The sequence below is a fragment of the Streptomyces fructofermentans genome, assembly GCF_014651055.1.
GTDB lineage: Bacteria > Actinomycetota > Actinomycetes > Streptomycetales > Streptomycetaceae > Streptomyces > Streptomyces fructofermentans.
Genome location: NZ_BMWD01000005.1, coordinates 1 through 115,343, shown reverse-complemented (window position 1 = coordinate 115,343; position 115,343 = coordinate 1). Strand labels below are relative to the sequence as shown.

Here is a 115,343-nt window from a genome sequence, read left to right as displayed (position 1 = left end):
TCGACCCCAACGACCTGCGCGGCCGCATGCGCTGGTGGGGCCTCTACACCCAGCGCAAGCCCGGGATCGACGGCGGCAAGACCGCGATCCTGGAGCCGGAGGAGCTGGACGACAAGTACTTCATGCTGCGGGTGCGGATCGACGGCGGACGCCTCACCACCCGGCAACTGCGTGTCATCGGCGAGATCTCCGAGGAGTTCGCGCGCGGCACCGCCGACCTCACCGACCGGCAGAACGTCCAGTACCACTGGATCCGCATCGAGGACGTCCCGGAGATCTGGGAGCGCCTGGAGGCCGTCGGCCTGTCCACGACCGAGGCCTGCGGCGACACGCCCCGCGTCATCCTCGGCTCGCCCGTCGCCGGCATCGCCGAGGACGAGATCATCGACGGCACCCCGGCCATCGAGGAGATCCACCGCCGCGTCATCGGCAACAAGGACTTCTCGAACCTGCCCCGCAAGTTCAAGACCGCGGTCTCCGGCTCGCCGCTGCTCGACGTGGCGCACGAGATCAACGACGTCGCCTTCGTCGGCGTCGAACACCCCGACCACGGCCCCGGTTTCGACCTGTGGGTCGGCGGCGGCCTGTCCACCAACCCCAAGATCGGCCAGCGCCTCGGCGCCTGGGTCCCGCTCGACGAGGTCGCGGACGTCCACATCGGCGTCCTCTCGATCTTCCGGGACTACGGCTACCGGCGCCTGCGGACCCGCGCCCGGCTGAAGTTCCTGCTCGCGGACTGGGGAGTCGAGAAGTTCCGGCAGGTACTGGAGGACGAGTACCTCGGGCGCAAGCTCGTCGACGGTCCCGCGCCCGACCAGCCGGTCGCCCGCTGGCGCGACCACGTCGGTGTGCACCGGCAGCAGGACGGCCTGTACTACGTGGGCTTCGCCCCGCGCGTCGGCCGCGTCGACGGCGCGACCCTGACGAAGATCGCCGAACTCGCCGAGGAGCACGGCTCCGGCCGGCTGCGGACCACGGTCGAGCAGAAGATGATCGTGCTCGATGTGGCGCAGGACCGGGTCGAGTCACTGGTGGAGGGCCTGGAGGCGCTCGACCTCACCGCCCGGCCCTCGCCCTTCCGGCGCGGCACGATGGCCTGCACCGGCATCGAGTACTGCAAGCTCGCCATCGTCGAGACCAAGGCCCGGGGCGCCTCGCTGATCGACGAACTCGAGCGCCGCATCCCGGAGTTCGACGAGCCAATCACCATCAACATCAACGGCTGCCCCAACGCCTGCGCCCGCATCCAGGTCGCGGACATCGGCCTCAAGGGCCAGTTGGTGCTGGACGACCGGGGCAACCAGGTCGAGGGCTTCCAGGTGCACCTGGGCGGCGCGCTCGGCCTGGAGGCCGGCTTCGGCCGCAAGGTCCGCGGCCTGAAGGTCACTTCCGAGGAACTGCCCGACTACGTCGAGCGGGTCCTGAAGCGGTTCCAGGACGAGCGCGAGGACGGCGAGCGGTTCGCGGTCTGGGCCTCGCGCGCCTCCGAGGAGGCCCTGTCGTGAGCGAGCGGGCCGCCCCCTTCTACTGCCCCTACTGCGGTGACGAGGACCTGCGTCCCAGCGAGCAGGGTCACGGCGCCTGGGAATGCGGCGCGTGCAACCGAGCCTTCCAGTTGAAGTTCCTGGGACTCCTGTCCCGAGGACTTCAGCGCAACGACGGTGGAGGGGACGACATATGACGACCGTTCGGACCGAGCCGGACACCCGGCGCGAGAACGACCGGGACGCCGAACTGGAGGCGCTCGCCGAACAGGCGGGCCGCGACCTGGAGGAGGCGTCCGCCCAGGAGATCCTCCGGTGGGCAGCCGACACGTTCGGCGGGCGGTTCTGCGTGACCTCCTCGATGGAGGACGCGGTGGTCGCCCACCTCGCCTCCCGTGTGTTCCCCGGCGTGGACGTCGTGTTCCTCGACACCGGCTACCACTTCCCGGAGACCATCGGCACCCGGGACGCCGTCGAGGCCGTCCTGGACGTCAACGTCATCACGCTGACCCCACGGCGCACCGTCGCCGAGCAGGACGCCGAGCACGGGCCGAAGCTGCACGACCGCGACCCCGACCTGTGCTGCGCGCTGCGCAAGGTGAAGCCGCTCGAGGAGGGGCTCACCCGGTACAGCGCCTGGGCGACGGGCCTGCGCCGCGACGAGTCGCCGACGCGGGCGAACACCCCCGTGGTGGGCTGGGACAAGAAGCGCCGCAAGGTCAAGGTCTCGCCGATCGCCCGGTGGACGCAGGACGACGTGGACGCGTACGTGGCCGAGCACGGCGTCCTCACCAACCCCCTCCTCATGGACGGTTACGCCTCCGTGGGCTGCGAGCCCTGCACCCGCCGGGTGCGGGAGGGCGAGGACGCGCGCGCCGGCCGCTGGGCCGGCCGCTCCAAGACCGAGTGCGGGCTGCACGGCTGACCCCATGGCCGCGCCCTCGACGACGCCGACTCCCGCGACGACCGCACCGACCGCGACGAACCCGATGAACCAGGAGAACCAAGTGACCGGAGCCACCATCTGGCTCACGGGTCTGCCGAGTGCCGGCAAGACCACCATCGCGTACGAACTCGCCACGCGCCTGCGTGCGGAGGGCCACCGCGTCGAGGTGCTCGACGGCGACGAGATCCGTACGCTCCTCACGGCGGGCCTCGGCTTCAGCCGCGAGGACCGGCACACGAACGTTCAGCGCATCGGGTTCCTCGCCGACCTCCTCTCCCGCAACGGCGTCAAGACGCTGGTGCCGGTGATCGCGCCGTACGCCGACAGCCGTGAGGCGGTCCGCAAGCGGCACGCGGCGAGCGGGGCCCCCTACCTCGAAGTGCATGTCGCGACGCCGGTCGAGGTGTGCAGCGAGCGGGACGTAAAGGGTCTGTACGCCAAGCAGGCGGCGGGCGAACTCTCCGGGCTCACCGGGGTCGACGACCCCTACGAGGCACCCGAGTCGCCCGACCTGCGCATCGAGTCGCACACCCAGACCGTGCAGGAGTCCGCGGCCGCGCTCCACGCGCTGCTGACCGAGAGGGGTCTCGCATGACGACCGTCGCCACCGTCTCCGAGGAGACGGGGAACAGCCCCTACGCGCTGTCGCACCTGGACGCGCTGGAGTCGGAGGCCGTGCACATCCTCCGCGAGGTCGCGGGCGAGTTCGAACGGCCGGTGATCCTCTTCTCCGGCGGCAAGGACTCCATCGTCATGCTGCACCTCGCGCTGAAGGCGTTCGCGCCGGCCGCGGTCCCCTTCGCGCTGCTGCACGTCGACACCGGGCACAACTTCCCGGAGGTCCTCGAATACCGCGACCGCACCGTGGAACGGCACGGCCTGCGCCTGCACGTCGCCTCGGTGCAGGACTACATCGACCGCGGTGTGCTGCGCGAGCGCCCCGACGGCATCCGCAACCCCCTCCAGACCCTGCCGCTGACGGAGCGGATCCAGGCCGAGCGCTTCGACGCCGTCTTCGGCGGCGGACGCCGCGACGAGGAGAAGGCCCGCGCGAAGGAGCGGGTGTTCTCGCTGCGGGACGAGTTCTCGCAGTGGGACCCGCGCCGCCAGCGCCCCGAGCTGTGGCAGCTCTACAACGGCCGCCACGCGCCCGGCGAGCACGTCCGCGTCTTCCCGCTCTCCAACTGGACCGAGCTGGACGTCTGGCAGTACATCGCCCGCGAGGGCATCGAGCTGCCCGGCATCTACTTCGCGCACGAGCGCGAGGTCTTCCGGCGGGCCGGCATGTGGCTCACCGCCGGCGAATGGGGCGGCCCGCGCGCGGGCGAGACGGTGGAGAAGCGCCAGGTCCGCTACCGCACGGTCGGCGACATGTCCTGCACCGGCGCCGTCGACTCCGACGCCACCGACCTGGACGCCGTCATCACCGAGATCGCCGCCTCCCGGCTGACCGAGCGCGGCGCGACCCGCGCGGACGACAAGGTGTCCGAGGCCGCGATGGAAGACCGCAAGCGCGAGGGGTACTTCTAGACATGACCAGCACCACCGAACCCACCGAGCCCCTGTCGGTCGAGCAGTTGTCGGCGACCACCCTGCTGCGTTTCGCCACCGCCGGCTCCGTCGACGACGGCAAGTCCACACTCGTGGGCCGCCTGCTGCACGACTCCAAGTCGATCCTCACGGACCAGCTGGAGGCGGTCGAGCGGGCCTCGGCGAGCCGCGGCCAGGACACCCCCGACCTCGCCCTGCTCACCGACGGCCTGCGCGCCGAGCGCGAACAGGGCATCACGATCGACGTCGCCTACCGCTACTTCGCCACCGCGCGCCGCCGGTTCATCCTCGCCGACACCCCCGGCCATGTGCAGTACACCCGCAACATGGTCACCGGCGCCTCCACCGCCGACCTCGCCGTCGTCCTCGTCGACGCCCGCAACGGCGTCATCGAGCAGACCCGCCGGCACGCCGCGGTAGCGGCCCTCCTGCGCGTCCCGCACGTCGTCCTCGCGGTCAACAAGATGGACCTCGTCGAGTATGAGGAGTCCGTCTTCGCCGCGATCGCCGAGGAGTTCACGGCGTACGCCTCCGAGTTGGGCGTCCCGGAGATCACCGCGATCCCGATCTCGGCGCTCGCCGGCGACAACGTGGTGGACCCCTCGGCCAACATGGACTGGTACGGCGGCCCGACGGTCCTCGAACACCTGGAGACGGTCCCGGTCAGCCACGACCTGGCGCACTGCCACGCGCGGCTGCCCGTGCAGTACGTGATCCGTCCGCAGACCGCCGAACACCCGGACTACCGGGGGTACGCGGGCCAGATCGCGGCCGGGGCCTTCCGGGTCGGCGAGGCCGTCACCGTCCTGCCCTCCGGCCGCTCCTCGCGGATCTCCGCGATCGACCTGCTGGGCGAGCCCGTCGACACGGCCTGGACGACGCAGTCGGTCACCGTCCTGCTGGAGGACGACATCGACATCTCGCGCGGCGACCTCATCGTGCCCAGCAAGGACGCCCCGCCGACCACCCAGGACATCGAGGCGACGGTGTGCCACGTCGCGGACGCCGCGCTGACGGTCGGCCACCGCGTCCTGCTCAAGCACGGCACGCGCACGGTCAAGGCGATCGTCAAGGACATCCCGTCGCGGCTCACGCTCGACGACCTGTCCCTGCACCCGCACCCCGGGCAGCTCGTCGCCAACGACATCGGCCGCGTCAAGATCCGTACGTCCGAGCCGCTGCCGGTCGACTCCTACGCGGACTCGCGGCGCACCGGTTCGTTCATCCTGATCGACCCGGCCGACGGCACGACGCTGACCGCGGGCATGGTCGGCGAGTCCTTCGCCGCCCCCGAACCGGTCAAGGACGAGTCCGACGACGACGGGTGGGACTTCTGATCATGAATGCCACCGACTTCTACTCCACGTTCGCGAAGGAGGGCGGCCGCGTCGGCAGCGGCGCCCTCGGCAGCGGGCAGGGCGGAGTCGCGCGATGTGCGCGATGACGTACGCGCACTGCCTGCGCGCCCGGTCCCCCCGCCCGACGTCGCGGATACGACGAAGACCTGCCGACCTCCCGGCCACGACCTGAAGAACCGTGACCGCCGGGCCAACGAGAGGAACCCCTCCCGTGCCTGCCAACCGCTCCAGCTCCCGCTCCACGCTTCTCCGCCGCGGCATCGCCGTGGCCGCGGCCCTTCCGCTGCTGACGCTCGCCGCCTGCGGTTACGGCTCCGAGTCGACCGACGACAGCTCCAAGGAGAACGTCGCCGCCGACGCGAAGAAGATCGACGGTCTCGACACCGTCAAGATCGGCTACTTCGGCAACCTGACCCACGCGACCGCGCTGGTCGGCCGCCAGGAGGGCCTCTTCCAGAAGGAACTGGGCGGCACGAAGGCCGAGTACGCGACCTTCAACGCCGGCCCCTCCGAGATCGAGGCGCTGAACTCCGGTTCCATCGACATCGGCTGGATCGGCCCGTCGCCGTCGATCAACGGCTACACCAAGTCCGACGGCAAGAGCCTGCGGATCATCGGCGGTTCGGCCTCCGGTGGTGTGAAGCTCGTGGTGAACCCGGACAGGGTCAAGTCCCTCAAGGACGTCAAGGGCAAGAAGATCGCGACCCCGCAGCTCGGCAACACCCAGGACGTGGCGTTCCTCAACTGGGCCGCCGAGCAGGGCTGGAAGGTCGACGCGGAGAGCGGCAAGGGCGACGTCTCCGTGGTCCGCACGGACAACAAGATCACGCCGGACGCCTACAAGGCCGGTTCCATCGACGGCGCCTGGGTGCCCGAGCCGACCGCGTCCAAGCTGGTCGCCGAGGGCGGCAAGGTGCTGCTCGACGAGTCCGACCTGTGGCCGGACAAGAAGTTCGTGATCACGAACATCATCGTGTCGCAGAAGTTCCTCAAGGAGCACCCGAAGGTCGTCGAGGCGGTCCTGAAGGGCGCGGTGAAGACCAACAAGTGGATCAACGCCAACCCGGACGAGGCGAAGGCGGCGGCGAACGCCCGGCTCAAGGAGGACTCCGGCAAGGAGCTTCCCGCCGAGGTGCTCGACCCCGCCTGGAAGTCCATCCAGATCACCAACGACCCGCTGGCCGCCACGCTCAACACGGAGGCGGAGCACGCGGTCAAGGCCGGTCTGCTGGAGGAGCCCAACCTGGACGGCATCTACGACCTCACGCTCCTGAACAAGGTCCTCGCGGCCGAGGGTGAGAGCGCGGTCGACGACGCCGGACTCGGCGTCAAGTAGGTCCGGACAACCACGAGTTCCCAGGAGGTGACGACCATGGCAACCGCCCTCGCCAAGGCTGCCGACACCGGTACGTCGGCGGACCACGCCGCGCGTATCGAGCACGTCTCGAAGTCCTTCTCCGGACCCGCCGGACAGCAGCTCGTCCTGGACGACATCACACTCGATGTCGCTCCGGGAGAGTTCGTCACCCTCCTGGGGGCCTCGGGCTGCGGAAAGTCGACACTGCTCAACCTGGTGGCGGGGCTCGACGCCCCGTCCACCGGGAGCATCACGACGAACGGCCGTCCGGCCCTGATGTTCCAGGAGCACGCCCTCTTCCCGTGGCTGACCGCGGGCAAGAACATCGAACTCGCCCTGAAGCTCAGGGGAGTTCCGAAGGCCGACCGGCGCGGCAGGGCGGAGGAGCTGCTGCGGCTCGTCCGGCTCGAAGGCGCGTACGGCAAGCGGGTGCACGAGCTGTCGGGCGGCATGCGTCAGCGTGTCGCCCTGGCCCGCGCGCTCGCCCAGGACAGCGAGCTCCTGCTGATGGACGAGCCGTTCGCGGCGCTCGACGCCATCACGCGGGACGTGCTGCACGACGAACTGACCCGCATCTGGCGGGAGACGAACGTCTCGGTGCTGTTCGTGACGCACAACGTGCGCGAGGCGGTGCGGCTCGCGGAGCGGGTCGTGCTGCTGTCGTCACGGCCCGGACGCGTGGCCCGGGAGTGGAGGGTGGACATCCCCCAGCCGCGCCGCATCGAGGACACCGCGGTGGCGGAGCTGTCCGTCGAGATCACCGAAGAACTGCGTGGGGAGATCCGCCGCCATGGCCAGCACTGAGACGAAGGCCGACGCCGCCGTCAAGGAGACCGGCGATCTGGCGGGTCTGGAGGCGGGGCTCGACGCGCTGGACTCGGTCCAGACGGCCCGTACGCCCTTCCGGCAGACCCTGACGCAGAAGATCCTGCCGCCGCTGGTGTCGATCGCGCTGGTCCTCGTGGTGTGGCAGGCGCTGGTCTCCTTCAAGATCGTGACCGATCCGAGCAAGCTGCCGCCGCCCGACCAGGTGTGGGGCGCCCTGTCGGAGGCGTGGCTCGAGGGCAGGCTCCTCGAATACGTCTGGACCAGCGTCTCGCGGGGCCTGTTCGGCTTCCTGCTGGCGCTGGCCATCGGCACGCCGCTCGGTCTGCTGGTGGCGCGGGTGAGGTTCGTCCGCGCCGCGATCGGACCGCTGCTGTCCGGACTCCAGTCGCTGCCGTCGGTGGCCTGGGTGCCGCCGGCCGTGATCTGGCTGGGCCTCGAACCCAGGATGATGTACGCGGTGATCCTGCTCGGTGCCGTCCCGTCGATCGCCAACGGGCTGGTCTCGGGTGTCGACCAGGTGCCGCCGCTGTTCCTGCGGGCCGGCCGCACCCTGGGTGCGACGGGCCTGCGGGGAACCTGGCACATCGTCATGCCTGCGGCCCTGCCGGGCTACCTGGCGGGCCTGAAGCAGGGCTGGGCGTTCTCCTGGCGCTCGCTGATGGCCGCGGAGATCATCGCCACGCATCCCGATCTCGGCGTCGGACTGGGCCAGTTGCTGGAGAACGGCCGCACCAACAGCGACATGGCCACCGTGTTCCTCGCCATCCTCCTCATCCTGATCGTCGGTATCGCGATCGACCTGCTGATCTTCAGTCCTCTGGAGCGGTGGGTCCTGCGCAGCCGCGGTCTCCTCGTGAAGAGCTGAGCTGAACTGCCATGCCAGGACCGGTCCTCCTCGTCATCGCCCACGGCAGCCGCGACCCGCGGCACGCCGCGACCGTGCACGCCCTGGTGCGACGGGTGCGCGCCATGCGCCCGGGAGTGCGCGTGGAGACCGGTTTCCTGGACTTCAACATCCCCTCAGTTCCCGGGGTGTTGAAGTCACTGGCCGCGGAGGGCGTACGGGACGTGGTGGCCCTGCCGCTGCTGCTGACACGCGCCTTCCACGCCAAGGCGGACATCCCGGCCGTACTGCGTGAGGCGCCCCAGGTGCTGCGCGTCCGGCAGGCCGAGGTGCTCGGCCCGTCCCCGCTCCTTACGGACGCGCTCGAACGGCGCCTGTACGAAGCCGGGTTGGCGCCCGGCGACAAGGCCTCGACCGGGGTCGTGCTGGCCTCGGCGGGGTCCACGGACCCGGAGGCGATCGCGGTGATCGCGGCAGTCGCGCGGGAGTGGCGGCGCACCGGTTGGTGTGCCGTGCGGCCCGCGTTCGCCTCCGCGTCGCTGCCCCGCACGGAGGATGCCGTGCGGGAGCTGCGGGAGTCCGGCTGCGAGCGGGTGGCGGTCGCCCCCTATGTGCTCGCGCCGGGTTTCCTGCCGGACCGCATCGCGCGCGGGGCGGCCGGGGCGGACGTCCTCGCGGACGTGCTGGGACCGGCGCCGGAGGTGGCGAGGCTGCTGCTCGCCCGCTACGACGAGGCGAGGACGCCGGCCCTGGCGGCACTGGGCGCCAGCGCCTGAACGCGCCTGCCCCGACCGCCCGTCGCGGCCGGGCGGCCACGCTCCCGGGCCCCTACGCCCGAACACGTCTGCCCCGGCCGCCCGTCACGGGCCTCGCGGACGCCCTCGCGGACGCCGGCGCGAGCGCCTGAAGACCCCGCCCCCGGCCGCCCGTCACGGCCGCTGCCGGACCCGCCGCCCGTCGGTGGGTGTCCCGCCCGCCGGGGGGTGTCCTCAGTCCGTGGCCCGGGGCCGGTGTGCCGGGCCGAACGGGTCGCGTCCGCTCAGTGCGAGCGCGCGCTGGAACACGGTCGCGTCCTGCGGCACGGCGACGGGCGCGGCGAAGCCGTCGTAGCGCCGGTACAGCTCCCCGTGCGTGTCGACCACGTCGAACACGATCCGCGCCGTCGCGTCCGAGACGTGGAACTCCTGTCCGGTGGCGGCCGCCACGTCCCACCCGTGCACGGCCGTCTCCTTGACGATCATCGACGCGAGTTCGGGCGCCGGCATCGCACCCCCGACGAAGTCCACCTCGCCCTCCCACACCGAGGGGTCCGACCAGGCGGCCACGGCCCGGTCCAGCTGCTCGGCGTACGCGTCCGGCCAGCCGGGGGCGGCCGCGAAGTCGCGGGCGGCCAGTTCGTCCGGGATCGGCCTGCGCAGGGCCCGGTGCTCCAGGCCGTGGGAGGTGTAGAGGACCCAGTGGTTGACCAGCGCGCGGACGTCCCAGTCCGCGCAGGGGGTCGGTCCGTCGAGCCGTGCGGACGCGGCCCCGCGTGCCACCCGCGCGGCCTCTGCGGCGCACTCGGTCATGGCCGGGTGCAGGCCGGTGATCGTGAGGGGCGCTCTCTCGTTGTCCATGCGTCCACGCTAGGGACGCCACCGGTCGTCCTCTTGAACAAACGCGACAGCGCCCTCGGCGGGCCGGGCGTCAGGCCCCCTCGGTCACCGTGGGGGTGAACGGCGTCCCCTGGTGGAAGTACAGCAGCCAGCCCCCGCCCGTTCTGCGCCACAGTGAACTCCGGTGCGCGTGGCGGCCGTTGTCCTCCGTGTCGAAGGTCAGGTGCACGAGGTCCGGCGCGAGCAGGACGCCCCTCATGCGCGAGGTGGTCCTCGGGAAACCGCCGGGCTCGGCGGCGAGGGAGTCGATGATCGAGGCCCGGTCCCAGTGCGTCCCGGAGGCGCCGAACTCGTGGAAGTCGGGGTGCAGCAACGCCGCCACGCGGTCGGGCGAGCGTCTGATCTCCGGGTCGAGGAGGCTCAGTTCGCCCTCGATCGCCTCGTCCACCGCACGGTCGCGGTCAGTCACGGGTCAGCTCCACGAGTTTGGTGACGGTGTTCCAGTTGCGCGTGGTGGCGACGACGCCCTTCGTCACCCGGGGTTTCGCCAGGGCCTCCGCCAGCTTGGAGCGGCCGAGCCCGTCGGGGGCGTACAGGTACAGGACTCGGTCGCCGAGGCGGAACTCCTCCGGCAGGAAAGCCGGTTGGTCGACCGAGACGAACCGCTCGGCGTCGACGGGGGCCGAGAAGTACGTCGCGTGCAGCTGCCTGGCCTCCAGCTCGGCGGCCGGGAAGGGGCAGTCGTCGAGGACGCTCCCGAGGTAGGCGTGGTCGCGCACCAGTACGTCCACCGCGAAGCCGAAGTGCCGCTCGACCGCCCCCGCCAGCTCGGCGGCGAGCGCGTCCTCGTCGCCTCGGGCGGTGAAGACGGCGTTCCCGCTCTGGAGGTGGGTGCGCACGTTCCCGTACCCCAGGCCCTCCATGATCGTGCGCAGTTCGGCCATCGGCACCTTCCTGCTGCCGCCCACGTTGATGCCGCGCAGCAGTGCCGCGTATGTCGTCGTACCCACAGTCATCCGCACACCATAGAGCGGCCGTCGCGCCCCGTGGGGGTGGGCGCGACGGCCGCCGTCCGCGACTGCCCGGACAGCGGAGGTGACCGGGCGGCCGGCTCAAGAGCCTCGCCGATCCGGGCGCCCGGATCAACACCCGCACAGAGCTGTGACTTGTTCAACAAGTCTTCGTAATGACAAAGCGGTTCCGGGCGCGCAGACCGGACACCCCGAACGCGACCCCCTACGCCCGGCTTTACATGTAGGGGACCGGAATCGTCCTCAGTGCGGAGGCCGCGGGGTCCGAGGGGAGTACTCCGGCGCCCGGCACGTCACCGGGAGGCACGAGGAGACGCGCCCGTACGGCGCATACCTTCGAAGCGGAAGGCGCCGGCAGGGGGTCGGGGCCGCGAACAAGGGGGCAAGCCCGTCATGGGTAACGGAGACACGCGGGTACGGGGCCTGGCCGCCCGGGCCGGCGGCTGGAGTGCCCGGCACCGCTGGGCGGCCGTCGGGATCTGGGTGCTGTTCGTCGTCCTGGCGATGGGCCTCGGCTCGGCCGCGGGCACCGTCGAGGTCAAGGAGAGCCAGCAGCTCAGCGGCGAGACCAGCCGGGCCGCGGCCATCAGCGAGGCGGCCGGCATCGAGGAGCCCGCCGGGGAGACCGTGCTCGTCCAGGCGAAGGGCGCCGGACTCAAGGCGACGGACGCCGACTTCCGGGCCGCGGTGGACGCGGTGGTCAAGGCCGTCGAGGGCACCGGCGAGGTGACCGGCGTGACCTCGCCCTACGACACGGACACGATCTCCGAGGACGGCCGCAGCGCCCTCGTGCAGTTCGACATGCGCGGCGCGGCGGACACCGCGGGCGAGCGGGTCGAGCCCGTCCTCGAGGCCGTCGAGGAGGTGCAGAAGGACCACGCGTCGGTGCGGATCGAGGAGATCGGCGGCGCCAGCATGATGAAGACGTTCGACGACGCGTTCGGCGACGACTTCCAGCAGGCCGAGTACTCGGCCGTGCCCGTGGCCCTCGGCATCCTGCTCGTCGCCTTCGGCGCCCTCGTGGCGGCGCTGGTGCCGGTCCTGCTGGCGATCACCGCGATCGTGGCGACGATGGGCCTGATGGCGATCGTCAGCCATGTGCAGCCGATGGACGAGACCGCCAGTTCCGTGATGCTCCTGGTCGGCCTGGCCGTCGGTGTCGACTACTGCCTGTTCTACCTGCGGCGCGAGCGCGAGGAGCGCGCGGCGGGCCGGGACAGCGAGACGGCGCTGCGGATCGCCGCGGCGACCAGCGGCCGCGCCATCATCGTCTCCGGCGTCACGGTGTGCGTGGCGATGGCGGGCATGCTCTTCACCGGACTCGCCACGTTCGAGGCGATGGGCCTGGCCTCCCTGATGGTCGTGGCGGTCGCCATGGTCGGCTCGGTGACCGTGCTCCCCGCGGTGCTCTCGCTGCTCGGCTCGCGCGTCGAGAAGGGGCGCATCCCCTTCCTGCACCCGGACAAGCGCCGCGGGCGCAACGGCGGTGCGGGCAAGGGCGGGGCGGGCAACGGCGAGAGCCGGCTGTGGACCGCCGTGCTGCGCGTCGTGCTGGCGAAGCCCGCGGTGGCGCTGGTCGTCTCCGCCGGCGTGCTGCTGGCCGTCGCGGCTCCCGCGCTCGGCATGAAGACCCAGAACCTCACGCTGGACCAGGAGTTCGGCGACTCGCTGCCGATCGTGGCGACGTACGACCGGGTCAACGAGGCCTTCCCCGGCGGTTCGGACCCGGCCGAGGTGGTCGTCAGCGCCAAGGACATCAACGCCCCCGAGGTGAAGGCGGCGCTCGCCGACTTCCGGGAGCAGGCGGTCAGTTCCGGGGCCTCGCGCGGACCGGTCGACGTCAAGGTGCACGACGCGCAGAACATCGCCTTCGTCTACGTGCCGCTGGTCGGCGGCTCCGACCTGGACAGGGCCGAGAAGAGCCTCGGCATCATCCGGGACGAGGTGCGTCCGGCGACGCTCGGCACGGTCGAAGGGGTCGAGGCCCCGGTGACCGGGCAGGTCGCGGGCTCGGCCGACTTCAACGACCAGCTCGTCGGCTCGGTGGCGCCCGTCTTCGCCTTCGTGGTGGTTTTCGCCTTCGTACTGATGCTGCTGTCGTTCCGTTCGCTGACGATCGCGATCACCTCGATCGTCCTCAACCTCCTGTCGGTGGGCGCCGCCTACGGCATCCTGGTCGCCGTCTTCCAGCACGGCTGGGGCGCCTCCCTGGTGGGCGCGGAGGGCGTGGGCGCCATCATCACCTGGCTGCCGCTGTTCCTCTTCGTGATCCTCTTCGGACTCTCGATGGACTACCACGTCTTCGTGGTCTCGCGGATCCGGGAGGCCCGGCTGAGGGGTCTGACCACGCGGGACGCCATCCAGCACGGGGTGGTCACGACGGCCGGTGTCGTCACCAGCGCCGCCGTCATCATGGTCGCCGTCTTCGCGATCTTCGGCACCCTGTCGATGCAGTCCATGAAGCAGATGGGTGTGGGCCTGGCGGCGGCGGTCCTCATCGACGCGACGATCATCCGCGGTGTGCTGCTGCCCGCGGTCATGGCCCTGCTCGGCGAGCGCAACTGGTACTTCCCGCGGTGGCTGAACCGGCTGCCGGACCTGACCCACGACGAGTCGCCCGAGCCCGCCTCGGCGCCTCAGCCGCCCCCCGCGGTCGAGGGGGAGAAGGTCGGCGTCTGACCCTCTCCGCACGGGCGGGCACGACGGACGCGGGTGTGACCGGGGCGGCGGCCCCGGTCACACCCGCGGGTGCGTCCGCGCTCAGGCAGCGGTCGCGACCTCGTCCCGCTCGAAGGAGTCGATCGTGCGGGTGAAGTCGCGGGTCGACAGCAACAGCTTGTAGATGATGGCGAGTTCGAAGACCAGGATGAGCGACGCGGAGACCAGGGTCGCCTCGATCACCGAGTCGAGGAGCGGGCCGACGATGAAGACGCCCATCTGGAATTCGATGCCGCTCACCAGGTGGGTCCGGATGCGGTGGCGCAGCAGGAAGGAACGCGCGCGCAGATAGGACGGGAAACGGTGGCGGAACTCCTGGTGGAGGTCGATCACCCTGGCTTCGGGCTTCCCCGGAAGTCCCGTCGGCCCCTCGGGGCCGTCACCGGTGCCGGAATCGGCCGGACCGGAGTCCCGGGCCGTCGAATTCACGGCGGAATGGACCGTGGAATGCGCGGAACCGGCCGCCGGACCGGAATCGGCGACGGTCGCCGATTCGGCTCCGGCAACGGAGTCGGAAACGGTGCCGGGCTCAGCGGCGGCTCCCGAACGGAACACCGATACGGAACCGGGAACCGTCCCTGAAACTGAAGTGGTTTCCGTGCCGGGGCCCGGCAGCACTCCCTCCGTCTGCGGGGAAGCGGAATCCGCCGCGGCGCGGAGGTCCTGTTCGATGTCCGCCTCGGGATTGCTGCGGAGCAGATCCTCCATGAAGGCGAGTTCGGCCGTGTTCTCCGAACGCCTGGCCTCCCGCACACGCGCCTTGATCTGCTTGCGCATGGAGTGGCGGATCTTGAAGATCTCCAGCGAGTTGATGTAACGGAGCGTGTCGAGTCCGACGACGGCGAGGGCCAGCCAGATGTACAGCGTCTCGCCGGTCCGGTGGTACTGACCGGCCATCAGCGCGATCGCGCACACGGCCACCCTGATGCGGTCGAACACGAAGTCCAGCCAGGCCCCGAAGACGGATCCCTGACCCGTGAGCCGGGCCACCTTGCCGTCCATGCAGTCGAGGATGAAGCTCAGGTGGTACACGACCGCGCCGGCGACCAGCCACCGCCAGTCACCGAGCGCGAAGCACGCGGCGGAGACCAGGCCGAGGAGGAACGCGCCCCAGGTGATCTGGTTGGGGGTCACCCTCGTGAACATCGCGGTGAACCGGACCAGTGGTGTGGCGACCGGGTCGACCAGGAGCACCGTCCACCAAGCGTCCCGCTTCTTCTCGGTGATGCGGCGCACCTCGGCGAGGGGCGGTATGTCTCGGCGCATAGGGCAACTTCCCAAAGTTCGAAGTGGGTTCACTTCACGCTAGGAAGGTGTTCGGCAAAGGTACAAGAAGGTGCGCGTGCAACCTTCCGCGGAGGTCAGGGGTCGTACCCGTTGACCCTGTCCGTGCGTCCACCGGGCGCAGGGCACGTTATGCGAGCGTTACCCAATGACCTTCCCGTTATCGAAAGTGCGCCAGGGCTTCACTGTTCGCGTACAACCGTGACGCGTGGGAATTCGGGGTTCGCCGACAGTCACCCGATCCGCCCCTCTCGGGCCCGGCGGCGCCCTTCGGGAATTTCCGCCTCGATCAGGTCCGCGGCACGCCGCGTACCGCCTTCGTCCGCCATCGCCGACCCGACCTCCCGGAGCCGGCGGGCCACTTCGGGGTCCCCCGACACCGCGAGCACCGCCTCGCGCAGCGAGTCGGCGGTGACGTCCTCCATCGGCAGGTGGCGGGCCACCCCGAGCGCCCGGAGCATCTCGGCGTTGCCGAACTGGTCGACGGCCTGGGGCACGCAGACCATGGGCGTGGCCGTCGCGAGCCCTTCCTGGCTGCCGCCCGCGCCCGCGTGCGTGACGAACGCGTCGGCCTGCCGCAGGATCGCCGCCTGGGGCACCCAGTCGCGCACCTCCACGTTGTCGGGGACCTCGCCCAGCTCCGCCGGGTCGACGTGCCTGCCGATCTGGAGGACCACGTGCCAGCCCGGCAGGTCGCCGAACGCGCGCACGCACGCGCGGTAGAACTCGGGCTGCTTGGTGAAGGCCGAGCCGAGGGACACCAGCAGGACCCGCTCGGCCCCCGGGGGTCGCCGCCAGTCCCCCTGGGCGGTCCGGTCGCCCTGGCAGGCGCCGACGAAGGTGTGGACCGATTCGTCGACCCGGTCGGCGTTCGGCTGGAGGGCCCTGGGGATCAGGACGAGCGAGCGGCCGGGCCGGCCGACGAACGGGTCGGGGTGCAGGCCGATCCCGTTGGCCTCCAGCCAGGCGTGGAACCGCGCGTAGTAGGCCCGGCCCCGCTCGGTCTCGCGCGGCTCCGCCCACAGGGGTTCGGCGACCTCCTCCTCGTAGCCCTCCCAGGCGACGAGATTGGGGGAGAGCGAGACGGCCGGGACGCCCCAGCGGTGCGCGAGGACCCGGGCGGGGTAGGAGGTGATGTCGTGCAGGACGAGGTCCGGTTCGTCGCCCTCGTAGGCCGCGGCGAGCTGCGGGAGCGCCTGGATCGCGTCGTCCAGGAAGGGTTCGACGTTGTCCAGGAGCGTGCTCCCCCACGCCGCGGGGTCGTCGTCCGGGGAAGGCAGCGTCGAGGTCCACAGCCTGGGCTCGGCACCCGTCTCCGCGACCTTGGCGGCGAGGGCGGGCGGGATCGCGTACGTGACGCGGTGCCCGCGGGCCACCAGTTCGCGGACGATCTCGATGCTCGGGTTCACGTGCCCGTGGGCGGCGATGGAGAACATGGCGATGTGGGCGGGGTGCGAGGTGGTCATGCCCCGACCTTAGACGAGACGATACGTATCGTCCAATGATTTGGCCGCGGCCCGCGGCAGGCTTGCGGCGCCGACCGGGCGCCTCCCGGCCGCCTGCCCTGCGGGCGCCTCCCACCAGGCCGAATGCGAGACTGGTCGGCGCACGGCGCGCTCCCGCGTCCGGTGCCGGCGGTGCCCGGCACCCGGCACGGAGCCGCGTGGACGGAGCGCCGCGGGAGGCGAGTGGTGGACGAGGCACAGGCACGGGGCGTACTGGCCGAGGCGGGGCTCGACAGGGACGCGGAGCTGCTGGCCCTCGGCGAGAACGCCGTGTTCGCCGCCGGCGACCTGGTGGTCAAGGTCGGACGCGACGCCGAACTCCTCGACCGGGCGCGGCGTGAACTGGAGATCGCCCACTGGCTCGCCGGAGCGGGCGTCCCGGCCGTGCGGGCCGCCGAGCCCGGGGCGCGCTCGGTGGCGGGCCACCCCGTGACGCTGTGGCACCGGCTGCCCGCCGCCGTCCGCCCCGCCGAACCCCGCGACCTGGCCGAACTGCTGCGCGTGGTGCACGCGCTGCCCGCGCCCGGCTTCGCGCTGCCGCGCCGCGAACTGCTGGGCGGGGTCGAGCGCTGGCTGCGGCTCGCGGGCGACGCGATCGACCCGGCGGACGCCGCGTATCTGCGGGACCGGCGCGACGGCTTCGCCGCTGCCGCCGCCTCGCTCGTCCCGCGGCTGTCCCCCGGCCCGATCCACGGCGACGCGCTCCCCCGCAACGTCCACGTCGGTCCGGACGGGCCCGTCCTGGTCGACCTGGAGACGTTCTCCGCCGACCTGCGCGAACACGACCTGGTCGTCATGGCCCTGTCCCGCGACCGGTACGGGCTCCCCGCCGAGGCGTACGACGCGTTCACCCGGACGTACGGCTGGGACGTGCGCGAGTGGGAGGGCTGCGGTGTGCTGCGCGGGGCGCGGGAGACGGCCAGTTGCGCCTGGGTCGCCCAGCACGCGCCGAGCAACCCCCGGGCGCTCGCCGAGTTCGAACGCCGGGTGGCCTCGCTGCGCGACGCCGACGAGACGGTCCGCTGGTACCCGTTCTAGACCGGTCCGGCGGGGCTGCCGGGCGGCGGTGAACCCGGGCGACCGCGCGGCACGGCCCGGCGCCGCACCGGGTCGCGGGCCGTTCCGGCCCCGGTCGGGTGCCGTCCCGCGCAGTGCCGTCGGCCGCTCCGGACCCGGGCGCAGGCACTCCGCACACGGTCGGGGCCGCTGCGGGCGGGGCCCGGTGGGCGGGCTTCGAGCCGGCCGTACGGGGCTCAGCCGCGCGCGCGAATCGCCGCCGCGGCCGTGTGCAGTTCCGCGAGCACCGTGCGCACGGCGCGGCGGGCCGTGCGCTCGGGGCGGTGCAGGGCGTCGATGTGCCGCCGCGCCCGTACGCCGCTGAGGGGCTTGAGGACCAGAGCCGGATGCGGGCGCGTGGTCCAGCGGGGCATCAGCGCCAGCCCTCCGCCGGCGGCGACGGCCTCGGCGACCACGGAGAACTCGTTGATGCGGTGGGCCGGCCGGAGCCGGCATCCGGCGGCGGTGGCGATGGCCTCGATCGTCGCCATCAGGGGGAAGCCGTCGTGCACGGTGATCCACGGCTGGTCGGCGACGTCCCGCGGCGAGAGCCGGAGCCTGGCCGCCAGCGGATGGTCCGCGGGCATCGCGACGTCCAGCGGTTCCTTCAGCAGCGTGGTGGCGGTGACGGTGCGCGGCCAGGGCGGCGCGTGTTCGAGACGGTGGGCCAGGACGAGGTCGTACTCCCGGGTCAGCGGGGGGAAGTCGTCCTGGGCCACGTCCTCGTCGGCGAGGGCGAGCCGCGGGGCGCCCGGTCCGGCGAGACCCCGCAGGAGCGGCGGGAAGAACGCCGAACCCGCGCTGTGGAAGGCGGCGACGGACACCTCGCCGTCCGGCCGGTCCATGAACTCCGCGACCGTGTGCCGGGCCCGCTCCAGCGCCGTCTCCACCTCGATCGCCGCACCGGCCAGGGCCTGTCCGGCGTCCGTGAGCACCAGTCGCCGACCCTGGCGCTCGGTGAGCGGCACGGGAATCGCCCGCTGCAGCAGCCGCAACTGCTGCGAGATGGCCGAGGGCGTCACCAGGAGCGCCTCGGCGACGGCCGTGACACTGCCCAGTTCGCCCAGCTCACGCAGGATTCTGAGCTGCCGTTCGTCCATGGACCACCCCTCGGCTCTGTGTAGCGATGCTAAAGGATCATTTAAGAAGTTGGGTCTGGGCTACAGACAGGGCGGGCGGGCAGGGTGAGCGGGTGCCTGACGCCCGCCGTACCGACGCGGTACTCCTCCTTGTCGCCCTCGTCTGGGGCTCCAGCTACCTCGCCGCCCAGACGGCCACCGCCGTGCTGCCCGTGCTGGTGGTGCTGTTCGTCCGCTACGCGCTGTCCGCCGTCGCCTGTCTCGGCCTGGTCGCCGCCGGGAGGCTTTCCGACGTCCGACGGTCCGGCGGCCGGCCGGCCGTCGAAGGACCGTCCGTCGGAAAGCCTGCCGCCGGAAAGCCTGCCGCCGGCAGGCCGTCCGCCTGGTGGACGCGGGACGAAGTCAGGACCGGCGTGCCGCTCGGGCTCACGCAGGCGGCCGTGCTGATCGTGGAGACCTACGGCGTCGCCCACACGAGCGCCGCCAACGCGGGGCTGATCATCAGTCTGACCATCGTCCTCACCCCCCTGCTGGACCGGACGGGTCACCCCGGCGGACTGCCCCCGTCGTTCTACGCCGCGGCCGGGGTGTGCCTGCTCGCCGTCGGCCTCCTGATGTCGGGCAACGGCTTCCACGCGCCCCGTCTCGGCGACCTGCTGATGCTGGCCGCCGCGGTGGTCCGCGCGGGGCACGTCGCGCTCGTCGGCCGGCTCACCGCGGGCCGGGCGGTCCGCCCGCTCCACCTGACCACGGTGCAGACACTCGTCGGCGCGGCGCTGTTCCTGCTGCCCGCGTCCGGAGGGCTGCCCGCGCTGGCCCGCGTCGATGCGGCGGGCTGGGCCCAGCTCCTCCATCTCGCCCTGTTCTGCAGTGTGTTCGCGTTCCTCGCCCAGACCTGGGCCGTCCAGCGCACCTCGGCCAGCCGGGCGGGACTGCTGCTGGGCACCGAGCCGATCTGGGCCGTCGCGGTCGGCGTCGGTCTCGCGGGCGACCGCCTCACCGTGCTCACCGGACTCGGCGCGGCCCTGATGGTCGCGGGAACCTACATGGGCCAGGCCGTCGAACGCGCCCACCGGACCGCGGCGGTGCGGCCCGCGTCCGGGCATGCCCCGCGCCCTCGCCCGCCGGAGCCCTCGGACACGGCGGTGACCGTACCGGGTCCGGGTCCGGGTCCGGGCGCGGCCCCCGACCGCGCGGAACGTGCCGCGCCCTGACCTCTCAGACGCGCTGGTCCGCGAGGTCCCGCACCGGCCATGTCCCGTCCACCACCGCCGTCGCGTCGCCCTTGCGGCGCAGGAAGTTCTGGAAGTCGGCGGCCCATTCCGCGTACCACTCGATCTGGCGGCGGTGCAGCTCGGCCGGGCCCAGTGCCGCCACCTTGGGGTGGCGGACGGCTATCGCGTGGGCGAGGCGGGCCGCGGCCAGCGCGTCCGCCGAGGCGTCGTGGGCGGATTCGAGCGGCACCCCGTACTCCGCGCAGACCGCCTCCAGGTTCCGCTTGCCGCGGCGGTAGCGGTCCACCGAGCGGTCGATCGTGTACGGGTCGATGACGGGGCCGGGGTCGGTCCCGCCGAGCCGCTCCCGCAGGGACGGCAGCCCGTGCCGCAGCAGTTCGGCCGACAGCAGGGTCAGGTCGAAGGCCGCGTTGTACGCGACGACCGGTACGCCCGCCTGCCAGTACGACACCAGGACCGAGGCGATCGCGTCGGCCACCTCGTCGGCGGGGCGGCCCTCGGCCGCCGCGCGCTCGTTGCTGATCCCGTGGACCGCCACGGCGTCCGCCGGTATCTCGACACCCGGATCGGCCAGCCATTCCCGGCGCCCGGCCGGTTCCGGTCCCCTGACCTCGATCACGGCCGCCGTGACGATGCGCGCCTCGCGCGGATCGGTGCCTGTCGTCTCCAGGTCGAAGCCGATCAGCAGCTCACCGTGCCAACCCATGCCGGCCCCCTTCTTCGTGGTGCGTTCCCCCAGTGACCTCCACGATCGCACGGGCCACTGACAACGCGGGGACCGCGTTCCGCCCGGCGGCCCGGACCCGGTCCGGCGGACCGCGGAAGCCCCGACCCGCTCAGGACACCGGGCGCGAATCGGCCCAGGCCACCTCGAACTCCTCGCGGTACGTACCGAACAGGCCTTCTTCGCCCATTTCGTCCGGCTTGAGCACCCTGCCGCCGCCGCGCAGGACGAGCACCGGTGCCTCCATCCCGCGGGTCCTGCGCAGATAGGACTGCACGACCGCCACGCCGTCGGAGCCGTCCCCGTCGACGAGGTAGGCGGTGAAGCGCGGCGTCTCGTCGAAGACCTGGATCTCGAAGGCGCCCGGATCGCGCAGCCTGGACCTGACCCGGCGCATGTGCAGGATGTTCATCTCCACCGACCGGCTCAACTCACCACGCTTTATGCCGAGTTCCCGCTCCCGTCGCTTGACCGCGCTGGACGCCGGGTTGAGGAACAGCAGCCGGGCCCGGCAGCCGGACTCGGCGAGCCGCACGAGGCGCCGGCCGGAGAAGTTCTGGACGAGGAGGTTCAGGCCGATGCCGATGGCGTCGAGCCTGCGGGCGCCGCCGAAGAGGTCCTCGGCGGGGAACTGGCGCAGCAGCCGCACCCGGTCCGAGTGCACGCCCACGACGTCCGCGTACCGGTCGCCGACCAGGTTCTCGACGGCGTCGACCGGCAGCCGCCGCGAGGACGGCACGTCGCTGCCCGCGCCGAGGATCTCCAGCAGCTTCGCGGAGGCGCGCTCGGCCTGGGCGAGCACGGCCTCCGACAGGGCGCGGTTACGCGAGACGACGTTGCGGGTGACTTCCAGTTCGTCCAGGGCGAGTTCGACGTCCCGGCGCTCGTCGAAGTAGGGCTCGAAGCACGGCCAGTGCTGCACCATCAGCTCGCGCAGCTGGGGCAGGGTGAGGAAGCTGAGCACGTTGTCGTCGGCGGGGTCGAGCAGATAGCCCTTGCGGCGGCTGACCTCACGGACCGCCACCGCCCGCTGCACCCACTCCTGGCCCGCCGGGCCCGCGGCGGCGACCACCCAGTCGTCCTCGCCGTGGACCGGTTCGTAGATCGGGCGCAGAACGGCGGCCACGACGGCGCGCAGCCGCTGCTCGACCAGGTTCAGCCAGATGTAGGCCCGGCCGGCCCGCTGGGCGCGCGTACGCACCTCACGCCAGGCGTCGGCGCCCCAGTCCAGCTCCGCGCCGATCTCCATCGGCCGTGCCAGGGACACCGCTCCGGGTGGGGCATCCGTGGAGCTCCCCTCGTGACCGCCGTCACCAGGGGGCAGCTCCAGCCCTCCGGAACCCACCCGCACACCGCCTTCCGCTCCCCCGAGCACTACCCCAGCCAACGATCAAGGAAGGGTACTCCGGGAGCGGTCGGCGGTGCAGCCGGATGGACAGGGTCGTTTCTCAACTACCGGTTTCCACTTGACCGTTCTGGTCGGCCAGCTCCGGCGGAGTGAGCGGATTCATAGCGGTCACGTCACGTGGGGCGAGTGAGAAACCCTGCCAGTGAACGGGCATCGGCTGCTGGTCCTCGTCCCGGGCGACATGGTGGAACCCGATGTTGACCCAGGCCACGGGGTGGGTGAGGGCCTGCCCGTTCGCCCACTTGTCCACCGACTTGCCCGCGCCCGCACCGCAGTTGCGGAGATTGTTGCTGGCGAACTGCTCGCACTTCTTGTACTGCGTGAAGTAGATGTCGTGCTTGGTGTAGCTGCGGCCCGGGTACGTGGAGGAGGCGCCCGGAACGATCTCGTAGGAACGGGCGTGCTCGTCCTTGTTCTTCCCGACGGTGCTGACGACCCGCCACCAGCGCATGTTCCGTGCGTCACCGGCGAGTTCCTTGGTGACCTTGGTGCGGGTGGTCTTGTTGCGCGGGGCCTGGCCGCCCTGGGCGGGCGGGCTCACCACGGAGTCGTACTGCTCGACCTTGTTCTTGGAGGAGCCGTCGAGACCGAAGTTGAGCCGCCAGAAGACGTTGTGGCTGTGGCTGGTGGCGTAGGACTTGGCGCCCTTGCCGATCGGCCAGCCCCGGCCGTCGCCCGCGTCGTAGTCGCCCGGCGACAGACTGCCGGTCGCGCCGACGTTCGCGTGGACGGTGCCGTCGTCCTGGAAGCGCCACTCGGTGATGTACTCGTACCAGCCGACCTGGTTGACGGTGTAGACGAGCAGGTCCTTGCCCTGCTCCTGCCAGACCTTGCCCGCCGAGGCGCCCTGCATCCGGTAGGCGTGGCCGCGCGAACGGGTCGTGGCGCACAGGCCCTTGACGTCGGGCTGCTCCGGGTCCCAGGCGTCCGGGACCTTGACGGTCCGGATGGTGCCGCCGGGGCACTCGCCGGGCGCGAGGTTCATCAGGCCCTGACCGAACCCGGCTCCGGTGAGGTCGTCGTACTCGACCGACCCGTCGTCGTAGGGGACGTGGATCTGGGCGAGCTTGGCGCTCGTCAGGACGCGTATCGGGCCGGCCTCGCCCGGGGGCTGGTACGAGACGTTCTCCAGGACGAGCCCGGCCTCCCGCTCGTAGTGCCAGCACATGGTCCAGGTGGTGCCGGTGGAGAGCTTCTGCTCGATCCGGTACGCCTCGCTGCACTCCGCGGCCGCCGCGGGGGCGGCCTTGGGCTGGGCGGCGGCCGGTCCGGCGGACGCGGCCGCGACGGCGGTCAGGGCGGCGACGGCGAGGCCTGCCGCCGTCCGGCCGCGGACACGGCTGGTTCTGTTCACGCGCATGAAGAAATGACTCCCTTGCACAAGCAGGAAAGTGGGAAGGGCGTACGGGGGCCGCGGACTCCGGTCCGGCGGCCCGGCGGCGGGTCAGCGGACCTCGGCCACCTTGCGGGCGCTCAGGTCGACGACCAGGTCACGGCTGTCGATCCAGGGTCCGTTCCTGACCTTGGCGAACAGCCGCACGCAGCGGTGCTCCCCGCAGTCGGCGAGGGCGGCGGCCGTCCCCGCGTTCGCCCGGAAGACCATGCTGTTCAGCAGGAGCTGGTCCGGACCGGTCAGTTCCTTGCCGGTGGCGTCCTTGTAGTCCGCCCGCAGGCCCGAGCCGCGCGGGTCCGCGATCAGCAGCCGGGCCGCCTCCTCGGTCTCGGCACGGCTGAGCGGCGGCTGCACGCCCCGCTGGGTGTCGGTGCCCTCGACCTTGCCCGTGTCGAGGTTGACGGTCCTCGTGACGAGCGAGTCGTCCTTGTAGTCGTAGAACGACACCTCGGCGCGGCGCGGCGCGGCGGGGTCGTCCAGTTCGGTCAGCTCGGGCTCGGCGAGCTCGACGGCGATCCGCTGCGGACCCCGGTCCCCCTCGACGTCCTGGCCGGAGCGGAGCATCCGCCGGTCCAGGGCCAGCTCCTCGACGCGCTCGGTCTCGTCCGCGGTGAGCGGGTCCCGCCCCTCGCCCCGGTCGCCCTCGGCGGGAGCCGCCGCGACGACGCCCGGACGCACGGCGCCCTGCTCCTGGCCGGTCCCCCGGTCGGCCCGCTCGGCGGCGGACCGGCCGCCCGCCTCGTCGGCACCGGCGGCGCCCGGCAGGGTGATCGCGACCATCACGGCCGTCCCGGCCACCGCGACGGCCGCCCCCGCGACCACCTTGCCCAAATGGCGGTGCACTCTCTTGCGCACATTTCCCCCTGTTCCTCCCATGGCCGTAGGAGTCACGTGAATCCCGCATGTTCGGCATACGTCGTATGCACTGGTCGACGGGTAAGAGGGAGGTAAGTCGTAGGAGGTTCCATCACTTTCGGGGAGACTCGGGCCCGAGTCTCCCCCCGCGGCGTCGCACAACTGGAAGAGTTGCATCCATGCAGGTCTGGCCTGGACAGGCGTACCCACTCGGTGCCACGTACGACGGCGCCGGCACGAACTTCGCGGTCTTCTCGGAGGCCGCCGACCGGATTGAGCTGTGTCTGCTCCACGACGACGGCTCCGAGACCGCGATAGAGCTGCGCGAGACCGACGCGTTCGTGCGGCACGCGTACCTGCCCGGCATCATGCCGGGCCAGCGGTACGGCTTTCGCGTGCACGGCCCGTACGCGCCCGAGCGGGGACAGCGCTGCAACTCCGCGAAGCTGCTTCTCGACCCGTACGCGCGCGCCATAAGCGGTGGCGTCGAGTGGGGCGAGGAGGTGTACGGATACCACTTCGGCTCACCCGAACGGCGCAACGACCTGGACTCGGCTCCCCACACGATGAGTTCGGTGGTCGTGAACCCCTACTTCGACTGGGGCGACGACCGGCGGCCGCGCACGGAGTACCACCACACGCTGCTCTACGAGGCCCATGTGAAGGGCCTGACGATGCGGCACCCCGGTCTGCCGGACGAGCTGCGCGGCACCTACGCGGCACTGGCCCACCCCGCCATCCTCGAACACCTGACCGAACTCGGCGTCACGGCGCTCGAACTGATGCCCGTTCACCAGTTCGTCAACGACCACCGCCTGGCCGACATGGGGCTCAGCAACTACTGGGGCTACAACACCATCGGCTTCTTCGCGCCCCACAACGCGTACGCCTCCTGGGGCGACCGGGGACAGCAGGTCCTGGAGTTCAAGTCGGCCGTGCGCGCGCTGCACGAGGCCGGCATCGAGGTCATCCTCGACGTGGTCTACAACCACACCGCCGAGGGCAACCACCTCGGGCCGACGCTCTCCTTCCGGGGCCTCGACAACTCCTCGTACTACCGGCTGACGGACGATCCGCGCTACTACATGGACACCACGGGGACGGGCAACTCGCTGCTCATGCGCTCCCCGCACGTGCTCCAGCTGATCATGGACTCGCTGCGGTACTGGGTCACCGAGATGCACGTCGACGGGTTCCGCTTCGACCTCGCGGCGACCCTGGCCCGCCAGTTCCACGAGGTCGACCGGCTGTCGTCGTTCTTCGACCTGGTCCAGCAGGACCCGGTGGTCTCCCAGGTCAAGCTGATCGCCGAGCCCTGGGACGTCGGCGAGGGCGGCTACCAGGTGGGCAACTTCCCGCCGCTGTGGACCGAGTGGAACGGGAAGTACCGCGACACCGTACGGGACATGTGGCGGGGCGAGCCGCGCACGCTCGCCGAGTTCGCCTCCCGGCTGACCGGGTCCTCCGACCTCTACCAGGACGACGGCCGGCGCCCTCTCGCCTCGATCAACTTCGTCACCTGCCACGACGGCTTCACCCTGCACGACCTGGTGTCGTACAACGAGAAGCGCAACGACGCCAACGGCGAGGACAACCGCGACGGCGAGAGCCACAACCGGTCCTGGAACTGCGGGGCGGAGGGCGAGACGGACGACCCCGGGGTCCTCTCGCTGCGCGCCCGGCAGATGCGGAACTTCACCGCCACCCTGCTGCTGTCCCAGGGCGTCCCCATGCTCAGCCACGGCGACGAGTTCGGGCGCACCCAGGGCGGCAACAACAACGCGTACTGCCAGGACGGCGAGCTGTCCTGGGTGCCGTGGCCCGAGGACGGCGGCGAGCTGCTGGACTTCACGCGCGCGATGGCCGCGCTGCGGCGCGACCATCCCGTCTTCCGGCGGCGCCGCTTCTTCCACGGGCGGCCGGTCGAGGGCACCCACGACGAGCTGTCGGACATCGCCTGGTTCACACCGGCGGGCGAGGAGATGACCCAGCGCGACTGGGACTCCACGCAGGCGCGCGCCCTGTCCGTGTTCCTCAACGGCAACGCGATCTCCGAGCCGGGACCGCGCGGCGAGCGCATCAGCGACGACTCGTTCCTGATGCTGTTCAACGCCTCGCCGAAGACGCTGGAGTTCGTGGTGCCGGTCAACCACGGACGGCAGTGGCAGGTGGTCGTCGACACGGCCCGCTCCGAGGGCGTGGCGCCCGGGACGGGCGCGAGGGTGAAGGCGGGCGACCGGCTGTCCCTCGTCGACCGGAGCATGGTGGTGCTCCAGCGCCCGGCCTAGGCGGTGCGCACGCGCGCGGGTCCGCCGGCCCCGCGCGCGTCCCGCTCCCCGCCCGCCGGGACCCGCGCGCCCCGCGGCCGGGGCACGCCACCCGTGCGCGTGTCGGTGACACGAAAGGCGGCGGGGCGGGTACGTAGGTTCCCATGACACCTGAGCGCCCCGACCCGGATGCACCCGTCGCGCCGACCGCCACGTACCGTCTCCAGCTCCAGCCGGAGTTCCCCTTCGGGGCCGCCGAGGCCGCCGTGCCCCACCTCGCCACGCTCGGCGTCTCGCACCTCCACCTCTCCCCCGTCCTGGAGGCCGTCCCGGGGTCGTCCCACGGCTACGACGTGGTCGACCACGCGCGCGTGCGGGACGAACTGGGCGGTGAGGCGGGGCTGCGGGCCCTGTCGCGCACGGCCCGGGAGCACGGCCTCGGACTCGTGGTGGACATCGTGCCGAACCACATGGCGATGGCCCCGCGCCACAACCGGGCGCTGTGGGACGTGCTCCGCGACGGCCCCGGCTCGCCCCGCGCCCGCTGGTTCGACATCGACTGGGACGCCCAGGACGGGCGCGTGCTGCTGCCGGTGCTCGGCGGGCCGCTCGGCACGGTGGCGGACGCCCTGGTGGTCGACGGCGACGTGCTGCGCCTGCACGACCAGGCGTTCCCGCTGCGGCCCGGCACCGAGCACCTGCCACTGCCCCGGCTGCTGGACGCGCAGTGGTACCGGCTCGCGTGGTGGCGGCTGGCCCGCACCGAACTCAACTACCGCCGCTTCTTCAGCATTTCGGAGCTGATCGGCGTGCGCGTGGAGGACCCGGAGGTGTTCGCGGAGACCCACGCGAAGATCCTCCAGCTGCTCGACGAGGGCGTGGTCGACGGGCTGCGCATCGACCACCCCGACGGGCTCGCCGACCCCGACGCCTATCTGCGGCGGCTGCACGACGCCACGGGCGGACGCTGGACCGTGGTCGAGAAGATCCTCGCCGACGGCGAACCGCTGCCCGCCGCCTGGCCGGTGGCGGGGACCACCGGGTACGACGCGCTGCGGCACGTGGACGGCCTCCTCACGGACCCGGCCGGGGCCGGCGAACTCCTCGGCCGGTACCGGCGGTTCGCGGCTCCCCCGCCGGACCGCGGGGGCGACTGGGGGGCGACGGTGCGCAGGGCGGCGTACAAGGTGGTCCTGCACGAGCTGGCCGCCGAGGTGGACCGGCTCACCCGCGAGGCCGACCGGCTGTGCCGCTCCTCGCCCGACCCGGCCCTGCGCGACCGCGCCCCCTGGGCGCTGCGCACCGCACTGCGGGAGCTCCTGGTGCGCCTGGAGGTCTACCGGCCGTACACCTCGCAGGACGCGTCGTCGGTCGTCACCGAGGAGGCCGCCGCCGAGGCCCGGCGCGCCTTCACGGTCCCCGAGGAGGCCGGCGCGGTCGACCTCGTACGGGACCTGGTGGTGGGCCGCGCCGGCGAGGGGCCCGAGTACGACGCGTTCCGGGCCCGCTTCGCGCAGACGTCCTCGGCGCTGCGGGCCAAGTCCGTGGAGGACACGGCGTTCTACCGGTACGTGCCGCTGCTGTCGGCGACCGAGGTGGGCGGTGCCCCGGGTGCCCCCGCCGTGGCGCCGGACGTCTTCCACGCCTACTGCGCGCGCGTGCAGCGGGACTGGCCCGCCACCGGCACCGTGCTGTCCACGCACGACACGAAGCGCAGCGCCGACGTGCGCGCGGCGATCTCGGTGCTCACGCAGGTACCCGCGCGCTGGGCCGACCTGCTGGCCGAGGTGACCGCGGCGACGGCGGCCGAGGGGGTCGGGGCGCCGGACCCGCAGGTGGCCTGGGCGGCGTGGCAGACGGCGGTCGGCCTCGGCCCCGCGGACGGCGGACGGCTCCTGGACACACTGCTGAAGCACGTGCGGGAGGCGGGCCTGTCCACCACGTGGACCGAGCAGGACCCGGTGTACGAGGACGCCGTGGCCGCGTTCCTGAAGGCGGGTCCGTGCGGGGCTCCGGGCCGGCGCGTGGCGGAGTTCCGGAGCTCGCTCGAACCGCACGTGCGGGCCAACGTGCTGGGCGCCGCGCTGGTCCATCTGACGATGCCGGGCGTCCCGGACCTGTACCAGGGCACGGAGTACGAGTACCGGGCCCTGGTGGACCCCGACAACCGGCGGCCCGCCGCCTTCCCGCCCAAGGACCCGGGAGCGCTGTCCGTCGAGAAGGCCGCGCTCACCGGGGCCTCGCTGCGGCTGCGCGGGCGGCGGCCCGACCTCTTCGGCGAGGGCGCCTCGTACACCCCGCTTCCCGCGCGGGGGCCGGGCGCCGCGCACTGCGTGGCGTTCGCGCGCTCCGGCGGGGTGGTCACGGCCGTCACGCGGCTGTCCCTGCGGCTGGCCGAGGCGGGCGGCTGGCGTGACACCGTACTGCCGCTGCCGGCCGGACGCTGGACCGATCTGCTGTCCCCGGGACGGGAGTTCACGGGGGACACACCGGTCGGGTCGCTGTTCGGACCGCTGCCCGTGGTGCTCCTGGAGCGGACCGGCGACGCGCCGCGGACGGACGGCGGGCGGACGGCGGCCGACAACTGACGGAAGGCGGCCGGCGGAAGCCGTCGGGCGGGACCTGCACGGCCCGTCGCCGCCGCCCCCGGGGCCGTCGACCCGGCGCTCCGGCGGCGCCGCCCGACGCTCCCCGGGGCGCCCCCATGCGTCCTTGACAGTTCATCCGGTCCGTGGACTACTGCCAGGTGCGAAGCCGGGCCGGAACAAGTCGGGGGTGAGTGTCCTGCCGGAGCTGCGCTATCCCAGTGTGACCGAACTCGTCTCCTCGGCCGGGGCGTTGGCCGCCCACCGGCCGAGCCTGTGCTCGCTCCGGCAGATCGGCCGCTCGCGCGCGGGGCGCCCGCTGCACCTGCTCTCCGTGGGCCACGCGGAGCGCTCGGTGCTGGTCGTCGCGGGCGCGCACTCCAACGAGCCGACCGGCGGGCGCACCGCGATGGCGCTCGCCGAAAGGGTCGTACGCGAAAGACGCCTGCGGGCCGACACGTCCTGGCACTTCCTGCTCTGCGCGGACCCGGACGGCGCCAGCCTGCACGTGACGCCGGCGCCCCGCACGCTGCTCGACTACCACCTCGGCTTCTTCCGTCCCGCGGGGCCCGAGCAGCCCGAGTGGTCGCCCTCCGTGCTGCCGCCCGACCTGCTGCCTCCGGAGACGCGCGCGCTCACCGGTGTCATCGACAGGCTCCGCCCGTACCTCCAGGTGAGTCTCCACGGGACGGATCTGGGCGGCAGCTGGGTGCAGCTGACGAAGGACGTCCCGGGCCTGGCCGAACCGTTCGCCAAGTCCGCGGCGGAGCTGAACATCCCGGTCGAGACGGGGGCCTCGGACGCCGCCGGCTGGCCGGCCTCCGGCCCGGGGGTGCACGTCATGCCCGCGCCGGGTTCGGACCTCGCGTACCCGAGCATGCCGGACGACGCCCGGCACAGCACGTGGTACCACGCCCACCGGTACGGCGGCCTGACGGCGGTCGTGGAGGTGCCGATGTGGGCCAGCGACCTCGTGGACGACCCGGCACCCCATCCCGCGCCCGCGGCGGCGCTGCGGCGGCTGGCGGGCCGGCTCCTCAGGGACGCGCACGCGGTGGAGAGCGTCCTCGCCGAGGCGCTGCCGCGCCTGTGCGGGCCGCCGGGACCGCTGCTGCGCGCCACCCAGTGGGCGCTGGGGCTGGTGCCGGGGTTGGCGGGCGACTGGGTCCACGAGCCGCCCGCGGACACCACGATGGCGTACGTGGGCAGCGTGGACGCGTTCGGCCGCCGGCTTCCGCTGCGCGCCGCGGCGATGCTCCTGCGGGTCCTGCGGGAGGCCGACGACCGGGCCGTGCCGCGCCTGGAGCCCCTGGTGGCGGCCTGGAGCGACTCCTTCGCCGAACGCTTCCGGGCGCGCTGGGTGCCGCTGGAGCACCAGGTGGAGCACCAGAGCAGGACCGTCGTGGCCGCGGCGTGGCACGCCCGGCCCCGCGCCGCCTGAGCGGGCACCGCTCCCGTCCGGGCCCCCGCCCGGCCCGTACGGCCGCCCCGCCGCCTCCCGTCCGGCGCAGTTGGGTGCCCTGCCGGGTCCCGCACGGCCCGTACGGGTGCCCCGAGGGGGGTCCCGTACGGTCTCTGCGGCTGCCGCAGGGACCGTACGGGCTCTCGTACCGTCCGCTCCGGTGGGGTGTACGGGCCTCGCACGAGATGTCGTACGGCTTTCCGCCCGGCTCAGTCGGACGGCACCTCCGACCTCGTCGCGGGCGCGTCGACGGGGCGGGGGCCGGGCGGCGGTCCCGGCTCCCCGCGCCGGGCCAGGTCGAAGGCCGCGAGGACCACCCGGGCCTGGTAGTCGGCCTGCCGTGCGACCGGGATCCAGCGCGCCCCGTGGCCGTCGTGGTAGTCCGCGCACCAGGCGTCGATGAGCCGGTCCAGCTCCGCTCCCGCGCCGGACGGGTCGTTCCCCGCGGTGGTCACCAGCCGCCGGAGCAGCCCCGCCGTGCGCAGCGCCAGGCGCCTCCCGGAGATGCGCAGCGCGGTCAGCCGGGCCGTGTCGAGGGGCGGCATCGGGCGGGCGGTGCCGTCGGCGCCCGGGGCCGGGCCGGTGTCGGGGTCCCAGGAGTCCGCGAGACCGGGGCCGACCAGTAAATAGTCGTCCACGGGCGCGAGGAGTACCCCGGCGTCCGGGACCGCCGCCAGACCGGGGCGGATCCGGGCCAGGAGCCCTTCCAGCAGGGCCGTGTCGTGCCGCAGCGTACGGCTGACGGCCCGCAGGACGCCTTCGGGGTCCGCGGGCCGGGAGGAGTCCTCCACGGCCGCCACGCCCCACATGGGCGCCTCGACGACGGCGGTCACCGTGCCGTACGGGTGGGGGTGGAACCAGGTGGACTCGACGGCCGCCTCCGTCATGGCCGCCGCGAGGCCGCCGGGCCTCGGGGACGGGATGCGGTAGACGGCGGGCCCGAGGCCGGGCCAGTACAGCGTGTCGTACGGGCCGAGTTCGAGGGGGACGCCCGTGCGCGCGGCGACGTGGGCGAGGCGCGGGGCGAGTCCAGGCAGGTCACGGGTCAGCTCGACGAACCCGCCGCCCACGTCCACGCCGTGCAGGGAGCACTGGAGGAACGGCCGCAGTTCGTCCTGGAGGGCGAGCAGCGCGCGGGTCTCCGGCAGGGCCGCCCGTCCGGCGCCGTCGGGCAGCCACTCGGGCTGCTCGGCGAACCCGGGGCGGAAGAAGTGCCGGAAGTAGCGGCCGAGGACGTAAGGCCCCGACAGCCAGCCCTCGTTGCGGCGGGAGCCGTCGGGGTCGAGGCACAGCAGCAGGTTCCACGTCACGTCGGCGCCGTCGCGCAACCGGGGGTCCGCGAGGACCCGTTCGGCCAGCCGCAGGACGGTGGCCCCGCCCACGGGCTCGTTGGCGTGGGGGCCTGCGACGACGAGGGTGTGCCGGCTGCCGTGGCCGACCGAGAGCAGCCACAGGGGGGTTCCGGCCCGCGAGGTGCCGACGCGGCGCAGCCGGACGTCCTTCGGGCGGCGTTCGGCGAGCGCGGCGGCCCGCAGGCCCAACTCGTCGACGGAGGGGTAGCGGAGCAGTGGTGGCAGGGTCGTACCTCCGCAGCGAGTGGCCGTGCGAGTGGCCGTCGGTTCACCTGGTGTGCATGGTGTACGCACAGTGAGTCACGACACGGGGGTACGTCAACACCGCTGCGGGGGCGCGATGTTCAACGGCGGGACGGACGCCGGGCGGAGGGCGGCGTTCCGGCGACGGGGCGGGGCGGGCGGTCTCCGCCGCCGGCTTCGAAGAGGCGGGCCGTCGGCGCTAGTTCGCGGCGAGCCTGAACGCCATCCGGCCGAAGCTGACCTGATCGCCCACCTGGACGACGGCGGCGCTGATCACCCGACGCCCGTTCACCGAGGTCCCGTTGGTCGAGCCGAGGTCGCGCAGCACCCACAGGCCTCCCTGGCGGGAGAGTTCGGCGTGCACCCGGGACACCGTCTCGTGGCTGAGCCGCAGGCCGCTGGCCGGATCGCGGCCGATCCGCAGCGGGTGCGCGTTGTCCGGCCCGGGCAGCAGCAGTTTGGGAAGCCGTTCGGCCTGCCAGGCCCTGCGCAGCCGCACGGTGAATCCGGAGACCGCCTCGACCGTGCCGAACAGCGCGCGCGACCAGCGGCTCTCGGTGTGCAGGTCTGCGGTGAGCGCGGCCAGTTCGCCCGGGGTGCGGGCGGCGAACGCCAGCTCCATCCGCAGCACGAACGTGTCGTGCGAGAGCCGTCCCTCGGCGACACCGTCCCGCAGCGCCCGCAGCGCCCGGTCCCGCTCGGCGTCCGAGAGCCGCGCGGGTGCGGGATAGGTGTGGAACTCCGAGGACGACGTCACGCAGGTGATTGTCTGGCAGCACGGCCGGGGTGTCCAGAAAACGCGGCACCCGCCCGGTGCCGCCGTTGGCCGGTTCGGCTGTTTTCAGTCGTTCGATCGGGAGGATGCGAAGGTGGATTGATCGCGTTTGGAGCACCATGGGAGCGGCGAGGTCACGGTGAGCAGACGAGGGAGAACCGTCCGTGCAGTTCGAGGTGTGGGCACCACAGGCCGACCGCATGACGCTCCATTGCGCGGGCAGCGCACACGCGTTGGAGCCCGATCCCGGCCGCGTCGGGTGGTGGACGGGAGAGGCCGAGGCGCAGGACGGCACGCGGTACGGGTTCGCCGTCGACGACGGTCCCGTACTGCCCGACCCGCGCTCGCGCCGTCAGCCGGACGGCCCCGACGGGCTGAGCGCGGTCGTCGACCACGAGGGGTACGCGTGGCGCGCCGACTGGGCGGGGCGCGGCCTGCCGGGGGCCGTGCTGTACGAGCTGCACGTGGGCACGTACACCCGCGAGGGCACCCTGGACGCGGCCGCCGACCGGCTGGGGCACCTCGTCGAACTCGGGATCACGCACGTCGAGTTGATGCCGGTGTGCCCGTTCCCCGGACGGCACGGCTGGGGGTACGAGGGGGTGTCGCTGTGGGCCGTGCACGAGCCGTACGGCGGCCCGGAGGCGCTGAAGCGCTTCGTCGACCGCGCGCACGGCCTCGGGCTCGGTGTCGTCCTGGACGTCGTGCACAACCATCTGGGCCCCTCCGGCAACCATCTGCCCGCCTTCGGGCCCTACTTCACGGAGACGCACCACACGCCGTGGGGCTCGGCGGTGAACCTGGACGCGCCCGGCTCCGACGAGGTGCGCGCCTTCCTGCTGGGGAGCGCGCTGGCCTGGCTGCGCGACTACCGGCTGGACGGCCTGCGGCTGGACGCCGTGCACGCCCTGCACGACACGCGCGCGTGCCACTTCCTGGAGGAGCTGTCCGCCGCCGTGGACGGGCTCTCGGGCGAACTGGGCCGACCGCTGTTCCTGGTCGCCGAGTCCGACCTGGGCGACCCCCGGGTCATCACGCCCCGCAAGGAGAACGGCCTCGGGCTGCACGCGCAGTGGAACGACGACTTCCACCACGCGCTGCACGCCGCGCTGACCGGTGAGGCGCAGGGCTACTACGCGGACTTCGCGCGCGCCCCGCTCGCCGCCGTCGCGAAGACGCTCACGGAGGGCTTCTTCCACAACGGCACGTACTCCAGTTTCCGCGGCAGGCGCCACGGCCGCCCGCTGGACCTCGCCCGGGTCTCCGCGCACCGCCTGCTGGGGTACTCGCAGACCCACGACCAGATCGGCAACCGCGCGCTGGGCGACCGGCTCTCGGCGTCGCTGCCGGCCGGTCTGCTGGCGTGCGCCGCGGCGCTGACGCTGACCGGGCCGTTCACGCCGATGCTGTTCATGGGCGAGGAGTGGGCCGCGGGCACGCCCTGGCAGTTCTTCACCGACCACACCGACCCCGACCTCGCGGAGGCGGTCCGCAACGGGCGGCGCAGGGAGTTCGCCGCCCACGGGTGGGCCGCGGAGGACGTCCCCGACCCGCAGGACCCCGCCACGCGCGACCGGTCCTGCCTCGACTGGTCCGAGCCGCGGAGCGGGGTGCACGCGCGCGTGCTGGCCTGGTACCGCGAACTCGTCGCACTGCGGCACGCCCAGCCCGACCTCACGGACCCCGACCTCTCGGACGTCAAGGTCGCCCACGACGAGGCCGGCCGCTGGCTCGCCTTCCGCCGCGGCGACGTACGGGTGGCCGTGAACCTCGGCGGGGAGCCGGCGGCCATCCCGCTCGGCACCCGGCCGACGCGGGTCCTGGCCGCGTGGGAGCCGGTGGAGGCGCCGGGCGCCGACGGCATGCTGAGCCTGCCGGGCGAGTCGTGCGTGGTACTCCTCCAGGAGTGACGGCCCGGGAGCGGCAGGCACGGGAGTGACGGCCCTCGTGGTTCGCGTGCCCGGGAAGGACCGGTCGGGGAGCGGCGGGCCGGGGGGCGCGGTGGCTACGGCGGCCCGTCGGCGTCGTCGCGGAACTCCGTGACCCGTTCCAGCAGGATCGGCTCCCAGGACCGTACGAGCCGTGTCCGCAGCAGTGGCAGCGCGGCGGTGTCCCCCGACCGCAGGCGGTCGGCGAGGGCGGTCAGGGCGTCGCAGCGGGCCAGCCACAGGCCACGCAGGCAGGGGCGGGCTCCGTAGCCCGCGAGGGTGGCGGCGCGGACCGCCGCCGGGGCGCCCACGGCGACGGCGAGCCCCGCGATGTCCTCGGCGGGGTCGCCCACCGCGGTCTCGGCCCAGCCGAGGACCCCGCGCACGCGCCCGTCGGCGGCCACCACGAGGTGCTCGCCCGTGAGGTCGTGGTGGACGAGGACGGCCGAGCCGGGTTGCGCGGCGAGCTGGAGCGCCGCGGGCGCGGTGAGCTGCAGGAGCCGGGCGGGGTCGAACTCGTCGGCCGCGCCGAGCTGTTCCGCGGCCGGCCCGGCGGCGGCCCTCAGCTCCTCCAGCGAGCGCGGCGCGGTGTGGGGCACGCCGAGGGTCTCCGCCTGGCGGGCCGGCACCTCGCGCAGCCCGGTGAGCAGGCCCGCGAGGTCGGCCTCGCCGACGGCGGATACGTCGAGCCGCTCCCCCGAGCCGCCTGGGATCAGGGTGTCGAGCGTGTACGTGAGGCCGCTCGCCCACTCGCCGTGCGCGATGCTCGCCGGCAGCGCGACCCCGATGTGGGGGCGCACCAGATCGCGCAGTCGCAGTTCGCGCCGCTGCTTGAGGGAGGCGTCGCGGTCCGGGGCGAGCCGCAGCACGTGCCGCGACCCCACGAACCAGGTCGAGTGCTCGCCCCCTCCGCCGGCGGGCCGGATCGCGGGCCCGCCGCTGTCCGGGAGCAGGGAGCGGACGAGGCGCCGCACGGTGTCCGCTGTGGGTGTCGCTGCCTGGGTCATGGTCGCGCCGTCTGCCGTTCGGGGTCCGGGGGATCTGCTGCGGGAGGGGTCAGTGCACGACTGCCAGTTCCCGGCGGGTGTTGTTGAACCGGCGTCCGCCGTCCTCGGTGACCGTCACGATGTCCTCGATGCGGACGCCGAAGCGGCCCGGAAGGTAGACGCCGGGCTCGACGGAGAAGCACATGCCGGGCACGAGGGGCCGCTCCTCGCCCTCGACCATGTAGGGGGGTTCGTGGGTGGTGACGCCGATGCCGTGCCCGGTGCGGTGGATGAAGCGGTCGCCGTACCCGGCCTCCGTGATGTGCGCGCGGGCCACCCGGTCGACGTCCTGGCAGGCGATCCCGGGCCGAACGGCCAGGAACGCCGCCTCCTGGGCCTCGCGGACGACGTCGTGGACCCGCTGCTCCTCGGCGTCGGGTTCACCGACGTGCACGGTGCGGGAGGTGTCGGAGCCGTAGCCGTGCTTCAGCCCGCCGAAGTCGAGGACGACCATGTCGCCGTGCTCGATGACGCGTTCGCCCGCCTCGTGGTGCGGGTTGGCGCCGTTCGGCCCCGATCCGACGACCGTGAAGTCCACCTGGCTGTGCCCGAACTGCCGCAGCAGGTCGGCGAGGTCACCGGCGACGTCCGACTCGCGCCGGCCCGCGAAGGGCACGTCGAGGATCTTCTCGTACGTGTCGTCGGCGGCGGCTCCGGCCGCCGCGAGGCGCTCCAGCTCCGCGGCGTCCTTGACGGCCCTGAGCATGGGCAGGGCCTCCGTCAGGGAGACGTAGGAGGTGCCGGGCAGCCGCCCCTGGAGACCCAGCAGGTGCATGGCCCAGGCGTTGTCGCTGACGCCGAAGCGGCCCGCCGCGTCGAGCAGCGGGGCCGTGGCCGCGTACGGGTCCTTGCCGTCGGTCCAGTCGCGGAGTGTCAGGGCGGGCGCGCCGGCGGCCTTCTCGGCGTCCGGGGCCTCCAGGGTGGGCACCACGAGCACGGGGTCCTGACCGGCGGCCAGCACGAGCAGGGTCAGCCGTTCGGTGATCGCGGTCGGCGCGTAGCCCGTGAGCCACACGAGGTCGGGGCCGGGCGCGACGAGCACCCCGGCGAGGCCCGCGTCCGCGGCGGCCCGCGCGGCGCGCTCCATCCGTGCCTGGTAGTCGCCGGCGGTGAAGGGCGCGGGCGTGCTTGTCATCCGGGCCTCCGTGGGGCAGAAGGGGCTACGGGCAGCATCCTGCCCGGACAGCGTGGACGGCGCGAGCCGGTCACCGCTTCCGGCGTCGGGGAGTCGCGGCGGCGCCCCGCCCGCCGGGTGCCGAACGGGGGGCCGGGGGCGGGCCGGGCGGCCCGCCGTGACGGTGTCAGCCCTCCAGGGCGAGCCGCGCGCCGAGCAGCAGGAGCACTCCGCCGGAGACCTGCTCCAGCCTGCGCCGCACCCCGGCCCGGGAGAGCACCGTCCTCATGCGCGCGACACCCCACACGTAGACGCTGTAGTAACCGATCTCGTAGACCGCCCAGAGGGCCGCGAGCCCCAGCATGGCGGGCAGGTGAGGGGCGCCCGGCGGCACGAACTGCGGGAGGAAGGACATCGCGAAGATCGCCGCCTTGGGGTTGGCGAGATTGATCAGCAGGCCGCTCCGGTAGGAGGCCCAGCCGCTCCTCCCGGGCAGCCCGCCCTCCTGCGCGACCGGGCCGTCGGCGTGCCTCGCGTGCCACAGCGCCTGCGCGCCGAAGACCACGAGTACGACCGCGCCGACGAAGCGCATCACGTCGTACGCCGTCTCGGAGGCCGCGAGCAGCGCGGTGAGGCCGAACGCGGCGACGGCGCCCCAGACGAACACGCCGGTCTCGTTGCCCAGCACGGTCAGGAAGCCCGCCCGCCTGCTGAGCAGCGACTGCCTGATGATCAGCACGGTGCTCGGGCCGGGCGAGGCGGCGATCAGGGTGCAGGCGCCGAGGAAGGTCAGGAGGGTGCTGAGCATGGGGCTCATCCTGGCCCGGCGCGCGACACCCCGCCAGCAGATTTCTCCCGGCTCCCGGGGGCCCCGTACCGCCCGCGACCGGCGCCCCGGATCAACACCGCCCGGTTGCCCGACTGTTGACGCTAATGGTTGGATGAACTCAATCCATTAAGAGCATTCAGGGGAGGCGGCCGGACCATGCTCGTGCTGGCACACATCAGCGACCTGCATCTCGACGGGACCGAACGGGCCACGGAGCGCGCCGAGCGGGTACGGGACCTGCTGTGGGGGCTGCCGGGACGGGTGGACGCCCTGCTCGTCACGGGGGACATCGCGGACCACGGGACCGAGGCCGAGTACGAGGAGGCCGCCCGCCTCCTGGGACTGCGCGGCCCGGCGGCCCCGTTCCCCGTACTGACCTGCCCGGGCAACCACGACCGGCGCGCGGCCTACCGCAAGGCGCTGCTCGGCGAACCCGCGGGCGACGGACCCGTCAACAGCGTCCACGTCCTCGACGGCGCCGCCGTCCTGATGTGCGACTCCAGCGTGCCGGACAGCGACGAGGGCGAGCTGGACGCCGCCACGTACGCCTGGATCGAGGAGACGCTCGACGGCCTCGGCGGGTCGGTGCCGGCCCTGCTCGCCTTCCACCATCCGCCCGTCGCGCTGCACCATCCGCTGCCCGACGCCCACCCGTTGCGCGGGCCCGGCGCGCTGGCCGAACTGATGGGGCGCAGGGGCGAGATCGTCGGCGTCGTCACCGGGCACGCGCACACGCCCGCGGCCACGGTCTTCGCCGGGCGGCCGCTGGCCGTCGGGCCCGGGGTGACCTGGTCGCTGCGCATGCCGTGGGAGGGCGAGGGCGCGGCCGACCGGGACGCGCCGCCCGGACTGGCCTTCCACGTCCTCGACGACGAGGGGCGGTTGACCAGCCACTTCAGGGTGGCCCTGTGAGTACGGCCCCGGTGCGGTGATCGCCCCGGGGCCGCGGAGGGCTGCCCGGCACCCGGCCGACCGGGCGCGCCCGCGGGGGCGCCCGGTCGGGCGGGTCAGCGCGCGGCGGTCACGGCCCACTGCCGGGCTCCGCCGAACGGCGGTTCCGGCAGCCGTCCCGGTACGAAGCCGTGGGCGCGGCGCGCCAGGTCGGCGGCCCCGTAACGACGGCAGTCCCTGTGCCACTTGAGGATGCCGGCCATCCAGTTCTGGAGGCTCACGACATACCCCTCCATCGTCTCGCGGGCCTGCTCCGAGAGCGCGAAGTCCTCGTACAGCACGGGGAACTCGTGCTTGGCCACATGCTCGAACTGCTCCATCCGCTGCGTCATGAGGTCGTGGACGACGCCGAGCGCCGTCGGGTAGTCGCAGCCGAAGAAGTTCTGCACGACGAGGATGGCGTTGTGCACCTCCCCCTCGTACTCGATCTCCTTCTGGTACGAGAACACGTCGTTGATGAGCATCCCGTAGTCGACCGCGGCGTTCTCCAGGGAGCGGACGGGGCCGCTGCGGTAGACCTCGGGCGGAACCTCGGGCCCGTGGCCCAGGCGGCACAGGCTCATGGTGAGGTCGGCGCCGAAGGTGGCCCGGCGCATCTCCAGGTAGTCGACGGGGTCGGGGATGCGGTTCTGCAGCTGGTTGGACAGCTCCCACACCCAGCTCTCGGTCATGACGTCGACCGAGGCCCGCACGGCCCGCCGGGCCTGCGGGGTCATGCCGGCCGTCGTGCGCCTCCACAGGTCGGCGAGGCCGCGCTCCATGGCGTTGGCCGGCGGCGGGATCTCCTCGCCGTCGACGGGCATGCACGCGGAGAGCCGCTCGGTGCACAGCTTCGCGGCGGCCACGTCCCGGCGGTGCCCGAAGACCATCGGGTAGTAGTCGTCGCCGTACGTCCCCCACGCGAGCCAGTGGGCGCTGAGGTCCAGCGCCTCGGGCGTGCCGTCCGGGTCGAGGCCCGCCGAGCACAGCGGCAGGTCGTAGGCCACGAGTTTGTCCTCGTCCCAGACGCCCTCCTCCAGGATGCCCATGCTGTGGGCCCACGGGGTGATCCGTCGGCGCGCTCCGTCCAGGTCCGCGTTCAGCCGGACCTGGAACGGCATGTGGAAGTCCGGGAGCAGGGAGGGGCCCACCTTCTGGTACGGCACGTGGCTGTACGCGCGCAGCCGTTCGGCGCCGGCGGCCGCGAGCAGTGCCCCGACGTCGGCGGCCGAGGTTCCGGGCCCGCCCAGCCCGCCGGGCGTCGTGGCCCTGGCCCTCTCGTTCATGTACCGGCTCGACCGCATGTGCCACTCGTGGCCGCCGGACTGCCAGTCCTGGAGGCCCTGGGCGTACGCGGCGACGGCTCCGACCTGGTCCGGCGTGAGGCCCTTGTCCACTGCCAGCGCGGGCACTTCGGTGAGAGCCGTGTGCTCGAACTGGTGCAGCCGCGAGGTGAGGATGTCGTTCACGGTGTCGGCGGCCTGCTGCGTCGTGCAGCCGAAGAACGTCTCCAGGACGAGGACTCCGTTGCTCAGCTCCCCCTCCTCCTCGACCTCCCTCTGGTACGAGAAGAGGTCGTTGCGCAGGTGCACTCCGTCCGAGAACGTCTCCATCAGCACGCGCAGCGGACGCGAGGCGGCGACGGACTCGGGGACCTCGGCCGTCGCGTACTCCACGAGCCCCGCGGACCAGGGGGCGCCGCCCACCTTGCGGCGCATCTCGATGTACTCGACGGGGTTGGACACCCGCCCCTCGTTGATGTTGGACAGCTCCCACATCGACTCGTTGAGCAGGTGCTCGGTGGACTCGGCGAACCGCCTGCGCCACGCCAAGGACATCGAGGGGACCGTGCGCGCCCACAGGTCGGCGAGACCGGCCTCGACGGGATTGCACGGCTCGGGCACGGGAGTCGACAGGTCCAGCGGCATGAAGAGCGGGAGGCGGTCCAGGTAGGCCTTGCCGCCCGCGCGGTCCTGGCTGCGTTTGAAGATCTCCAGGAAGTGGTCGTCGAAGAAGAAGACCCACACGTACCAGTCGGTGATGAGCGAGAGGGCGGGCCCGTCGCAGTCGGGATGCGTGTACGCGCACAGCAGCCCGTAGTCGTGTGCGTCGAGGTCGGCCTGCTCCCAGATGCCGGAGCCCTCCAGCATGCCCATCCCGCGCGCCCACTCGGTCGAGTGGGCGCGGGCCTCGTCGACATGCGGGTTCAGCCGCGCGGGATACGGCATGTAGAAGTGCGGCAGTTCGAACGGCTGCGTCATGGCCGGGCCCTACCCGTGGCCCGATCGGGGCATCCGTCCGGCGGCGCATGATCGCCCCATCGCGTGAACCGGTGCGTGAGCGGGCCCGGTTCCGGGAAAGGTGTGCCGTCCCGGGGCGCGTGCTCGGCGTGCCGCAGCGCCCGCGGGCGCTGCGGCCACCGGGCTTCCGCGTCAGTGCTGCTGGGCCTTCTGCGGGGTCGCCTCGCTCGGCCGTACGACGACGCATCCCTCGCCCTGGAGCATCAGTTGCACCGCCTCGCCGGAGCCGCCGCGGATCATCGAGCCGATCGACTGCGAGCGGTGCAGCGAGGTCTGGAGGCCCGCCGTCCAGCCGACGACCGCGTCCGTGTCGACGTACACAGGCCACTGCGGCGAGACCGGGATGACCAGCGGATTGCCCTCGCAGACCAGCCCGAGCCGGCCCTGCCCGGTGAACACGCTGTTGAACAGGCCGCCGCCCGCGATCCCCGCCCCCTTGACGGTCTTTATCTCGTAGGACAGCGAGGCGTCGAAGCACAGCACGTTGCGGCCGTTGACCGTGAAGACGTCACCGGGGTCGATGTCCACGATGAAGCAGTTCTGCGCCTCGTGCGCGAACCAGGCCTCCCCCTGGCCCCGCACCGCCATGAGCGGCAGCCCCTCGCCGGTGACGGCGCGCTTCAGCATCCCGCCGACGCCCTGGCTCTTGCGCTCGAACTGGAGGCTGCCGCGGTAGGCGACCATCGCTCCCTGCCGGGCGAACATCTCGCCGTTGACCGTGTACTTGATCGACTTGGCGTTCTGGACGCTCATGCCCGCCGCGCCGGCCGGCTGCACCATGTACTCGCTGGAAAACAGGTCACCCTTCATGCGGGCATCCTGTCCCGGACGCGGGGGTTCCGACATCGTTCCGGAGGTGGATGCGACCCGGAGGCGGTCCCGGACCGCAGCCCTGACCGGAGCCCGGAGTCCACGGCCCGGAACCCACGGCCCAGAGCGCAGAGTCCCGAGTCCGGAGTCCCGAGTCCGGAGGCGGCTCCGGCACACGAGCGGACGCGGTGGGACGGCGGACGCGCCTCGGGCGACGAGGCGTACCGGTGGGAGAGGTGGGGCGGTCGGCGCGTTTCCGCGCCGGCCGCCCCCGCGGGGCCTCTCGGCCCGCACCCTGTGGGGGGTGGCTCGGTGGGTGGAGCGTCGACCGGACGTCCGACACGGCGTTCGGCCTTCGGCGTGCCGACGGCGACCACGCCCCGGGAGGCGCGGCGGGACACGTCGGGGGCGGAGTCCGGTCCGCTTCGTCGTCGAAGCGGCGGGAGTGCGATCGAGGGGCGCGGTGGTCGGCCGGACGCGAGCGGTGCCGCGGGGGTTGCCCGCGGGCCGGCTGTTGCTCGAACAACTCGAACCATAGGTGGCGCGTTCGCGCCCCGGATACAGGGAAAACCCTTGAGACCCGGCCCGGAACCCCCATAGGGAAAGCCCAGTTGACCGGCGTGGAACCCTTTCCGGCTGCCGCGCGGGCCGGTCAGCGGGAGTGGGAGCGCTCCCGGAGGCCACCGCTCCCCGGCATGCCTCGGACACGGGTGCGCCCGCGCGGTCGGTGAACCCGGGGCGCGGCCGACCGGGCCGCGTCGCGGTCGGCCGGAACCGGTCACGGTCGGGTCGGGTTCGGTCACGGCCGGAACCGGTCACGGTCGGGTCCGGTCGCGGCCGAGTCCGGTCACGGCCGGGTCGAGTCCGTCGGTCAGGTCGGGTCGTGGTCGGTCAGGTCGCGGTCCGCCGGGACCGGTCGCCGTCCGCGGGACGGCATCCGCGGCGGCCGGGAGACGCCGGGCTCACGCCTCGCCGTCGTCGGTGGCCGCGAGGAACTGGGTGGCGGCCAGTTCGGCGTACAGCGGGTCGGCGCCCACGAGTTCACGATGGGTGCCCACCGCCCGCACCCGTCCCGCGTCCATCACGACTATTCGGTCGGCCATGGTCACCGTGGACAGCCGGTGGGCGACGACCAGGACGGTGGTGGTGCGGGCCACGTCGGCCACGGTGTCGCGCAGCGCGGCCTCGTTGACCGCGTCCAGCTGGCTGGTGGCCTCGTCGAGCAGCAGCAGTCGGGGCCGTCTGAGCAGGGCGCGCGCGATGGCCACCCGCTGCCGCTCCCCGCCGGAGAGCTTGGTGCCGCGGTGCCCGACGAGCGTGTCCAGTCCCTGCGGCAGCCGGTCGACGAGGGAGTCCAGCCGGGTGGTCTTCACGGCGGCCAGCAACTCGGCCTCGTCGGCGTCGGGGTTGCCGAGCAGGAGGTTGTCCTTGAGGCTCCCGGACAGCACCGGCGCGTCCTGCTCGACATAGCCGATGGCGGACCGCAGGCCCGACACCTCCCAGTCGGTGAGGTCGCGCCCGTCCAGCGCGATGGTCCCCTCCTCCGGGTCGTAGAACCGCTCGATGAGCGAGAACACCGTGGTCTTCCCGGCACCGGAAGGACCGACGAAGGCGGTCATGCCGCGTGGCGGGACGGCGAAGGTCACACCGTGGTGGACGTACGGCAGGTCGTCCGCGTACCGGAAGCGCACGTCCTCGAAGGCGATCGTCGCCGGCTCGGCGCCGGACCGCGGCAGTGGCGCCGGCTCGGCCGCCGGCTCGGCGGGCAGCCGCCGCGCCTCCTCGATCCTGGCCAGCGCGGCCGAGCCCGTCTGGTACTGGGCCACGGCTCCGACGACCTGCTGGATCGGGGACATCAAGTAGAAGACGTAGAGCAGGAAGGCGACCAGCGTGCCGATGTCCACGGCGCCGGTCGCCACGCGCGCGCCGCCCACCGCGAGCACCGTGATGAACGCGACCTGCATCGACAGACCCGCCGTGTTGCCCGCCAGCGCCGCCCACTTGGCCGCCCGCACGCTCTGCCGCCACGACTCCTCGGCCGCCGCGTGCACGGCCCGCTCCTCGCGGTGCTCGGCACCCGACGCCTTGATGGTCCGCAGGGCGCCGAGGGTGCGTTCGAGCGAGGCCCCCATCGCCCCGACCGCGTCCTGCGCGCGGCGGCTGGCGCGGTTGATGCGGGGCACGATCACGCCGATCACCGTGCCGGCGCCGACGACGACGCCCAGGGTGACGGACAGCAGGACCGGATCGACGAACCCCATCATCACCAGGGTGGCCACGAGGGTGAGACCGCCCGTGCCGAGCCCGACCAGCGAATCCGTGGTGACCTCGCGCAGCAGGGTCGTGTCCGAGGTGATCCGGGCCATCAGGTCACCCGGCTCGCTCCGGTCGACCGCCGCTATCCGCAGCCGCAGCAGGTGCGAGACCAGCCCGCGCCGCGCTCCCAGCACGACCGACTCGGCGGTGTACCGCAGCACGTAGGAACCGAGCGCCCCCACCGCGGCGTTGACGACGACCAGGGCCGACATGGCCAGCAGCGCGCCGGTCACGGCACGGTCGTGCGCGAGGTCGTCGATGAGCGACCTCGCCACCAGCGGCAGCGCCAGCCCGGCGGCCCCGGTCACCAGCGACAGCACCGCCCCGAGCAGCAGGGTCCAGCGGTACGGGCGTACGTACGCGAGCAGCAGGCGCCACGGGGGCGCCGGCGGTGCGCCGGACAGATCTGACTGCGCCATGGTGCTCCCCCTCGGACGTGCGGTCCCCTCCCCCGCCGGCCGGAGCGGGAGCGTCGTCGAAGTATCGCCGACGCCACTGACATCCCGACGGGGCGTCCCCCGCGACCGTCCGCCCGGGCCCGACGCCCGACCACCCCGGCACGCACCGGTCGTCCCCGCCCCGCCGCGACATGGACCGCGGCGCCCGACGCCCGCGTGCCGCCCGACGCCCGTGCCGCCCGCGCGTCCGGGCCCGGCGTCCGCGCGTCCGGGCCCGGCGTCCGTCCCTCCCCGCCCGCATCTGTCCGGCGGGGGGCGCCTCGTGCTGCAATGGCCGCACGACCGGCGTCGCCCGGGCCCCGCGCCACCAGAGCACCCCGTGCCCGTACACCTGGACCTCCCGGCTCCGGTGCCCCACGGGTCCGTACAACCGGGGTCCGCACCACCGGGGTCCGCACCACCGGGGTCCGTACAACCGGGGTCCGCGCCGGACCGGCAAGGTCATGGAGAGCGTCGAGACGATTCCTGGGGCCGTGCATGATGGATTTCTCGGACAGGGCGGGAGCGGCGTTCGTCGCGGGCGGCAGCGGTGGCATCGGTGCCGCGGTCGTGCGCGTGCTCGCGGAACGCGGCAGTGACGTGGCGTTCACCTATCGCTCCCGGGGGGACGCCGCCGAGGCCTTGGTCCAGGAGCTGGGGGCCACCGGGCGTCGCGTCCGGGCATGGCAGGCGGACCTGGGCGACGAGAAGGCCGCCGCGGCAGCCGTCGCCGAGGCCGCCTCGGCGTTCGGGGGACTCCACACCCTGGTCCACGCGGCGGGCCCGCACGTGCCGATGGTGCATCTGAGTACGGTCACCCCGAGCCGGTACCGGGCCCAACTCGACGCGGAGGCAGGGGCGTTCTTCAACCTCGTCCACCCCGCGCTGCCGCTGCTGCGCGCGAGCCGGGGCAGCATCGTCGCCGTCACCACCGTGGCCACCCGCCGCTTCCCGGTCCGGGACGGACTGTCGTCGGGAACCAAGGGGGCGGTCGAGGCGGTCGCCAGGGCACTGGCCGCGGAGGAGGGCCGCTACGGGGTCCGGGTGAACTGCGTGGCGCCCGGCATGCTGAAGGACGGCATCGCCGCCCGGCTCATCGACAGCGGCGAGTTGGACGAGGCGGCGCTCCGGGTCACCCTGCGCAACACCCCGTTGCGCCGGTTCGGGGACGCGGCGGACATCGCCGAGGCGGTGGCGTTCCTCGCCTCCGACCGTGCCGGGTTCATCACCGGCCAGGCGCTGGGGGTCGACGGCGGCTACAGCGTCTGAGGGGTCCCGTCCCCGAGGCCGGGAGTGCACGACCGTCGTCACACGGCGGTGCGTCACGGCATGATCGGGCCGGACATGTCCGGGACGACGGAAGGGCGGCGCGACCGTGGTTGAGCAGGCCGGGATCACGACGGCGAAACAGGCGGCGGATCACGAACTGATCGTGGCCTTCGGGCGCCTGCTGGGAACGGCCAACCGGCTGGAGCACATCCTGGGCCGGTCGATCGAGCGGGAGTGCGGCATCAGCCACCTCATGTTCGAGGTGCTGCTCGTCCTCGGCCGGGCGGGCGGCGCCGGACTGCCCATGAAGGCCATCGGACGGGAGCAGGTCCTCACCACGGGCGGCGTGACGCGTCTGGTGGACCGGATGGAGGACGCCGGACTGGTCTCCCGGGCGGACGACCCCGACGACCGGCGAGGGCGTCTGGTCCGGCTCACCCCGCTGGGCGAGGAAACGGTGGTCCGCGCCTCCGAGGTGCACGTGGAGAACATCCGGCGCCACTTCGTCGAGCCGCTGCCCGCCTCCCACCGCGAGCGCTTCGCCGGGGATCTGCGCGTCCTCGGCCACGCCGCCCGGGACGCGCTGCCGCGGCTGCGCTGAGTGCCGCGCCGGACGGTGGCACCGCCGCCCGGGCCGTACCGGCCTCGCCCCCGGGCACACTTTGTGCATCGTACACAATACGTGGATGGTGCATATTTGATGTCATGGCTCCTGCCCCGGCCTCGGCCCACGCTCAGGTACGGGGTGCGAGGTCAGAACTGGGAAGGACCGGCGGCATGGACAAGCCCACGCACTTGATCGAGTTCGAGACGATGCTGCTCGGGCGGCACCTCTACCTGAACTCGCCACGGGCCCGGGTCGGCGGCCGGCTGGAGCGCAGCGCCTACATCGTGCTCAGCCGCATCCGCATGGAGGGTCCGATGTCCATCGGCCAGCTCAGCGACGCGTTCGGCCTGGACGCCTCCACCCTCAACCGGCAGACCGCGGCGATGCTGCGCGGCGGTCTGGTCGAGCGCATCCCGGATCCCGAGGGGGGCATCGCCCGCAAGTTCCGCATCACCGCGGAGGGCGAGCGCCGCCTCGACACGCATCGCACCGAGAGCGTGGGGGCGCTGGAGAAGGTGATGGCCGACTGGGATCCGGAGGAGGTCGCCGCGTTCGCCGGCTACCTCAAGCGGTTCAACACCGACATCGAGAACCTCGACGAGCGCCCTTGGCCGCGTCCCTGACACCACGGGACGGAGCCGTACGGGATCACTTCCCGGCGTACGGGATCACCTCCCGGCGAAGGTGAGCGTGACTGTGACGTTCTCCGCGAGGGCCCGCGGGGTGTCCGCCTCGACCTCCGCGTGCGCGGCGGCCGGACCGGCGGCGGCGAGTACGGCCGCGAGCGCGGCGGCACAGGTCGGTGCGGCACTCCCGCGACCGCGGCGGTGACCGCGGCGTCGGCGTGCCGGAGCAGCCGGGCGGCCGCGGCGTGGGCCGCCGTCATGGCGCCGGCGCGCTGCGCCGGCTCCGCCCCGCCGCCGCCCGACGTCACCACCGCGTGGGCGGCGTGACCGGGAGTGGGCCGCTCCCGGTACGGCGTGGTGGCCGCCGCCCTGCGCCGGCGCGAGATGCGCCGGCAGTGCGGCGCGCCACCCGGTCACCCGGCATGGTCGCCCATCATCCTCCGCCACGGCCGAGCCCGGGCGCGTACGGCGGTTCGCGCCGCGACGGGTGGGACCGTTCCTGCTGACCCACCTCGACATACGGACGTGCGGGACCGTTCACGGTGCACGGCGTGCGCCGTCGCGCGGGCCGGGCGGTTCAGCTCCCCGCGCCGAGCGACCAGCGCGGCACGCTGCCCGTGAGGCGGCACGCGAGGAAGTACAGCGGGATGGGCGGCGTGTAGGGCGAGTCCCCCTCGGGGCTGTGGATCAGCCGGGGCGTGCCGGACCGGGGAGCCCGGCGGGCGCGCGTCCAGGACGGGTCGGCCCGGTGCGCGCCGGCGGTGTAGGTCATGGCGGGCGGCCAGGTGACACCTATCTGGGAGCCGGCGGGCACGACCCACCACCAGCGCTCGTCACCGGCGTGGCCGTCGGCGAAGACACAGCCGACGCGCGGCAGGCAGCTCATGATCCGCTCGCCGTGCTCCCGGGACGTGCCGACGGCGTCGCAGCCGAGCCCGGCGCGCAGCCGTGCGGGGATGACCAGGCGGACCGGGTGCGTGGGTACGGGAGTCGCGGGCCTGCGGAATCGGGGGTCAGGGGCGTGCTGCAGTTCCATGCGGTGGGGATCCTTCGGCCGAGTGGGGGGCGGGCCGGGTGACGTACGGGGTGGGCGCGTGTCCCGTGAGGGAGGACGCGTGCCCGGTGGGGACGAGGCCGGGCCCGGTGGGAAGGTGTCCGGCGGGGCCGGTGTGCCGGGCTCGCCGCTGCTGCGGGACCGTGGGGGACGGCTCCGGCACGACGGGTACGGGCGCCGCGCGTACGGGAACCGCCGGCCGCACCGCCGGTCTCTCCGGCACCGCAGGTCTCTCCACCTGACGTTCCGACACCGCCGGTCTCTCCGACGGTTGTCCCGGCGCCTCCGGTCTCTCCACCGGACGCTCCGGCGCCCCGGACCCCGGCAACCGGTGCCGAGGCCCGGCCGGTTCGGGTGCGCGGCGCTGCGGCGCGACCCGCTCGGGGGCCTCCTGGCAGCGCACCGGCAGGTCGGGCAGGACGGCCCAGACGATGCTGCCGCCTCCCCTCGGGGCGTCCCGGACACCCCAGTCACTGCTGAGCGCGCCGACCAGCATCAGACCGCGGCCGTCCTGGTCGTCGGGGCCCGCGGGGCGCGGCGCGGGCAGGGTCCGGCCGCGGTGCCGGTCCTCGACCTCGATGTGGAGGCGCCCCCGGAAGGTGCGGAGCCGGCAGACGATCCACTCGCTCGCGGTGTGGGTGAGGGCGTTGGTGACGAGTTCCGAGACCACCAGGAGGGCGTTGTCCCGGGTTTCGGGGCCGGTGCCCCACTCGGTCAGCAGTTCGCGCACGTTCCGTCGGGCCGCGGAGACCGAGGCGGGTTCGGGGGTCAGGCCGAACACGCCCGCTCTGCAAGGGCGTTCGGTAGCGGGCGGTCGGCCTCCGGGCGTGGGGAGGGAGGGCGGAGCCATCGCCGTTCGCCTTTCGTCTGCCTTCGCACCGGTGGTCGGACCGGTGCCGGTACCGAACGGGTCCGGATCCACTACGAGTCCTGCACAACTCGCGCTGGCCAGCGATGAGTTACGACCTTCTCTCCCCCAACTCGGCCGCAATCGCCGGTCGTTCACCGGTCCTGGACGGTACAGACCACTGTGGCACCTGCCGACAACAGCCCGCAACCGACAAGTTGAAAATTGCAATTTGCACGGCGCATGCTGCCTTCCGAACGGATGATCGTGACAGACTGCGACCTCGAACCCGGCACGAGGGGGTACGGAGTGACCGCTGAGACCGACTGGGGCGGCGCGCCCACCGTCCTGCGCATGATCCTCGGCAGACAGCTGGAGGAGCTGCGCACGCGGGCCGGGATGACGTTCGAGCAGGCCGGCGCGGCGATCGGGGTCAGCCACTCCACGATCCGCCGGATGGAGGCCGCCAAGGTGGCCCGGCTCAGGCTCGCTGACGCCGAGAAGCTGCTCCAGGTCTACGGCGTGCGGGACCAGCAGGAGATCGACACCTTCCTGAAGTCGGTCCGCGAGGCCAACAGGCGCGGCTGGTGGCACACCTACCGCGATGTCCTCCCCGACTGGTTCGCCGCCTATCTGAGCCTGGAGCAGGCGGCGCTCCAGATCCGCGCGTACGAGGCGCAGTTCGTGCACGGGCTGCTGCAGACGGAGGCGTACGCGCGCGCCCTGCTCGGAGCCGGGAACCCGCACGCCCCGGCCGGGGCGACCGAGCGCAGGGTCGCGTTGCGGATGCGACGCCAGGAACTCCTGTCCCGGCCCTCCCCGCCCCGGGTGTGGATCGTGATGGACGAGACGGTGCTGCGCTGGCCGGTCGGGGGCCCCGAGGTGATGCGCGCCCAGATCGACCATCTCGCCGAGGTCAACTCGCTGCCCCATGTGACGCTCCAGATCATGCCGTTCGCCAACGGCCCGCATCCGGCGATGCGGGCCGGCGCGTTCCACCTCTTCCGGTTCCGGGCGCCCGAACTGCCCGACATCGTCTATCTCAGCGGCCTGGTGGGCGCTGTGTACCTGGACAAGGACGACGACGTCGTGGTGTACCGCGAGGCCCTGGACCGGTTGGGCGCCCAGTCCGCGCCCGCCAGGAAGACCGAGGCCCTCCTCGGTGCGATTCGCAAGGAGCTCTGAGTGCACCACCGCATACGCAACGGCGTGCCGTCCCGCGACCTCGGACCGCTCGGCTGGTCCAAGCCCTGGAGCGACGACGCGGGAGGCGCCTGCGTCGAGGCGAAGAGGCTCGGCGACGGACGCGTGGCGCTGCGCCAGTCGACCGATCCGGACGGGCCGGCACTGGTCTTCACATCGCGCGAGATGACGACTTTCCTGGCGGGTGTGAAGGCGGGTGACGCCGACTTCCTGATCTGAACCGTGTTGTTCGCACGGAGCGTTCACCGATATCCACCACCGGAAGGGAAGGAACGGCGTTGCCCGACAACGGATGGCCGGCCGACCGAATCGACACCGAGAACGCGCACTCCGCCCGCATCTACGACTACATCCTGGGCGGCAAGGACTACTACCCCGCCGACAAGGAGGCCGGCGACGCCATGACGCGGGAGTGGCCCGCGATGCCGATCCACATGAAGGCCAACCGCGACTGGATGAACCGCGCGGTCGCCCACCTCGCGAAGGAGGCGGGCGTACGCCAGTTCCTGGACATCGGCACCGGCATACCCACCTCGCCCAACCTCCACGAGATCGCGCAGTCGGTGGCCCCGGACTCGCGGGTCGTCTACGTCGACAACGACCCCATCGTCCTCACCCTGTCCCAGGGCCTGCTGTCGAGCACCCCGGAGGGGAGGACGGCGTACGTCGAGGCCGACATGACCGACCCGTCGAGCATCCTCGACGCGCCGGAGCTGCGCGAGACCCTCGACCTCACGCGTCCGGTGGCCCTCACGGTGATCGCCATCGTGCACTTCGTCCTGGACGAGGACGACGCCGTCGGCATCGTGCGCCGCCTGCTCGACCCCCTCCCGTCCGGCAGCTATCTCGCGATGTCCATCGGCACCGCCGAGTTCGCGCCGCGGGAGGTGGGCCGGGTGGCCCGTGAGTACGCGGCCCGCAACATGCCCATGCGGCTGCGCACGTTCACGGAGGCCGAGGAGTTCTTCGAGGGCCTCGACCTGATCGGGCCCGGCATCGTCCAGGTCCACAAGTGGTACCCGGACGGCACCGACACCGGTCCGATCCGCGACGAGGACATCGCGATGTACGGGGCGGTGGCCCGCAAGCCGTAGCGACAGGGCGGGCGCCCCCGCCACGGGACGCCGGTCCCGATGGGGCCTCGCGTCCCCGCCGGGTGCCGGATCCCGTGGGACCTCGCGTCCTCGCCGGACACCGGGCCCGGTGAGGGCGTCCCGTCCGGGCCGGATACCGGGCTCGGCGGGGCGTGCGTCCCCTCCCCGGCGGACGCCGCTGCTCGCGGCCCGCCCCCGTTCCCGCCGGGAGCGCGGCGGTCCGAGCGGGCCCCGGTCCCGCCGGGCTCCCGCGCGCACGCCCTCGCGAGGCACCGGCCCCGGTCCCGCACACCCTCGGCGCGTTCGCGCGGCCCTGCCTCAACCGCGCTTCCAGGCCGCTCACTTGACTACCGGACGCCGCACACGATTGGCTCCGGCCTGCGGGGGTCGGACCACCGGGCCCTTTCGACCCGGCCACACGCACGCCGACTCCGCACCCCCCATGCCTGCCCGGCCGCACAGCGAGGTGCTCCACCCATGACCCCGACCCGTTCACGTCGGCGCCCCTTCGGACGCGGCAGCGCCACCGTTCTGGCCGTCCTCGCCGCGGGCTGCCTGCTCGCGTCCGGGTGCTCCGCCTCCGGAGGGTCGGACTCCGACCGGGGCACCGGCGGGGCGGACGCCGCCGGCAAGGCCCGTACGAGGGTCGCCCTCATCACCCACAGCGCTCCGGGCGACGCGTTCTGGGAGCTGGTCCGCAGGGGGGCCGAGACGGCGGCGGCCAAGGACGGCATCGAGCTGGCGTACGAGAGCGATCCCGACGCCCGGGGGCAGGCCGGCCTCGTGCGGGACGCCGTCGCCGACCGTGTGGACGGCATCGCGGTGACCCTGGCGAAGCCCGAGGCGATGCGGAGCGCCATCGCCTCGGCCCGGGCGGCCGGCATCCCCGTGGTCGGGCTGAACTCCGGCATCGACGCCTGGAGGTCCGGCGGTCTGCTGCAGTACTTCGGCCAGGACGAGAGCGTGGCGGGCCGGGCCGTCGGCGACCGGCTGGACGACCTGGACGCCCGGCACGCCCTGTGCGTCATCCACGAGCGGGGCAACGTCGCGGTGGAGGCCCGCTGCGCCGGTGTGAAGAAGGCGTTCGGCGGCCGTACCGATCTGCTCTACGTGGACGGCACCGACATGGACGCGGTGGCCGACTCCGTCTCGGCCGCGCTGCGGCGGGACGCGACGATCGACGAAGTCGTGACGAACGGGGCCGAGTTCGCGCTCGCGGCGGTGAAGTCCGTGAAACGGGCGGGCAGCAGGGCCGAGGTCGCCACGTTCGACCTCAACAAGAACCTGGTCAAGGCCGTGCGGAGCGGGGACGTGCAGTTCGCGGTGGACCAGCAGCCCTATCTCCAGGGCTATCTCGCCGTGGACGCGCTCTGGCTGTACCGCGTCAACGGCAACGTCAGCGGCGGCGGGGAGAAGCCCGTGCTCACCGGACCCGCGTTCGTCACCAAGGAGAACGTGGCCTCCGTCGCGAAGTACGCGGCCGACGGCACCCGTTGAGCCGGTGCCCCCGGCACTGCCGTGCCAGGTGCCCGGCAACTGCGTTCCGGGCCGGGGCGTTCCGGGTATCGGCGCCGACAAGGATTCGGACACTCACGGTGCGTACGGTCACTTGTACGGATAGCATCCTGCGCATCCCCCGTGCCAGGCCGGACACGCGGCCACCCACCGCCGTCGGCCCCCTTCCCGCTCCCGCACCTCCGTTCCGCCCCCCGCTGATCGCTCTAGGACGACGATGTCTCCACGGACAGGCCCCCGACGCCGTCTCGGCTCCATACGCCTCTCGCTGATCCTCCTGGCACTGGTGCCCTGCGTCACCCTCGCCGCGATGTGGGGCGTGACGACGATCCAGATGTTCTCCGAGGGGCTCAGGCTGCGCGACCAGACAGGGCTGAGCCGGTCGACGGGCGCCATGGGAACGGACGCCGCGCTCGCGCTCCAGAAGGAACGCAGCCTGTCCGCCGTGCTGCTGGCCTCGCCGGGCAGTTCCCGTGTCGCCCTGGACGAGCAGCGGCAGCGCACGGACGAGGCGGTCGCCCGGCTGGTCGGCCAGTCCGACGAGATCCAGCGGGCCCCCGAGCGCGTCGGGGACCGCATGTACTCGGTCATCGCCTCCGTGGGCAGCCTGGAGTACTACCGGGGCCAGGTCGACGACCCCACCGACATCACGCCCCAGCAGGCGCTGGACCAGTACACGTCGATCATCGACGACCAGATCCACGCCTTCCAGGAGCTGTCCCAGGTCGACGACGGCGACCTCACCTCGCAGGCCGGTCCGCTCGTCGCGCTGGAGCACGCGGCGGAACTGGTGTCCCAGGAGGACGCCCAGCTCCACCTGGTGTGGCCGTCCGGGGAGCTCGACGAGGAGTCGCGGGCGCAGTTCGCGCGACTGGTCAACGCCCGGCGCTGGCTGGTCCAGGACCAGCTCGTGCCCTCGCTCAGCGGCACGGTGAAGGCGCAGACGGAGCGGATACTCCAGGGGGCGGACTGGAAGGCCCTGGAGGCCGTCGAGGACCAGGTGCTGGCGGCCCGGGCCCGGGGCGCGGGCGACGACAGGCGGGTGGAGCTGCCGGACGCGCGGGAGCGGTGGAACACCGCGCTGGACAAGCTCTCCGCCCAGTACACCGCGCTGATCCGGCAGGAGACGGCCGGTCTCCTCGAACGCAGCGACGACCAGGCGCGCGGACTCCTGGTCAAGGCGGCCTCGCTGAGCGCCGGCGGCCTGGTCGCCCTGCTGCTGTGCGTCGTCGTGTCCTGGCGCATCACGCGCTCCCTGTCCCGCAGGCTGCGCGGGCTGCGGATCGCCACCCTGAGCCTGGCGGAGGAACGGCTGCCCGACGTGGTGGCGCGGCTCAACCGGGGCGAGACGGTCGACGTGGAGTCCGCCACGCCCCCGCTGGACTACGGGCACGACGAACTCGGCCAGGTGGCGCAGGCGTTCAACGCGGCCCAGCGCACGGCGGTGCACACCGCGGTCGAACTCGCCGACACCAGGCGCGGTTTCCAGAAGGTCATCCTCGGCATCGCCCGGCAGAGCCAGAACCTGGTCAACCTCCAGCTCAGCAAGCTCGACACCCTGGAGCGGGAGCACCAGGACCCGCGGATCCTCAAGGGGCTGTACGAACTCGACTCCACCGCGAGCCAGTTGCGCCGCTACGAGGAGAACCTCGTCATCATCAGCGGCGAGCAGCCCCGGCGCAGCTGGACCGAGCCGGTCGCCCTCGTCGACATCCTGCGCAGCGCGGTCGGCGAGGTCGCCGAGTACCAGCGGGTCGACGTGCACACGGACGAGGAGGTCTTCCTGACCCCGCCCGCGGTCGCCGACGTCATCCACCTGCTGGCGGAGCTCATCGACAACGCGACCGCGTACTCCCCCGCGCCGAGCCCGGTAGGGGTGCGGGCCGCGATGGTGGCCAAGGGTCTGGCCGTCGAGATCGAGGACCGCGGCCTCGGGATGTCCGACGACGACTACGCCTCGTTCAACGCCCAGTTGGCGCAGCCCCCGCAGTTCGACGTGGTGGCGCTGGCCGACGACCTCAGGCTCGGCATGTTCGTCGTGGCCCGGCTCGCGACCCGGCACGGCATCGCCGTCACCCTGCGCTCCTCGCCGTACGGCGGAACCACCGCGATCGTGCTGGTCCCGCACGACGTCGTGGTCCGCGAGCCCTTCCCGGCCCCGCTCCCGGACGAGGCCCGTTCCGTGGACACGGCGAGCACGACGAGCACGACGGACCGGACGGACACGACTGAGCCGACGGACCCGACGAGCACGGACTCCTCCCACGCCCGGGAGCCGGAACCGTCCGCCGCGAGCGACGCGACCGCCACGACCGCCGGGAGCGGCACCGGCACGGCTCCGGCGTCCGGGAGGGACACGCGGACCGCACCGGCTCCCGCCGCCGAACGGCACGCGCACGAGCGCTCCCGGGAGGCGGAGCCCGTCGCCCGGGAGCGGGCCGCGGACGGGCCGGGAGCGCGAGCCGCCGCGGGGCTCGGCACCTCGGGCGCCGCGGGTCGGAGCCGTACGTCCGGCGCGGCCGGGAACGGGTCCGGGGGCGGCGCGGGACTCACCCCGCTGCCGCGCCGGGTTCCGCAGACCAGCCTGGCCGCCGAACTGCTGGAGGACCCCAGGGCCGACAGCGGTGCGGACGCCGGGCCCGTCGGCCCGGACGACGGACCGGACGACTTCACCGCCGAGCGCGCGGCCTCCTCCCTCTCCGGCTTCCAGCGCGGAACGCTCCGGGCACGCGACCAGGACACCGACCCGGACGACACGTACGGCCAAGGGGAGGAAGCAGCCCCCGACGGCGCGTCCGTCACCTCGGCTCCGCCCGCAGACCGCTCATGAAGGACAGAGAAATGACACGCCCCACCCCTGCCACGCACAGCCAGCTCGACCAGTTGCTCACCGGTCTGGTGGACCGGGTCGCCGAGGTGAACCACGCCGTCGTGCTCTCCGAGGACGGGCTGGTCGTCAGCAGGTCCACGGGGTTCCTGCGCGACGACGCCGAGCGGCTCGCGGCCACCGCGTCCGGGCTGATGAGCCTCAGCAAGGGCGTCAGCATGGACTTCCGCGGCGGCCCCGTGCGCCAGGCCCTCATCGAGATGGCGCAGAGCTACCTCATCCTCACCACGGCCGGGACGGGCGCCCATCTCGCCGTGCTCACCAGCCAGGGCGCCGACGTGGGCGTGGTCGCGTACCAGATGAACATGCTCGTGAAGAAGATCGGCGAGCACCTCAGCGCGGCACCGCGCGCCGGCCGCGCCGGCACCGGCGGCGGCGGCGGCGAGTGAGGTGAACGGGGGCGATCCGGCGGGCCGTCTCGTGCGGCCGTTCACGCTGACCGGCGGGCGCACCCGGCCCAGCCGCGCCGACTTCACGCTCATCACGTCGGTGACCGCCGTGGACCCGCAGCCGGAGCGGGCCGCGCGGCCGCAGCCCGAGCACGCGCGGATCCTGCGGCTGTGCGCGAAGCCCGTCGTGGTGGCGGAGCTGGCCGCCCAGCTCGACCTGCCGGTGAGTGTGGTCTGCATCCTGCTGTGCGACCTGCTGGAGGCGGGGCGGATCACCGCCCGGGCGCCCCGCCCGATCTCCCGGACCTCGGACATGGACCTGCTGCAGAAAGTGAGGGACGGCCTTGGCCGGCTCTGACCCCGCGATACGGGAGGCCCCGGCTCCCGACTCGGTCAAGATCCTCATCGCCGGCGGTTTCGGCGTGGGCAAGACGACGATGGTCGGTTCGGTCAGCGAGATTGCGCCGCTGCGCACCGAGGAACCGCTGACCTCGGCCGGACTCGGCGTCGACGACCTCGACGGCATCCCGGAGAAGCACGCCACGACGGTGGCCCTGGACTTCGGCCGCATCACGCTCGGCCGGGAACTCGTGCTCTACCTCTTCGGCACGCCCGGGCAGCAGCGGTTCTGGTTCATGTGGAACGACCTGGCGATCGGCGCCCTCGGGGCGGTCGTGCTCATCGACGTCCGGCGTCCCGAGTCGAGCTTCGCCGCCATCGACTTCTTCGAGCGGCGCGACATCCCGTTCGTCGTCGGCGTCAACGGCTTCCACGGGCGGCATCCGTACACCCCCGAGGAGATCAGGGACTCGCTGGCGCTGCCGGCGGGCACGCCGGTCCTGCTCTGCGACGCCCGGGACCGCGCGTCGTGCCGGGACGTGCTGATCGGACTGGTCGACGAGCTGATCGCCGGCTCGGCGCACGGCGGCGGTACGGGGCGGCCCGGCCGGGCGGGGTGACCCCCGGCCGGGGCCCGACGGAACGACCCCGCGCCCTTGGGGCGCGGGGTCGTCGTGCGGTCAGGCGGGCGGTGGTCCGCCCGGGTCAGGCCGCGTCGGGCGTCAGCCGCAACGAGATGCTGTTGATGCAGTACCGCTGGTCGGTCGGGGTCGGATACCCCTCACCCTCGAACACGTGCCCGAGGTGCGAACCGCAGCGGGAACACCGCACCTCGGTGCGCGACATCCCGTGCGAGCGGTCCTCGATCAGCTCGACCGCCTCGGAGTCCTTGGGGTCGTAGAAGGAGGGCCAGCCGCAGTGGGACTCGAACTTCTCCGTGGAGGTGAAGAGCTCGGCCCCGCAGGCACGGCAGGAGTACACGCCCTTCGTCCTGGTGTCGGTGTACTCACCGGTGAAGGCGGGCTCCGTGCCCGCCTTGCGCAGGACCGCGTACTCCCCGGGGCTCAGCTCCGCACGCCACTGCTCGTCCGGCTTTTCGACGTCGTACGACATGAAGCTCAACCCCTCACAACAGGTACGGCTACTTCGGCAGGCGGGCCAGGATCTCGGGACCGAGATCCGTCACGTCACCCGCGCCCATGGTCAGAACCAGATCGCCGGGTCCCGCCATTCCCGCGATCGCCGCGGGCACCTCCGCCATGTCGTGCACGGGCGTCACGTCGGCGCCCGCCACCCGGGCGGCCTCGATGATCAGTCCGCTGGTCACTCCGGGGATCGGGTCCTCGCGGGCCGGGTAGATGTCCAGCACGACCGAGGCGTCCGCGAGGGAGAGCGCCTGGCCCATCTCCTTGCCCAGCTCCTGGGTCCGCGAGAAGAGGTGGGGCTGGAAGACCACGAGGATGCGGCCGGCGACCGCGGCCCGCATGGCCTCCAGGTCCGCCGTCATCTCTGTGGGGTGGTGGGCGTACGAGTCGACGACCTGCACGCCCGCCGCCTCGCCCTTGAGCTGGAGGCGCCGCTTGACGCCCGTGTACGAGGCCAGGGCCGGGGCCAGTTCGGACGCCGGGACGCCCAGCGCCGCACCCGCGGCCAGGGCCGCCACCGCGTTGTGCGCGTAGTGCCGGCCGGGGACGGAGACGGCGAAGGCCAACTCCGTGCCGTCGAGGAGGACCGTCACCTCGCTCCTCAGCCCGCGCGGGACGACGGAGAGCACGCGCACGTCCGCGTCGGCCGACTCGCCGTAGGTCACGATCCGCAGGTCGCGCCCGCGCAGTCGGCGGGTCAGCTCCCGCGCCCCCTCGTGGTCGGCCGAGACCACCAGGGTGCCGCCCGCGGTGATCCGGTCGGCGAACGTCTCGAAGGACTCGTAGATCTCGTCCATGGAGGCGTAGTTGGCGTGGTGGTCCAGTTCCACGTTGAGCACGATCGCCACCTCGGGCGCGTACTTGTGGAAGCTGCGGTCCGACTCGTCCGCCTCGGCGACGAAGATCTCGCCCTCGCCGTGCAGGGCGTTGGACCCGGGGGCGTCGAGGTCGCCGCCGATCGCGTACGAGGGGTTCAGGCCCAGGGTCGACAGGGACACCGCGAGCATCGACGTCGTGGTCGTCTTGCCGTGCGTGCCGGCGACCGCGATGGGGCGCAGACCGTCCATCAGCCGGGCGAGGGCGTCCGAGCGGTGGACGACGGGGATGCCGAGTTCGGCCGCGCGGGCCAGCTCGGGGTTGTCCTCGCGGATCGCCGAGGAGACGACGACGCAGGTGGCGTCGGGCGCCAGGTGGTCGGCGGCGTGCCCGATGCGGACCGTCGCGCCCAGGGCGCGCAGGGCCTCGGCGGTCGCCGACTCCTTGGCGTCGCTGCCCGCGACGCGGGCACCGCGCTGGGCCAGGATCTTCGCGATCCCCGACATTCCGGCGCCGCCGATGCCGATGAAGTGCGGTCGGTCCATGGCGGTAGGAAGGCCGGGTGCCATGCGCGTTTCTCCCCAAGCGGTGCGGTACGGGTCTGGGGGGTCAGCCTATGCCTTGCTGTGGGAGAACAGTTTCAGCACCGGCACGCCCACCTTGTGGCGGGCCCGCGAGGCCCAGTCGCGGTGGAAGAACTCCTCGACGTAGTGGGGGTCGGTGAGCACGATGACCTCGTCGGCGCCGGACTCCTCGACCAGGCCCTTGAGGGCGTCCAGTGGGTGGTCCTCGATCAGCCGGCCCTCCGCCCGGCTGCCGGCAGCGCGCAGGGCCACCAGGGAGACGTCCAGGGCCTGCTGCCCCTCGCCGACCGCCTCGTCCCCCTCGGGCGTGGCCCCCTCGCGGGCCGCCTCGTCCAGTTCGCCGAGGGCCACGTCGTCGATGGCCCGCAGGAGCCGGTCGGCCTGGTCCCCGCGGGGCTGGAGCAGCACGTGGAAGGCGACGTCCTCCTCGCCGTGCAGGGTGGTGACGAACTCCACGTCCGCGGACGTCAGGGCCTTCTCGATCATCAGTACGCTTGTGAACACGACAGGCGCCCTTCTCGTCCGTGGGCCGTCCGTAGGCCCCTGCGGAAACCATCCTGCCCCGTCACCGCACGGGTACCGCATGATTCGGCGCGCCCGTCGGACGACAACCGGAACGGGTGATTCCACCCACGGCTCAGGTCCGACGGTAACGGCTGAACAGGAACCCGGCCTCCTCCAGCAGCGAGACCAGCTCGAACCGCTCGGGCACGGCCGTCCCGGGCCCTCCGGCGATGCGCTGGGCGTCGCCCGCGACCAGCATCGGGGACAGCGTCAGACAGAGTTCGTCGAGGACGCCCGCGGCGACCAACTGGCCGAGCAGGCGGGGCCCGCCCTCGGTCAGCAGCCGGCCGAGCCCCAGGTCCGCCAGGGCGCGTACGCCCCGGGCGGGGTCGACTCCGGCACCGTCCCCGGCGATCACCACCCGCGCGCCGCCCTTCTCGGCGGCGGCGACCCTGCCCGGGTCCGCGGAGGCGCCGGTGAGCACGAGGGTGGGCACCAGGGGCTCGGTGAAGAGCGGCAGCGAGAAGTCCAGGTCCAGGCTCGCGCTCACCACCGCGATCGCGGGCGCCGGCCCCTGCCCCGCCGCCTCCCGGAGCGCCGCGAAGTCGGCCCGCGCGCGGGCCGGGCGGTACCCCTCCTGGCGTACCGTTTCCGCACCGACCACGACCGCGTCCGCGACCCCCCGCAGGGTGCCGAAGACCCGCATGTCGGCCGCGCCGGAGATGGGCTGCGAGCGCCCCTCGTGCTGGGCGGCGCCGTCGAGCGTGGACACCATGTTGGCCCGCAGCCAGGCACCCGTGCCGCCGGGGTTCGCCGGAGCGGCCGGATACGCGTAGGCGCGTGCCAGCTCCTCCAGGGCCCACTCCCGGTCCGCGTCCCGCGCTCCGGGGGCGTCGCCCGGGGTCCGGGCTGCTGTCTCGTCGGTCACAGGGAACAGGCGTCGCATGCCGTGCAGTCTGGCACGCGCCGTAGAGTGGGGGACCGTGTCAACCTCCACCGCCCCCGGTTCCGCCCCGACGGCCGATACGGCCCCGTCGTCCCTGTGCGCCCGCGAGCCGCACGTCCCCGCGGACCGGCTGGTCGCCGAGATGGTGCCGCCGCCGCGCTTCGACTCGGTCCGCTTCGGCACCTACGTCCCGGACCCGGACCAGCCGAGCCAGACCGAGGCCGTGGGGGTCCTGGAGGGTTTCGCCGCGGGACTGGGCGGGGCGCACGCGTCCGGCGCCGGCAGGCGCGGCCTGCTCGGCTTCGGCAGGAGGCCCGCGAAGGCCCCGGCCGGCCCGCGCGGCGTCTACCTCGACGGCGGCTACGGCGTCGGCAAGACGCACCTGCTGGCCTCGCTGTGGCACGCGACCCCGGCGGAGCCCGGGCTGAAGGCCTTCGGCACCTTCGTGGAGCTGACCAACCTGGTCGGCGCCCTCGGCTTCCAGCAGACCGTGCGCACGCTGAGCGGGCACCGGCTGCTGTGCATCGACGAGTTCGAACTCGACGACCCGGGCGACACCGTCCTCGTGTCCAGCCTGCTGGGCCGGCTGGTCGAGGCGGGCGTCGCGCTGGCCGCGACGTCGAACACGCTGCCGGGCAGACTCGGCGAGGGCCGCTTCGCGGCGGCCGACTTCCTGCGCGAGATCCAGGGGCTGTCGGCGCACTTCCGCGCGCTGCGCATCGACGGCGAGGACTACCGCCACCGCGGGCTGCCCGAGGCCCCCGCCCCCTACTCGGACGAGCAGGTCACGAAGGCCGCGTACGCCACGCCGCACGCCTCGCTCGACGACTTCCCGCACCTGCTGGACCACCTCGCCCGGGTGCACCCCAGCCGGTACGGCGCGCTGACCGACGGGGTCTCGGCGGTCTGCCTCACGGATGTGCGGCCGGTCCCCGACCAGTCGACGGCACTGCGGCTCGTCGTCCTCGCCGACCGTCTGTACGACCGCGAGGTGCCGGTCCTGACCTCCGGGCTGCCCTTCGACCGGCTGTTCAGCGACGACATGCTGAACGGCGGCTACCGCAAGAAGTACTTCCGCGCGATATCCCGGCTCACCGCGCTGGCACGGGACGCGAAGCCCCTGATCAAGGAAGTCAAGGCGTGACCGGGCACTCGCCGACCCGGTCCCGACGCCGGTAGCCCGGTACGCCGCTTTTCGGACTCTTTCGGAGCTGATTCCCGTTCTCCTCGGTCCGCCCCCGGGGCGGACCGTTAAGTTGGGTCCGCAAACGACCTGCCGCGTCACACGGGCCTTCGACGCGAGAGCACGCGCACGGAGAACGGCCGGGAGGGGGCTCATGGTACGAGGTAAGACGGCCCGGACCCTGTTCGCTGTTCTCGCCGCCGTCCTGCTGGCCCTGCAGTTCTCGGCACCCTCCACCACGTTCGCGTCCGCGCACGGAGCGCACTCCGGCGGCCCCGGCGCCGAGGCGGAGTTCGTCGCCTGCGGCGAGCGCGCAAACCCCTCCCACCCCGGCGGCCCCCTGAGGACCCGTGACCGGGTCAGGGCCGGCGACCACCCGCCCCATGCGACCGTTCGCTCCCCGCTCCGCGGGGACCCGGCGGACCTCCACGGAGACGTCTCACGCGTCACCGCCGCCGCACACCGTACGACGAGATCCTCGACCGGCCACTCCACGGCGGCCCTCCAGGTCTTCCGCTGCTGATCCCGCCACGGGCACGCCGCGACTCCGACCCGCCCTCACCGCGCCACGTCCGCCGCCACGCGCCGGCGTGGGGTCGTCCCGCCGTGCCCGCACGCGCTCCGCCCCCGTACGCCGACGCGCTCCCGGGCGCGCCAGGAGGAACCCCCCATGCGACACCTCGTCGATCACTCATGCCTTCTTCGCGGGCGGCCCGCCGCCCGCGCCCACGTCCCCCCGCCCATGTCGCCCCCTCCCGCCCGCCCGCGCGGAGTCCGCGCCGGTGCCGTGCGGGCGGGCCACGGACGGCCCGACCCCTTCCGGGCGCGGTGAGCGGGGTGACGGGCCCCGCGCCGGACGACGGGACCCCGAAGCGGGGCCGCGGCAGGTCCGTCCGGCTCCGGCAGGACCTCGCCGCCTCGCTCGTCGTCTTCCTCGTCGCCCTGCCCCTGTGCGTGGGCGTCGCCGTGGCGTCGGGCGTGCCCGCCGAACTCGGCCTGGTCACCGGCATCGTGGGCGGACTGGTCGCCGGGCTGCTGCCCGGCAGCAGCCTCCAGGTGTCGGGTCCGGCCGCGGGACTGACCGTGCTGGTCCTCGAAGCCGTGCGCGCGTACGGGCTTCCCGCGCTCGGTGTCATCGTGCTGGCCACCGGACTCGTCCAGCTCGCGATGGGCGCCCTCCGCCTGGGGCGCTACTTCCGGGCGATCTCGGTGGCCGTCGTCGAGGGCATGCTGGCCGGGATCGGGCTCGTCCTGATCGCGGGACAGCTCTACTCGGTGGCGGGCGCCCCGGCCCCCGCCTCCGGCCTCGGCAAGCTGGCCGGACTGCCGGGACTGGTCGCGGACACCGCCGGATCGCCCGCGGCGACGGCCTCGGCCGCGCTGGGCGCGGGCACGGTCGCCGTCCTCGTGCTGTGGAACCGCCTCCCGGGGAAGGCGCGTACCGTGCCGGCGGCGCTCGGCGCGGTCGCGCTGGCCACCCTGGTGACCTTCGCCTTCGGGCTCCCGGTGGCGACCGTCGAGGTCCGGGGACTGCTCGACTCGATCCGCCCGCCGGACCTGGAGGCCTTCGGCGGACTCGCGAGCGCGGGCCTCCTCGGCACGGTGCTGGCCTTCGTGCTGATCGCCTCGGCCGAGTCGCTGTTCAGCGCCGCCGCCGTGGACCGGATGCACGACGGGCCGCGCACCCAGTACGACAAGGAGCTGATGGCGCAGGGCGCGGGCAACGCGGTCAGCGGGCTGCTGGGGTCGCTGCCGATGACCGCGGTGATCGTCCGCAGCGCGGCCAATGTGCGGGCGGGCGCCAGGACCAAGGCGTCCCGGGTCCTGCACGGCGTGTGGCTGCTGCTGTTCGCGGCGCTGCTGCCGGGCGTGCTCGCGTACATTCCGCTGCCGGCGCTCGCGGCCGTCCTGGTGCACGCGGGCTGGAAGCTGATCCCGCTGCGCCAGATCGCGGCGCTGTGGCGCGAACACCGGGGCGAGGCACTGGTCCTGGCGATCACGGCGGTGTCCATCGTCGCGGTGAGCATGTTCGAGGGCGTCCTGATCGGGCTCGCCCTGGCCATCGTCAAGACGGCCTGGGAGTCCTCGCACCTCAAGTTGGAGGTCACGGACAAGGGGGCGGGGCCCGTGCAGGCGTACCTGTCGGGCAACGCGACCTTCCTGCGGCTGCCGAAGATACTGGACAGCCTGGAGGCGCTGCCCAAGGACCGTCCGGTCGAGCTGGACCTCTCGGGCCTGCACCACCTGGACCACGCGTGCCGTACGGCGCTGGAGACCTGGGCGGAGCGGCACAGCGCGAGCGGGGTCGAGCCCGTGCGCCTGATGTCGCCCTGACCCCCGCCGGTGCGCGGGAGCCGGCCCGGCTCCCGCGCACCGGCGGCCCCTCGGCCGCCGTACCCCACCGCCCCGGCCAGGGGTTCGACCCTGCCCCCGGGCCGGGCATATCGTTGAAAGGGACGACAAACCGGCTGCACGGCAAGGGGTCGGCGACTCGACGGAGAGGGGTCGTCAGTCATGGTGGAGGAACTCCTCATCGCCGCGGCGGCCACCGCGTCCGTGGCGGCCGTGTACCTGGGGGCGGCGGCCCGGGTCGTCAAGCAGTACGAGCGCGGCGTCGTACTGCGGCTGGGGCGGCTGGCGGGCGCCCCGCGCGAACCGGGCTTCACCCTGGTCGTCCCCGGCATCGACCGGCTGCGCACGGTGAACATGCAGATCGTCACGCTGCCGGTGCCCGCCCAGGAGGGGATCACCCGGGACAACGTCACGGTGCGCGTCGACGCGGTCGTCTACTTCAGGGTGGTCGATCCGGTGAACGCGCTCATCCAGGTCGAGGACTACCGGTTCGCCGTCTCGCAGATGGCGCAGACCTCGCTGCGCTCGATCATCGGCAAGAGCGATCTCGACGACCTGCTGTCGGACCGGGAGAAGCTCAACCAGGGCCTGGAGTTGATGATCGACAGCCCCGCGGTGGGCTGGGGCGTCCAGATCGACCGGGTGGAGATCAAGGACGTGTCCCTGCCGGACGCGATGAAGCGCTCGATGGCCCGGCAGGCCGAGGCCGACCGTGAGCGGCGGGCCAGGGTCATCAACGCGGACGCGGAACTGCAGGCGTCGAAAAAGCTGGCCGAGGCCGCCGGAGTGATGTCGGAGCAGCCCGCCGCGCTCCAACTGCGGCTGCTCCAGACCGTGGTGGCGGTCGCCGCCGAGAAGAACTCCACCCTCGTACTGCCCTTCCCGGTGGAACTGCTGCGGTTCCTGGAACGCGCCCAGCAGCCGGCCGCACAGCCCCAGCAGCCGCCCGGGGCGGGCCCGTCGGCGCCGTACGGCACGGCCGACGGGGGCCAGGCACCCCCTTCGCGGGGCGGGCCGTCCGGCCGGGATCCGGCTTCCCCGCCATCCGGGTCGTCCGACGGTGCGTGAGAACGCCACGCGACGCGTGTGGTTCACGTGTCCCGAAGTGCGTGATACACACAAGCGGGTCACGTTCTCCTGTCCGCCAACAGGAAGGGTTGCCCCATGTCCGACACACGACTGCCCGCGACACGACGCGAAGTACTGGCCCGCTCCGGAGCCCTGGGAGCGGGCATCGCCTTCACCGGAGCCCTGTCGGAACTGTTCACCGGCACGGCCGCCGCGCTGGGACACCACGGGTACGGCCCGCTGGTCCCCGACCCGGCCGGACTGCTGGACCTGCCGAGGGGATTCCGCTACCGGGTGCTGTCCCGCGAGGGCGACCCGCTGCTCTCCGGCGAGGGCCGGGTGCCCAGCAACCACGACGGCATGGCGGCCTTCCAGGGCAGACACGGCCGGGTCCACCTGGTCCGCAACCACGAGAACCGCAACACCGGGCGGATTCCCGTCCCGACCGTCGAGGGCCTGACGTACGACCCGGCCGGCAAGGGCGGCTGTACGGCGCTGACCCTGGACGCGCGCGGGAACGTCGTCGGCGAGCGGGTCGCGATCGCTGGCACCGCCGTCAACTGCGCGGGAGGGCCCACCCCTTGGGGCACCTGGCTCACCTGCGAGGAGACCGAGGACAAGGCCGGGACGAACGGCTACACCAAGGACCACGGCTTCGTCTTCGAGGTCGACGGAGCGGACCCGCGCCGCAGCGGGGCCGTCCCGCTGACCGCGATGGGGCGCTTCCAGCACGAGGCCGTCGCCGTCGATCCGCGGCGCGGCGTCGTCTACGAGACCGAGGACGCCTTCCTCAAGCCCTTCGGGCTCTTCTACCGCTTCCTCCCCAACAAGCCGGAGGGCGGGCCCGGTTCGCTCCGCGCGGGCGGCCGGCTCCAGGCGATGCGCGTACCGGGCGTGCCCGACCTCTCCTCGATCCAGGAGACGGGCGCCACCTTCGACCGCGTCGAATGGGTCGACGTGCCGGACCCGCTCGCCGTCGAAACACCCATCCGCCTCCAGGACTTCGGCAGTCGGGGCATCACCCACGCGCAGAAGCTGGAGGGCTGCTACTGGGGCGGCACGTGCGTGTACTTCGTGTCCTCGTTCGCCCACAGCAGCGAGGGCTCGGCGGCCACGCACTTCGGGCAGATCTGGCGGTACGACCCGTCGTCCCGGCGGCTCACCCTGGTGATCGTCTTCGGTCCCGACACCGACGTCCAACTGCCCGGCGAGTCCCCCGACAACATCTGCCTCGCCTCCGGCGGCGGCCTGATGGTCTGCGAGGACGGCGAGGGCGCCCAGCACGTGTACGGCGTGACGCGGCGGGGCGAGGTGTACGCCATGGCCCGCAACCGTCAGAACATCGGCACCCCGGAAGCACCGGAGTGGGGCGAGTTCGCGGGCGTCACCTTCTCGCCCGACCACCGGACGATGTACGTGAACTGCTACACCCCGGGGACGACGTTCGCCGTGACGGGCCCCTGGCGGAAGTAGCCCGCCGCTGCCGCGGGAGGCCGCCCCGCGCCGTCCCGGAACCGTTCCGGGGCGGCCGGCGCCCCCGGAACGGTTCCGGGAGGGTCGGCCGCGCCCCGCCCTCGGCACTCCGGCACCCGACACCCGATCCGACCCCGACCCCGCCCCCGACCCCGAGGACCCGACACCCGACACCCGACACCCGACACCCGAAGGACATAACCGGATATTCCTACCGATCCGGTTAACGTCAGCCGGTGAACATCTTCGTACGGAGTGTCACCCTCGCCTGTGTACTGGGTGCCGCCCTCACCGCCTGCGGCGCGCCCGGCACCCCCCGTGCCGCGCGCCCCGAGCCGGTGCCCGCCACCGCGTCCGGGCCGCCCACCCTCGCCCCCGGCCCCGCCGGGGTCACCCCGGTCTTCAGGAACGCGCCCCGGACGGGCGACCGGACCGTCGCCCTCACCTTCGACGCCGACATGACCGCCGACCAGGGCCCCCGGGCGGCTGCCGGGGAGCGCTTCGACAACCCGCGACTCGTCGCCACCCTGCGCCGGCTCAGGGTTCCCGCCACGGTGTTCATGACCGGCCGCTGGGCGGAGGAGTACCCGGCGCAGGCCCGGTCCATCGGGAGCGATCCGCTCTTCGAGGTCGCGAACCACTCCTACAGCCACCACGCGTTCACGGCCGACTGCTACGGGCTGCCGACGATCCCCGGGGCCCGGATGCGGGCGGACGTGGAGCGCGCCTTCGACGCGTTCCGCAGGGTGGGCGTGCGGCGGGTCATGCCGTACTTCCGCTTCCCCGGCGGGTGTTACGACCGGCGCGCGCTGCGCGCGCTGAGCGCGGCGGGGGTGACGGCGGTGCAGTGGGACGTGGTGAGCGGCGACGCGTTCGCGACCGACGCGGACGCCGTGGCCAGGGACGTGCTGGACGGTGTGCGGCCGGGCTCGGTGGTGGTCATGCACTGCACGCGCAGTGCCGCTCCGGCCACCGAGCGGGCCGTACGGGCCGTCGTTCCGCGGCTGCGTGAGCGCGGGTACCGCTTCGTGCGGGTCTCGGAGCTGATCGGGGCCTCGCACCGGCGGCCTACGCTGGTCCCATGAGCGAGTACTGCGGCACCGACGACAGCGCGGCCCGGGCTGCCGCGGCGGCCCCCGGAGCGGCGGAGGCCCGGGACGCGCGGGCCGAGGGGGTGCGGGCGGGGGACGGCGCGGACGGCGGACCGCCCTTCGCCGAGTGCGTGCTGTGCCGCAGGCCCACCGAGCACCCCGAGTCCCACCGGGGGGTCACGCTGTGCCCCGTGTGCGAGTGGCAGGAGGCGCAGCGCACGGCCTGCTCCGGCTGACCGGTCGGCGAAGCCGATCTTCCGCCTGGCAGACTGGACGGGTGAGCAGTGACGAGACGACCGCCCCCGCGGCCGGCCCCGGGGACGGCCCGGAGGACAGCCCCTTCCGGCACGAGCGGACCGCCCGCGACGAGGCACCACAGTTCGTGCTGCCGCTGGTCGCCCGCATCGAACGGGCCGGACCCCCGGCGCGTACGGACGCCCTGGAGACCGCCGCCCGGGCCGTGCTCGTGCTGCTCGGCGACGAGCGGTCCCTCGGGGACGGGGTGTGGGCGCAGGCTGTGCGCGACTGGCAGGACGCCAGGATCCGCAAGGTGGTCCGGCGGGCGCGCGGCGCCGAGTGGCGGCGGGCCGAGGCCCTGGAGGGCATCACGGTCACGGGCGGCACGGCCGAGGTCCGCGTCTTCCCGCCGGTCCCCCTGGACGGATGGCCCAAGGACCTGGCCCGGCTCCAGGTCTCCGGCACGGACCTCGACGACCCGGAACCGCCGGCGGCCCCCGGCCCCGGCACGCCGGTGCTCTGGCTGAGCCCGGACCTGGAGATGTCGGCGGGCAAGGCGATGGCGCAGGCGGGCCACGGCGCGCAACTGGCCTGGTGGGAGCTGTCGGACCGGGACCGCGCCGAATGGCGCGGGGCCGGTTACCCGCTCGCCGTGCGGACGGCCGCCCCCGAGCGGTGGGCCCGGCTCGTCGCGAGCGGCCTGCCCCTGGTGCGGGACGCGGGCTTCACGGAGATCGCGCCGGGCTCGTGCACGGTGGTCGCCGACCATCCGGCGCTGCGCCGCGTCGCCTCCTGACGGACCCCTCGGGCCACGGGTGCGGAACCGCCGCGTCCGCCGTCCGGGACGCCGTGCGCGCGGGACCGGTACCCCGAGGACGGCTTTCTCGAACACCCCACGTCGGGCATTGAACATCCCGGCCGTACCCTACGTATCTCCTGGCGCTGGCCAAGCACAGGTTCCCAACGACCAGTTGGTTTTCCCCGGGAGGCTCTTTTGCGGCGTATCAACGGTACGGCCCTCGTCATCGTGGCACTCGTCGGCACACTCGGCGCGCTCGCGTTCCCCGTGTGGTCGTACACCGACCGCGCGGGCACGGGGCCGGCGAATCTCGCGGCCGGGACGGTGCCGACGCGCTGGGGGCCGCTGACCGCCTCCGACCGCGACCTGATCGTGCGGGTGCGCCTGGCCGGGCTCTGGGAGCTGCCGGCCGCCCAGCAGGCCCTGGAGCGGGCTCCCTCCGGCGCGATGAAGGAGGCGGCCGACCACCTCATCGTCGGGCACACCGACCTCGACAAGCGCGTCCGGGTCGTCGCCCGGGACCTGGGCGTCGAACTGCCCAACCAGCCCAACGAGCAGCAGCAGGGCTGGCTGAACCAGATGACCGCCGCGGGCACGGGCAAGGAGTACGCCAAGACGTGGGCGAACCTCCTGAGGTCCGCGCACGGCAAGATCTTCCCGGCGATCGGGGCGGTGCGGAACCAGACGCGCAACTCGCTGGTGCGCCAGCTCGCCTCGGACGCCAACCAGACCGTGCTGGACCACATCACGGTGCTGGAGAAGACCGGCGAGGTCGACTTCGAGGCCATCGCGAACGACTCGGTCGCCGGCACGACGGCCAGCCCGACCGGTCCGCCGCCGCCCGCGGCCGGGGTCTCCCCGCCCGAGGCGCCGGCCCTGACGCCGTCGGGCGACATCGGCACCACGTCGAGGCCCTCCCCCGGAGCGCCCGGCACGGTGAACACGGGCCGCCCCGAGCCGGAGGACCCGGAGGCGCCGCCGGCCGAGCAGTAGCAGGACCGGCCGCCACCCGCGCCGAACCTCAAATGTTGCTCTGAAACTCCCCGCCGTGGGGTTCGGCCCCGCTCGCCGGGGCCATGACCCCGGCACGCCGGAAGTCAGGTCCGTCGCGGAAGTCGACACACGGTCCTGGTACGGGCGTGACGAAGGAGGGGGACGATGACGATGAAGCGACTGGGTACGGGGATCGGGTGGCGGCCGGAGATCGCCGAAGCCGTGGAGCGGCTGTCCGGCATCGACTGGGTCGAGGCCGTGGCGGAGAACGTGTGCCCGGGGCACCTCCCCGAATCGCTGGTGCGGCTGCGCGAGCGGGGGGTCACGGTGGTGCCGCACGGGGTCTCGCTCGGGCTCGGCGGCGCGGACCGGCCCGACGCGGGGCGGCTCGCCGAACTGGCCGCCCGCGCCGAGGCGCTCGGCTCCCCGCTCGTCACCGAGCACATCGCCTTCGTCCGCGCGGGAGGCCCCCTCACCGCCTCCCCGCTGCTGGAGGCCGGGCACCTGCTGCCCGTCCCCCGCACCCGGGACGCCCTCGACGTCCTGTGCGAGAACGTCCGCGTCGCCCAGGACGCGCTCCCCGTGCCGCTGGCGGTGGAGAACATCGCCGCCCTGATCTCCTGGCCCGGCGAGGAGATGACCGAGGGACAGTTCCTGTACGACCTGGTCGACCGCACCGGCGTACGCCTCCTCGTCGACGTGGCCAACCTGCACACCAACCACGTCAACCGCGGCGAGGACCCGGCGAAGGCGCTCGGGGAACTGCCCGTCGAGGCCATCGCGTACGTCCATGTCGCGGGCGGTTTCGAGCGCGACGGCGTCTGGCACGACAGCCACGCCCATCCCGTCCCCCCGGCCGTGCTCGACGTGCTCGCCGACCTGTGCTCGCGGGTGCGTCCTCCCGGCGTCCTGCTGGAGCGCGACGAGAACTTCCCCGAGCCGGCCGAACTGGCCCGGGAGCTCGACGCGATACGGGAGACGGTCGGGCGGTCCGCGCCCACGCCCCGCACCGCGCGGGCAGCCGCGCCCGTCTCCGTCTCCGCCCCCGGCACCCTCCCCGTCTCCGGGCGGGCGCCCGCTCCCGCCTCCGCGGACCGGCCGGTTGAGGGCGGAGAAGCGGCGTCCGCCCCGGCGGAGCGGTCGGAGCCGGACGACGGGGAGGTGCCCGGGACCCCGGTCCCGGACGGACCCGCCCGTCAGAGGCTCGCGCTCGCGCAGGCGGCCCTGCTGTCGGCGCTCGTCGCCGGCACCCCGGTGCCCGAGGGCTTCGACGGCGCCAGGCTCGCCGTCCAGGCCCGGGCGCTGGCGGGCAAGCGGGCCGACGTCGTGGCCAAGGTCGCGCCGGAACTGCCGGTGATCCTGGCGGGCGCCTACCGGAGGGCCTTCCTCGCGTACGCGCACGGGCACCCGATGGGCGACGGGTACCGGCGGGACGCCCTGGACTTCGCGGAACACCTGCTGCTCGAAGGGCGCGTCGAGGACGCCGGCACGCGGCGCGCGCTGCGCGACTGGTGGCTGGAGCGCTCCGGACCCGCGCCCCTGTCCCACTCCCCGGCCGCCCGGCTGGCGCGCGCCACGCGCCGGGTGCTGCTGGGGCGTTGAGGCTCTGCCGGACGCCTGCGGACGGACCCGGCCCGGCCCGACCCGACCCACCGGGCCGCGGGCGGCCGGCTGCCCGTCGGCCGGTGCGCGCACCTGTGTCCAACCGCCCCGTCCGCACGCCTTGCGCGCAGCGCACCGCCTTGCGCGCGCCCGCGCACCATGGACCCGCGCGCCCGCCGGCCGGAACCGTCGTCCGGGCCGCCGCCCCCTCCCGCGAACACCGGGCCGCGATCACAACGCCGTGATCTGCGAGTACACCGGTCCCATGTGCCCTTCCGGCGCCCGCGCGGCAGCGGCTGGCATCGCTCACCGCAGGTGACGCGGCCCGCGCAGTAATATGCCAAGCTCCATCCGAACGCACTTACGTGCGGTGCCGCAACAGGAGGCACCATGCGATCCATCAGGGGCAGCGGCCTGTTCAGCGGCACGGGGCTCGTCATCGCGGGGCTGGTGGCGACCCTCGCGGCGATGGCCTTCCCGCTCTGGTCGTACGCGGACCGGTCGGGCACGGGTGTGGACGCGCTGAACGCCGGGACCGTGTCGACGGGTTACGGCCCGCTGTCCGCGCAGGACCGCGACTTCGTGACCAAGGTCCGGCTCGCGGGGCTGTGGGAACTGCCCGCCGGCCAGCAGGCCCAGGAGCGCGGCACCACCGAGGCCGTGCACACCGCGGGCGAACACCTCGTGGAGGGGCACACGTTCCTGGACCGGCGGGTGCGCGACGTGGCCGCCCGGCTCGGCCTGGAACTGCCCAACCAGCCCAACGAGCAGCAGCGGGAGTGGCTGGGCACGCTGGGCACGGCCCGGGGCGGGGAGTACGACGTGCAGTTCGCGAACATCCTCCGCAGGGCGCACGGCAAGGTCTTCGGGCTGGTCGCCCAGGTCCGGGCGAACACCCGCAACTCGCTCGTGCGCGACCTCGCCGACGACGCCAACACCACTGTGCTGGACCACATCGAGGTCCTGGAGGCCACCGGGCTCGTGGACTTCGAGGCCCTGGCCCGGGACGCGGCCGGGGCGAGCGCGCCGCCTCTCACCGTGTCGCCCGCGCCGCCCGGACCGACGGTCTCGCCGGACCTGCCCGTGCCCGTCTCCCCGTCGCCCGCCCGCACCTACCCCCTGCCGCCCGCCGCCACCTCCCCGCCGCCGCGCGGACCGACGGAGGCGCCGAGGAGCACGGGGTGACCGGACCGACCGGGCGCCGACGCCGCCCGAGAGGCACCGGAAGGGCAGCCGCACGCACCGGCACGCACCCCGGGCCCCGGCGGGCCGCGGGGCCGTCGCGGGAGCGGGGGCCGAGGCACATCGCAGGACAAGAAGCCCCAGCAACCGCCGCACTCCGAAACCGAACGTGACTCATGTGCGACAGTCCGTCCACATTGTGAACAAGCCGTGGCGCGCTCCGCCCCGCGTCGCATAGAAAGCCCGCATGCTCTGGGTCCTTCTCCTGCTCCTGGCCTGGGCCGCGGCCGGCACATCGTGCACGCGCCTGTGCCTGGCCTCCGTACGCGCCGCCGCCTCCGACGACCCGGAGGCGTCGTACGGCCGCGGCCTGACGCTCTACGAGGCCGCGTTCCTGTCCGGGGGCCCGGCCAGGGTCGCCGATCTGACCCTGGTGTCGATGGCCCGGCAGCGGCGCCTGCTGCTCGCCCACACCGGTTGGGCGACCGTCGTGGACCCGCGCGGCCGGGACGAGATGGAGCGTTCGGTGCTGGGCGCGATCGGGCCGGACGGCCAGTCGCGGATCGCCCCGGTCCGTACGACCGCGGCGGCCGCCGAGTCCGTACGGGCGCTCGCCGACCGTCTCGTCGCGGCGGGCCTGGCCGTGCCGGACGGCGCGGGCACCACGGTCGCGGGCGCCGTCCGGCAGGTGCGGGCCGCCGCCGCGGGCGTGGTGCTGCTGGCCTCTGCGGCCCTGCTGATGCCGCCTCAGCCGGTCGCGAACCGGGCGCTGGTGGCCATCTGGTTCAGCCTGCCCCTCGTCCTCACCCTGAGCTGCCTGGCCATCGCCCGCATCGAGGTCCACCCCTACACGCGCTGGGCCTCCCCGGCCGGACAGCGGCTGCTGAGCGCCCTGACCCGGCGGGCCGACATCACCAGCGACGACCGGACCTACCTGACCACCGTGGCCGTGCGCGGTGTCCGGGCGATCGGCGAACCGGACCTGAGGGCGGCCTTCGCCCACCGCGAACCGCCCTTCGGGGACGCGCATCGGGGTCATTGAGCCGACACCCGCGGGGCGGTGCTTTACTTCGCCAACTGCCAAACGAAATATCCCTTTTGTTGCTGCCGGGCGCTGAAGGGGTCGTCATGAGAGCTGCCGCACTCTACGGAACAGCCGGGTCCTTGGTTCTGACCGCCGTCGTCGCCGCCCCCGCGGGCAGCGCCCAGACGCCTCCCGGCTGGGCGGAACGGCACGGCACGGCGATCGCCGCGGAGCGTGCCGCCGCCGCGGGAATCAGGTTCGGGTCGTGCTCCGAGGAGCAGGACACCCCGGGCAGTCTCCAGTGCGGCACGGTGACGGTCCCCCTCGACTACGCGCGCCCCGACGGAGCGAGGATCAGACTGACCGTCAGCCGGGTGCGCGCGACCGGCAGGGACGGCGGCCGGCAGGTGCCCCGGCAGGGGTCGCTCGTCTTCAACCCGGGCGGCCCCGGGGCGTCCGGCATGTACTTCCCGCTGATCGGGATGGTCCCCGAGTGGAAGCGCATCGCGGCGGCGTACGACCTCGTCGGCTACGCGCCGCGCGGTGTGGGCCGCTCGGCGCCGCTGTCCTGCCAGGACCCGAAGCTCCTGCTGCGGGGGCCCTCGCGGGCTCCGGCGTACCCCTCGGAGTCGTACAAGAAGGAGCGCGTCGCGCGGGCCGAGGCGTACGCCCGGGGCTGCCTCCAGCGCTCGGGACGTGCGATCCGGCACTACACCTCGCTGAACAACGCCCGCGACCTGGACGTCCTGCGCGCCGCCCTGGGCGAGCGGAGGCTGACCTTCATGGGTACCTCGTACGGGACGTACTTCGGCTCCCTCTACGCGACGCTGTTCCCCTCGCACGTGCGCCGCATGGTCCTCGATTCGGCGGTGAACCCGGATCCGGAGCGGGTCTGGTACCGGAACAGCCTCGACCAGTCGTTCGCCTTCGAGGGCCGCTGGGCGGACTTCCGCGCGTGGATCGCGAAGCACCACTCGGTGTACGGCCTCGGCCGAACCCCCGAGGAGGTGCTGCTCAACTACGAGCGGGCGCGCGCCCGGCTGGCCGCCGAGCCGGCGGGCGGCACGGTCGGACCGGGGCAGTTGCAGGCCGCGCTCCGCCAGGCCGCCTACTACGACGACCACTGGCCGCAGCGGGCGCTGGCGCTCTCCGCGTACCTGAAGGGCGACCCGAAGCCGCTGGTCCGGCAGGCGGGACCGTACCCGGACGCGATCGAGGAGCAGGAGAACGGCAACGCCGTGTACACGGCCGTCGAGTGCAACGACGCGCCCTGGCCGCGGGACTGGCGCACCTGGGACCGGGACAACACCCGGCTCGCGGACGTGGCGCCCTTCGAGACCTGGGACAACGCCTGGACGAACCTGCCCTGCGCGTACTGGCCGCTGCCCCGGCGGCGGCCGCTCGACGTGCGGACGTCACCCGGTGAGCTGCCCCCGACGCTGATCCTCGCCGCGGAACGGGACGCGGCCGCGCCGTACGCGGGCGCGCTGGAGATGCACCGGCGGCTGTCCGGGTCCGTGCTGGTGACCGAGCAGGGCTCGGGCTCGCACGGCATCGGCGGCGGCGACAACCGTTGCGTCAACGCGCATCTGGACACCTACCTGCTGGAGGGCCGGCTGCCCGTGCGGCGCGCGGTGTGCGCGCCGCGCGCGGAGCCGAGGCCGGTCGCTCCGCCGCGGGACGGCGGACGGCCGGCGGGCGAGCCGCCGACGGTCCGCGAGGCCCCCGCGGCACCCCGTTACGCCAGGCCCGACACCAGTTCGGCGACCGACTTGCGGCGGCCCGTGTAGAACGGGACCTCCTCGCGGACGTGCATCCGCGCCTCGGACGCGCGCAGGTGGCGCATGAGGTCGACGATCCGGTACAGCTCGTCGGCCTCGAACGCGAGGATCCACTCGTAGTCCCCGAGGGAGAACGAGGCGACCGTGTTGGCGCGCACGTCCGGGTAGCCGCGGGCCATCTTGCCGTGGTCGGCCAGCATCCGGCGGCGGTCCTCGTCCGGCAGCAGGTACCAGTCGTAGGAGCGCACGAACGGGTAGACGCTGATGTAGTCGCGGGGCGTCTCGTCGGCCAGGAACGCCGGGATGTGCGAGCGGTTGAACTCCGCCGGGCGGTGCAGCGCCATGTTCGACCAGACGGGCTCCAGGGCGCGGCCGAGCCGGGTGCGCCGGAAGAGGTTGTACGCCTCCTGGAGCTGGTCGGCGGTCTCGGCGTGCCACCAGATCATGACGTCGGCGTCGGCGCGGAGCCCGGACACGTCGTACGTGCCGCGGACGGTGACGTCCTTGGCGGCGAGCTGGTCGAACAGCTCCTGGACCTCGTCCGCGAAGCCGGCGCGGTCGTCCGGCAGGACGTCCCGCAGCCTGAACACGGACCAGAGGGTGTAGCGGATGACCTCGTTGAGGTCCTTGGCCTTCTTGCCGGCGTTCGGAATCCTCGCCTGGCCGGTGGTGGTGGCGTCGTCACTCATGGGGCTATTCTCCCGCTCCGCCGTGCAGGCTCTGCACCGGGTTGGCGGTCAGCGCGGCCAGGGCCCGGTCGTCGCCCCTCAGCCTGTCCACGGCGGCGTTCGCGCTCGCCACGCAGGCCGGGATGCCGACGCCGTCGTAGGCCGCCCCGCACACCGCGAGACCCGGCAGCCTGCCGACGTGCTCGCGGACGCGGGCCACGCGCGCGTGGTGCCCGACCGGGTACTGCGGCAGCCCGTCGTTCCAGCGGGTCACCCGGGTCTCGACGGGCACCGCGTCCAGGCCGACCGCCTCGCGCAGGTCGTGCCGCGAGACGTCGACGAGGTCGGCGTCGTCCCTGTCGAGGACCTCCGACTCCCCGTACCGGCCCACGGAGGCGCGCAGCACCACGAGGTCCGGGTTCTCCTCGTCGATCCACCCCCATTTCCGGGAGGCGAACGTCGAGGCCTTGATGGTGCGTCCGTCGACGGGCGGCACCAGGAAGCCGCTCCCCTCGGGGAGGGCCACCCGGTCGCGGCGGTAGGCGAGGGTGATCAGCGCCATCGACGCGTAGTCGACCGCGCGCAGCTCCGCCGCGGCGGCGGGCGACTCGGCGCCGAGGAGCGCGGCCGCGGCGGGCGCCGGCACGGCTAGCACGACCGCGTCGGCGTGCAGGACGCGGTCCGCGGCGACCACCCGCCACCCGTGGCCGCCCTCGGCCCGGCGCAGCTCCGTCACGGGTGTCCCGGTGAGGATCTCGCCGCCCCGCGCGCGCACCGACTCCGCGACGGCGAGCGGGAGTGTGCCGACGCCGCCCTCGATGCCCGTGAAGACCGGTCCGGCCTGCTGTCCTCGGGCGGCGGCGGCCTGGATCCCGCGGACCGCCGCGGTGAGCGAGGTGTGGGTGCGGGCCGCCTCGAAGAGCTGGGGGACGGCCGAGCGCATGGAGATGCGGTAGGCGTCGCCCGCGTATACGCCGCCGAGCAGGGGCTCGACGAGGCGGTCCACGACCTCGCGGCCGAGCCGCTCCGCGACGAACTCCCCCACGGCCACGTCGTCGCCGATCTCGGTGCGCGGCAGGTCGCGGTCCCGCTCGATGCGGCGCAGCCCCTCCTCGGAGAGGACCCCGGAAAGGACGGAGGCGTCGCCTGGTACGCCCATGACGTGTCCCTTGGGCATGGGGCGCAGGGCGCCACGCGTCCAGATCGAGGCGGTCGCGGTCGCGGGCGGCCTGAGCCGGTCGGCGAGTCCCGTCTCGCGGGCGAGCGCCACGGCCTCGGGCCGCCTGGCGAGGATCGACTCGGCTCCCAGGTCGACCCGCGCCCCGGCGATCTCGCCGGTCAGGAGCTTGCCGCCGAGCCGGTCCGAGGCCTCCAGAACGGTCACCCTCGTGCCCGGGTCCAGCAGCCGGTGGGCGGCGGCCAGCCCGGCGACGCCTCCCCCGACCACGACGACGTGGGCCGTCCCCGTTCGTGTGTCTGCGTGCATGGCTCCACTGTCCCAGACGCCGCCCGGCCGCCCGTTTCCCCGGGTGTGCGGGAACGGGCCCGCGAGCCCCGCGGTGAGGGTGTCCATGACGAGTCCGGACCGTGACCGGTTCGGGACCGGATCGGCCCAACGTATCGCCTCGCCCAGGCGTCGTAGTGACGTCAGTCACCACGACGCACCCCGGGGGAAGCCCGTATGCAGACACACGGCACGTCCAGGCACCGGGCCGCACGGCCCGTCCAGATCCTCTCGTCGGTGCTGCTCGCCGCCGCCCTCGCCCTGACCGGGTGCAGCGGTGACGCGAGCGACCTCGGCACCGCGTCCGGCGACTCGGACGCCAAGTCCGGCGTCAGCGCGGACAGGGCCGGGGCGGGCGCCGCGGCGCCCGCCGAGGGGGGCCGCGCCGACCAGAGCACCGGCGACCGGGCCGCCGCGCCGCAGAAGCCGGTCACGGTCCACATCATCCACACGGCCTCGCTGACCGTGCGGGTCAAGGACGTCCCGGAGTCCCTCGCCGAGGCCCGCACGGTGGTCGAGAACGCGGGCGGCATGGTCGGCAACGAGACCACGGACCGCGACGCCGAGGGCCGCGAGCGGTCCCGTGTCGTACTGCGCGTTCCCGCGGAGGCGTACGAGGAGGTGCTCGCGGAGCTGGAGGGCTCGGGCAAGCTGCTCAGCCGGACGGCCAAGGCCTCGGACGTCACCGAGCAGGTCGTCGACGTGGAGAGCCGCGTCAAGTCGCAGCGGGCCAGCGTCACGCGGATCCGCGAGCTGATGGACCGGGCGACCAAGCTGGCCGACGTGGTCACCCTGGAGGGCGAGTTGAGCTCCCGTCAGGCCGACCTGGAGTCACTGCTCGCCCAGCAGGCCTCCCTGAAGGACCGGACGAGCCTCGCCACGATCACCCTGTCGCTGACCGAGAAGCCGGCGAAGGCGGCCGAGGACGAGGACCCCGGGTTCGTGGACGCGCTCGCGGGCGGCTGGGACGCGTTCGTGACGATGTTCCGCTGGCTGGCCCTGGCGCTCGGCGCGGTGCTGCCGTTCCTGGTGGGGGCGGCCCTGCTCCTCTTCCTGTGGGCCCGGTTCCTGAAGGACCGGCCGCGCGGCGGCCGCGCCGCGGCGACCGCGCCGGCCGGCACGGATCCGCTGCCGGTCGCCCCGCCCGCGCGGCAGGAGGGCGACGACCGCGGCTGACCGCGGGAATCGCGCGCACTCCCGCCGTAGCGTGTCCGTATGAGCATCAGCGGCGAGAGCACGGCCAGGGAGCGTCTGGTGGTCGTCGGCGGGGACGCGGCGGGCATGTCCGCCGCGTCCCGGGCCCGGCGTCTGAAGGGCCCCGACGAACTGGAGATCATCGCCTTCGAGCGGGGCCACTTCAGCTCCTACTCGGCGTGCGGCATCCCGTACTGGGTGGGCGGTGACGTGACCGACCGCGACGCGTTGATCGCGCGAAGTCCCGAGGAGCACCGCGAGCGCGGGATCGACCTGCGGATGCGCACGGAGGTCACGGACCTGGACGTCCGGGGCGGCCGGGTGCGCGCCCGCGACCTGGGGACCGGTGCCGAGTCCTGGACCCCGTACGACAAGCTCGTGATCGCGACGGGCGCGCGGCCGGTGCGCCCGCCGCTGCCCGGCATCGACGCCCCCGGGGTGCACGGCGTGCAGACCCTGGACGACGGGCTGGCGCTGCTCGACACGCTCGGCCGCACGCCGGGCGGGCGGGCCGTGGTGATCGGCGCCGGCTACATCGGCGTGGAGATGGCCGAGGCGCTGATCAACCGCGGGTACGGGGTCACGGTCCTCAACCGCGGCCCGGAGCCCATGTCCACGCTCGACCCGGACATGGGCCGCCTGGTGCACGTGGCCATGGAGGGCCTGGGCATCACGATGGTCAACGGGGCCGAGGTCACCAAGATCCTCACTGGCGGGGACGGCCGGGTGCGCGCGGTCGCCACGCAGGACGAGGAGTACGCGGCGGACGTGGTGGTGCTCGGCATCGGGGTGCGCCCGGAGACCTCGCTCGCCGAGGCCGCCGGGTTGCCGCTCGGCGAGCACGGCGGGCTGCTGACCGACCTCGCGATGCGGGTGCGCGGCCACGACAACGTGTGGGCGGGCGGCGACTGCGTGGAGGTGCTCGACCTGGTCTCCGGCCGGGAGCGCCACATCCCGCTGGGCACGCACGCGAACAAGCACGGCCAGGTCATCGGCTCGAACGTGGGCGGCGACTACGCCACGTTCCCCGGAGTGGTGGGCACGGCGGTCAGCAAGGTGTGCGACCTGGAGATCGCCAGGACCGGGCTGCGCGAGAAGGACGCGCACCGGGCGGGCCTGCGGTTCGAGTCGGTCACCGTCGAGGCGACGGGCCGCGCGGGGTACTACCCGGGCGCCGATCCGATGACGGTGAAGATGCTCGCGGAGCGCCGTACCGGCCGGCTGCTCGGCGTGCAGATCGTCGGCCGCGAGGACGCCGCGAAGCGCGTCGACATCGCCGCCGTGGCGCTCACCGCGTGCATGACCGTGGAACGGATGACGGCCCTCGACCTCGGTTACGCCCCGCCGTTCTCCCCGGTCTGGGACCCCATCCTGGTCGCCGCCCGCAAGGCGGTGTCGGCGGTGCGGTCCGGCGGCTAGCCGGGGCCGGGCCCGTTCCCGCGGTTCCGGACCGCGGGGGCGGGGCACCGCGCCCCGGCGCCCGCGGACGGGCGCCGGACCGGCTCAGGCGCCCTGCGCGGTCCCGGGGGCGCTCGCGTTTCCGTTGATCTTCTCTATGGCCTGCCGCGCCTGCTCACCGGGGGTGCGCGGGAGCGACGACACGGCGGACACCGCGGGGGTCGACACGGCGGGCGCGGACTGCGGCCGGGCGTGCGTGCCGGGCTGCCTGCTGCGCAGCCGGTGGGTCGCCGCCTCGTCCAGCGTCACGGGCCGTCCCATGCTCGCGGCGAGTTGCCCGGCCTCCTGGCCGAGCGCGGCCACGTCCTCCCACGGCAGCCTGACGACGAGGGCGAGTTCCGCCTCTCCGTCCGGCGTGGCGATCAACGGCTGAGTGACTCGGTCGTTCATGGACCTGTTCCTCACGTGTGACTTGGGTCGCGGGCGTTGCCGTGACATACGCACGCGTCCGCACGCCCGTTCAGATTCCGCGATCCCGGGCAGTATCCCTGCGTGGTCATACCCGTCCATGACGTGAACCCGGCACGTCGCACGCCCTATGTGACCTACGCGCTGGTCGCGGCCGGCGTCCTGGTGTTCCTGGGCACTCCGGGCGTGGCCTCCTGGGTCACCGGCGAACACGGTCTGGCGCAGACATGCCGCCTCCAGGCGTTCCTGGACCACTGGGCGGCGGTGCCCCGCGAGCTGATCCACGGCCGGCTGCCGGCGGGCGTCCCCACGGGCGACGTGGGCGTGGGCCCGCGGGGCCCGGGCTGCGTCGTCGGAGCGCCCGGCTACGACAAGTCGCCGCCGCTGTCGGTGCTCACCGCGATGTTCCTGCACGGCGGCTGGCTGCACCTGCTCGGCAACATGCTGTTCCTGCTGATCTTCGGCAACAACATCGAGGACCGCCTCGGCCACATCCGCTACCTGCTGTTCTACGTGGCCTGCGGCTACGCGGCGACGTACGGCTTCGCCCTGGTCAACGCCGACTCGGCGGACCCGCTGATCGGCGCGTCGGGGGCGATCGCCGGGGTCCTCGGGGCGTATCTGGTCCTGTATCCGAGAGCCCGGGTGTGGGTCCTCGTGCCGTTCCTGGTGTTCCTGCCGCTGCGGCTGCCCGCCTGGATCGTGCTGGGCTTCTGGTTCGCGCTCCAGGCGGTGTACTCGTCGGGCAGCGGTCTCCCGGAGGCCGGCACGGTGGCGTACGCGGCCCATGTCGCCGGCTTCCTCGCGGGCATGGTCCTGGCCTGGCCGCTGCGCAGGGGGACCGTGCAGCCACCGGAGCCGCGCGGCCTGCTGTGGGGCAGGCGGGCGCGGCGCGACCGGTGACGTCGGACGGGCGCGACGGCCCTCAGCGGGCGGTGCGGGTGTGCACGTAGTCGACGAGCCGGGTGAGGGCGTCGGGGTCCATGCTCGGCAGGACACCGTGGCCGAGGTTGAAGACGTGGCCCTCCAGTCCCGCGGCGGCGTCGAGGACCTCCCGGGTCTTCTCCTCGACGGCCTCGCGGGTGGCGAACAGGACGGCGGGGTCGAGGTTGCCCTGGAGCGCCTTGCCCGGGCCGACCCGGCGGGCGGCCTCGTCGAGCGGGACGCGCCAGTCGACGCCGACGACGTCAGCGCCCGCCTCGCCCATCAGGCCGAGCAGTTCGCCCGTGCCGACGCCGAAGTGGATGCGCGGGACGCCGTACCCGGCGACGGCGTCGAAGACCTTGGTGGACGCGGGCATCACCGAGCGCCGGTAGTCGGCGGGTGCCAGGGCGCCCACCCAGGAGTCGAAGAGCTGCACCGCGCTGGCGCCGGCCTCGATCTGGACCTTCAGGAAGGCGGAGGTGATCTCCGCGAGGCGGTCGAGCAGGTCGGCCCAGAGCCGCGGGTCGCCGTACATCAGCGCCTTGGTGTGCTCGTGGTTCTTGGAGGGGCCGCCCTCGACGAGGTAGCTCGCGAGGGTGAAGGGCGCGCCCGCGAATCCGATCAGGGGGGTCCCGCCGAGTTCGGCCGTCAGGAGCTTGATCGCCTCGGTGACGTACCAGACGTCCTCCGGGGTCAGGTCGCGCAGCTGGCCCAGGTCGGCGCGGGTGCGGATCGGGTTCTGGACGACCGGGCCGACGCCGGGCTTGATGTCCAGGTCGATGCCGATGGCCTTGAGCGGTACGACGATGTCGCTGAAGTAGATCGCGGCGTCCACGCCGTGCCGGCGCACCGGCTGGAGGGTGATCTCGGCGACCAGCTCGGGCCGCATGCAGGACTCCAGCATGGGGATGCCCTCGCGGACCTTCAGGTACTCGGGCAGTGAGCGCCCCGCCTGCCGCATGAACCACACCGGCGTGTGCGGTACGGGTTCACGCCTGCACGCCTTCATGAAGGCGGAGTCGTACGCGGCGGTCGGCTGGTGGCCCTGGGGGCTGTCGTTGGCGCTCACGACGAAAAGTCTCGCACGGCGCCGGGGCTCCCGAGGCCCCGGTACGGGGGTGCGCGGACCCCGGCACCGCGGCCGGCCGGCGCGCGCGGGGGCGTGCCCGAACGGTGCGATCCGGACAGTGGCCCCGCTCAGGGGTGTCTCTCCCTGCGCGAAGGCCCTGTTCCCCTTAATCTTCCCCGCATGGCTGCGGCTCAGGGACGACTGTCGGACGGCGCTGGCGGAATGGACGACTCCAAGGAGGGGGAAGGGGAGCGGGATGCGTTGGAGGCGGCTCCGCTGCCATTCCGGGCCGCCGTCGAAGCGCTGAGGACCGCGCGGTTGAGGCCGCAGATCGAGATCGACCCGACCAAGGCGCCGCGGCGGCTCGCTCCGTTCGCGTACGCGCTGGAGGCCGCCGTGGTCGACGGTGACGAGGACCTGGCGGACGGCCGCCTGGTGCTGCTCCACGACCCGGCCGGGCACGACGCCTGGCACGGCTCGTTCCGGCTGGTGACCCTCGTGCGCGCCGAGCTGGAGCCGGAGATGGCGTCGGACCCGCTGCTGCCCGACGTCTGCTGGTCCTGGCTGACGGGCGCGCTCCAGGCGCGCGGCCTCTCCTTCGGGGAGCCCAGCGGCACGGTCACCCGGGCCGGGTCCCACTACTTCGGGGGGCTCGCCGACCGCCCGTCCGCGTCCCAGATCGAGATCCGCGCCTCGTGGACCCCCCGCGAGGGCCTGGGCGGCATCCCGGACACGGCGTCCCATCTGACCGCCTGGTGCGATCTGCTGGCCCAGATCGCGGGACTCCCCCCGGCCGGGCCGGGAGACGCCTCGATCGTCACGCTGCCCCAGCGGCGGGGCCCGCAGTCCCGCTGACGTCCCGGCCCCGCCCGCACGGGCGGGCCCTGCCACCCCGGCCCGCCCGTGCCGGCCGCGTCCCACCCCGCCGTGCCGTAGGGACGCCCCCGGCGGCGGGCCCCGGGACATCGCGGTGGCCGCGCGGTGGCCGCGCTCAGGCTGCCGTCGCCCGCGCGGTGGCCGCTCCGGCTGCCGTCGCCCGCGCGGTGGCCGCCGTCGTCCGCGGCCGTTCCCGAGCGGCGCGCGGAGCCCGAGCGGGCGTGACCGGCTCTTCCCGGTGCCACCGGTTCTCCCAGGGCGTCACCGGCCCTTCCCCGGCGCGCTCCGGCGGCCGCAGGAGCGCGGCACGGCGCCCTCTCCGGCCGCTCCGCGCGCGGCGGTGACCGTCGGCGCGGACTCCCGAATCGCGTGCTCGCCCCTTGCGGCACGGCCGGGTCGTGCCCGGAAACGCTCCTGACCCTTTATCGATACGACCACTTTCAGCCCCGTAACGAAGCGGAGCGAACTCGTTTCGATCTTCGGGTGATCGATCGTGCGTCCGATTCGCACACACTATTACTCACCAAATCGTGATCATTCTCTAAAGGCGGACGGGTTTGGTGCCGAAGACCTCTGTGACCTTGAAAGCACGGTTCATCCCGGCTTCATCCCCACAGCCGGTCCCCGTCCCGCACCCCAGGAGGCCTGGTGTCCGTTCTCCTCGAGCAGCCCGCAAGCCTGGTCGCCTACCGCCCGAACAAGCCGACCGCGATGGTGGTCGTGGCCGACCCCCGCGTGCGCTCCACCGTCACCCGCCACCTGTGGGCGCTCGGTGTTCGCGACGTGATCGAGGCCTCGTCCGTCGCGGAGGCTCGTCCCCGCATCGGCAACCCCCGCGACATCTGTGTCGCAGACGTCCATCTCCCCGACGGCTCCGGCCTGACCCTCCTGTCCGAAACCCGTGCGGCGGGCTGGCCGAACGGCCTGGCCCTCTCCGCCGCCGACGACATCGGCGCCGTGCGCAACGCCCTCGCGGGCGGCGTCAAGGGCTACGTCGTCACCGGCACCCGCACCAACCTGGGCCTCCCCAGCCGACCGGGCGCCGCCCCCATCGGCTCGGCCGCCGCCCGCATGCACCGCCGTCCCCCGGGTGCCCCGAGCCACCCGGGCGGCTACCGCGAGCTGTCCGGCCGCGAGGTCGAGGTGCTCCGCCTCGTGGCCGAGGGCCAGTCGAACAAGGCCATCGGCGTCTCGATGGGACTGTCCGCGCTCACCGTCAAGAGCCACCTCGCCCGCATCGCCCGCAAGCTGGGCACGGGAGACCGCGCCGGCATGGTCGCGGTGGCCCTGCGGACGGGAATCATCCACTGACCGCGTCCCGGAGCGGCCCTGACCGCACCCCGGGAGCAGGCGTTCCGGACGAACCGGCACCGCCCTTGATCCGGAATTCACTGACCTGACTGGTTTACGACCCCCAGACGCCCGTCGACGGAACGTTCCGTCGACGGGCGTCGTACATACACAGATACCCTTGACAGGTGACCGACGCCCAAGAGACCGCAGCAGACAGTTCACTGCGAACCACCGGAGGCGCTCCTCCGGACGACGTCGAACCGGCGCCGATCCCCTTGCTGGAGCCCCGCGACGGAATTCCGCCGGTGATCGCCGACGAGGAATCGCTCGCCGAGGTGATCGCCGCCTTCGCCGCCGGCACCGGACCCGTCGCCGTGGACGCCGAGCGCGCGTCCGGCTACCGCTACGGGCAGCGCGCCTATCTCGTGCAGCTGCGCCGCGAGGGCGCGGGAACTGCGCTCGTCGACCCGGTCGCCTGCCCCGACCTGTCCGGCCTCGGCGAGGCGCTCTCCGGTGTCGAGTGGGTGCTGCACGCGGCGACCCAGGACCTGCCCTGCCTGCGCGAGATAGGCATGGTCCCCAGTCGTCTGTTCGACACGGAGCTGGCCGGCCGGCTGGCCGGATTCCCCCGTGTCGGGCTGGGCGCGATGGTCGAGGGCGTCCTCGGCTTCGTCCTGGAGAAGGGCCACTCTGCGGTCGACTGGTCGACCCGCCCGCTGCCCGAGCCCTGGCTGCGGTACGCCGCGCTGGACGTGGAGCTCCTGGTCGACCTGCGGGACGCGCTGGAGAAGGAGCTGGACCGGCAGGGCAAGCTGGAGTGGGCCCACCAGGAGTTCGACGCCATTGCCTCGGCTCCCCCGCCCGAGCCGCGCAAGGACCCGTGGCGCCGTACGTCCGGCATGCACAAGGTGCGCCGCCGCCGGCAGATGGCGGTCGTGCGCGAGCTGTGGCAGAGCCGCGACCGGATCGCGCAGCGCAGGGACATCTCACCGGGCAAGGTGCTGGGCGACGCGGCCATCGTCGAGGCGGCGCTCGCGCTGCCCGCCAATGTGCACGCGCTGTCCGCGCTCAACGGCTTCGGGCACCGCATGGGCAGGCGCCAGCTCGAACAGTGGCAGGCGGCCGTGGACCGGGCGAAGGCGCTGCCCGAGTCCGAGCTCCCGCAGCCGGGCCAGTCGGTGTCCGGCCCCCCGCCGCCGCGCGCCTGGGCCGAGAAGGACCCGGCCGCCGCCGCCCGGCTGTCGGCCGCGCGCACCGCGGTGTCGGCACTCGCCGAGTCCCTGAACATGCCGCAGGAGAACCTGATCACCCCGGACACGGTCCGGCGCGTGTGCTGGGAGCCGCCCTCGACGCCGGACGCCGAGTCGGTGGCGGCCTCGCTCGCCGGGTACGGGGCCCGGCGGTGGCAGGTCGAGCAGGTGACACCGGTGCTGGTGGCCTCGCTCGCGGCGACCGCTCCGTAGCGGGCGGCGGGTGGGGCGGTGGCGGACGCCGCGGCCCCACCGCGCCACCGCCCCGCGTCACTTCGTCGCGCCTCTCGTGAAGCCGTTGTAGATGAAGCGCTGGAGGAACAGGAAGACGACGAGCGTCGGCAGGATGACGAGGACCGTGCCCGCCGAGATCGTCTCCCAGTGCGCCCCGAACGGCCCCTTGAAGCGGAACAACGACGTGGAGATCACGCCGAGTTCCTCGGAGGGCATGTAGAGGAACGGGATGTAGAAGTCGTTGTAGACGGTGATCCCCTTGACGATGACCACCGTCGCGATCGCGGGCTTGAGCAGCGGAAGGATGATCTTCCGGTAGATCGTGAAGGCGTTGGCCCCGTCGAGGCGCGCGGCCTCGTCCAGCGAGACCGGGATCGACCGGACGAACTGCAGGAAGATGTAGATCGAGACGATGTCGGTGCCCATGTAGAGCGCGATGGGCGCCCAGCGGCTGTCGAACATGCCGAAGCTGTCGACGATCTGGAAGGTCGCCACCTGTGTGGTCACTCCCGGTACGAGCGTGGCGACCAGGAAGAGCGCGACGACGAGCTTCCTGAGGCGGAAGACGTAGCGGTCGATCGCGTACGCGGCCATCGACCCGACGACCACCGTTCCGGTGACCGAGAAGAGCAGGATGAACGCGGTGTTCCCGAAGGCCTGGAGCATCCGTCCGTCGCGGAACGCCGTCAGGTAGTTGCCGAAGTCCAGCGGGTTCTCGGGCAGTTCGAGCGCCCCGCTGCCGTTCGCCATCTCCTGACCGGACTTGAGCGAGGTCAGCAGGACGACGAGCAGCGGGAGCAGGACCACCGCGCTCGCCCCGGCCAGCGACAGGTAGGTGAGGGTGCGGGCGACTCCCCTGCGGCTCATACGAGGTCCACCCTGTCGTCGGGAACCAGTCGCCGCTGCACCCAGGTCACCGCCAGGATGATCAGCAGCAGCACGACCGCGGACGCCGAGGCGAGTCCGGTCTTGTTGAACTGGAAGGCCAGCTTCACCGTCTGGATCACGAAGGTCTCGGTGCCGGTCGCCCCGCCGGTCATGATGAACGGCACCTCGAAGGCCGAGAGCGAGCCGGAGACGGAGAGGATGACGCTCAGGCTGAGCACCGGCCTGATGCCGGGCGCGATGATGTGCCGGAACTGCTGCCTGCGGTTCGCCCCGTCCAGTTCGGCCGCCTCGTACAGCTCTCCCGGGACGGACTGGATCGCACCGAGGAACAGGACGAAGTTCAGCCCCAGGTAGCGCCAGACGGAGACGCCCGCCAGGGACACGTTGGCTGAGACAGGTGTGCCGAGCCAGGGACGGTCGGTGTGCACGCCGAGCAGCCGCAGCACCGAGTCGAGCGTGCCGCCGTCCTGGAAGAAGTGGAGGAAGACGAACCCGATGGCGACCCCGTTGATCAGGTACGGGAAGAAGAGCACGCCCTTGAAGAAGTTCCGGAAGCGCACGTTGAAGCTGAGCACGGTCGCGAAGTAGAGCGCGAGGGCGATCTGGAGCACCGAGGCGGCGAGGTAGTAGCCGCTGACGAAGAAGACCTCGAACAGCGCGGGCCTGGTGAGGAGTTCGGCGTAGTTGCCGGCGCCCGTGTAGTTCAGCTCGGGGCTGACGCCGTCCCAGTCGGTGAAGCTGTACGCGACCATGTTGGCCACCGGCGCGTACGTGAAGACGATCAGCAGGAGCAGCGGGGCGGCGAGGAAGAGCCACGGGGTGGCGCCCCGCCGCAGGCGCGGGCCGCGCGGGGCGCGTGGCGGCGCGGTGGGCGCGGCCTCCTGGGGCCGCGCCGCCCGCCCGGTCGGATGCGCCATCAGGACCCCGCGGACTTCCGGGCCTCGGTCCAGCGCCCGCCCAGATCGCCGAGGAAGTCGTCGAGGCCGCCCTTGCGCGCGCCGCGGGCCAGGTCGACGAGGTCCTGGCGGTAGTCGGGCTTGTAGATGCCGACCTCGGACTGGTTGTCGATCTCCTTGACGGCCGCGCCTTGGGCGTCGTCCAGTTCGATGAACTTCACGCCCGCGTCCTCGTAGGGTTCGAGGACCTCGGGCAGGGGGGCTCCCTTGACCGGGGAGAGGGTCAGGTTGTCCGCCGCGTAGCCGGACTTCTCGGTGAACCAGTCGATCCAGGCGCGGGCCGCGTCCTTGTGGTCGGAGTGGACGTTGACGGCCTGGTTGTAGTCGGGGGACATGGTCGCGCAGAACGTACCGCCCGGCTGGGCCGGGAAGGGCATGAAGCCGACGTCGGCGGGGTCGGCGCCGGCCTGTTCGGCGGCGGCCCTGAACTGGGTGACCGCCCAGGAGCCCAGCCACATGGTGGCGATGTCGCCCTTCGCCAACTTCGGCTTGGAGGCCTCCCAGTTGGTGGTCGTCGGATCCTTCTCGGCGAGTCCGTCGCGCACGATGTCGTACAGCAGCGTGTCGCCGACCCGCAGGTCCGCGCCCTCGGCCCAGGGGTCGCCCTCGGCCAGCGCGGTGGTCGCGCCGGTGTCGCAGCCGACCGATCCGTTGACGTAGGTCCACGAGGTCAGCGGCCACATGTCCTTGAAGTTCGTGTAGTACGGGATCGCGTCGGTCCCGGACCTGATGGCGCGCAGGGCGTCGAGGAACTCGGCGGGCGTGGTGGGCCATTCGGTGATCCCGGCCTCCTTCCAGATCCGCTTGTTGTAGACGAAGCCGGGGACGGCTCCCATCGGGCTCTGGCCGTAGACCTTGCCGCCGACCTCGGTGAAGTCCGTGAAGTGGTACTTCCGCGCGCGCTCCGCCCTGGTGCCGAGCGAGGCGAAGAACCTGGGGTAGTCGCTCTTCCTGACGACGGCCGGGATCATCAGGACGTCGCCGTAGTTCTCCGTGTTCATCCGGATCTTGACCTCTCCCTCGTAGTCCGTGAGGGCGTCGAACTCGACGTCGACGTCGGGGTAGGTCCTGTTGAACTCGGCGGCGTACTTCTTCATCGTGCCGTCCTGCACGAGGTCGGTCCGGTGGGTGAGGACGGTGATGCCGCCGGACACCTTGCCGGGGTCGGTGGGGGCCTTGGCGTCCGCGCCCTTCGAGGTGCCTCCGCTTCCGGTGCAGCCCGCGGCCAGCAGTGCCGCGGCGAGGAGCGTTCCGGCCAGTTTCGTGCTGCGGTTCATTTGCACCAGCTCCGTTCAGGGACGGATGAGCACGGGTGGGGATGGCTGGTTCCGCACTCTGGCAGCCGTTACTGAACCGGTAAAGTCCCAATTCCGCCAACGATGCAGAAGTATTTCCCAGCCCTGGTCAGTCATGGCCTAGACCGGTTTAGGAGTGCGCATGCTGGACGTCGCCCCGATGGACGAGGGATGGATCCTGCGGCACGACGGGGCGGCGCTGCCGGCCTCGGTGCCGGGCTGCGTGCACACGGACCTGCTGGCCGCGGGGGTCGTCCCGGACCCGTTCCTCGGGCGGAACGAGGCCGCGGTCGGCTGGGTGGGGCGGCGCGAGTGGACGTACGAGAGGACCCTCGGCCCGCTGCCCGGCGGCCACGAGCGGACCGACCTGGTCTTCGACGGCCTCGACACCGCGGCCGAGATCACGCTCGACGGCCGGAAGCTCGGCTCGGTGCGGAACATGCACCGCTCGCACCGCTTCGACGTCACGGGCCTCGAAGGCCTGCTCTCGGTCCGCTTCAGGTCCGCCCACGCCGAGGCCGAGGCGGTGCGCGGGCTCCTCGGCGAGCGGCCGAACGCCTATCCCGAGCCGTTCCAGTACATCCGCAAGATGGCCTGCTCCTTCGGCTGGGACTGGGGCCCGACACTGGTGACGGCCGGGATCTGGCGGCCGGTGCGCCTGGAGCACTGGTCGACGGCGCGCATCGCCCGGGTGCGACCGGTCGTCACGGTCGAACAGGGTCTCGGCCGCGTCGAGTTGCTGGTCGACGTCGAGCGGACCGCCGGCCGGGCGGGACTCGCCCTGAGCGCCCGCGCGGGCGGCGCCGAGACACGGGTGGAGGTCGTCGGCACCGGCGCGACCGTCCTCGTCGAGGTGCCGGACCCCGAGCTGTGGTGGCCACGCGGATACGGCGAACAGCCGCTGTACGAGGTGGAGTTGACGCTTTCCGACGCGAGCGGGCCGCTCGATGCCTGGCGGCGGCGCATCGGGTTCCGGTCCGTCGAACTGGACCGAAGCGCCGACGAGCACGGTTCGGGATTCACCTTCGTCGTCAACGGCGAGCGCCTGTTCGCGCGGGGCGTCAACTGGATCCCGGACGACGCCCTGCCGTCCCGGGTCACCCGCGAGCGGTACCGCACCCGGCTGGCCCAGGCGGCTGCGGCGGGCGTGGACCTCGTCCGGGTCTGGGGCGGCGGCATCTACGAGAACGAGGACTTCTACGACGCCTGCGACGAACTGGGCCTGCTGGTCTGGCAGGACTTCCCCTTCGCCTGCGCGGCCTACCCCGAGGAGCAGCCGCTGCGCGGGGAGGTGGAGGCGGAGGCGCGCGAGAACGTCGTACGCCTGATGCCGCACCCCTCCCTCGTGCTGTGGAACGGCAACAACGAGAACCTGTGGGGCTTCAGGGACTGGGACTGGGAGCGCCCGCTGGCCGGTGACTCGTGGGGCGAGGGCTACTACCTCGGGCTGCTGCCGCGGATCGTCGCCGAACTGGACCCCACGCGGCCGTACGCGGCGGGCAGTCCGTGGTCGGGCTCCTGGGACCGCCATCCCAACGATCCGGCGCACGGCACCCACCACTCGTGGGAGGTGTGGAACCGTCGGGACTACGCCGACTACACGCTCGAAGTCCCGCGCTTCGTGGCCGAGTTCGGCTGGCAGGCGCCGCCCGCGTACGCCACGCTGCGGCGTGCCCTGCCCGGCGAGGAGCCGGCGCCCGACTCCCCCGGGATGCTGCACCACCAGAAGGCGGAGGACGGGAACGGCAAGCTCGCCCGCGGACTCGCGCACCACTTCGCCGTACCCGAACAAGGCTTCTCGGAGGCGGACTTCGACCGCTGGCACTACCTCACGCAGGTCAACCAGGCGCGGGCGGTGGCCGCCGGGATCGAGCACTGGCGCTCGAACTGGCCCGTGTGCGCGGGCACGGTCCTGTGGCAGCTCAACGACTGCTGGCCGGTGACCTCCTGGGCCGCGATCGACGGGGACGGACGCGAGAAGCCGCTCTACCACGAGCTCAAACGGCTGTACGCGGACCGGCTGCTGACCCTGCGCCCCGGACCCGGCGGGCCGGTCCTCGCCGCCGTCAACCAGGCGGCACGGCCCTGGAGGAGCGCTCCGGTCCTGCGCCGGATGTCCGTGGACGGTGCCGTGGTCGCCGAGGCGGTCGTGGAGTTCGACGCGGGGGCGCGCGCGGTCGCCCGGCTCCCGGTGCCCGGCGAGCTGCGCCCGGCCGGCCCCGGGGAGTTCCTGGTCGCGGACGCCGACGGGCTGCGCGCGCTGCACTTCCCGGCGCCCGACCGCGACATCCCCTACCCCCGGCCGCGGTTCGACGTCTCGGTCGCCCCGGGCCGGGTGACCGTCACGGCCCACACCCTCGTGCGGGACCTGCTGCTCCAGGCCGACCGGCTGGCGCCCTCGGCGCGGGCCGACCGAGGGCTCGTCACGCTGCTTCCGGGCGAACGGGTGACCATCGGGGTGCGCGGCTGGGAGACTCCGGACACCGCGGACGCGGTGACCGCCCGATCCGCCCTGTACTGCGTGGAGCCCGCACGATGACGACACCGCCCCGCGTCACCATCAAGGACGTCGCGGCCCGCGCCGGGGTGTCGAAGGGTGCCGTGTCGCTGGCCTTCAACCAGAAGCCCGGACTGTCCGGGACGACCCGGGACAGGATCTTCCGGGCGGCCCGCGAGCTGGGCTGGGAACCCAACCTGGCCGCGCGCTCGCTCGCGGGCCGGCGGGTCGACGTGGTCGGCCTGGCCGTGTGCCGGCCCGCGCGGCTGCTGGGACTCGAACCCTTCTACATGGAGTTCGTGTCGGGGGTGGAGAGCGTGCTGACGGAGCAGTCCTGCGCCCTGCTGCTGCGGCTCGTGCGCAGCGTCGACGAGGAGGTCGGGATCCAGGAGGCCTGGTGGCGGGGGAGGCAGGTCAGCGGGTCGATCCTGGTGGACTTCCGGGCCGACGACCCCCGCGCGGCCGCCGCCGAACGGCTGGGCGTGCCCGTCGTGGCCGTCGGGCACCCCTCGCTCACCGGGGGACTGACCTCGGTGTGGACCGACGACGCGACCGCGGTCACCGAGGCCGTGCGCTATCTCGCGGCGCTGGGGCACCGGCGGGTCGCACGGGTGGGCGGCGCCGCGGGGCTCGGGCACACGGCGATCCGTACGGCCGCGTTCGACGAGGCGGCCCGGGTGCTGGGGCTCGCCGGGGCCCGGCAGGTCGCGACCGACTTCTCGGGCGAGGCGGGGGCCCGGGCCACCCGGTCGCTGCTGTCCGCCGCCCCCTCCGACCGGCCCACCGCGATCGTCTACGACAACGACATCATGGCCGTGGCGGGACTGTCGGTCGCCTCCGAGATGGGGCTGGGCGTGCCCGCGGACGTGTCGCTGCTCGCCTGGGACGACTCGCAGTTGTGCCGTCTGACGCATCCGACGCTGTCCGCGATGAGCCACGACGTGCACGGGTTCGGGGCGGACGTCGCCCGCACGCTCTTCGGAGTGATCACCGGCGAGGGGCCCGGATCGCATCCCGTGCCCACACCGGTGCTCACCCCTCGCGGCTCGACCGCGCCACCACGGCCCTGAGCGGCGGGGACACCGGCGCGGGGGCCGTTCGGGGGCGGTCGGGACCCGCGCCGGAGCGGCCTGCCGCGCCGTTCCGCGCGCCCCTCCCGTGGTAGGGACATGTGTGACCTTCGCCGCTCCCGGCCCGAGGACTGGGCAGCATGGTTACTCGTAAGTAGCATGGAGAGGTGAGCGCGCGCTCAGCCGCGTGCGCCGCGCAGCAGTGCCATCCCGCACCCTGGAGGAGAGCCATCGTGCCTCGTACCGTCAGGGATGTCGTCTTCGTCGACGGCGTCCGCACCCCGTTCGGCAAGGCGGGCCCGAAGGGCATTTACCACGAGACCCGTGCCGACGACCTCGTCGTGAAGGCGATCCGGGAGCTGCTGCGCCGCAACCCCGGCCTCGACCCGAAGAAGATCGACGAGGTCGCCATCGCCGCGACCACGCAGATCGGCGACCAGGGCCTGACGCTCGGCCGCACCGCCGGAATCCTGGCCGGGCTCCCGCAGTCCGTCCCCGGCTACTCGATCGACCGCATGTGCGCCGGCGCCCTGACCGCCGTGACGGCGACCGCGGGCTCCATCGCCTTCGGCGCCTACGACGCCGTCATCGCCGGCGGTGTCGAGCACATGGGCCGCCACCCCATGGGCGAGGGCGTCGACCCGAACCCGCGCTTCGTGAGCGAGAAGCTGGTCGACGAGTCCGCCCTGTTCATGGGCATGACCGCCGAGAACCTGCACGACCGCTACCCGACCATCACCAAGCAGCGCGCCGACGAGTACGCCGTGCGCTCGCAGGAGAAGGCCGCGAAGGCGTACGCCAACGGCAAGATCCAGCAGGACCTGGTGCCGATCTCGGTGCGCAACTCCAACGCGGAGGTCGGTGAGACGGGCTGGGGCCTGGTCACCGCCGACGAGCCGATGCGCCCGGGCACCACGCTGGAGAACCTGTCCGGCCTGAAGACCCCGTTCCGCGTGCACGGCCGGGTCACCGCCGGCAACGCGGCCGGTTTGAACGACGGCGCCACGGCCTCGATCCTCGCGTCCGAGGACTTCGCCCGCGAGCACGACCTGCCGGTCAAAATGCGCCTGGTCTCCTACGCCTTCGCCGGTGTCGAGCCGGAGGTCATGGGCTACGGCCCGATCCCGGCCACGGAGAAGGCCCTCGCCAAGGCGGGCCTGTCGATCGAGGACATCAACCTCTTCGAGATCAACGAGGCCTTCGCCGTCCAGGTGCTGGCCTTCCTGGAGCACTACGGCATCGCCGACGACGACGCGCGCGTCAACCAGTACGGCGGCGCCATCGCGTACGGCCACCCGCTGGCCTCCTCCGGCGTCCGACTGATGACGCAGCTGGCCCGCCAGTTCGAGGAGCAGCCCGAGGTCCGCTACGGCCTCACCACCATGTGCGTCGGCTTCGGCATGGGCGCGACGGTCATCTGGGAGAACCCGCACCACAAGGACGCCGGAGGCGACAAGTGAGCACCACCGAACTCCTGAAGGGCGCGGCCGAGCTGTTCCCGGACGAGGTCGTGACGTCCGCGCACGTACGTCACCTGGACCTGCCGTTCAACGCGGGGCGCTTCGCGCTCATCACGCTGGACAACGGCTTCGACCACACCAAGCCGACCACCTTCGGCCCGCAGTCGCTGGCGAACCTGAACACCGCCCTCGACCAGGTCGAGAAGGAGGCGGCGGCCGGTGAGATCGTCGGCGCCGGCGTCACCGGCAAGCCGTTCATCTTCGCCGTCGGCGCGGACCTCAAGGGCGTCGAGCTGCTGAAGAAGCACGACGACGCGCTCGCCATCGGCAAGGGCGGCCACGAGGTCTTCAAGCGCCTCGCCGGTATCGGCGTGCCCACCTTCGCCTACTACAACGGCGCGGCGATGGGCGGCGGCGTCGAGGTCGGCCTGCACTGCTCGTACCGCACGGTCTCCGCGGCCCTGCCGGCCTTCTCGCTCCCCGAGGTCTTCCTCGGCCTGGTACCCGGCTGGGGCGGCTGCACGATCCTGCCGAACCTGATCGGCGCCGACCGCGCGGTCTCGGTGATCATCGAGAACTCGCTCAACCAGAACAAGCAGCTCAAGGGCTCGCAGGTCTACGAACTCGGCATCGCCGACGCGCTGTTCGAGGGTGCGGACTTCCTGGAGCAGTCCCTGCTGTGGACCGCCTCGGTCCTCAAGGGCGAGATCGTCGTCGAGCGTGCCGCGATCGACCGCGGCGAGGCCTGGGACCAGGCCGTCGCCAAGGGCCGCGCCGTCGCGGACGGCAAGGTGCACGGCGCCGCCCCGGCCGCGTACCGCGCGCTGGACATCATCGCGGCGGCCAAGGACGGTGACCTGCAGAAGGGTTACGACGCCGAGGACGTGGCCCTCGCCGACCTGATCATGGGTGGCGAACTGCGCGCCGGCATCTACGCGTTCAACCTCGTGCAGAAGCGCGGCAAGCGCCCCGCCGGTGCTCCGGACAAGTCGCTCGCGCGTCCGGTCACCAAGGTCGGCGTCGTGGGCGCGGGCCTGATGGCCTCGCAGCTCGCGCTGCTCTTCCTGCGCCGCCTCGAAGTGCCCGTCGTGCTGACGGACATCGACCAGGAGCGCGTCGACAAGGGCGTGGGCTACGTGCACGCCGAGATCGACAAGCTGCTCGGCAAGCGCCGTATCAACCAGGACAAGGCCAACCGCCTCAAGGCCCTGGTCTCCGGCGTGCTGGACAAGGCGGAGGGCTTCTCCGACGCCGACTTCGTCATCGAGGCCGTCTTCGAGGAGATCGGCGTCAAGCAGCAGGTGTTCGCGGAGGTCGAGGCCGTCGTTCCGGCGCACGCGATCCTCGCCACGAACACCTCGTCGCTCTCGATCACCGAGATGGCCTCGAAGCTGAAGAACCCCGAGCGGGTCGTCGGCTTCCACTTCTTCAACCCGGTCGCGATCCTCCCGCTCCTGGAGATCGTGCGCGGCGAGCAGACCGACGACGCCTCGCTGGCCACGGCGTTCGCCGTCGCCAAGAAGCTCAAGAAGACCGCGGTGCTGGTGAAGGACGCCCCGGCGTTCGTCGTCAACCGCATCCTCACCCGCTTCATGGGCGAGATCCAGAACGTCATCGACGAGGGCACCTCGGTCGAGGTCGCCGAGAGGGCCGTCGAGCCGCTCGGCCTGCCGATGTCGCCGCTGGTGCTCCTGGAGCTGGTCGGTCCCGCGATCGGCCTGCACGTGTCCGAGACCCTCAACCGGTCCTTCCCGGACCGCTTCACGGTCTCCCCGAACCTCGCCGCCGTCGTCAAGGCGGGCAAGCGCGGCTTCTACGTGTACTCCGCCGAGAACGGCTTCAAGCCGGAGCTGGACCCGGAGGTCGCCGCGCTGCTGAAGCAGGGCGACGTCGTCCTGACCGAGGAGCAGGTGCGGGCCCGCGTGCTCGACGCCGTCGCCCAGGAGATCGGGCTCATGCTCGACGAGGGTGTCGTCGCCGAGGCGCAGGACATCGACCTGTGCCTGATCACGGGTGCGGGCTGGCCCTTCCACCTGGGCGGCATCACGCCGTACCTGGACCGCGAGGGTGTCTCCGAGCGCGTGAACGGCAAGCCGTTCCTGGCGCAGGGCGTGGCGAGCGTCCCCGCGTAACCGCTGCCTGAACACACCGATGCCCGGCACACCGATGGGTGTGCCGGGCATCGGCGATCCCGCGCCGGGGCCGCCGACGCGCCGGCCGTGGGCGGACGGCCACGGCTCGGTGCCGCGCCCGCATCACGCCGGAACTCACGGACGCGGGCCGCCCGCAACGCGGCGAAGACGGAACCACGGGCCGGGCCCGTCCGCCGACCGGCCGACGCCGCGCTCCGGCGCCCGCAGCCACAGCCACAGCCACAGCCACAGCCACAGCCGGACTCCCCACCGAGCCTGCCTGTTCACCATCGCGGGGCCGAACTCCCCGGCCGAGCCGCCACGTTCACCACCGTCGGCCGAACTCCCGTGCCAGTCCGGTCCGTCGGCCGGAGCACACCGGGCTCCCTCGCGCACGGCCGGGCCCACCTCGACGGAGCCGGCTCCGGCACCTCGGGCCGGGGGCGGCCCCACCCCGTTCACGCCCGCGCAGGGCCGGTTGCCGCGCCTCCGCGCATCCGTGGCAGCAACTCGGCGGCGAGCGGTGCCGACCGCCCCGGGAGGGCCCGTGAAGGGCCCTGGGCGCCCCGAAGGCCCGTACGTCCGTGTCAGGGGCGCGGCGGAGTGGCCGGCACCGGCCGCCATGCCTCCAGGGCGAGCCCCGGTTCGTCCTTGCGGCGGGTCAGCAGCAGCTCCCCGCCGTCCGGCCGGAGCGTGGCCGCCACGACCCGGCCCTCGTGGTCCTCGCCCACCGACACCCGCGCGCCCGGGGGCAGCCGGGGCCCGGACTCGGTCCACCAGGCACCGGCGGACTCCTGCTCGGTCGGATACGCCGCGAAGGCGACACGGCCGTCGGCCGAGCGCTGGGCCAGCAGCGTGCAGTCGACCCCGTCGAGGACGCAGCGGACCGCGGACACCGGCCCCGGCCCGGCACAGGTCACCAGCGGGACCGGGTCGGCGCCGGCCCGCCAGGCGCACACGGTGTCCGTGCCGTCCGTGAAGAACAGCGTGACGTGGTCGTCGGAGGTCGGCAGCGCCGTGAGGGTGCCCGGCCGCGCGTCCGCCTTCAGCGGCTCGTCGTCGAGTTCGGGGATGTGGCCGGGACCGGCCTGGGTCCAGCGCAGGACGCCCTCCGGCGAGGTCGCGTACAGCTCGACGAGCCCCGACGCCCGCGTCACGGCCGCCAGTTCGCCTTCGACGTCCCGGCCGAGCAGGTCGCGCCACGGCCCCCAGCCGCCGCGCTCCTTCTGGCCGCGCATGCTGACCCCGCCCGCCGGATTGCGTACGAAGACGTGGGCGCGGCCCTGGGCGTCCACGGCGACCGCGGGCACTCCGGTCGGCGGTCCCTTCTCGCCGGGGTGCCCGAGCCTGTTCCAGTCGAGCGCGGCGAGGTGCGGCCGGAAGTGCGTCGAGTGGACGAGCCCGGCCTCACCGGCACCGGTGGGCCGCCAGGTCACCAAGTGGGCGTATCCGTCGGCTCCCTGGCCCAGGGCGAGGACGGGATGCACCCGCTGGTCGCCGCCCACCGCGCGGGGCGCCGACCAGGAGCCGCCCGGATGCTGCTGGGCCCAGCAGCGCACCTCTTCGTCCAGCGGGGCGTAGGCGCTGAGCCTGCCGTCCCGCCCGCGTATGAGCCAGTCGCCGTTCACTGTGCGGACCATTGACACTCCACCACTCTAATCAGGTGGGGTGGACCGCCGGCGTGCGACCCTGGCCCCATGGACACTCCGCCGCTGGTGATCGTCGACGCCGCCAACGTGGTCGGGTCCGTGCCCGACGGCTGGTGGCGCGACCGCCGGGGCGCCGCGGAACGGCTGAGGGACCTCCTCGTCCCGTACGCCGCCGAGGGCCTCCCCGGTCGGCCGGGGCCCCTGGAACTCGTGCTGGTCGTCGAAGGCGCCGCCAGGGGCGTCGAATCGGTGCCCGGCGTACGCGTCGACCCGGCCCCGGGCAGCGGCGACGACCGCATCGTCGAGCTGGTCAGGGAGGCCGCCGACCGGCCCCGTCTGGTGGTGACGGCCGACCGCGAACTGCGCGCCAGGGTCACGGAGTCGGGGGCCGAGGTCACCGGACCCCGCACCGTCAGGCCCTGACCTCCCCAGCCGGCCGCCGGCCGCACCTCGCAGCCCGCACCTCGCAGCCCGCCACCGCCGCGCGTCCCCGCCACGCCCCGTTCGGCCCCCCTGCCCCGTGGGACCCCGTACGGCCCCGTACGCGCCCGGCCCCGCGGTCTCCGCCGGAGCGGGACGGCGCGGGGCCGGGAGGGCCGTGCGTCCGGCTACGGGGCCTCGCCGCGCGGCGGGTTCGCGCCTCCGTCGATCGTGGTCTCCTCGTGCCGTCCGAGACGGCTGTGGGAACGGCCGTAGGCGAAGTACACGGCCGCACCGATCACCATCCAGATGCCGAACCGCAGCCAGGTCTCGGCGGGCAGGTTCAGCATCAGCCAGAGCGAGGCGAGCACGGACACGATCGGGAGGAACGGCACCAGCGGCGTACGGAACGAGCGGGGCAGCTCGGGGCGCGTGCGGCGCAGGATGATCACGCCGATCGCCACGACGACGAAGGCGAACAGCGTGCCGATGTTCACCAGCTCGGCGAGTTCGCTGAGGCTCGTGAACCCCGCGAGGATCGCGATGACGACACCGAGCAGAATGGTCGGCCGGTGCGGGGTCTTGAAGCGCGGGTGGACCCGCGAGAAGAACCGCGGCAGCAGCCCGTCACGGCTCATCGCGAAGAAGACGCGGGTCTGCCCGAGGAGCAGGATCATGCAGACGCTCGTGAGGCCGACGGCCGCGCCGAAGCTGATGAACCCCGCGTACCAGGGGTGTCCGGTGGCCTTGAACGCGTCCGCGAGCGGGGCGTCGACGGACAGCTCGCTGTAGTGCTGCATGCCGGTCACGACGATGGCCACGGCCACGTACAGGGTGGTGCAGATGATCAGCGATCCGAGGATTCCGCGCGGCATGTCCCGCTGCGGGTTGCGGGTCTCCTCGGCGGCGGTGGCCACGACGTCGAAGCCGATGAAGGCGAAGAAGACCACGGAGGCCGCGGTGAAGATGCCCATCACGCCGAAGTTGGAGGGCGCCCAGCCGAAGATCAGCTGGATCAGCGGGGACTGGAGTCCGGCGCCCGCGTCCACGGGCTGCGCCTCGGGGATGAAGGGCTCGTAGTTCTTGCCGTCGATGAAGAAGGCGCCGGCGACGATCACCACGACGACGACGGTCACCTTGATGGCGACGACGACCGAGGTGACCCGCGCGGAGAGCTTCATGCCGACCACCAGGATCGCGGTGAGCACCAGCACGAGCGCCGCCGCGAGGATGTCGAAGCCGAAGCCGTCGGCGCCCTCCCGGCCGCTCAGCGCGGCCGGCAGTTGCCACCCCGCGTTGTCCAGCAGCGAGGCGATGTAACCGGACCAGCCGACGGCGACCACCGCCGTGCCGAGGGCGAACTCCAGCACCAGGTCCCAGCCGATGATCCAGGCGGGCAGCTCGCCGAGGGAGGCGTACGAGAAGGTGTACGCCGACCCGGCGACCGGGACCGTGGAGGCGAACTCGGCGTAGCAGAGCGCGGCGAGCGCGCAGACGACACCGGCCACGACGAAGGCCAGGGCCACGGCGGGGCCGGCGTTGTTCTTCGCGACCGTGCCGGTGAGCACGAAGATCCCGGTGCCGATGATGACACCGACGCCGAAGACGGTCAGGTCGAGTGCGGACAGGGATTTCTTGAGCGCGTGCTCCGGTTCCTCTGTGTCCAGGATGGACTGCTCGACCTTCTTCGTTCTGAAGAGGGTGCTGCTCACGGTCGTACCTCCCACGCTTGTCTTCCTCGACATGATCGAGAGGGGGAGTACTCCGTATGCCCCGGCACGTGGGCGTTCACGCGAATGGGCCGGTTCCACCACCGTAAAGGGTGCTGGAACCGGCCCATCCGGGTGTGCGTCAGTCGCGCGCGGGCTCCGCGGAGGCGTGCGCCTGGTCGAACCTGCCGTCGAACCTGGAGACGAGCCCGGTGACCTGGCGGGCGATGTCCGGCGCTGTCAGCCCGATCTCGGCCATGACCTCCTTGCGGGAGGCGTGGTCGAGGAACCGCGGCGGGATGCCGAAGTCGCGCAGCGGCACGTCGACGCCCGCGTCGCGCAGGGCCTGGGCGACCGCGGAGCCGACACCGCCGACGCGGGAGTTGTCCTCGACGGTGACGACCACGCGGTGGCGCTCGGCGAGCGGGGCCATGGCCTCGTCGACGGGCTTGACCCAGCGCGGGTCGACGACGGTCGTGGAGATGCCCTGCCGGTCCAGGAGGCCGGCGATCTCCAGGCACATCGGCGCGAGGGCGCCGACGGAGACCAGGAGCACGTCCGGGGTGTCCGTGCCCGGCTCGCGCAGGACGTCCATCCCGCCGATGCGTCCCACGGCGGGTACGGCGGGCCCGACCGCGCCCTTGGAGAAGCGGACCACCGTCGGGGCGTCGGTGACCTCGACGGCCTCCCGGAGCTGGGCGCGGACCTGGTCGGCGTCGCGCGGCGCGGCCAGCCGCAGGCCCGGCACGACCTGGAGGATCGACATGTCCCACATGCCGTTGTGCGAGGCGCCGTCCGTGCCGGTCACGCCGGCCCGGTCGAGCACGAAGGTGACACCGCACTTGTGCAGGGCGACATCCATCAGCACCTGGTCGAAGGCGCGGTTGAGGAAGGTCGCGTACACGGCGAAGACCGGGTGCAGGCCGCCCGTGGCGAGGCCCGCCGCCGACACGGCGGCGTGCTGCTCCGCGATGCCCACGTCGTAGACGCGCGAGGGGAAGGCCTTGGCGAACTTGTCGAGGCCCACCGGCTGGAGCATGGCGGCCGTGATGGCCACGACGTCCTTGCGCTCCTTGCCGAGCTTGACCATCTCCTCGCCGAAGACCGAGGTCCAGTCGGCGCCGGAGGAGGCGATCGGCAGACCCGTGTCCGGGTGGATCCTGCCGACGGCGTGGAAGCGGTCCGCCTCGTCCTGGAGGGCGGGCTGGTAGCCCCGGCCCTTCTCGGTGAGGCAGTGGACGATGACGGGCCCGCCGAAGCGCTTGGCGCGGGCGAGCGCGGACTCCAGGGCCTCGATGTCGTGGCCGTCGATCGGGCCGACGTACTTCAGGCCGAGGTCCTCGAACATGCCCTGCGGGGCGATGAAGTCCTTGAGGCCCTTCTTGGCGCCGTGCAGCGTCTCGTAGAGGGGCTTGCCGACGACCGGGGTGCGCTCCAGGAGGTCCTTGCCGCGGGCCAGGAAGCGCTCGTAGCCGTCGGTGGTGCGCAGGGTCGCCAGGTGGTTGGCGAGGCCGCCGATGGTCGGCGCGTACGACCGCTCGTTGTCGTTGACGACGATGACGAGCGGGCGGTCCTTGGCGTCGGCGATGTTGTTGAGCGCCTCCCAGGCCATGCCGCCGGTGAGCGCCCCGTCCCCGATGACGGCGACGACGTGGTCGTCCCGTTCGAGCACCTCGTTGGCCTTCGCGAGGCCGTCGGCCCAGCCGAGGACCGTGGAGGCGTGCGAGTTCTCGATGACGTCGTGCTCGGACTCCGCCTGGGAGGGGTAGCCGGACAGGCCGCCCTTCATCTTCAGCTTCGAGAAGTCCTGCCGGCCCGTGAGGAGCTTGTGCACGTAGGACTGGTGTCCGGTGTCCCAGAGGATCCGGTCCTTCGGCGACTCGAACACGCGGTGCAGTGCGATGGTGAGCTCGACGACGCCGAGATTGGGGCCGAGGTGGCCGCCGGTCTTGGAGACCGCGTCGACGAGGAAGGTCCGGATCTCGTCCGCCAGCTGGTCCAGCTGCTCCAGGCTGAGCCGGTCCAGATCGCGCGGTCCCCTGATGCGGGTCAGCAGCGGCACCCGTGCCTCCTTGCAGTAGAGCTGATCGAGCTATTGCCGGGTCTGTCGAGTCTAATGTTCCGCCTTCGGAGGCGTCGGCCGGGCTCCGCGTTGTACATCGCGGAACCGGCCGTACAACAATCTCGCCCGACTGTTCTGCCACCAAACGCCCCAACGCACACAAAAGTGCCCGGCACCGCCATTGGTGCCGGGCACTTGTCGTGGGAGGGGCTGCGCCCCACCGGGGGCGCGGGGCCCGCCGAACCCGTCAGGACAACGGGTTCCGGGGTGCTCCGCGCCGCGGGCCGCGCGGTCGACCCGCCGGCCCTCCGGGCGCTAGGCGCGGCCGGCGGTCCGCTGGGTCTTGCGGGTGACGGAGTCGATGACGACCGTCGCGAGCAGGACTCCACCGGTGATCATGTACTGGACCGGGGTGGCGATGCCCTCAAGGGCGAGTCCGTACTGGATCGAGGTGATGACCATGACACCGAGAAGCGCGTTCCAGGTGCGGCCCCGGCCACCGAAGAGGCTGGTGCCACCGATGACGGCGGCGGCGATGACGTTCATCAGAAGGTCACCGGCACCGGCGCTCTGGTTGGCAGCGGCGATCTTGGAGGACCAGAAGAGACCGCCGACCGCGGCGAACAGGCCCGCGATGGCGAAGACCGAGATCCGGACCGCCGTGACGTTGATACCGGCACGACGGGACGCCTCGACGCTGCCGCCGAGGGCGAAGATCTTGCGACCGTAGCCCGTGCGGCGGAGCAGGAAGTCCGTGCCCACCAGGACCAGCAGGAACAGCAGCAGCGCCAGGGGCAGGCCCTTGTACTGGTTGAACATGATCGCCGCGGCGAACGCGATGATCGCCAGCAGCGCCGTGCGCAGCACGATCTCGCTCAGCGGACGGGAGGGCACTCCCGCGGCCTCGCGGCGGCGGCTGTCCAGGAACGTGGTGACGAAGAAGAGCACCACGGCGGCGGTGGCCAGTCCGTAGGCGGCCGCGACATCGGAGAAGTAGTACGTGGTCAGCTTGCCGACCGCGCCCTCGCTGTCGATGTTGATGGTGCCGTTCTCGCCCAGGATCTGGAGCATGAAGCCGAGCCAGAACAGCAGGCCGGCCAGGGTCACCGCGAACGCGGGAGCCCCGATCTTCGCGAAGAAGAAGCCGTGCAGCGAGCCGATCGCCGCGCCGCTGGCGAGGGCGATGAGGATGGCGAGCCACTGGTTCATGCCGTGCGTGACGGTGAGCACCGCGGTGATGGCGCCCGCCACACCGCTGACCGAGCCGACCGACAGGTCGATCTCACCGAGCAGCAGCACGAAGATGATGCCGACCGACATCATGCCGGTCGCCACCATCGCGACGGCGATGTTGTTCAGGTTCTCGGCGGAGAGGAAGGCCGAGTTCAGGCTCTGGAAGATGATGCAGATGACGATCAGGCCGATGACGACCGGGACGGAGCCCAGGTCACCGGCGCGCATCTTCCGCTTGAACTCGCCGACGTAGCCGGCGAGGCCCTGCTCGCGCACGAGCAGACGGGGGTCGACCGCGGTGACCGCGGCGGCGGCCGCCTCGGGGTTCTCGACGAGGTGCTCGTCCTTGCTGGCGGAGGTCTTGTCGGTGCTCACTTCTGAGCCTCCCCGTTGCTGCGCGCCGCACGACGGGTCACGGCGTTGTCCGTGGCACCGGTGATGGCGGAAATGATCTCTTCCTGGGAGGTGGTCTTGACCTCGAAGACGCCGTTGTTGCGGCCGAGCCGGAGCACGGCGACCTTGTCGGCGACAGCCTTCACGTCGGCCATGTTGTGGCTGATGAGGAGGACGGCGTGGCCGCGCTCGCGCAGACGCTCGACCAGGTCGAGGACCTGGGCGGTCTGCTCCACGCCGAGGGCCGCGGTGGGCTCGTCGAGGATGACCAGCTTGGGCTCGCCGAGCATGGATCGCGCGATGGCCACGGTCTGGCGCTGACCGCCGGAGAGCGAGGCGATCGGGATGCGCACGCTGGGGATGCGGATCGACAGCGTCTGGAGCAGCTCGCGGGAGCGGCGCTCCATCTCGACCTCGTCCAGGATGCCCCTCTTCTTGAGCTCACGCCCGAGGTAGAGGTTGCCGACGACATCGATGTTGTCGCACAGCGCGAGGTCCTGGTAGACGGTCGCGATGCCCAGGTTCTGGGCGTCGTGCGGCCGGGTGATCTGGACGGTCTTGCCGTCCCATTCGATGACGCCCTCATCGATGGGGTGCACGCCGGCGATCGTCTTGACCAGCGTGGACTTTCCGGCGCCGTTGTCGCCGACGAGGGCGACCACCTCGCCGGCGTGGATCTCGAGCTCTACGTCGGTGAGCGCCTGGACGGCACCGAACCGCTTGGAGACCCCGCGCAACGCCAGGACAGGCGTAGCGGACACGTGAACCATCTCCTTCGCCGCCTGACCCGGCGGGAGGTTGTGCAGAAGAATTCGGAGGGGTGAAGTGTTCCTTCCGGCGCCCCGCCCTAGCTTGCGGGGCTGGTGATTGCGGGGCGCCGGAGGGGCTTCGGGTGCCGGTCCGTCACGGGCACTGAGCCCGGTGCGGGAACCCGCTGACGGGTTCCCGCACCTGGTCGACGGACCAGCGGGTTACTACTTGAGGCCGATCTTGTCGCAGGCGGCCTTGTACTTGGCCGTGCAGATGTCGGCGACGGTGTAGACGCCGTCCTTGACGACGGTGTCGGCGATGTTCTCCTTGGTCAGCGAGGTGACCGGGACGAGCACCGAGGCGACACCCTTCGTGGTGGGGCTGTCGACCGAGTCCTTGGCGACCGAGTCGAGCTTCTCACCCTTGGCGAGCGCGACGGCCATCTCCGCGGCGGCGGCAGCCTCCGGGGCGTACGGCTTGTAGACGCTCATGAACTGCTCGCCCGCGACGATGCGCTGCACACCGGCAAGCTCGGCGTCCTGGCCGGTGACGGGCGGGAGCGGGGTGACGCCCGCCGACTTCAGGGCCGTGATGATACCGCCGGCCATGCCGTCGTTGGCGGAGTAGACGCCGACGATGTTCTTCTTGCCGATCGCGGAGATGGCGCCTTCCATGTTGGCGTTGGCGTTCTCCGGCTTCCACTCCTTGGTGTCGTACGACTTCGCGATGTCGACCTTGCCCTCGAGCTCGGACAGCGCGCCCTTCTTGAAGAGGGCGGCGTTCGGGTCGGTGACCGCGCCGTTCATCATGACGATCTTCGCGGAGGGCTTGGCCTTGTCGCCGAGAGCCTCGAGGAGGGCCTTGCCCTGGACACGGCCGACCTCTTCGTTGTCGAAGGAGGTGTAGGCGTCGATCGGGCCTTCGGCCAGGCGGTCGTACGCGACGACGGGGATGTCGGCGTCCTTGGCCTTCTTGACCGAGTTGGCGATGGCCTTCGAGTCGACAGCGTCGACGATCAGCACGTCCACCTTGTTGGTGATCATGGTGTCGACCTGCTGGGCCTGCGTGGTGGCGTCCTGCTTGGCGTTGGCGTAGATGACCTCGCCCTTGCCGTCCGTCAGCTCCGCGACCTTCTTCTCGATGAGCGGCTTGTCGAACTGCTCGTACCGCGCGGTCTGGTTCTCCGGGAGGAGAAGGCCGACCTTGATGTTGTCGCCCTTGGCCGGCGACTTCGTGCTGTCGCCGCTTTCGTCGGAGTCGCCGGCGCTGCCACAGGCAGCGAGCGAGACGGCCATCGCACCAGCGGCAACGGCAAAGGCGGCGCGACGCATACGCATGTTCATTCAGAAACCTCCCTGACGAGGCCGCGACGTTGCGGCCGAGGTGGCTCGAAGTCAACTTGGCCACGGGTGCGGCGTCAAGAAGTAAATCCTTAACGAGATGGCAACGGTGCCATCCGTTCTCTAAGTGAAGGCAGGCGCGACCGAGGCGAAAGATCCGTCCAAAAGGGTCGAATCGCCCATCTCGCTGAGTGCGAGAGCGAGTGCCCCGAGGACTTCCGCCCGGCCGCCGAGGGCCCCCGGCAGAACGGAGAGCTGCCGTGCCGCACTGGGGATCGCATAGCGGCCGACGGACTCCCTGATGGGCCCGAGGACGAGCTCACCGGCCTCGGCGAGATCGCCGCCGAGGACCACCCGGCTCGGGTTGAGCAAGTTGCAGAGGTTGGCGACTCCACTCCCGATGTGTCGGCCCACGTCGGCGATCACCCGACGGCAGCCAGGGTCTCCGTCCCGCGCCAGCCGCACGACCCCTTCCATGGTCAGGTCGGTGCCGTGACTGGATTGAAGAAGCGGCAGCACGTAGCGTGCGGCCGCAAACGTCTCCAAGCAGCCGCGGTTGCCGCAGCGGCAGACGGGTCCGGACTCGTCAAGAGTAATATGCCCGATTTCTCCGGCGGTGCCACCCGGGCCGCGGTAGATCTTGCCACTGATCACGAGTCCGGCGCCGACACCGCTCGCGACCTTGATGTACGCCAGGTCCCGGACGCCCCTGCCGCTCCCCCAGACCAGCTCCCCCAGAGCGCCCAGGTTCGCGTCGTTGTCCACGTACACCGGCACGCCGAGCCGCCCCCGCAGCTCCTCGGCGGGCCTGGTGCCGGTCCAGCCCGGCAGGATCGACGTGGAGCCGAGCGTCCCGGACTCCACGTCGATGGGCCCCGGCACTCCGAGGCCCACCCCCGCGACCTTGTCCCGGTCCACCCCGGTTGCCGCGATCAAGCGGTTGACCAGCTGTTCCGCCCGGTCGAAGCCCTGTGCCGCCGAAGCGTCCACGTCGAGCGGCTCGGATTCCTCGGCCAGTACCTGATGGGCCAGGTTTCCGACCGCGACGCGCAAATGCGTGTGCCCGAAGTCGACCCCGATCACGATGCCGGCGTCACCGCTCAGACTCACGCTGCGGGCCCTGCGGCCACCCGCGGAAGTCGGTGTGACCTCGACCGTCCCGCCGTCCTTGAGCTCACGGACGATGTTGGAGACCGTGGCCGCGGAAAGGCCCGTGGTCCTCGCGATCTCCGCCTGCGTGAGCGATCCGGCCAGGCGCACCGCGCGTACGACCCGTTCGAGATTGGCCCGGTGCAGTGATGACTGCGACCCCGGAGTCTCCACGACGACCTCCTGCGTACGGGGCCGCCTCGGTGAGGCCCCGTCTATGTCCAACTAGTGAACTCTAAGCTGAGCCGTTTGGGTTGCCTCCCGTCAAGAGGTTGAGCAGAGGGGTGCTCCGATGCGCCCGAAGACACGAGGGTGGTCCCGGACGCAATCCGGGACCACCCTCACAAACCGAACGTTACTTGAGCGCGCCCGCCGTGAGACCGGACTGCACCTGGCGCTGGAAGATCGCGTACACGGCGAGCACCGGCATCATCGCGATCATCATTCCTGCCATCAGGGCGCCCCAGTCGTTCTCGTAGCCCTGCTGGAGCGCGATCATGGCCAGGCCCTGGGTGAGGACGTACTTGTCCTCCTGCTGGTTGAGCACCATCGGCAGGAGGTACTGGTTCCACTGCCCCAGGAAGTTGAAGATCCCGATGCTGATCAGGCCCGGCTTGGCCATCGGCAGCATGACCTGGAAGAACGTCCGCGTATGTGACGCCCCGTCGATCAGCGCCGCCTCCGCGATGGAGGTCGGCAGGGTGCGGAAGAAGGCGGTCATGAAGAACACCGTGAACGGCAGCGAGTAGGCGATGTAGACCAGGATCAGGCCCTGGTAGGTGGCCAGCAGCGACGAGCCCGGGAAGTCGCGCAGCACGAAGAAGAGCGGGATCACGAGCATGAACACCGGGAACGACATGCCGGCCACGAACATGAAGTAGATGAACCGGTTGCCCGGGAACGTGAACCGGGCCAGCACGTACGCGGCCATGGAGCCGAGCACCATCGTGCCGGTGACCGAACCGCCCACGACGATGATGGTGTTCAGGAAGTACTGGCCCATGTTCGCCTTGTTCCAGGCGTTCGACCAGTTCTCGAAGTGGAACGTGGTGGGCAGGCCCCACGGGTCGCTGAGGATGCCGTTGCTGGTCTTGAACGAGCTCCAGAGCACCCACAGCAGGGGCACGCCGACCATGAGCGCCCACAGGACGAGCATGCCGTGCGAGAAGACGTGGAGCACCCCGCCCTCGGAGCTGCGGCCGTCGGTGGGTCCGAGCTTCTTGGTGACGGCCGGACGGGGTTCGTCCGTCTTGGTCACCGCGTCGATTTCGGTCGTCATCCGCCGTATCCCTAGAACTCGATCCGCTCACGGCGCGCGAAGCGCATCGTGAGCACTGCGAACGTCATGGTGACGATGAGCATGGCGACGCCCATCGCGGACGCGTAGCCGAACTGGCTGTCCCGGAAGGCCGTGAGGTAGAGGCGCAGCGGCATGACGTCCGTCGCGCCGTCGGGTCCGCCCATGTTCACCGACATGATCTGGACCAGCGCGAAGGCGTCGAGCGCGATGATGCCCATGTACACCCAGCCGGTCTGCACGGTGTCCCACAGCAGCGGCAGGGTGATGCGGAAGAACGTGTGGAAGCGGTTCGCCCCGTCGAGCAGCGCCGCCTCGTAGATGTCGCGCGGGATGGACGCCATCGCCGCGGAGAACAGCACGACGTAGAAGCCGACGTGGGACCAGATCATCACGGCCATGATGCAGAGCAGGGCGAGGTTCTTCTCGCCCAGCCAGGCGTTCTGCAGGCTGTCCAGCCCCAGCCCGCCGAGCAGGGAGTTGAGCATCCCGTCGTCGGGGTCGGGGTTGTAGATGTTGAACCAGATGACGGCGACGATCGTGATCGAGATGACCTGCGGGAAGAAGAAGACGAATCGGTAGAACTTCGATCCGGTGACCCCGGTGATGACTTCGTTCTTCCGACGCTTTCCGCCGACATTGAGCATGAAGGCGAAGAACAGACCCAGCCCGAGTGTGACGATCGGGACGGCGATGAGCATATAGACGTTGTGGCGCAGCGCGTTCCAGAAGTCGTCGCTGTCCCACAGCTTGTGGAAATTGTCGAGGCCGACGAACTTCGCCGTCCCGACAAGTCCCGACCAGTCGGTCATCGAGATCTGGAACGCCTGGACGAACGGCGAGATCACGAAGATCGCGTAAATGATCACGGGTAGGGCCAGGAAGCCCACGATGAATCGGTACTTGCCGTGTTGCATTGCGCTTCCCGGCCCTTCCCCTTTGTCTTCCGGCCTGCCGGACGTGCGGTCTACTGCTCGCGCTTGAACTTCTTGACCGAGTCGTCCTTGGCGACCGCGTCGGCGTACGCCTGCGTCTTCTTGATCCAGTCGGCGGCCTTCAGGTCACCGGTGAGGAGCTGGCCGGTGAGGCCGCCGATCTTCTCGTCGGTGAGCGCGGGGTACCACTCCTGGAGCTGAAGGCTGATCAGGTTGTCCCCGGCCGTCTTGAACACACTGCTCGCGGACGCGAGGCCCGGCGAGAGAGTCATGCCCTCCGTCGCATCGACCACACAGGTCAGCGACTTCACCTTCGTCGCGAAGTTCTGCGCGTGCTTCTTGGAGAGCATGATGCGCAGCAGCTCCATGCCGCCGGCCGGGTTCTTGCCCTTGCTGGAGACGATGTACGGCTCGCTGGGCTCGGCGCGCAGGGTGCCCTGCGGCATCTTGTCGCCCGCGCCGCCGTCGAAGAGGGCGCCGACGGCCATGCCGAAGTCCTTCGGCGTGGTCGGGGCCGACTCGTTCTCCACCCAGGAGCCGTTGGGGATGAACATGGCCTTGCCCTTGTTCCAGGCGGTCTGCGACTGGATGTGGGTCAGGCCCTGGGAGCCTTCGAGGAAGTACTTCTTGGCGGCCAGCTCCTCGTAGAACTCGACGACCTGCTTGACCGCGTCGCTCTTCGTCCAGGCGTTGGGCTCCAGGTTGTCGATGGCGATCCACTCCTCCATGCCACCGATCTTGGCGATCTGGCCGAAGAGGTTGAAGTGGACGTAGTAGGGATATTTGCCCGGGTACGTCCAGGGCGCGATGCCCTTCTTCTTGATGTCGCCGGAGAGCTTGACCATGTCGTCGAACGTCTTCGGGTACTCCCACCCGTTGTCGTCCATGGCCTTCTGCGAGTACCACGTGCCGTAGATCGTGAAGGCGTAGTAGAGGACGTCGAAGACGTCGCCGTGCTTGCCCTTCTCGATGGTGCTCGGGTGGATGACGTCCGAGATCTTCTTGGCCGCGTCGTCCAGCGAGGGGGCGTCCAGCAGGGCCTGGAGGTCCTGGAGTTGCCCCTGCGTCGACAACTTGTTCATGTCGAGGTGGTCGGCGCCGGAGTTGTCGATGACGTCCGGCGGGTTGCCGCCCGCGAAGCGCGGGGTCAGCTTGGGGCCGACCTGCTGGGTGCCGGTGTGCTTGACGGTGACGCCGTACGTCTTGTTGTAGTCGGCCTCGGCGTCCTTGGCGTACTGGTCGCCCAGGCCGCCCTTGAAGATGAACGCCTCCATAGCGGCGCCCTTCTTCACCCCCAGGGGGTTCTTCGCGGACTTCTCGCCACCGGGCGCTTTCGTCTCTTTGTCGTCACCGCCACCGCCTCCGGTGGCACAGGCCGAGAGAAATCCCATCGTGGGTACGGAAATCAGGCCGAGCGCGGCGGACCGCTTGATCAGATCACGGCGGCCGACGCCCTCGCCGTTGTTGTGGGCAGAAGTGGATCCCATGCTCAAGTCCTCGCCTTCATCAGGACTCAGGCGGTGAACCGGACCCTCCCCGGCACCGCGGTTGGTGAAGCTGGGGTCGTGCACTTTTCACACACGGGGGCGGGCGAGAACGCACGGCATTCGGTGTCCGCCGCGCTTCTCGCCCCCGTGGTCATTGCCTGTCCACGACCGGTCGAACGACCGGAGTGGACGCGACAGGTATAGTCCACTTCCCGCCAGCTGAGCAAGATCGAATGCAGGGTTGGCCGACGTTCTTTCCCTAAGTGAGACCTCGCGGAAATATCAGGCGCTCCCGCGCGCACACCTCACAGCGGCCGATCAGGGGTCGAACAGGGAGCCGCCAGGCGGCCCGGCGAGGGGCCTTCGGCGCAACCCCCCGTACGCCACACCCAACACCCTTGACATCCTTGGCCACTTGACTCCCTACTGGTCCTTGCGCAGCAAATCTGACAACGTTGTCCAGGCGCAGGGAGGGTGCTCGCGCATGCACTCCAGAGCACGGAAGAGAACTCGGCACGGAGCACGACACCGGTGGGGCTCCACCGCGGTACTCGGAGCGGCGGCCTTCGCCCTGGTGGTGGCCTCACAGGGCGCCGCCGTCGCCCGACCGGGTGAAGCGGCCGCCGCCGACAAGGAGTTCCGTTCCTCCTTCGAGACGGGCGACCGCGCCCCCGACTGGCTGAACACTGTCGACACCTCGTCCGACGGGACGAAGCGCACGTCGGGTGTCGACGGCGGCTACAGCACCGGCATCCCCGGCAACGTGACGGACCACGTCACGGACGTCCGCGCCAGCGGCGAGAACACCGGCGGGGGTGAGGTCAAGGAGAACCTCGTCGACGTCGAACCCAGCACGAAATGGCTGGTCTTCGAGTCCAGCGGCTGGGTCGAGTTCGACCTGGACGCCCCGGTCGACCTGGTCTCGTACGCGCTGACCTCGGCCAACGACCACGACGAGCGCGACCCGGCCGACTGGACCCTCAAGGGCTCCACCGACGGCTCGGACTGGAAGACCCTCGACACCCGTACGGGCGAGTCCTTCGGCGAGCGGTTCCAGACGAAGAAGTACGACCTCGCGGAACCCGCGAAGTACGCGCACTTCCGGCTGGACGTCACCAGGAACCACAGCGGCGGCATCCTCCAACTCGCCGATGTCCAGTTCTCGACGGGCGGCGACGACGACCCGACGCCCAAGGACATGCTGTCCCTGGTCGACCGCGGCCCCAGCGGCTCGCCGACCGCGAAGGCGGGCGCGGGCTTCACCGGCAAGCGCGCCCTGCGCTACGCGGGCACCCACAAGGCCGACGGCCGCGCCTACTCGTACAACAAGGTCTTCGACGTGAACGTGGCCGTCGGCCGCGACACCGAGCTGTCCTACCGGATCTTCCCGTCCATGGCGGACGGCGACCTCGACTACGACGCCACCAACGTCTCGGTGGACCTGGCCTTCACGGACGGCACGTACCTGAGCGACCTGCGCCCGCTGGACCAGCACGGCTTCGCGCTGACGCCGCAGGGACAGGGCGCGGCGAAGGTGCTGTACGTCAACCAGTGGAACAACGTCGCCTCGCGGATCGGCTCGGTCGCGGCCGGCCGGACCGTCGACCGCATCCTGGTCGCGTACGACTCCCCGAAGGGGCCGGCCAAGTTCCGCGGCTGGCTGGACGACGTCTCCCTGCGCGTCAAGGCACCCGAGAAGCCGAAGGCGCATCTGTCCGACTACGCGTCCACGACGCGCGGCACGAACTCCAGCGGCGGCTTCTCGCGCGGCAACAACTTCCCGGCCACCGCCGTGCCGCACGGTTTCAACTTCTGGACGCCGGTGACGAACGCGGGGTCGCTGAGCTGGCTCTACGACTACGCGCGCGGCAACAACGCGGACAACCTGCCCACGATCCAGGCGTTCAGCGCGAGCCACGAGCCCAGCCCCTGGATGGGCGACCGGCAGACCTTCCAGGTGATGCCGTCCGCCGCCGAGGGCACTCCGGAGACGGGCCGCGCCGCCCGGGCGCTCGCCTTCAGCCACGACAACGAGACGGCACGTCCGTACTACTACGGGGTCACGTTCGAGAACGGCCTCAAGGCGGAGATGGCGCCGACCGACCACGCGGCGGCCCTGCGCTTCACCTACCCCGGTGACGACGCCTCGGTGATCTTCGACAACGTCACGGACCAGGCCGGTCTGACCCTGGACAAGGAGAACGGGATCGTCACGGGCTACTCGGACGTCAAGTCCGGTCTGTCCACGGGCGCGACCCGGCTCTTCGTCCACGGCGTGTTCGACGCGCCCGTCGTCGAGGGCGGCTCCTCCGGCGTCAAGGGCCATCTGCGCTTCGACGCCGGCGAGGACCGCACCGTCACGCTGAAGCTCGCCACCTCCCTGATCAGCATCGACCAGGCCAAGGACAACCTCCGCCAGGAGATCCCGGACGGCACCTCCTTCGGCAAGGTGGTCTCGCGCGCCCAGAAGCAGTGGGACAGGCTGCTCGGCAAGGTGGAGGTCGAGGGTGCCACCCCCGACCAGCTGACGACGCTCTACTCCAGCCTCTACCGGCTGTACCTGTACCCCAACTCCGGCTTCGAGAAGGTCGGCAAGGAGTACAAGTACGCCTCGCCGTTCTCCCCGATGCCCGGCCCGGACACACCGACGCACACCGGGGCGAAGATCGTCGACGGCAAGGTGTACGTCAACAACGGGTTCTGGGACACCTACCGGACGACCTGGCCCGCCTACTCACTGCTGACCCCCGGCCAGGCCGGCGAGATGGTCGACGGGTTCGTCCAGCAGTACAAGGACGGCGGCTGGACCTCCCGCTGGTCCTCCCCCGGCTACGCGGACCTGATGACCGGCACGTCGTCGGACGTGGCCTTCGCCGACGCGTACGTGAAGGGCGTCGACTTCGACGCCGAGTCCGCGTACGACGCGGCGGTGAAGAACGCGACGGTCGTTCCGCCCTCCTCGGGCGTCGGCCGCAAGGGCATGGCGACCTCGCCCTTCCTCGGGTACACGAGCACGGACACGCACGAGGGGCTGTCGTGGGCGCTGGAGGGCTACCTCAACGACTACGGCATCGCGAGGATGGGGCAGGCGCTCCACCGGAAGACCGGTGACAAGCGCTACAAGGAGGAGTCGCAGTACTTCCTCAACCGGGCCCAGGAGTACGTGAAGCTCTTCGACGCCAAGGCGGGCTTCTTCCAGGGCCGCGACAAGAAGGGCGACTGGCGCGTCGAGTCCACGAAGTACGACCCCCGGGTGTGGGGCCACGACTACACCGAGACGAACGGCTGGGGCTACGCGTTCACCGCGCCCCAGGACTCACGGGGACTGGCGAACCTCTACGGCGGGCGCTCCGGGCTCGCGGACAAGCTCGACACGTACTTCGCGACCCCCGAGACCGCCTCGCCCGACTTCGTCGGCTCCTACGGCGGCGTCATCCACGAGATGACCGAGGCGCGTGACGTCCGGATGGGCATGTACGGGCACTCCAACCAGGTGGCCCACCACGTGAACTACATGTACGACGCGGCCGGCCAGCCGTGGAAGACCCAGAAGAACGTCCGCGAGGTCCTCTCCCGCCTCTACACCGGCAGCGAGATCGGGCAGGGCTACCACGGCGACGAGGACAACGGCGAGCAGTCGGCCTGGTACCTGTTCTCCTCGCTCGGCTTCTACCCGCTGGTCATGGGCAGCGGCGAATACGCCGTCGGCTCACCGCTGTTCACCAAGGCGACCGTGCACCTGGAGAACGGCCGGGACCTGGTGGTCAAGGCTCCAAAGAACAGCGCGAAGAACGTGTACGTGCAGGGCCTGAAGGTCAACGGCCGCAAGTGGACGTCGACTTCGCTGCCGCACTCGCTCATCTCGCGCGGCGGAGTGCTGGAGTTCGACATGGGGCCGAGGCCCTCCTCGTGGGGCACCGGGAAGAACGCGGCGCCCGTCTCGATCACCGAGGACGACAAGGTCCCCTCGCCGCGCCAGGACGCCCTCCGGGGCGAGGGTCCGCTGTTCGACGACACGTCCGCCACGGACGCGGCCGCGGCCTCGGTGGACCTGCCCGTCAAGGAGGAGGTCAAGGCCGTCCAGTACACCCTGACGTCCTCGGACAGGGCCAAGGCGCCCAAGGGGTGGGTCCTGCAGGGCTCCACGGACGGCACCACGTGGAAGGACCTCGACACGCGCTCCGGGGAGTCCTTCACGTGGGACCGCCAGACACGCGCCTTCTCGGTCGCGGCACCCGGCGCGTACGGGAAGTACCGGCTGGTCGTCGACGGTGAGGCGACGCTCGCGGAGGTGGAGCTGCTGGCCTAGCGCCGTCCCCGTACGGCCGACGCCGTCGGGAGTCCGCCCGCGCCCGCCGGCCTCGGCCGGTCGGCGTCGGCGGCCCGCGGCGCACGGCCCTGGACACCGTGCCCCCACGTCCGTTCCGGCGGATTCTAGAGATGCTCGCAACACCTGATGGCTTATGCGGCCGTTAGTAGATCACGTAG

General features: G+C 72.4%; 95 protein-coding genes (1 of these 95 running past the window's edge). 54 read left to right on the top strand and 41 right to left on the bottom strand.

Annotated features, from left to right (window positions below):
* The 10 genes from IE265_RS09190 to IE265_RS09140 form a co-directional block, all read left to right on the top strand.
* Positions 1–1,505 carry the 3' portion of a nitrite/sulfite reductase gene (locus tag IE265_RS09190; RefSeq protein WP_190034916.1) on the top strand. It extends 193 nt beyond the left edge of the window, so only the last 1,505 of its 1,698 coding nucleotides appear in the window; the start codon falls outside the window, past its left edge; it ends in the stop codon at positions 1,503–1,505.
* Complete coding sequence (locus IE265_RS09185) at positions 1,502–1,681, top strand: hypothetical protein (RefSeq protein WP_190034915.1); 180 nt, start codon at positions 1,502–1,504, stop codon at positions 1,679–1,681. The genes IE265_RS09190 and IE265_RS09185 overlap by 4 nt, the downstream gene beginning before the upstream one ends.
* A complete protein-coding gene (locus IE265_RS09180) occupies positions 1,678–2,409 on the top strand; it encodes a phosphoadenylyl-sulfate reductase (RefSeq protein WP_229916101.1) in 732 nt (243 codons plus the stop codon). The genes IE265_RS09185 and IE265_RS09180 overlap by 4 nt, the downstream gene beginning before the upstream one ends.
* A gap of 64 nt (positions 2,410–2,473) precedes the next feature.
* A complete protein-coding gene (cysC, locus tag IE265_RS09175) occupies positions 2,474–3,025 on the top strand; it encodes an adenylyl-sulfate kinase (protein WP_190035127.1) in 552 nt (183 codons plus the stop codon).
* The gene (gene cysD / locus IE265_RS09170; protein ID WP_190034914.1) at positions 3,022–3,960 is read left to right on the top strand and encodes a sulfate adenylyltransferase subunit CysD; all 939 of its coding nucleotides are present in this window, start codon (positions 3,022–3,024) and stop codon (positions 3,958–3,960) included. The genes cysC and cysD overlap by 4 nt, the downstream gene beginning before the upstream one ends.
* Positions 3,961–3,962: 2 nt before the next feature.
* The gene (locus IE265_RS09165; RefSeq protein ID WP_190034913.1) at positions 3,963–5,318 is read left to right on the top strand and encodes a sulfate adenylyltransferase subunit 1; all 1,356 of its coding nucleotides are present in this window, start codon (positions 3,963–3,965) and stop codon (positions 5,316–5,318) included.
* 232 nt (positions 5,319–5,550) lie between these two features.
* A complete protein-coding gene (locus IE265_RS09155; protein ID WP_190034911.1) occupies positions 5,551–6,675 on the top strand; it encodes an aliphatic sulfonate ABC transporter substrate-binding protein in 1,125 nt (374 codons plus the stop codon).
* Positions 6,676–6,711: 36 nt separating this feature from the next.
* The gene (locus IE265_RS09150; RefSeq protein ID WP_190034910.1) at positions 6,712–7,500 is read left to right on the top strand and encodes an ABC transporter ATP-binding protein; all 789 of its coding nucleotides are present in this window, start codon (positions 6,712–6,714) and stop codon (positions 7,498–7,500) included.
* The gene (locus IE265_RS09145) at positions 7,487–8,389 is read left to right on the top strand and encodes an ABC transporter permease (RefSeq protein ID WP_190034909.1); all 903 of its coding nucleotides are present in this window, start codon (positions 7,487–7,489) and stop codon (positions 8,387–8,389) included. The genes IE265_RS09150 and IE265_RS09145 overlap by 14 nt, the downstream gene beginning before the upstream one ends.
* A gap of 11 nt (positions 8,390–8,400) precedes the next feature.
* On the top strand, positions 8,401–9,144 hold the full coding sequence (locus IE265_RS09140; protein WP_190034908.1) for a sirohydrochlorin chelatase: 744 nt from the start codon (positions 8,401–8,403) through the stop codon (positions 9,142–9,144).
* Between the two features lie 213 nt (positions 9,145–9,357).
* On the opposite strand, the gene IE265_RS09135 is transcribed toward IE265_RS09140, so the two are convergent.
* The 3 genes from IE265_RS09135 to IE265_RS09125 form a co-directional block, all read right to left on the bottom strand.
* The gene (locus tag IE265_RS09135) at positions 9,358–9,984 is read right to left on the bottom strand and encodes a TIGR03086 family metal-binding protein (protein WP_190034907.1); all 627 of its coding nucleotides are present in this window, start codon (positions 9,982–9,984) and stop codon (positions 9,358–9,360) included.
* A gap of 70 nt (positions 9,985–10,054) precedes the next feature.
* Complete coding sequence (locus tag IE265_RS09130) at positions 10,055–10,432, bottom strand: nuclear transport factor 2 family protein (protein ID WP_190034906.1); 378 nt, start codon at positions 10,430–10,432, stop codon at positions 10,055–10,057.
* Entirely contained in the window at positions 10,425–10,979 is a 555-nt protein-coding gene (locus IE265_RS09125) for a DUF1697 domain-containing protein (RefSeq protein WP_190034905.1), read from the bottom strand. Before IE265_RS09125 ends, IE265_RS09130 begins: the two co-directional genes overlap by 8 nt.
* Positions 10,980–11,387: 408 nt before the next feature.
* On the opposite strand from IE265_RS09125, the gene IE265_RS09120 reads away from it, so the two are divergent.
* Positions 11,388–13,673 (top strand): MMPL family transporter, encoded by a 2,286-nt coding sequence (locus IE265_RS09120; RefSeq protein WP_190034904.1) that lies wholly within the window; start codon positions 11,388–11,390, stop codon positions 13,671–13,673.
* Between the two features lie 81 nt (positions 13,674–13,754).
* Here the strand turns inward: IE265_RS09120 and IE265_RS09115 are convergent, their stop codons facing one another.
* Together IE265_RS09115 and mgt are read right to left on the bottom strand one after the other, a co-directional pair.
* The gene (locus IE265_RS09115) at positions 13,755–14,978 is read right to left on the bottom strand and encodes a CDP-alcohol phosphatidyltransferase family protein (RefSeq protein ID WP_190034903.1); all 1,224 of its coding nucleotides are present in this window, start codon (positions 14,976–14,978) and stop codon (positions 13,755–13,757) included.
* A gap of 251 nt (positions 14,979–15,229) precedes the next feature.
* Positions 15,230–16,462, bottom strand: coding sequence for a macrolide-inactivating glycosyltransferase (gene mgt / locus IE265_RS09110; protein WP_190034902.1), 1,233 nt, complete (start codon positions 16,460–16,462; stop codon positions 15,230–15,232).
* Between the two features lie 225 nt (positions 16,463–16,687).
* On the opposite strand from mgt, the gene IE265_RS09105 reads away from it, so the two are divergent.
* Positions 16,688–17,539 carry a phosphotransferase enzyme family protein gene (locus IE265_RS09105; protein ID WP_190034901.1) on the top strand — a complete coding sequence of 284 codons (852 nt, stop codon included), beginning with the start codon at positions 16,688–16,690 and terminating at the stop codon, positions 17,537–17,539.
* A 215-nt stretch (positions 17,540–17,754) separates the two neighbouring features.
* Here the strand turns inward: IE265_RS09105 and IE265_RS09100 are convergent, their stop codons facing one another.
* Positions 17,755–18,657: a LysR family transcriptional regulator gene (locus tag IE265_RS09100; protein ID WP_190034900.1), complete on the bottom strand. Its 903-nt coding sequence runs from the start codon at positions 18,655–18,657 to the stop codon at positions 17,755–17,757.
* Between the two features lie 92 nt (positions 18,658–18,749).
* Between IE265_RS09100 and IE265_RS09095 the strand changes: the two genes are divergently transcribed.
* Positions 18,750–19,850 carry a DMT family transporter gene (locus IE265_RS09095; RefSeq protein WP_190034899.1) on the top strand — a complete coding sequence of 367 codons (1,101 nt, stop codon included), beginning with the start codon at positions 18,750–18,752 and terminating at the stop codon, positions 19,848–19,850.
* A 4-nt stretch (positions 19,851–19,854) separates the two neighbouring features.
* Here IE265_RS09095 and IE265_RS09090 read toward each other — a convergent pair whose 3' ends face one another.
* From IE265_RS09090 to IE265_RS09075, 4 genes are all read right to left on the bottom strand, one after another.
* Positions 19,855–20,577, bottom strand: coding sequence for a 3'-5' exonuclease (locus tag IE265_RS09090; protein ID WP_190034898.1), 723 nt, complete (start codon positions 20,575–20,577; stop codon positions 19,855–19,857).
* Between the two features lie 130 nt (positions 20,578–20,707).
* On the bottom strand, positions 20,708–21,940 hold the full coding sequence (locus tag IE265_RS09085; protein WP_190034897.1) for a DUF5919 domain-containing protein: 1,233 nt from the start codon (positions 21,938–21,940) through the stop codon (positions 20,708–20,710).
* Positions 21,941–22,043: 103 nt separating this feature from the next.
* Positions 22,044–23,363, bottom strand: a complete 1,320-nt coding sequence (locus IE265_RS09080; RefSeq protein WP_190034896.1) for a copper amine oxidase — start codon at positions 23,361–23,363, stop codon at positions 22,044–22,046.
* Positions 23,364–23,447: 84 nt separating this feature from the next.
* Positions 23,448–24,251, bottom strand: a complete 804-nt coding sequence (locus IE265_RS09075) for a Tat pathway signal sequence domain protein (protein WP_190034895.1) — start codon at positions 24,249–24,251, stop codon at positions 23,448–23,450.
* A gap of 179 nt (positions 24,252–24,430) precedes the next feature.
* On the opposite strand from IE265_RS09075, the gene glgX reads away from it, so the two are divergent.
* From glgX to IE265_RS09060, 3 genes are all read left to right on the top strand, one after another.
* Complete coding sequence (glgX, locus tag IE265_RS09070) at positions 24,431–26,539, top strand: glycogen debranching protein GlgX (RefSeq protein WP_190034894.1); 2,109 nt, start codon at positions 24,431–24,433, stop codon at positions 26,537–26,539.
* Between the two features lie 143 nt (positions 26,540–26,682).
* A complete protein-coding gene (gene treY, locus IE265_RS09065) occupies positions 26,683–29,106 on the top strand; it encodes a malto-oligosyltrehalose synthase (protein ID WP_190034893.1) in 2,424 nt (807 codons plus the stop codon).
* Between the two features lie 187 nt (positions 29,107–29,293).
* Entirely contained in the window at positions 29,294–30,544 is a 1,251-nt protein-coding gene (locus IE265_RS09060; RefSeq protein ID WP_190034892.1) for a M14 family zinc carboxypeptidase, read from the top strand.
* 230 nt (positions 30,545–30,774) lie between these two features.
* Here the strand turns inward: IE265_RS09060 and IE265_RS09055 are convergent, their stop codons facing one another.
* Together IE265_RS09055 and IE265_RS09050 are read right to left on the bottom strand one after the other, a co-directional pair.
* Positions 30,775–32,142: a M14 family zinc carboxypeptidase gene (locus tag IE265_RS09055; RefSeq protein ID WP_229916115.1), complete on the bottom strand. Its 1,368-nt coding sequence runs from the start codon at positions 32,140–32,142 to the stop codon at positions 30,775–30,777.
* Between the two features lie 217 nt (positions 32,143–32,359).
* Positions 32,360–32,917: a DUF1707 and FHA domain-containing protein gene (locus tag IE265_RS09050; RefSeq protein WP_190034890.1), complete on the bottom strand. Its 558-nt coding sequence runs from the start codon at positions 32,915–32,917 to the stop codon at positions 32,360–32,362.
* Between the two features lie 182 nt (positions 32,918–33,099).
* Between IE265_RS09050 and treZ the strand changes: the two genes are divergently transcribed.
* Positions 33,100–34,845, top strand: coding sequence for a malto-oligosyltrehalose trehalohydrolase (gene treZ / locus IE265_RS09045; RefSeq protein ID WP_190034889.1), 1,746 nt, complete (start codon positions 33,100–33,102; stop codon positions 34,843–34,845).
* Between the two features lie 95 nt (positions 34,846–34,940).
* Here the strand turns inward: treZ and IE265_RS09040 are convergent, their stop codons facing one another.
* The 3 genes from IE265_RS09040 to IE265_RS09030 all read right to left on the bottom strand — a co-directional run bounded on the left by IE265_RS09040 (position 34,941) and on the right by IE265_RS09030 (position 37,831).
* Positions 34,941–35,870 carry an aminoglycoside phosphotransferase family protein gene (locus IE265_RS09040; RefSeq protein WP_190034888.1) on the bottom strand — a complete coding sequence of 310 codons (930 nt, stop codon included), beginning with the start codon at positions 35,868–35,870 and terminating at the stop codon, positions 34,941–34,943.
* Positions 35,871–35,919: 49 nt separating this feature from the next.
* Positions 35,920–37,044, bottom strand: a complete 1,125-nt coding sequence (locus IE265_RS09035; RefSeq protein WP_190034887.1) for an aminopeptidase P family protein — start codon at positions 37,042–37,044, stop codon at positions 35,920–35,922.
* A 166-nt stretch (positions 37,045–37,210) separates the two neighbouring features.
* Positions 37,211–37,831, bottom strand: coding sequence for a LysE family translocator (locus tag IE265_RS09030; RefSeq protein ID WP_190034886.1), 621 nt, complete (start codon positions 37,829–37,831; stop codon positions 37,211–37,213).
* 177 nt (positions 37,832–38,008) lie between these two features.
* On the opposite strand from IE265_RS09030, the gene IE265_RS09025 reads away from it, so the two are divergent.
* On the top strand, positions 38,009–38,764 hold the full coding sequence (locus tag IE265_RS09025) for a metallophosphoesterase (RefSeq protein WP_190034885.1): 756 nt from the start codon (positions 38,009–38,011) through the stop codon (positions 38,762–38,764).
* A gap of 95 nt (positions 38,765–38,859) precedes the next feature.
* Here IE265_RS09025 and cyc2 read toward each other — a convergent pair whose 3' ends face one another.
* The 3 genes from cyc2 to IE265_RS09010 all read right to left on the bottom strand — a co-directional run bounded on the left by cyc2 (position 38,860) and on the right by IE265_RS09010 (position 44,627).
* On the bottom strand, positions 38,860–41,043 hold the full coding sequence (gene cyc2 / locus IE265_RS09020) for a germacradienol/geosmin synthase Cyc2 (protein ID WP_190034884.1): 2,184 nt from the start codon (positions 41,041–41,043) through the stop codon (positions 38,860–38,862).
* A 171-nt stretch (positions 41,044–41,214) separates the two neighbouring features.
* Positions 41,215–41,892, bottom strand: coding sequence for an AIM24 family protein (locus tag IE265_RS09015; protein WP_190034883.1), 678 nt, complete (start codon positions 41,890–41,892; stop codon positions 41,215–41,217).
* Positions 41,893–42,854: 962 nt separating this feature from the next.
* Positions 42,855–44,627, bottom strand: a complete 1,773-nt coding sequence (locus IE265_RS09010) for an ABC transporter ATP-binding protein (RefSeq protein WP_190034882.1) — start codon at positions 44,625–44,627, stop codon at positions 42,855–42,857.
* Between the two features lie 516 nt (positions 44,628–45,143).
* Between IE265_RS09010 and IE265_RS09005 the strand changes: the two genes are divergently transcribed.
* The 3 genes from IE265_RS09005 to IE265_RS08995 all read left to right on the top strand — a co-directional run bounded on the left by IE265_RS09005 (position 45,144) and on the right by IE265_RS08995 (position 47,144).
* Positions 45,144–45,914: an SDR family NAD(P)-dependent oxidoreductase gene (locus tag IE265_RS09005; protein WP_190034881.1), complete on the top strand. Its 771-nt coding sequence runs from the start codon at positions 45,144–45,146 to the stop codon at positions 45,912–45,914.
* A gap of 106 nt (positions 45,915–46,020) precedes the next feature.
* On the top strand, positions 46,021–46,515 hold the full coding sequence (locus IE265_RS09000) for a MarR family winged helix-turn-helix transcriptional regulator (protein WP_190034880.1): 495 nt from the start codon (positions 46,021–46,023) through the stop codon (positions 46,513–46,515).
* Between the two features lie 176 nt (positions 46,516–46,691).
* Positions 46,692–47,144, top strand: a complete 453-nt coding sequence (locus tag IE265_RS08995; protein WP_190034879.1) for a MarR family winged helix-turn-helix transcriptional regulator — start codon at positions 46,692–46,694, stop codon at positions 47,142–47,144.
* A 580-nt stretch (positions 47,145–47,724) separates the two neighbouring features.
* On the opposite strand, the gene IE265_RS08990 is transcribed toward IE265_RS08995, so the two are convergent.
* Both IE265_RS08990 and IE265_RS38255 read right to left on the bottom strand, forming a co-directional pair.
* Positions 47,725–48,183, bottom strand: a complete 459-nt coding sequence (locus IE265_RS08990) for a hypothetical protein (RefSeq protein WP_190034878.1) — start codon at positions 48,181–48,183, stop codon at positions 47,725–47,727.
* Positions 48,161–48,982 (bottom strand): ATP-binding protein, encoded by an 822-nt coding sequence (locus tag IE265_RS38255; protein ID WP_229916100.1) that lies wholly within the window; start codon positions 48,980–48,982, stop codon positions 48,161–48,163. The genes IE265_RS08990 and IE265_RS38255 overlap by 23 nt, the downstream gene beginning before the upstream one ends.
* Before the next feature lie 375 nt (positions 48,983–49,357).
* On the opposite strand from IE265_RS38255, the gene IE265_RS08980 reads away from it, so the two are divergent.
* The 8 genes from IE265_RS08980 (at position 49,358) to IE265_RS08945 (ending at position 57,095) form a co-directional block, all read left to right on the top strand.
* The gene (locus IE265_RS08980; protein ID WP_190034877.1) at positions 49,358–50,233 is read left to right on the top strand and encodes a Sco1979 family transcriptional regulator; all 876 of its coding nucleotides are present in this window, start codon (positions 49,358–49,360) and stop codon (positions 50,231–50,233) included.
* Positions 50,234–50,470, top strand: coding sequence for a DUF397 domain-containing protein (locus IE265_RS08975; RefSeq protein WP_190034876.1), 237 nt, complete (start codon positions 50,234–50,236; stop codon positions 50,468–50,470). It begins immediately after the preceding gene.
* A gap of 59 nt (positions 50,471–50,529) precedes the next feature.
* Positions 50,530–51,345, top strand: coding sequence for an SAM-dependent methyltransferase (locus IE265_RS08970; RefSeq protein ID WP_190034875.1), 816 nt, complete (start codon positions 50,530–50,532; stop codon positions 51,343–51,345).
* A gap of 477 nt (positions 51,346–51,822) precedes the next feature.
* Positions 51,823–52,842, top strand: coding sequence for a substrate-binding domain-containing protein (locus IE265_RS08965; protein WP_190034874.1), 1,020 nt, complete (start codon positions 51,823–51,825; stop codon positions 52,840–52,842).
* Positions 52,843–53,077: 235 nt separating this feature from the next.
* Positions 53,078–55,690, top strand: a complete 2,613-nt coding sequence (locus tag IE265_RS08960) for a sensor histidine kinase (protein ID WP_190034873.1) — start codon at positions 53,078–53,080, stop codon at positions 55,688–55,690.
* Between the two features lie 11 nt (positions 55,691–55,701).
* Positions 55,702–56,136, top strand: a complete 435-nt coding sequence (locus IE265_RS08955) for a roadblock/LC7 domain-containing protein (protein ID WP_190034872.1) — start codon at positions 55,702–55,704, stop codon at positions 56,134–56,136.
* 1 nt (position 56,137) lies between these two features.
* Positions 56,138–56,494: a DUF742 domain-containing protein gene (locus IE265_RS08950; protein WP_190034871.1), complete on the top strand. Its 357-nt coding sequence runs from the start codon at positions 56,138–56,140 to the stop codon at positions 56,492–56,494.
* A complete protein-coding gene (locus tag IE265_RS08945; protein ID WP_190034870.1) occupies positions 56,481–57,095 on the top strand; it encodes a GTP-binding protein in 615 nt (204 codons plus the stop codon). The genes IE265_RS08950 and IE265_RS08945 overlap by 14 nt, the downstream gene beginning before the upstream one ends.
* 85 nt (positions 57,096–57,180) lie before the next feature.
* Here IE265_RS08945 and msrB read toward each other — a convergent pair whose 3' ends face one another.
* From msrB to IE265_RS08925, 4 genes are all read right to left on the bottom strand, one after another.
* Positions 57,181–57,588, bottom strand: a complete 408-nt coding sequence (gene msrB / locus IE265_RS08940; RefSeq protein WP_190034869.1) for a peptide-methionine (R)-S-oxide reductase MsrB — start codon at positions 57,586–57,588, stop codon at positions 57,181–57,183.
* A gap of 28 nt (positions 57,589–57,616) precedes the next feature.
* The gene (gene murC / locus IE265_RS08935) at positions 57,617–59,005 is read right to left on the bottom strand and encodes a UDP-N-acetylmuramate--L-alanine ligase (RefSeq protein WP_190034868.1); all 1,389 of its coding nucleotides are present in this window, start codon (positions 59,003–59,005) and stop codon (positions 57,617–57,619) included.
* Between the two features lie 45 nt (positions 59,006–59,050).
* Positions 59,051–59,524 carry an indole-3-glycerol phosphate synthase gene (locus tag IE265_RS08930; protein ID WP_190034867.1) on the bottom strand — a complete coding sequence of 158 codons (474 nt, stop codon included), beginning with the start codon at positions 59,522–59,524 and terminating at the stop codon, positions 59,051–59,053.
* Positions 59,525–59,657: 133 nt separating this feature from the next.
* Positions 59,658–60,470 carry a pyrimidine reductase family protein gene (locus tag IE265_RS08925; protein WP_190034866.1) on the bottom strand — a complete coding sequence of 271 codons (813 nt, stop codon included), beginning with the start codon at positions 60,468–60,470 and terminating at the stop codon, positions 59,658–59,660.
* Between IE265_RS08925 and zapE the strand changes: the two genes are divergently transcribed.
* The 13 genes from zapE (at position 60,469) to IE265_RS08860 (ending at position 75,264) form a co-directional block, all read left to right on the top strand.
* Positions 60,469–61,614, top strand: coding sequence for a cell division protein ZapE (gene zapE, locus IE265_RS08920; protein WP_190034865.1), 1,146 nt, complete (start codon positions 60,469–60,471; stop codon positions 61,612–61,614). The genes IE265_RS08925 and zapE overlap by 2 nt on opposite strands.
* A 193-nt stretch (positions 61,615–61,807) precedes the next feature.
* A complete protein-coding gene (locus tag IE265_RS08915; protein WP_190034864.1) occupies positions 61,808–62,176 on the top strand; it encodes a hypothetical protein in 369 nt (122 codons plus the stop codon).
* 314 nt (positions 62,177–62,490) lie between these two features.
* Positions 62,491–63,987: a SulP family inorganic anion transporter gene (locus tag IE265_RS08910; RefSeq protein ID WP_190034863.1), complete on the top strand. Its 1,497-nt coding sequence runs from the start codon at positions 62,491–62,493 to the stop codon at positions 63,985–63,987.
* Positions 63,988–64,167: 180 nt separating this feature from the next.
* The gene (locus IE265_RS08905) at positions 64,168–65,073 is read left to right on the top strand and encodes a slipin family protein (RefSeq protein WP_190034862.1); all 906 of its coding nucleotides are present in this window, start codon (positions 64,168–64,170) and stop codon (positions 65,071–65,073) included.
* Between the two features lie 96 nt (positions 65,074–65,169).
* Complete coding sequence (locus IE265_RS08900) at positions 65,170–66,546, top strand: PhoX family protein (protein ID WP_190034861.1); 1,377 nt, start codon at positions 65,170–65,172, stop codon at positions 66,544–66,546.
* A 236-nt stretch (positions 66,547–66,782) separates the two neighbouring features.
* Entirely contained in the window at positions 66,783–67,631 is an 849-nt protein-coding gene (locus tag IE265_RS08895) for a polysaccharide deacetylase family protein (RefSeq protein WP_190034860.1), read from the top strand.
* Positions 67,628–67,873: a hypothetical protein gene (locus IE265_RS08890; protein ID WP_190035145.1), complete on the top strand. Its 246-nt coding sequence runs from the start codon at positions 67,628–67,630 to the stop codon at positions 67,871–67,873. Before IE265_RS08895 ends, IE265_RS08890 begins: the two co-directional genes overlap by 4 nt.
* A 41-nt stretch (positions 67,874–67,914) precedes the next feature.
* Entirely contained in the window at positions 67,915–68,670 is a 756-nt protein-coding gene (locus IE265_RS08885) for an aminoacyl-tRNA hydrolase (protein WP_190034859.1), read from the top strand.
* A 198-nt stretch (positions 68,671–68,868) separates the two neighbouring features.
* Positions 68,869–69,666, top strand: a complete 798-nt coding sequence (locus tag IE265_RS08880; protein WP_190034858.1) for a DUF4142 domain-containing protein — start codon at positions 68,869–68,871, stop codon at positions 69,664–69,666.
* Positions 69,667–69,837: 171 nt separating this feature from the next.
* Positions 69,838–71,268, top strand: coding sequence for a multinuclear nonheme iron-dependent oxidase (locus tag IE265_RS08875; RefSeq protein ID WP_190035126.1), 1,431 nt, complete (start codon positions 69,838–69,840; stop codon positions 71,266–71,268).
* Positions 71,269–71,658: 390 nt separating this feature from the next.
* Positions 71,659–72,453: a DUF4142 domain-containing protein gene (locus tag IE265_RS08870; protein WP_190034857.1), complete on the top strand. Its 795-nt coding sequence runs from the start codon at positions 71,659–71,661 to the stop codon at positions 72,451–72,453.
* A 244-nt stretch (positions 72,454–72,697) separates the two neighbouring features.
* The gene (locus IE265_RS08865; protein WP_190034856.1) at positions 72,698–73,492 is read left to right on the top strand and encodes a TIGR04222 domain-containing membrane protein; all 795 of its coding nucleotides are present in this window, start codon (positions 72,698–72,700) and stop codon (positions 73,490–73,492) included.
* Positions 73,493–73,578: 86 nt separating this feature from the next.
* On the top strand, positions 73,579–75,264 hold the full coding sequence (locus IE265_RS08860; protein WP_190034855.1) for an alpha/beta hydrolase: 1,686 nt from the start codon (positions 73,579–73,581) through the stop codon (positions 75,262–75,264).
* Here IE265_RS08860 and hemQ read toward each other — a convergent pair.
* Positions 75,213–75,944 (bottom strand): hydrogen peroxide-dependent heme synthase, encoded by a 732-nt coding sequence (hemQ, locus tag IE265_RS08855; RefSeq protein WP_190034854.1) that lies wholly within the window; start codon positions 75,942–75,944, stop codon positions 75,213–75,215. The two genes, IE265_RS08860 and hemQ, sit on opposite strands and share 52 nt — an antisense overlap.
* Positions 75,945–75,948: 4 nt before the next feature.
* On the bottom strand, positions 75,949–77,409 hold the full coding sequence (hemG, locus tag IE265_RS08850; protein WP_190034853.1) for a protoporphyrinogen oxidase: 1,461 nt from the start codon (positions 77,407–77,409) through the stop codon (positions 75,949–75,951).
* Between the two features lie 195 nt (positions 77,410–77,604).
* On the opposite strand from hemG, the gene IE265_RS08845 reads away from it, so the two are divergent.
* On the top strand, positions 77,605–78,603 hold the full coding sequence (locus IE265_RS08845) for a DUF4349 domain-containing protein (protein ID WP_190034852.1): 999 nt from the start codon (positions 77,605–77,607) through the stop codon (positions 78,601–78,603).
* 39 nt (positions 78,604–78,642) lie between these two features.
* Positions 78,643–80,040 (top strand): FAD-dependent oxidoreductase, encoded by a 1,398-nt coding sequence (locus tag IE265_RS08840; protein ID WP_190034851.1) that lies wholly within the window; start codon positions 78,643–78,645, stop codon positions 80,038–80,040.
* Between the two features lie 84 nt (positions 80,041–80,124).
* Here the strand turns inward: IE265_RS08840 and IE265_RS08835 are convergent, their stop codons facing one another.
* Entirely contained in the window at positions 80,125–80,469 is a 345-nt protein-coding gene (locus IE265_RS08835; protein WP_190034850.1) for a hypothetical protein, read from the bottom strand.
* A 102-nt stretch (positions 80,470–80,571) separates the two neighbouring features.
* Between IE265_RS08835 and IE265_RS08830 the strand changes: the two genes are divergently transcribed.
* The gene (locus IE265_RS08830; protein ID WP_190034849.1) at positions 80,572–81,390 is read left to right on the top strand and encodes a rhomboid family intramembrane serine protease; all 819 of its coding nucleotides are present in this window, start codon (positions 80,572–80,574) and stop codon (positions 81,388–81,390) included.
* Between the two features lie 22 nt (positions 81,391–81,412).
* On the opposite strand, the gene hemE is transcribed toward IE265_RS08830, so the two are convergent.
* Positions 81,413–82,480 (bottom strand): uroporphyrinogen decarboxylase, encoded by a 1,068-nt coding sequence (hemE, locus tag IE265_RS08825; protein ID WP_190034848.1) that lies wholly within the window; start codon positions 82,478–82,480, stop codon positions 81,413–81,415.
* A gap of 222 nt (positions 82,481–82,702) precedes the next feature.
* Between hemE and IE265_RS08820 the strand changes: the two genes are divergently transcribed.
* From IE265_RS08820 to IE265_RS08810, 3 genes are all read left to right on the top strand, one after another.
* Positions 82,703–83,335 carry a DUF3000 domain-containing protein gene (locus IE265_RS08820; RefSeq protein WP_373302924.1) on the top strand — a complete coding sequence of 211 codons (633 nt, stop codon included), beginning with the start codon at positions 82,703–82,705 and terminating at the stop codon, positions 83,333–83,335.
* Positions 83,336–84,004: 669 nt separating this feature from the next.
* Entirely contained in the window at positions 84,005–84,667 is a 663-nt protein-coding gene (locus IE265_RS08815) for a response regulator transcription factor (RefSeq protein WP_190034846.1), read from the top strand.
* 167 nt (positions 84,668–84,834) lie between these two features.
* Positions 84,835–86,112, top strand: coding sequence for a ribonuclease D (locus tag IE265_RS08810; protein ID WP_190034845.1), 1,278 nt, complete (start codon positions 84,835–84,837; stop codon positions 86,110–86,112).
* A 57-nt stretch (positions 86,113–86,169) separates the two neighbouring features.
* Here IE265_RS08810 and IE265_RS08805 read toward each other — a convergent pair whose 3' ends face one another.
* The 3 genes from IE265_RS08805 to IE265_RS08795 are packed head-to-tail and all read right to left on the bottom strand — an operon-like array spanning position 86,170 to position 89,254.
* Entirely contained in the window at positions 86,170–87,000 is an 831-nt protein-coding gene (locus tag IE265_RS08805; protein ID WP_190034844.1) for a carbohydrate ABC transporter permease, read from the bottom strand.
* Positions 86,997–87,938 carry a carbohydrate ABC transporter permease gene (locus tag IE265_RS08800; RefSeq protein ID WP_190034843.1) on the bottom strand — a complete coding sequence of 314 codons (942 nt, stop codon included), beginning with the start codon at positions 87,936–87,938 and terminating at the stop codon, positions 86,997–86,999. Before IE265_RS08800 ends, IE265_RS08805 begins: the two co-directional genes overlap by 4 nt.
* Positions 87,938–89,254 carry an ABC transporter substrate-binding protein gene (locus IE265_RS08795; protein ID WP_190034842.1) on the bottom strand — a complete coding sequence of 439 codons (1,317 nt, stop codon included), beginning with the start codon at positions 89,252–89,254 and terminating at the stop codon, positions 87,938–87,940. Before IE265_RS08795 ends, IE265_RS08800 begins: the two co-directional genes overlap by 1 nt.
* 160 nt (positions 89,255–89,414) lie before the next feature.
* Here IE265_RS08795 and IE265_RS08790 point away from each other — a divergent pair, with 160 nt between their 5' ends.
* The 4 genes from IE265_RS08790 to IE265_RS08775 all read left to right on the top strand — a co-directional run bounded on the left by IE265_RS08790 (position 89,415) and on the right by IE265_RS08775 (position 96,431).
* Complete coding sequence (locus tag IE265_RS08790) at positions 89,415–91,811, top strand: glycoside hydrolase family 2 protein (protein WP_190034841.1); 2,397 nt, start codon at positions 89,415–89,417, stop codon at positions 91,809–91,811.
* Entirely contained in the window at positions 91,808–92,839 is a 1,032-nt protein-coding gene (locus IE265_RS08785; protein WP_190034840.1) for a LacI family DNA-binding transcriptional regulator, read from the top strand. The genes IE265_RS08790 and IE265_RS08785 overlap by 4 nt, the downstream gene beginning before the upstream one ends.
* Positions 92,840–93,072: 233 nt before the next feature.
* The gene (locus tag IE265_RS08780; protein WP_190034839.1) at positions 93,073–94,299 is read left to right on the top strand and encodes a thiolase family protein; all 1,227 of its coding nucleotides are present in this window, start codon (positions 93,073–93,075) and stop codon (positions 94,297–94,299) included.
* A complete protein-coding gene (locus IE265_RS08775; protein ID WP_190034838.1) occupies positions 94,296–96,431 on the top strand; it encodes a 3-hydroxyacyl-CoA dehydrogenase NAD-binding domain-containing protein in 2,136 nt (711 codons plus the stop codon). The genes IE265_RS08780 and IE265_RS08775 overlap by 4 nt, the downstream gene beginning before the upstream one ends.
* Before the next feature lie 587 nt (positions 96,432–97,018).
* Here IE265_RS08775 and IE265_RS08770 read toward each other — a convergent pair.
* Positions 97,019–98,059 carry a PLL family lectin gene (locus IE265_RS08770; protein WP_190035125.1) on the bottom strand — a complete coding sequence of 347 codons (1,041 nt, stop codon included), beginning with the start codon at positions 98,057–98,059 and terminating at the stop codon, positions 97,019–97,021.
* Positions 98,060–98,128: 69 nt separating this feature from the next.
* On the opposite strand from IE265_RS08770, the gene IE265_RS08765 reads away from it, so the two are divergent.
* Entirely contained in the window at positions 98,129–98,503 is a 375-nt protein-coding gene (locus tag IE265_RS08765; protein ID WP_190034837.1) for a PIN domain-containing protein, read from the top strand.
* Between the two features lie 185 nt (positions 98,504–98,688).
* Here IE265_RS08765 and IE265_RS08760 read toward each other — a convergent pair whose 3' ends face one another.
* The 9 genes from IE265_RS08760 to ngcE all read right to left on the bottom strand — a co-directional run bounded on the left by IE265_RS08760 (position 98,689) and on the right by ngcE (position 110,855).
* Entirely contained in the window at positions 98,689–100,212 is a 1,524-nt protein-coding gene (locus IE265_RS08760; RefSeq protein WP_190034836.1) for an amino acid permease, read from the bottom strand.
* A 139-nt stretch (positions 100,213–100,351) separates the two neighbouring features.
* A complete protein-coding gene (gene dxs / locus IE265_RS08755) occupies positions 100,352–102,271 on the bottom strand; it encodes a 1-deoxy-D-xylulose-5-phosphate synthase (RefSeq protein ID WP_190034835.1) in 1,920 nt (639 codons plus the stop codon).
* Positions 102,272–102,586: 315 nt separating this feature from the next.
* The gene (locus IE265_RS08750) at positions 102,587–103,879 is read right to left on the bottom strand and encodes a sugar ABC transporter permease (protein ID WP_190034834.1); all 1,293 of its coding nucleotides are present in this window, start codon (positions 103,877–103,879) and stop codon (positions 102,587–102,589) included.
* Positions 103,876–104,667, bottom strand: a complete 792-nt coding sequence (locus IE265_RS08745) for an ATP-binding cassette domain-containing protein (RefSeq protein ID WP_190034833.1) — start codon at positions 104,665–104,667, stop codon at positions 103,876–103,878. Before IE265_RS08745 ends, IE265_RS08750 begins: the two co-directional genes overlap by 4 nt.
* Positions 104,668–104,871: 204 nt before the next feature.
* Positions 104,872–105,990 carry a substrate-binding domain-containing protein gene (locus IE265_RS08740; protein ID WP_190034832.1) on the bottom strand — a complete coding sequence of 373 codons (1,119 nt, stop codon included), beginning with the start codon at positions 105,988–105,990 and terminating at the stop codon, positions 104,872–104,874.
* A 120-nt stretch (positions 105,991–106,110) separates the two neighbouring features.
* A complete protein-coding gene (locus IE265_RS08735) occupies positions 106,111–107,310 on the bottom strand; it encodes an ROK family transcriptional regulator (RefSeq protein ID WP_190034831.1) in 1,200 nt (399 codons plus the stop codon).
* Between the two features lie 181 nt (positions 107,311–107,491).
* Complete coding sequence (locus IE265_RS08730) at positions 107,492–108,415, bottom strand: carbohydrate ABC transporter permease (RefSeq protein ID WP_190034830.1); 924 nt, start codon at positions 108,413–108,415, stop codon at positions 107,492–107,494.
* Between the two features lie 11 nt (positions 108,416–108,426).
* On the bottom strand, positions 108,427–109,350 hold the full coding sequence (locus IE265_RS08725) for a carbohydrate ABC transporter permease (RefSeq protein WP_190034829.1): 924 nt from the start codon (positions 109,348–109,350) through the stop codon (positions 108,427–108,429).
* Between the two features lie 50 nt (positions 109,351–109,400).
* The gene (ngcE, locus tag IE265_RS08720) at positions 109,401–110,855 is read right to left on the bottom strand and encodes an N-acetylglucosamine/diacetylchitobiose ABC transporter substrate-binding protein (protein ID WP_190034828.1); all 1,455 of its coding nucleotides are present in this window, start codon (positions 110,853–110,855) and stop codon (positions 109,401–109,403) included.
* 484 nt (positions 110,856–111,339) lie between these two features.
* On the opposite strand from ngcE, the gene IE265_RS08715 reads away from it, so the two are divergent.
* A complete protein-coding gene (locus IE265_RS08715) occupies positions 111,340–115,164 on the top strand; it encodes a GH92 family glycosyl hydrolase (protein WP_190034827.1) in 3,825 nt (1,274 codons plus the stop codon).
* The last annotated feature ends 179 nt before the right edge of the window (positions 115,165–115,343 follow it).

Coding starts and splice junctions, on each gene's coding strand:
- IE265_RS09180 (WP_229916101.1), top strand. CDS start 1,678: ATGACGACCGTTCGGACCGAGCCGGACACCCGGCGCGAGAACGACCGG.
- cysC (WP_190035127.1), top strand. CDS start 2,474: ATGAACCAGGAGAACCAAGTGACCGGAGCCACCATCTGGCTCACGGGT.
- cysD (WP_190034914.1), top strand. CDS start 3,022: ATGACGACCGTCGCCACCGTCTCCGAGGAGACGGGGAACAGCCCCTAC.
- IE265_RS09165 (WP_190034913.1), top strand. CDS start 3,963: ATGACCAGCACCACCGAACCCACCGAGCCCCTGTCGGTCGAGCAGTTG.
- IE265_RS09150 (WP_190034910.1), top strand. CDS start 6,712: ATGGCAACCGCCCTCGCCAAGGCTGCCGACACCGGTACGTCGGCGGAC.
- IE265_RS09145 (WP_190034909.1), top strand. CDS start 7,487: ATGGCCAGCACTGAGACGAAGGCCGACGCCGCCGTCAAGGAGACCGGC.
- IE265_RS09140 (WP_190034908.1), top strand. CDS start 8,401: ATGCCAGGACCGGTCCTCCTCGTCATCGCCCACGGCAGCCGCGACCCG.
- IE265_RS09135 (WP_190034907.1), bottom strand. CDS start 9,984: ATGGACAACGAGAGAGCGCCCCTCACGATCACCGGCCTGCACCCGGCC.
- IE265_RS09125 (WP_190034905.1), bottom strand. CDS start 10,979: ATGACTGTGGGTACGACGACATACGCGGCACTGCTGCGCGGCATCAAC.
- IE265_RS09120 (WP_190034904.1), top strand. CDS start 11,388: ATGGGTAACGGAGACACGCGGGTACGGGGCCTGGCCGCCCGGGCCGGC.
- IE265_RS09115 (WP_190034903.1), bottom strand. CDS start 14,978: ATGCGCCGAGACATACCGCCCCTCGCCGAGGTGCGCCGCATCACCGAG.
- mgt (WP_190034902.1), bottom strand. CDS start 16,462: ATGACCACCTCGCACCCCGCCCACATCGCCATGTTCTCCATCGCCGCC.
- IE265_RS09100 (WP_190034900.1), bottom strand. CDS start 18,657: ATGGACGAACGGCAGCTCAGAATCCTGCGTGAGCTGGGCGAACTGGGC.
- IE265_RS09090 (WP_190034898.1), bottom strand. CDS start 20,577: ATGGGTTGGCACGGTGAGCTGCTGATCGGCTTCGACCTGGAGACGACA.
- IE265_RS09080 (WP_190034896.1), bottom strand. CDS start 23,363: ATGCGCGTGAACAGAACCAGCCGTGTCCGCGGCCGGACGGCGGCAGGC.
- glgX (WP_190034894.1), top strand. CDS start 24,431: ATGCAGGTCTGGCCTGGACAGGCGTACCCACTCGGTGCCACGTACGAC.
- treY (WP_190034893.1), top strand. CDS start 26,683: ATGACACCTGAGCGCCCCGACCCGGATGCACCCGTCGCGCCGACCGCC.
- IE265_RS09040 (WP_190034888.1), bottom strand. CDS start 35,870: ATGACCCAGGCAGCGACACCCACAGCGGACACCGTGCGGCGCCTCGTC.
- IE265_RS09035 (WP_190034887.1), bottom strand. CDS start 37,044: ATGACAAGCACGCCCGCGCCCTTCACCGCCGGCGACTACCAGGCACGG.
- IE265_RS09030 (WP_190034886.1), bottom strand. CDS start 37,831: ATGCTCAGCACCCTCCTGACCTTCCTCGGCGCCTGCACCCTGATCGCC.
- IE265_RS09025 (WP_190034885.1), top strand. CDS start 38,009: ATGCTCGTGCTGGCACACATCAGCGACCTGCATCTCGACGGGACCGAA.
- cyc2 (WP_190034884.1), bottom strand. CDS start 41,043: ATGACGCAGCCGTTCGAACTGCCGCACTTCTACATGCCGTATCCCGCG.
- IE265_RS09015 (WP_190034883.1), bottom strand. CDS start 41,892: ATGAAGGGTGACCTGTTTTCCAGCGAGTACATGGTGCAGCCGGCCGGC.
- IE265_RS09010 (WP_190034882.1), bottom strand. CDS start 44,627: ATGGCGCAGTCAGATCTGTCCGGCGCACCGCCGGCGCCCCCGTGGCGC.
- IE265_RS09005 (WP_190034881.1), top strand. CDS start 45,144: ATGATGGATTTCTCGGACAGGGCGGGAGCGGCGTTCGTCGCGGGCGGC.
- IE265_RS08995 (WP_190034879.1), top strand. CDS start 46,692: ATGGACAAGCCCACGCACTTGATCGAGTTCGAGACGATGCTGCTCGGG.
- IE265_RS08990 (WP_190034878.1), bottom strand. CDS start 48,183: ATGGAACTGCAGCACGCCCCTGACCCCCGATTCCGCAGGCCCGCGACT.
- IE265_RS08965 (WP_190034874.1), top strand. CDS start 51,823: ATGACCCCGACCCGTTCACGTCGGCGCCCCTTCGGACGCGGCAGCGCC.
- IE265_RS08960 (WP_190034873.1), top strand. CDS start 53,078: ATGTCTCCACGGACAGGCCCCCGACGCCGTCTCGGCTCCATACGCCTC.
- IE265_RS08955 (WP_190034872.1), top strand. CDS start 55,702: ATGACACGCCCCACCCCTGCCACGCACAGCCAGCTCGACCAGTTGCTC.
- msrB (WP_190034869.1), bottom strand. CDS start 57,588: ATGTCGTACGACGTCGAAAAGCCGGACGAGCAGTGGCGTGCGGAGCTG.
- murC (WP_190034868.1), bottom strand. CDS start 59,005: ATGGCACCCGGCCTTCCTACCGCCATGGACCGACCGCACTTCATCGGC.
- zapE (WP_190034865.1), top strand. CDS start 60,469: ATGCCGTGCAGTCTGGCACGCGCCGTAGAGTGGGGGACCGTGTCAACC.
- IE265_RS08925 (WP_190034866.1), bottom strand. CDS start 60,470: ATGCGACGCCTGTTCCCTGTGACCGACGAGACAGCAGCCCGGACCCCG.
- IE265_RS08915 (WP_190034864.1), top strand. CDS start 61,808: ATGGTACGAGGTAAGACGGCCCGGACCCTGTTCGCTGTTCTCGCCGCC.
- IE265_RS08905 (WP_190034862.1), top strand. CDS start 64,168: ATGGTGGAGGAACTCCTCATCGCCGCGGCGGCCACCGCGTCCGTGGCG.
- IE265_RS08900 (WP_190034861.1), top strand. CDS start 65,170: ATGTCCGACACACGACTGCCCGCGACACGACGCGAAGTACTGGCCCGC.
- IE265_RS08890 (WP_190035145.1), top strand. CDS start 67,628: ATGAGCGAGTACTGCGGCACCGACGACAGCGCGGCCCGGGCTGCCGCG.
- IE265_RS08875 (WP_190035126.1), top strand. CDS start 69,838: ATGAAGCGACTGGGTACGGGGATCGGGTGGCGGCCGGAGATCGCCGAA.
- IE265_RS08870 (WP_190034857.1), top strand. CDS start 71,659: ATGCGATCCATCAGGGGCAGCGGCCTGTTCAGCGGCACGGGGCTCGTC.
- IE265_RS08865 (WP_190034856.1), top strand. CDS start 72,698: ATGCTCTGGGTCCTTCTCCTGCTCCTGGCCTGGGCCGCGGCCGGCACA.
- IE265_RS08860 (WP_190034855.1), top strand. CDS start 73,579: ATGAGAGCTGCCGCACTCTACGGAACAGCCGGGTCCTTGGTTCTGACC.
- hemQ (WP_190034854.1), bottom strand. CDS start 75,944: ATGAGTGACGACGCCACCACCACCGGCCAGGCGAGGATTCCGAACGCC.
- hemG (WP_190034853.1), bottom strand. CDS start 77,409: ATGCACGCAGACACACGAACGGGGACGGCCCACGTCGTCGTGGTCGGG.
- IE265_RS08845 (WP_190034852.1), top strand. CDS start 77,605: ATGCAGACACACGGCACGTCCAGGCACCGGGCCGCACGGCCCGTCCAG.
- IE265_RS08840 (WP_190034851.1), top strand. CDS start 78,643: ATGAGCATCAGCGGCGAGAGCACGGCCAGGGAGCGTCTGGTGGTCGTC.
- IE265_RS08835 (WP_190034850.1), bottom strand. CDS start 80,469: ATGAACGACCGAGTCACTCAGCCGTTGATCGCCACGCCGGACGGAGAG.
- IE265_RS08820 (WP_373302924.1), top strand. CDS start 82,703: ATGGACGACTCCAAGGAGGGGGAAGGGGAGCGGGATGCGTTGGAGGCG.
- IE265_RS08805 (WP_190034844.1), bottom strand. CDS start 87,000: ATGAGCCGCAGGGGAGTCGCCCGCACCCTCACCTACCTGTCGCTGGCC.
- IE265_RS08800 (WP_190034843.1), bottom strand. CDS start 87,938: ATGGCGCATCCGACCGGGCGGGCGGCGCGGCCCCAGGAGGCCGCGCCC.
- IE265_RS08795 (WP_190034842.1), bottom strand. CDS start 89,254: ATGAACCGCAGCACGAAACTGGCCGGAACGCTCCTCGCCGCGGCACTG.
- IE265_RS08790 (WP_190034841.1), top strand. CDS start 89,415: ATGCTGGACGTCGCCCCGATGGACGAGGGATGGATCCTGCGGCACGAC.
- IE265_RS08785 (WP_190034840.1), top strand. CDS start 91,808: ATGACGACACCGCCCCGCGTCACCATCAAGGACGTCGCGGCCCGCGCC.
- IE265_RS08765 (WP_190034837.1), top strand. CDS start 98,129: ATGGACACTCCGCCGCTGGTGATCGTCGACGCCGCCAACGTGGTCGGG.
- IE265_RS08745 (WP_190034833.1), bottom strand. CDS start 104,667: ATGGTTCACGTGTCCGCTACGCCTGTCCTGGCGTTGCGCGGGGTCTCC.
- IE265_RS08740 (WP_190034832.1), bottom strand. CDS start 105,990: ATGAACATGCGTATGCGTCGCGCCGCCTTTGCCGTTGCCGCTGGTGCG.
- IE265_RS08730 (WP_190034830.1), bottom strand. CDS start 108,415: ATGACGACCGAAATCGACGCGGTGACCAAGACGGACGAACCCCGTCCG.
- IE265_RS08725 (WP_190034829.1), bottom strand. CDS start 109,350: ATGCAACACGGCAAGTACCGATTCATCGTGGGCTTCCTGGCCCTACCC.
- ngcE (WP_190034828.1), bottom strand. CDS start 110,855: ATGGGATCCACTTCTGCCCACAACAACGGCGAGGGCGTCGGCCGCCGT.
- IE265_RS08715 (WP_190034827.1), top strand. CDS start 111,340: ATGCACTCCAGAGCACGGAAGAGAACTCGGCACGGAGCACGACACCGG.